Consider the following 112,360-nt stretch of genomic DNA (forward strand, 5'->3'; position numbering starts at 1 on the left):
GCACACCAACTGGGCTTCCCGGCCGGCGACATCGTCGGTGGCTCCGGCGCTGCGCCATTGCCCGCGCCCAGCCCCGATGGCGTGGAAGCCATGGGGCGGACCAACGATGCGATCCTGTATGGCGGGCGCGTGCATCTGACCGTGCGCGGTGACGACGAGGCGGCGCGTTCGCTGGCGCAGCGATTGCCTTCAAGCAACTCCACCGACTACGGCCGTTCCTTCGCCGACATCTTCAAGGCTGCCGACTACGACTTCTACAAGATCGACGGAGCCTTGTTCGCGCCGGCCGAAGTCTGGGTCAGCAACCTCGACAGCGGCAACACCTGGCATGCCGGAGGACTGGACATGCAACTGTTGCTTGGTCTCTGGCGCAAGGCGGCGTGATGGGTCTCTCCGTCGCGATCATGACGGACGAGATCGGCTGGCACACGCGCCAGCTGCAGGCGGCGTTGCGGGCGCGGGGTTGCGTCGGGCGATGCATCGACCTGGCGGATTGCAGGATCGACACCCCGGCCGCCTGGCATGGGCTGGTCATCCCCGGCTTCGGACGGGAGCTGCCGGATGCGGTGGTGGTGCGCGGCATCGCGGGCGGCAGCTTCGAGCAGGTGACGAAGCGGCTCGGCGTGCTGCATGCGCTGCGTGAACTCGGCGTGCCGGTCTACAACGATGCGCGCGCCATCGAGCGGAGCGTCGACAAGTCGATGACCAGCCTGTTGCTGCATGCCGCGCGCATCCCCACGCCGCCGACCTGGGCCACGGAATCGCTGGCACAGGCTCAGCGCATCGCGATTCGCGAAGGCGCGGCCGGGCATGCGCTGGTGCTCAAGCCGCTGTTCGGTTCGCAGGGGAAGGGGCTGCGGTTGGTGGGGGAGGTGGAAGGGGTTCATCACGCGTTGCCTGACATCGATACGGCCTATGGCGGACTGGCCTACCTGCAGCGCTTTCTGCCGGCGGCGTCGACGCCCGGCTTCGACTGGCGGGTGCTGGTCATTGGTGGACGGGCGGTCACCGCCATGCGGCGGGTCAGCGAGCATTGGGTCCACAACGTCGCGCAAGGGGCACGCTGCGAGCCGGCGGACTTGACGCCGGAGCTCGCGCAACTGGCCGAGGGCGCCGCGCTGGCGTTGGGCATGGACTACGCAGGCGTCGACTTGATGCCGTCCTCGCCGCGTGCGGGTGCCAGGTCGGGCGCTGGCATCCAGGTGATCGAGGTCAACGGAGTTGCCGCATGGCAGGGGTTGCAGCGCGTGACGCGCTTCAACATCGCCGCCGCGTTGGTCGACGACCTGCTGGGGCGAAGGCTCGCGTTGGCCGACAGCGCCGCGCGCTCGAAGGCGCCGCGCCGCGCATGAGTGGCCCCACCCCGCAGCAGCTTGCGACGCAGCGGGCCAGGGCCTGCTTCCTGAGGGCTTGTGAACTCGACGTGGCGGTGCGCAAGCCGGGCAACGTAAGCCGGGCATCGCCGGGCCATGGCATGACGGCCGAACTCTTCATCGCCAGCGCGCAGGCGGCGGCCGGGCCGTTGTTCGAACCCGGGGCAGGCGTGGGCGAGCGCATCGAGGGCGCGGTCGAAGCCAGCTGGGCGGCGGCCGGCTGCAACACCAACCTGGGCATCCTGCTGTTGTGCGCGCCGGTCGCGCGTGCGGTCGAGCTTCGGCCTGATGCTGTCGGGTCTGCGGCGGGCTTGTCTGCGGCGATCGAGGAGGTGCTGAACGCCCTGGACCTGTCGGATTCGCAAGCCGCCTATCGCGCCATCGCGCGCGCCCATCCGGGCGGCCTGGGTTCGGCGCCGGAAGAGGATGTGCGGCAACCACCGAGCATCGGCCTGCGGGCGGCGATGGCGCTGGCCGCCGACAGGGACAGCATCGCGCGCCTGTATCGGGACGGCTATGGCACTTTGTCCGCGCTGGCAGATGCTTCCCTGGGCGCCGGGTTCGCGCTGCAGCCGGAGTCGTCGGCAGGGCTTGCCGATGCCGCGACGGCAGCGGCTGTGCAGCGCCTGTACCTTGCGCTGCTTGCCAACGCGGCGGATTCACACATTGTTCGCATTCATGGCGAGGCCGTGGCACACAGTGTCATGACTGCGGCGCAGGGCTGGCAGGCCCGTGCAACCGGCGCGTCCCCGCTCGACGGCGATCCGGATTTCGCAGCCTGGGACGAAGCACTCAAGGCCCGCCGTATCAACCCCGGCACCACCGCCGACCTGACAGTGGCCGCGCTGCTGCTGGCCGGGTTGGGGAGGCCCGGCGACACCGGGTGGCACGGAACGTGATATCCGATGGTTCGCACGGGCCAAAGGGGCCGGTGTACTTGTGGCCAAAACGCATCCTGGAGACAAACAGCCATGGCAAAAATCGATCGCATGTTGGTGGGTGAATCGCTCGTCGGCGAGGGCAATGAAGTGGCCCACATCGACCTGATCATCGGACCGCGCGGCAGCCCCGCCGAATCCGCGTTCGCGAACGCGCTGACCAACCAGAAGGACGGCTTCACCACGCTGCTGGCCGTGGTCGCGCCCAACCTGCTGGCCAAGCCTGCCACCGTGATGTTCAACAAGGTCACGATCAAGGGCGCCAAGCAGGCCGTGCAGATGTTCGGCCCGGCGCAGCGCGCGGTGGCCATGGCGGTGGCCGACTGCGTGGAAGACGGCACCATCCCGGCAGACGAGGCCGACAACCTGTTCGTCTGCGTCGGTGTGTTCATCCACTGGCTGGCCGAGGACGACAAGAAGATCCAGCAGTACAACTACGAAGCCACCAAGGAATCGATCAAGCGCGCGGTCGCCGGTTCGCCGACGGCAGCGGAAGTGGTTGCCAAGAAGAGCTCGGTGAGCCATCCTTTCGCGCCGAACTAGTCCGTCAAGTTTCGCTCCGGCCCGGGACTTCGGCGCCATTCAAGGTTCATCCGAGGTCTCCCATCCAGAGCAACCACCGCGAAGCCACAGAGATCAGCGACGTCGCCGGGGCTGCCCCTGGCGACGGGCTGCTGGGCGAACACTCGAAGCCGCGTTCCCGCTTCGCCTGGTGCATCACCGGCTCCGGGCATTTCCTCGACGAGTCGATGGCACTGGCCGCGCGCCTGCCGAACGTCGACCTGTTCCTCTCCGCCGCCGGCGAGGAAGTCCTGGAAATCTACAAGCTCCACGTCGACGAACTGAAGCCGCGCTTTCGCGTCTTCCGCGACAAGACCGCGAGCGGCGTGCCGGTCGGCATGCTTTACGACGATGTCTATCACACGGTCGTCGTCGCCCCCGCCACCAGCAACACGGTCGCGAAATGCGCCTTCGGCATCAGCGACACGCTGCCGAGCAACATGTTCGCGCAGGCCGGCAAGCTGGGCATCCCGGGCATCGTCTTCGCGTGCGACACCGAGCCGGTGGTGGTGACGAAGTCGCCGCACAAGTGGGTCACGCTGCGGCCACGCCGCATCGAGCTGGACAACGTCGAACGGCTGCGCCAGATCGACTTCTGCCAGGTCGTCGCCTCGCCCGCGGAACTGAAGGCGGCGCTCGACGCCCGCCTGAACGAACTCGCGCTCGCATGGAACACATCCTCTTCCTGACGGGGCATCTTGCGCGGCCGAGCCTGGAGCGGGTGCTGGCGCAGATCGCGCCTGCGCCCTTCACCTGGGAGGCGCGCGACCTGGGCCTGCAGGTGGCCGGCCTGATGACCGCCGACATGATCCGCCGCCGGGTGGCGCTGCCGATGGCGGGCATCGATCGCATCGTGGTGCCTGGGCGTTGCCGCGGCGACATGGCGGCGCTGTCGGAGCACTTCGGCATTCCGGTGCAGCGCGGGCCGGAGGAACTGAAGGATCTACCGCTGTTCTTCAACCGCGCCGCCAGCCCGATCACGCTGGACGACTACGAGGTCGCGATCTTTGCCGAGATCGTCGATGCGCCGCGCCTCGATGTGGCCGCGATCCTGGCGCGTGCGGCGAGCCTGCGTGCCGATGGCGCCGATGTCATCGACCTGGGCTGCCTGCCGGAAACGGAATTCGGTCATCTCGAAGAGAGCATCCAGGCGCTGAAGGCCGAGGGCTTTGGCGTCAGCGTCGATTCGATCGATGCGGACGAGTTGCTGCGTGGCGGGCGCGCCGGCGCGGACTACTTGCTGAGCCTGAACCTCGACACGCTCTGGGTGGCGGACGAGGTGGCGTCGGTGCCGATCCTGATCCCGCGCGTGCCTTCCGACGAAGCCTCGTTGTACGAGGCCATCGAACACATGCAGCGCAAGGGCCGAGAGTTCCTGGCCGACCCGATCCTGGAGCCGATCCCCTTCGGCTTCGCCACTTCACTCGTGCGCTATCACCGCTTGCGCGAGCGCTTCCCCGAAGCACCGATCATGATGGGTGTGGGCAACCTGACCGAGCTGACCGAAGCGGACACCAGCGGCATCAACGCCTTGCTGTTCGGCATCTGCGCCGAGCTCGACGTGGCCGCAGTGCTCACCACGCAGGTCAGCAACCATGCGCGCCGTGCCGTCAAGGAGGCCGACTGGGCGCGGCGGATCATGCATGCCGCGCGCCGCCACCAGACCCTGCCCAAGGGCATGAGCGACGCGCTGATGACCGTGCATGCCAAGCGCCCCTTCCTCGACACGCCGGAGGAGATCGGCGCAACCGCCGCGCAGGTGCGCGACTCCAACTTCCGCGTGCAGGTGTCCGCTCGCGGCCTGCATGTCTACAACCGCGACGGCCTGCGCACGGGGCAGGGCGCCTTCGAGCTGTGGCCGCAACTCGGGCTCGAAGACGATGCGGCCCATGCCTTCTACATGGGCGTGGAACTGGCGCATGCGGAGATCGCGCACAAGCTCGGCAAGCGCTATGTGCAGGACCAGCCGCTGGACTGGGGTTGCGCCGTCGAGCGTGTTGCCGAGGACTCAAACGCTTGGTGCGCGCCCGGTACGACGCTGGCGCGACACGAGACCACCGAGGAGCCGATGAACCCGAAGAAGACTGGCGAACGCGTAGAGATTTCGGACGAGCCGAATGGGTACTTGAAATGAACGATGTGATCTTCGAGACCGTGGTGACCACGCTCGCGCCCGACGGCCGCAAGCACGTCGCGCCGATGGGCGTGCGCTACCGCGGCGAGCACGTCGTGCTGATGCCCTTCCGGCCCTCGACCACCTTCGACAACATCATCGCGACGCGTTGCGCGGTGCTCAACATCGTGACCGATACCCGTGTGTTCGCTGGCTGCGTGACCGGCCGCCGCGATTGGCCGACGCAGCCGGCGGAGCGGATCGCGGGTGTTCGGCTGGATTGCGCGTTGAGCCATGTGGAGCTGACCTTGAGCGATATGACCGACGATGCACAACGCCCCGTGCTGAACATGGCGCGCGTCCATGAGGTCGTGCATGCCAGCTTCACCGGCTTCAACCGCGCGCAGGCCGCCGTGCTTGAAGGCGCGGTGCTGGTGAGTCGTCTGCACATGCTGCCGCCGCAGAAGATCGACAGCGAGATGGCCTACCTGCAGATCGCCATCGACAAGACGGCCGGCCCGGGGGAGCACGAGGCCTGGGGCTGGCTGGTCGATGCGGTGCGGCGGCACCGTGAGCGAGCCACTTCCTCCACCGCCGAGACCACACGAGGATCGTCATGAAACTGCTCGTCAGCGTTCGAAGCGTCGAGGAAGCCTTGCTGGCCGCGGACGGCGGCGCCGACTTCATCGACCTGAAGGAGCCAGGCGCGGGTGCGCTGGGCGGCCTGCCGGTGGCGACCATCCGCGAGATCGTCGCCGCGTTGCGCCGGCATCGCAGCGACTTGGCCGTGAGCGCGACCATCGGGGATGTGCCGATGCATGAGACGCGACGCATCGCGGCCTGTGTCGATGCCGTCGGTGCTTGCGGTGTGGACTATGTGAAGGTGGGGATCGAGCGCGATCCGCTGGCGTTGGAAGTGCTGGATGCGCTCGCGGCGAGCGACTGGCCCATCGTGCCGGTGTTCATTGCCGACAGGGGCTTGGACATGGCCCATGTGGCCCACGCCTGTGCGCTGGGTTTCCCTGGTGTGATGGCTGACACGTTTGACAAGCGAGCTGGGAGCCTGTTCGATGTGCTTTCGATGGAGGCGCTGCGGGACTTCGTTAAAGCCGTTCGCAAGGGCGGGTCGATAGCGGGCTTGGCGGGGGCGCTCCGGGCGATGCACGCGCCGCTACTGCACACGCTCGACCCTGATTTCGCGGGATTCAGGACGGCAGTCTGCGTGGGTGATCGAAGCACCGCGCTGGATTCACAGCGGCTGCGCGCGCTCTGCGTGCTGATGCGCGGGCATTCTGCGGCCGCTCTCGTGCATGCGTAAGGCACAGCGCAGGAACGGACGGCCGCATTCGGGAATCTTTAGGTTGCCAAAGGCTTTTGAAACTTTGCCCACGTGGGGAAGTTTTGCCATGCGAGGCCAGCACGCTTGGAATGGGCGGCATGGCTGGGTAGGATGCTTGTCATCTGTTGAGCACATGTATTCAACACAGCCAAAGTCGTTCTTACGCCGATGGGGCGTGCTGGTCGCGTGCGGTGTTGCTGTTTTGGCCGAGTTCTTGTCATTTCGGTTTTGGACTGAGCACAAGGCGGAACAACCCTCACAACCGGAGTACGAGGGCTACTTGAAATACGTGGCAAATGGCTCGCCACGTGCACGCCAATTCGTCGATGGGTATTGGAGTTACAACGCTGGCGGAGTGAAGTCCAAAGACTCTCAAACTCATTCGTTTCACCCCAGAATATAGGTAGACGCATGATCAAGTCGTTTTCCACATTAAACCAAGTTGCCGGTCTCATATTGGGTGCACTTGCCCTGTGGGCATCGATAGTTGCATTTGTTGTGCCCTATTGCGACTCCAAGCTGAGTATTAATATCGACGTGCGGAATCAATTAGCCCGCTCCGAACAGGCGTCAAAGCTACTGGTGGCTCAAATTGGAGATGCTAGGATTGCTAAAAGTGCGGTACAAAGCCTAATCGGCTTAAATTTGGATTATCTACGCGACGTCCGCAATGAAAAAAAGGCTGAGGAAATCATTCAAAACGCTAACCGAGCCCTTGTATTGGCAGAAAGGTCTCAGCTAAATATAAATGTGGCCGGCTTTGAACAAAAATGGTATGCAATATTGGTTTCATCCGGCTTTGAGCCTGAAGGTCCGGTTTGGTATTGGCCCACTAAAGAATTGATCGCACCCGGGGATGCACTTGTTTTGCTTAAAGGTTCTATTGGTGGCCCCCCAACAATGCAGGCATATGCAAACGACCTTGGGCGAATGCTTGATAAAGCCCGCAATCAGGGTAGACATCAGAAACTTTACGCTGGTTTGCGCGAAATCTTTGGCTCAAGCCCACCGCTACCTCCCGGCGAGACGACATCTGACATACTTGCTCGGCGCCTAGAGACCATTGAAATTGAAATTCGGAGGCTGGATCATTCGCTCCAGGATTTGCAAGAGTCGACTGTTGTCGCAAAAGAGAAGGCCGCTGCTAATAATGTGCCTTTGTATTGCAAAATGTTCACGTAAAGCATCGTCGCGCTCATATAGACTTTCCACGTGCCGCCTAACCCTCCGTTCGAGGCACTTGCTGCGGCGTAGTGCAGTTGCTCGTCATTGATTCTGGGGTATTGCGCTGCGCCAATGCGGGCGGCTCAACTCAAACGTTGTCCCCCTTTTCCAAACATAGCGTCGTCCCCCACATGACACCATCTGGCGAAGAGACTCACACACCTGCCGACTGTTCGGCTGCTCAGCAAAGCTCCGTGTCGGATTTAGAAAGGTGGGAGTTCGAGAAGAGTGCACGTCAGCGCGAGCTTCTCGCCAAAGAGCGCGAGCAGGCAACCAAGGAAGCTGAACTCAAACTCAAGGAAGCGGAACTCAACGCGTCGCGCTGGCGCAATCCGCTGGTTGTAGGAGTCTTTGCCGCTGCCGTCGCAGGCGCAGGAAACGCCATTGTTTCGTTCACCAATGGACAGTTTCAACGGGAGCTTGAGGCGCAAAAATCGGAGCAGGCTCGCATTCTCGAGATGATCAAAACCGGGGATCCAGACAAAGCGGCCGACAACTTGCGCTTCCTCGTGAGTGCAGGACTTATACTGGATGCTGGCTTGAAGAGCAATTTGAGCGAATTTCTTGCGAATCGGAAGCCAGGGACAGGCCCAAATTTGCCGTCGGCAACCGGACTATCGACGCGCGGAACAGTGGATTTGACCTATTTCGAAGCAGGCATGCGAATTACTGCTGACGGAGCCTGTAGCGGGGACTGTAGCAAGTACCGAAATCGAACCGAAAATACTGCTCTTGTCCAACCCGATACGAGAAGCGCCCTTGACCCGCTCACCGTTCCATACGTTGTCCTCCCGGCGCGGGAATATCATTTTTTCGGTATGAAGCTCGGTGATTTGTGTATTGTGTTCAACCGAGAAAATCAAAGAATAGCTTACGCAGTCGTTGGAGACTTGGGGCCGGCGGGACACTATGGAGAGGGTTCTATTGCTCTCGCGGCCCAACTTGGTTTGTCTGTAGACGCGCGCTCAGGCGGCACAAGCAAGGGAATTGTGTACATAGTCATTCCAGACTCGCAGCTCTCGGGACATATCACTCCCGAACTTATTGCTACAGAAGGGGCCAAGCGGTTCGCTAAGTGGGGCGGAAACTCGGAACTGCAGAGGCGCCTAAAAGGCGGCTAGGCCAACGAATTGAGCCTGCGACGAGCGAGGGCGCGGACATCCAGCCGCCGCCTTCACCTTCTGTCGGCTGCCCCGCATGTCAAACTTAGGCTGCGACCCATGTTCACCTATGCCGATGTTTCACCTATCGTATCGAACTGGGCGACTTGGTCATTTATGAGCGTGGCAAGACTCCGGGTCTTTGAGCTCGCTGTCATGCTATTCCTCAAACACAAAATTCAGGACAGACTCCACGCAAACCCTTTTTTGCTGCTCGCCTCCTCGCCCCGCTGACCTGAAGGCGCCATCAGGTTTCAACAAACCGCACCCCTCCCAGCAGCAACCCCCTGATCCGCTCCAACTCATCATGCCGAACGACATCGATCGGAAAGGCCGCGCCTTCCGACAGGCTGCCGAAGCTCCGATCCACGATCCCGGCCTCGGTCAGTTGCGTCAGGCTCAGTCGCGGGTCGATCGCACATGACTTCACCACCACGAGCCGCTCCGCGTTCAGCCGTTGCGCGAGTTCGAGTGCGATGCTGTCGGAGGTGACGTCCCAGCTGGTCTGCGCGGTGTTGCGTTCGCGTTGCAGTTCGAAGGGCAGCCACAGGGCGGTCTGGCCCTTGTGCAGCACGCGGCGGATGTCGGTCTTGGTTCGCACCAGTTGCAGCGCGGGGTTCAGGCCGTGCATGAGGTAGGCGGTCTGCGCCATCGCAAGGATGGCCATGTTGTGGGCGTTGAGGTCGTCGAAACGCCAGTGCGACTGGGCCTGGCGCACCGCATCGCCGAAGGCGCCTCCGCCGCAGACCACGATGACGCGACCGCCGCCGCAATCGGCCAGCAGGCTGAGCCATGCGGGCAGCAGGGGGTTGCTGGTCAGGCTGCCGCCGAGCTTCACGATCCACATGGTCACTGGTCCATGTCGAAGAGCGCAGCCACGGCCACGCTGGGTGCGCAGACCTGGGCCCAGTCCTGCATCGCGCGGCGGTCCGCGTCGGCATGCGCCGAGATGCGGGCGACGTCGCGGCCATAGGCGAGCTGGCGGTGGGCGGGCCGCTGCGGCAAGCGATCACCGGCCGCGGCTTGCGCAAGCACGTCGCCGACCAGGAACGCGCCGCAGCCTGCGCTGACGATCACCGCTTCTTCGTCCAGACCGTGCATCAGGGTCACGCGGCGCATCTCCGCGGCCAGCAGCGTGACCTGTGCGGCCCGCCATCGGTGCGCGAAGGCCAGCCATTCATTGTCCGATGCATCGCGCCGGTCCAGGCCGATCATGCGGGCCAGGCGCTGGCGGGTGGCGTCGAGGTCCTTGGGCGCGTTGTCGGCGCTCGGATGCTGGTCGTGCGCCGGGTCGAGTTCGCCGGTCAGCCGGTAGACGTCGGCCGTGGTCGCGAAGAATTCGTTCATCACGTTGTGCGGCGTGCCGCGCCAGTCGATGCGATGGGCCAGCGCACACAGCGGGGTACGCACGACACCGTGGTAGACCAGTTCCCCGCTGGCTAGGCGCTGTGCATCGGTGCGGTCCGGCGCCAGCACGCGACCGTGCCGGAAGGCGATCAGGTCGGTGGTGGTGCTGCCGATGTCCACCAGCACGCCGGTGTCGAAGCGCAGCGCGGCATGGCGCGCGGTGGCGAGCCAGTTGGCCGATGCGATGGCATCCCACATGGCCGGGACTTCGGCGACCCGGCCCCAGCCGGAATCGCCGGCGAAGAAATGCAGCGAGCCGGCGTCGCGGGCTGAAGCGGCGGGCACCTCGAGCGAGCGCGCCAGTTCGCCCGCGATCCTGCACACGCCGTCTTCGCGATTGGCGAACAGGTCGACCATCTCGCCGGTCATCGTGACTGCGTGCCGCGCCGCCGGCATCCCGTGCCAGCGCGCGCGTGCCTCGTTCAGCACGGCATCGAGCCGGTCCATGCCCAGCCACAGCGGGCAGGGCCACTGCGCCACGTCGCGCACTTCGCCGCCCTGCAGCATGCAGGCCTTGACGTGGGCCCCGCCGATGTCCCAGCCGATGACGGTGCGCTCAGGCATGCGCCATCCCCGGGGCCGGGGCCATGGCGTCCGCGTGGTCGTGCGCATCGATCACTTCGCGCGCCAGGTTGCGGCCCAGCGAAGCCGACAAGCCGGCATAGGCGCAGGTCACGCGCGGATTGATCTCGATCACCACCGGGCCGCGCTGCAGGTGCCAGACGACATCGACGCCGACAAAGCCGCGCAGCCCCGGAATGGCCTCGCCGATGCTTTCAGCCAGCGCGCTCAAAGCGGCAAAGCGGGGATCGGCACGGGCCATGACATTCACTGCGACGCCGAGAAACGACACGGTGCCCTGTGCGTCGATGTCCAGCTGCTGGCGGTTGACGCTCAGCAACCGGGCGCCCTCGCGGCTGCAAAGCAGTGACAGGCTCAGCGCTTCGCCTTCGACCCAGGGCTCGACTTCCATGGCGGCGTTGGCGAGCGTGCACCTCGATGCGATGACCGCCGATGCGAGTGTGCGGTGCAGACGCGTCGCCGTGGCGCCGGCGCCATCGTCGGGCTTCATCACCCAGCGGTTGATCCCGGTCGTGCCTTCGAAGGCCAGCGGGGTGGCGATGCCGGCATCCGCCAGCCGCAACAGGGTTCGGCGCTTGCTGGTCGTGAGCGCGATCGCCGGGACATCACAGCCCAGCCACCGGCCATGGGTGACACATTGGCGAAAGCGCGACAGCAAGCCATCGGTCTCCGGCGCGATGACCCAGGCCAGGTCATGCGCCAGGCTCTGGCGCGCGACGAACTCGAAAGCGGACTCGCCGTCCTGCGCAAGCACCGCATGCGCCGGGCGCGGCACCTGCGACGCGCGCTTGCATGTGGCCACCGTCACGCCATAATTTTCGAGCCCCAGCAGGTCGACAACGATGGCATCGCGCATCTGCCGGCCCATGGCGAGGAGCGCATCGGCGTCAGCGCTGTGCGCCGCCGACAACTCGCCCGCCAACTCTCCACCGGCGCTCAGGTGTTCGTAGACGAAGATCCGCTTCATGACCCTGATGCTCCTCCATTCGTTCGTCTGTTCGACATGAACCTCATTCCCGTCATCGACCTCATGCAGGGCCAGGTGGTGCGCGCCGTGCGCGGCGACCGCCAGTCCTACCGACCCATCGTGTCACCGCTGTGCGGCAGCAGCGACCCGGTCACCGTGGCAAGCATCCTCTGCGAGCACTGCGCGACGCAGCAGCTGTACGTGGCCGACCTCGACGCCTTGCTGGGGCGCCCGGCCCAGGCAGCAGTGCTGCGCACCCTGTTGCAAGCCTTGCCCTCGCTGGAACTGTGGCTGGACGCCGGCTTCGCGAGCGCACACGCGGCTGAAGCGCTCCGGCTTGAACTCGGCGATGCGGCAAGTCGCGTGGTGCCGGTGTTCGGCAGCGAATCGCTGGCATCTCGCGAGGCGCTTGCGCAGTGCTTTGGCGACACGCGATCCGGCGAGGAGGGCGTGCTCTCGCTGGACCGCCGTGATGGCCAGCGGCTGGACGCGGCCGGATGCTGGGATGCGCCCGCGCTGTGGCCGCGCCGCGTGATCGTGATGACGCTGGAGCGCGTCGGTGCCGGCACCGGCCCCGACCTGCAGACACTGGCCGATGTACGAAGAAAGTCCCCGTCGACCTTTGTCGTCGGTGCTGGCGGCATCCGCAATGAAAGCGACCTGGCGCAAGCGCGCGAGGCCGGCGCCGGGGCCTGGCTGGTGGCCAGTGCGCTGCACGACGGGGGGCTGCCCCGCGTGCGCCGCTGACGGAAGCAGGGACGCCGCGGCATCCTGTGCGCGCATGGGTGAAATGGGGTGCCCGGCCTCATGCACTTGCTGCATCACGATTCGTGCCAGCGCAATCGGCGGTGGGCCTTGCGCTCCAGTGACACGCGCGCGGCTAGAACTGCAACATGAGCGCGACACAGTGTCTCGCTTCTGATCGTTGAGGGGTGGACCGCGCATGCCGGTGTCTGCTGCCAGCGCAGCCCCGGTCGTGGCACGTCGCTTGCTGCCTTGAACCAAATGAACGAAGCCGTCCCTGCCGCCCGAGGGGAGTTGACACGATGGACCTGTCCGTTCTGCGTGCTGCTTTGCGGCGACCTGGGCGTGCGTGTGGGGGCGGCGCTAGAGCTGGCTGAAGGCGAGTGCCCTGGCGCGCGCGCAGGGCTCGCCCGATTTCCGGCAAGCCCCTCGAGCGCCAAGCCGCAGGTCGATGGCAAGGACTGCGAACTGGCCCACGCTGTTGAAGCGGCAGCCGGCATCCTGGCGGGCAGCGGCCAGCCGCTGTTCGGCGGCTTGGGGACCGACGTGGCGGGCGCGCGTGCCCTGTATCGACTGGCCTGCGCGACCGGTGCGATCTGCGATGCGGCCGATGGCGACGCGCTGATGCAGGGGGTTCGCGCGCTGCAGGATCGCGGCGGCTTCACGACCACGCTGGCCGAGGTGCGCAACCGGGCCGACCTGATCGTCTGCGTGGGCGGGCTTCCGGATGGCGAGGCCGACGGGTTCTTCGATCGCTGCGGCGTGGGCGAGGCCGTGGTGCCGCAGCGGCATGTGGTGCTGCTGGGCGGCACGGGCATTGAAAGGGAAGCGCTTGCGGCGTTGGGCCGGCGCTCCGGTGTGACGACTGAAACGGTGCCGCTGCGAGGGGACTTGTTTGCGACGGTGGGGCTGCTGGCTGCGCGTGTCGCGGGGCGAGCAGCGCGCGAGGTGCCGCCTGCGCTCGAAGCGCTGGTCGGGCGGCTGCGTGCGGCGCGTTATGCGGTGATCGTCGGGCAGGTGGGTCGCCTTCCGTCGCAAGGCGAACTGATCGTCGAAGCGGTCGGCCGCGTCGTCGCCAAGCTCAACGCCAGCACACGGGCCGCCGCGATGTGGCTTGGCGGCGGCAACGGCGCGCGAACGGTCAACGAGGTCTTCACCTGGCTGTCGGGCCTGCCCTTGCGCTCGCGTGCCGGGCCGGCCGGCCTCGAGCACGAGCCACTGTGCTTCGGCGCGCAGCGCCTGCTGGACGACGGCGCGGTGGACAGCCTGCTGTGGGTGTCGAGCTTCGATGCCGGCTGCGCGCCGCCGCCGACCACGCTGCCGCTGATCGTGATGGGGCACCCCTGGCTGGCCTCTTCAGCGGCGCGGGCTGGCGGCGTTTTCATTCCGGTGTCGACTCCTGGGATCGGGTCGCCCGGCCATCTCATTCGCACCGATGGTGGCGCGGTGCTGCCACTGACAGCGCTCTATCGCGACACGCTGCCGACGCTGGCCGATGTACTTGCTGACCTGACGACTGCCGTGCGAGCCCGTCGCGCAAGGAGTGCCGCATGAGCAGCCTGCGCCTGCGCGGCGCCCGCGTCATCGACCCGACGCGGCCGGATGAAGCGGTGCGCGACCTGTGTGTGGAGGACGGGCGCATCTCGCTTGCATTCGACCCGCGCGCGACGGTCGACAAGGACATCGATGCCAGCGGTTGCATCGTGATGGCCGGCGGCATCGACATGCACACCCATATCGGCGGCGGCAAGACCAACCTCGCGCGCCTGTTGATGCCGGAGCTGCAGCGCGCCAATGGCGACCCGTTCGGGTTGCCGGCCAACGCGCTGGAACTGGCCTCCTGCGGCGGCTGCACGCCCGGCACGCTGGCCACGGGCTATCGCTATGTCGAGATGGGCTACACGGCCGCCTTCGAGCCCGCGATGATCGCCAGCAACGCACGCCAGGCGCACATGGAAATGGGCGACACGCCGATCCTCGACCACGGCGCCTACGTGATGCTCGGCAACGACGAGTTGTTCCTCCAGCTGCTGGCCGAGGGTGGGGAGGGTGGGCGCAACTACGAGACCATCCGCGACTACATGGCCTGGACGATCCATGCCACCAAGGCGATGGGTGTGAAGGTGGTCAACCCGGCCGGCATCTCGGCCTTCAAGTTCAACCAGCGCAAGCTCGATGTCGACGAGCCGCATGTCCATTGGCAGGTGACGCCGCGCCAGGTGGTGCAGACGCTGACCCGTGCCTTGCGCGAACTCGGCGTGCCGCATCCGCTGCACATCCACGGCAGCAACCTCGGCGTCGCCGGCAACATCGAATCGACGCTGGAGACTATCCGTGCGCTCGAAGGCCTCCCTGCGCACCTGACGCATGTGCAGTTCCACGCCTACGGCACGGACGGGCCGAAGAAATTCTCATCGGCGGCCCTGCAATTGGCCGACGCGGTCAATGCCCATCCGAACGTCAGCATCGACGTCGGCCAGATCATGTTCGGCCAGACCGTCACGACCTCGGCCGACACGATGCGCCAGCATGCGCAGTCCGGCTTCGCGAACCCGCGCAAGTGGATCGGCAGCGACATCGAATGCGAGGCCGGATGCGGTGTGGTGCCGTTCAAATACCGCGAGCAGAGCTATGTGAATGCCTTGCAATGGGTCATCGGCCTGGAGATCTTCCTGCTGGTCAACGATCCCTGGCGCGTGGTGCTGACCACCGACCATCCGAATGGCGGGCCGTTCACCAGCTATCCGCACCTCATCCGCCTGCTGATGGACCGGAGCTTCCGCGAGGAGCAACTCGCCAAGCTGCATCCGGAGGTGGCGGCCAACTGCGCGCTGAAGTCGATCACGCGTGAACTGACCTTGAACGAGATCGCCATCATGACTCGCGCTGCGCCTGCGCGGCTGCTCGGGCTGGTGGACCGGGGGCACCTGGGTGTTGGCGCGGCGGCGGACATTGCCGTGTACCGTGAACAGGCCGATCGCGAGGCGATGTTCGCGACGCCGGAGTACGTCTTCAAGGATGGCGCGATGGTGGCGCGCGGCGGCAAGATCACGGCGGTGCCTGTCGGCGGCACGCACTTCGTCGAGCCCGACTACGACCGTGGCATCGAGAAGACCTTGCGCAAGCACCTCGCCGCGCATGGCTCGGTGAACTTCGATCACATCGCGATGAGCCGCGACGAGTTGTGCAGTTGCTGCAATGGCGGGCGGTTGTTGCCGGCCGAGTGTTTCAAAGGCCAGGCATGAGTGAAGCCTTCATGCGCAACGGCGTCCAGATCGACGACACCTTCGCCGAGGCCTTCCCCATGAAGGCCACGCGCATCGTCATCACCGCGCACAACCTCACCTGGGCGCGCCACGCGGCCGCGTCGGCGACGGGCCTGGCCACGTCGGTCATCGGCTGTGGCTGCGAGGCTGGCATCGAGCGTGAACTCGCTCCCACGGAGACACCCGACGGCCGCCCCGGCCTCAGCGTGCTGCTGTTCGCAATGTCGGGCAAGGAACTGGCCAAGCAGGTCGAGCGCCGCGTCGGCCAATGCGTGCTCACCTGCCCGACGACCGCGGTCTACGCCGGCATCACGGAGGGCGAGGCGATCGCATTGGGCAAGAACCTGCGCTTCTTCGGCGATGGCTGGCAGATGTCCAAGGTGATCGACGGCGTTCGGTACTGGCGCGTGCCGGTGATGGATGGCGAGTTCGTGGCGCAGGAGACCACCGCCGTGGTCAAGGGCGTGGGCGGTGGCAACCTGCTGCTGTTGTGCACCGACACCGACAGCGCACTGGCCGTCGCGGAGGCTGCGGTGCTGGCGATGAAGACGCTGCCCAACGTGATCATGCCGTTCCCCGGCGGCGTGGTCCGTTCGGGCTCGAAGGTGGGCAGCAAGTACGCAGCACTCAGTGCATCGACCAACGATGCGTTCTGCCCAAGTCTCTACGGCCTGGTGGCTGGCAGCGAGTTGACCCCGCAGACGCGCTGCGTGATGGAGATCGTGATCGACGGCTTGACCGAAGCGGACGTGGGCGCGGCGATGCGCGTGGGCATGGAGGCCGGCATGGCGCTTGGCGCGGCCAAGGGGTTGCTGCGTATTTCTGCGGGCAACTACGGGGGCAAGCTGGGGCCGTTCCATTTCCATCTGCACAAGCTGCTCGACGGTGGAGCGCGACCATGAGCGGCTGGCGACTCGCGCTCAAGTCCCAGCCCACGCTGCGGGTCGATCTGCGTGGCGTGGTGCCGGACGCATTGGCCGGGATGTCGGCTCCCGAGGTGGAGCGAATCCCCGTCGGCCATGGCAACGCTTTTGTCGCACTGGCCGAGTTCTTCAGTGTCACGCCGCATGACAAAGACGAATCGCTGCGCTTCGACGGCGATCTGTCGCGCTTCGATCGCGTCGGCTGGAAGATGGCGAGTGGCAGCCTCCGGGTCATGGGCCCTGTCGGCCACTACGCTGGTGGCTGCATGAGCGCAGGCGAGATGCTTGTCGAAGGCGACGCTGGCCTTCTTGCCGCATGCGAAATGGCAGGTGGCCGCCTGACCGTGCAAGGCGATGTGGGCGACTTCGCGGCCAGCACGCTGCCGGGCAGCATGGACGGCATGCGCGGTGGCACCTTCGTCGTCAGGGGCAACGCAGGTGCGCGCTTCGGCGACCGCATGCGACGCGGCAGCGCGGTCGTGCATGGCCGCGCGGGCGACTTCCTCGCGTCGCGCATGGTGGCCGGGACGATCGCCGTTGGCGGGAGCGTCGGCAATCATGTCGGCCATGGGATGCGGCGTGGCAGCGTGGTGTTGTCGTCTTCCGATAGCTTTGAACCTGCAGCGACATTCGTTCCCGCCATCGCATCGGCGGATGTCATCTGGCAACTGTTGGCGCGCGATCTCGCGCGGCACGGCGGGCCTTTCGCGGCGCTGGCTTCCCGGCGCATCGAGCGGCACCTCGGCGACCTCTGCGCCGACGGCAAGGGTGAACTGATCGCCGCAAAATAGCGACGATGACCATCCAGATCTCCCGCGCGAGCACCGACGATGCCGAGGCCATCAGCCAACTCATCCAGAAGCTCGTGCATCACTTCACCGTCGATCCCGAGGGGCGCGGCGCGGAGGTGTTCCTGAAGTCCGCTGAAGTCGACGCCATCCGGGGCTATATCGCTGCGCCCAACTTCTGCTACTTCGTCGCGCGCGATGAGGATCACCTCGCGGGATTCGTCGGCGTGCGCGACAACGCGCATCTCTATCACCTGTTCGTGGACCCGCTGCATCAGGGTCGGGGCCTTGGCCGGCAGCTGTGGGATCAGGCCAAGGCATGGGCGATCACCGAGGGCAACGGGAGCGGCTTCACCGTCAACTCCTCCCCCAACGCGATACCGGTCTACGAGCGATTCGGCTTCCAAGCCACGGGAGAGCGTACCGAGATGAACGGCATTGCCTTCGTGCCGATGCGGCTGGAACTGGTGGCCTGGCGTGCCGATTGAATCGCGTAGTGAAACTGCGTGCTTCGCGCTGCTCGACGACCGCAGTGCGACGCGCCAGCACCCGACGAGCCGCCTCTACCAAGGCTTCGTGCGTGAGCATCGCTGCACCGACCCCGCCGCGCTCCACGCGATGTGGGCCCGCGTGGATGCCGACCTGCTCAGTGGCCTGCATGCCGTGCTGCTGGCGGACTACGAATGGGGCGCCAAGCTGCTGCGGGCGGGCCACGAGCGGCTTGCGCATGACGATGCGTCCGTGTTGCGCGTGCTGATGTTCCGTGACCTTGCGCGACTGTCGGCAGACGAGGCGGGCGAATGGCTCCAGGGCCTTGAACATGGGTCGTCCACCGCGGGCGTGATGAACCTGTCGGCCAGCGTTGAGCGGCCGGCCTTCATTGAAGCCATCGCGCGCATCCAGGCGGCCATCGCGGCCGGCGAGACCTACCAGGTCAACTACACCTTCCGGCTGCATGGCGAGGCCTATGGTTCGCCGGTGGCGCTGTACCAACAGTTGCGCCATCGCCAGCCTGTTTCCTATGGCGCGCTCATCGCGTTGCCCGAAGCCGCTGGCGATGCCGTCACCCATGTGCTCTCGTGTTCGCCAGAACTTTTCCTGCGCCACGAAGCCGGCCTGTTCACTGCCCGCCCCATGAAGGGCACGGCCTCGCGCATCTCACGCGTGCAGGGCCCCGAAGGCGACAGCGAGACCGCGCGCCACCTCGCGATCGACGTCAAGAACCGGGCCGAGAACGTGATGATCGTGGACCTGCTGCGCAACGACCTCGGCCGCATCGCGCGCATCGGCAGCGTGGAGGTAAAGGACCTGTTCGCCATCGAGGATCACAGCACGCTGTTCCAGATGACCTCCACGGTGCAGGCCCGCCTCAAGCCTGGGATCGCGTTCACGGACGTGCTGCGCGCCGCCTTCCCTTGCGGCTCGATCACCGGGGCGCCCAAGCACCACACCATGCAACTCATCGCCGGCCTGGAGACGACACCGCGCGGCCTCTATTGCGGCGCCATCGGCTGGATGGACGCGCCACCGGACGGAGCGCTGGTGGGTGATTTCTGCCTGTCGGTCGCCATCCGCACGCTCACGCTGGAACGCGAAGCGCGCGGCCTGCGACCGGCGCGCCTGGGCATCGGCGCCGGCATCGTGGCGGACAGCCGGGCCGACGACGAGTTCGAGGAATGCCATCTGAAGGCGCGCTTTCTCACCGGGCTGGACCCGGGCTTCGAGTTGTTCGAGACGATGCTCGCGGAGTCCGCGGAAGAGGGCGCGCGACCGGCCATTCTCAAGCTCGATCGTCACCTGGCACGGATGCAGCACAGCGCCCGCCTGCTGGGCTTCCGCTTCGATCGCGCCGAGGCGCTCGCGGCGCTGTCGGAGCGCATGCTGGGGCTGGCTTCCAATGTGCGCTGGCGGGTGCGGCTCGCGTTGCGCCATGACGGGCGCCTGCAACTCCAGCACGCACCGCTCGCCTCGCTGGCGGATCAGACCGTCATGCTGCGCGTGGCCGACGAGCGCCTGCCCGACTTCAATCCACTGGCCGCCCATAAAACCACACTGCGTGAGGTCTATGACGAAGGCGTGCGCGGGGCAGAGCGCGCTGGCGCTTTCGACAGCCTGTTCTTCACCGTGGACGGCCGTCTCGTCGAAGGCGGTCGCACGTCCGTGTTCCTGAAGATCGACGGACGATGGTGTACGCCGCCCCTCAGCGATGGCGCATTGCCCGGCGTGATGCGCGCCTGCCTGCTCGATGACGAGGCGTACGGCGCCATCGAGCGCAGCCTGACCTTGGCCGACCTGCAACGCGCCGAAGGCATCGTCGTCTGCAATGCGCTGCGTGGCGCGCTGCCGGCGCGGCTGTTGCAGGATGCCGTTTTCTTGTGCGAACACGAACGGAGCGCATGAGCGCCGCCCGGCCGCACGACGGCGCTCGCACCGTCGTGCACAACACGGAGGTTTGCTGATGAGCAACTTGGACATCGTCGGCCTTTGCGGCAGCTTGCGCGCCGCGTCCCTCAACCGGATGCTGTTGAAGCTGGCGTCGGCGTCGATGCCGCAAGACATGCACATGGACATCGTCGAGTGGCGTGACCTGCCGCCCTTCGATGCCGACCTGCTGGCCGCGCAAGGCATGCCGGCTTCGGTGGTGGCGTTGCGGGAGCGTATCCGTCGCGCCGATGGCGTGGTCATCGCAACGCCCGAATACAACTACTCGATCCCCGGCATGTTGAAGAACGCCATCGACTGGATCAGCCGTGGCGAGGACCAGCCCTTCTCGAAGAAGCCCGTGGCCATCCTCAGCGCGACGCCGGGCCCACGTGGCGGCGCCAGGGTGCAGTACGACCTGCGCAAGGTGCTGCTCTACGTCAATGCGATGACGCTCGTGAAGCCCGAGGTGTTCATCGGCGACGCGGCCGCGAAGTTCGACGCAGCCGGCCTTTGCACGGACGAGGCCACGCGCAGGGTCGTCACAGGCCAGATGGATGCCTTCGCCAAGTGGATCGCAGCGGTGCAGCGGATGAATTGAGGCGGCGCGCACCCCCATCTTCCCGATTGACTGGCGCTCACGGCGTACGGGGCTCGCGTCGGGGTCGCTACGACGCGCGCTTGATCGCGTCCTTGGCTTGCTTCGCGATGTACTCGCGAACATCCTGCGCCACAGCGCCTGCCGCCTTGACCGCTGACCGCAACTGTTCCTCGGTGCAACCGTATTGGTCACTCCACGAGGCGACTTCCGAGGGATCCTCCAGGTCGATGCGTTGCGGGCCGGAACTTGTCGCTTGTTGTGCCATGCCGATGTCTCCGATCTTGTCTTTTGGAAGTAAGTGCGCAGGTGGCTGCATGGCGGGTGTCGTCGAGCAAGGCGCGTCGGAAAGCATCGCGCTGAGCAAAGACGGCGTTCATCGACCGCCACCCCCACCGCCTCCGGGGCCGCCTCCGCCGGGGCCGCCGCCCCCAGCACCACCGCCCCCAGGACCGCCGCCACCGCCGGGACCTCCGCCGCCGGCTCCGCCACCCCCGCCGCCGCCAGGACCGCCACCAGGACCGCCGCCAGCTCCGCCACCTGGGCCGCCACCAGCGCCACCACCAGCACCGCCGCCTGGGCCGCCGCCAGCGCCACCACCAGCACCGCCGCCTGGACCGCCGCCAGCGCCACCACCAGCACCGCCGCCCGGGCCGCCGCCAGCGCCACCACCAGCACCGCCGCCTGGGCCGCCGCCAGCGCCACCACCAGCACCGCCGCCTGGGCCGCCGCCAGCGCCACCACCAGCACCGCCGCCCGGGCCGCCGCCAGCGCCACCACCAGCACCGCCGCCTGGCCCGCCGCCAGCGCCACCACCAGCACCGCCACCAGCACCGCCACCAGCACCGCCACCCGGGCCGCCGCCAGCGCCACCACCAGCACCGCCGCCGCCTGGGCCGCCGCCAGCGCCACCACCAGCGCCACCACCAGCACCGCCACCAGCACCGCCACCAGCACCGCCACCTGGGCCGCCGCCAGCGCCGCCACCAGCACCGCCACCTGGGCCGCCGCCAGCGCCACCACCACCAGCACCAGCACCGCCGCCCGGGCCGCCGCCAGCGCCGCCACCAGCGCCGCCACCAGCACCCCCGGCACCCGCACCTGCACCTGCACCTGCACCTGCACCGCTACCGCTACCGCTACCGCTACCGCTACCGCTGCCGCTGCCGCTGCCGCTGCCGCCACTCGAGCCGGCGCCCCCGCCGGAGGGCGCTGCGCCACCAGCCCCTGAACCGGCGCTCGCCCCAGCCGAAGCAGCCGCGACACCTCCCACCCCAGCCGGACCCGAAGCACCGGCGACCGCCGCGGCTATCGCCGGGCCCATGCCGGCGACCGAACCAGCGCCATCACCCGCATTCACCCCGGCAGGACCGCTCGCAGTGACGCTTGCGGTGACCTTCGCTTTCCGCCCAGCCACGACCGCAGGGCTCGTTGCAGCCATCGATGAAACCGGCGCCTGGCTTGGGGCGGAGGGCGAGTCCACGCAGACCGCATCGCCGAACGGGTTCTGGCGATTGCACGGATTGAAGTTCGCCGCTGTCACCGGCGCAGCGCGCGGGGACTGCGCGGGCGCACGCAGCGGCACCGGCGGCACCGGCGGCACGGTGCCCGCCTGGACGTGTCCCGCGTCTGCGCGCCTGGTTTCAACGGGGCGACGTGACGGCGCTTCGATGGTCACGGGGAGGGCCTGGCGCCAAGGCGCCACCGTCGACGCCGCCGTGTTGGCGACACCGCGCCCGGCTTGCCGCCGCGCAGCTTCCCCGGATCGTGATGGCGGCGGCGCCTGCGTGTCCTGTGAAAGCGTCGCAACGTCCGGCGCCAATCCCCCGTTCTCCTCAGGTGCAACGGATGTCGTCTCGACCGCGTGCGGCGCTATGACGGTCACCTGGCTTTCCCCCGCGTCGGCCGCGGGCGCTGGTTGCTCCGCCTGCGAAATCGCCTGCGGCGGCGCAAGCGTCGCAGGCGTCGCAGGCGTCGCAGGCGCGTCGGCCGGTGTTGGCTCCTGCAAGGGCACCGTTGCGGAAGCCTGCGGAGCAGGCGCGTGGTCGTCGCTGCGCTGCCAGTGCGCTGCCACGAAGGCGCCGGCAGTCACCAGCACCGAAAGCGCCAAAAGACCTGCGAGGACATCCCTGCGAACGCGCAGTGGCCGCCACGCCTGGCGTATGGCCGTTGAAACTGCCGTGGGCGTCGTCGGGGCCGCGCGCGGCGCAGGCGCCGCCCTCGCCACGGCCTGCGTGACGATCGAGGCCGGGTCCCATGCGCGCAGCTCGGGGCGCGCCGGCCTTGGCGGGGCCTTTGCCATCCAGGGAGGCTCGGGGGCCTTGGGCAATGTCTCCGAGAACAGGGCTGCCGGCTCGGTAGACACGAAGGCATTCGCGGCAAAACGAAAGCCCGAGAACCGACCTGCGCAGCCACGGCAGTACCGCGCCCTGTCCCTGTTGGGCGTATGGCAGCCGTCGCAGTACTTGGTCATTTCCTTGGGCCGGTGGCGACCATGCCGCGTGCGAATTCAGGCTGCGCCGGCGCCGCGACCCAGGGCGATCGGGCCATCAGCGAGAGCGCGGCGCACAAGGCTGTCCACATCCGGTCTGCCTCGGCAAGCACGTTGCCGTAAAGCACGGTGTTGATCGCAGCGCTGCCAGGGCCAGGGCGCATCGTTGCGTGGAAGGCCGGCAGTTTGTGCGCGCAGCACTTGCAGGCACGTGCATGCACCGGGTTGATCGTGTTGCAGGCGTCGCAGGTCTCGGCCGAAGCACCGCCGATCCGCAGCCGCGCAAGATCCAGCAAGCTTCCAAACGCGACAGGAACCATTGTTTCGCCTGCATCAAGATCGAGGGACGTGGGTACCGGGTTCATGAGTCTCTCCTTGAACTGCAGTGGCGTTGTCGGCAAAGGGCGCGCTTCAGCGTCGGCGCGCAACGAGCGCCGGCCGTGTCGCGGCGAACCTTCGGGAAAGGCGCTGCTCCTGCACGGCCATCTGCGCAAACAACATGAGGTCGGCCTCCGAAGGCCCGTCCCCATCACCGGCCACCTGGTGGCGGAATGCGCAGGCGATGCGCGACTGCAACGCCGACCGCTCGCGTGTCGCGGCCGCCAAGGCTTCCCGCATCTCGACTTCGCGCGTGCGCAGGGCGCCGACGGCCGGCCTCGCGTCGAGGCCGGGCCGCTCCGCCGCACGCATCGGGCGCTCGGCATGTCTCAGGGAAGAAGGGGTCATGGCAGATGCTCCGAGGATTGCGAGGAGGCTGGTATGTGAAAAATTCACATTTGATACTTCCTTGTCTTATAGTGGCTAAATGTTTCTTGTCAGACAGCGACGGATATCGTTGTCCGCCTGGTAACCAGTGGTAAGTGACGACGAATGGCCGATCGAACAGTGGGATCAAAAAGCCTGGAACACCGCCGAAGACCGATGCCATCCCTTCGCGACAAGCTCGTGCGCAGCCGGGAAGGGCAGGTGGCCTGGGTCCTGGGTGCGTGCGAACGCGTGCTTCGTCCGCTGGTGAGGCTGGCCCTGGCCTTTGGCATCAAGCATGCGCACCTGGATGAACTGCTGCGCGACATCCTCGTGGACGAGGCGCGCCGCGCCTGGCTCGCGCAAGGACCGGCGCCGAACATCAGCCAGCTTTCCGTGACGACCGGCCTGAACCGCAAGGTCGTCACCAGCAAGGTGCGCGAGTGCGACAGCCTGCCGCAGACCGAAACCTCGGCCGAGGCCAAGACGCTGACCTTGTGGCTGCAGATGGTGGCCGTCGACCCGCGGCACCGGTCGTTGCCGATCGTCGACCAGGCAAGCGAGCAGTCCTTCGAGGCGCTGGCGCGGCGCGCGAGCCGCGGCAACCTTCACCACCGCGCGATCCTCGACGAACTGGTGCGCCTGAAGATGGCCACCGTGCACGACGGCCGTGCCGAGCTCGCGGCGGCCGGCTTCGTGCCGGCAAGCGACCTGCGCGGCATGCTGGCATTCCTCGGCGACAACTCGCGCGACCACCTGCTGGCGAGCGTGTCGAACACCCTTGGCGCCGCGCCTCCCTTGCTCGAACGCTCGGTGTTCGCCGCCGGCCTTTCGCTGGCCGATTGCGAGCGCATCCACCAGCTCGCGCGGGAGCGTTGGGACGGCATGCACCACGCGTTGACGCAGGAGATGCGGGAAGCCTATGAAGCCGCCGACGGAAAGGCCTCGGGCCGCATCCGGATCGGCATCTATACCTACTACGAGGACGCTGCCGCCGACGATGCTCCAGCGCCGATGGCCGTCGCATCCTCAAGACCGTCAGAACCAAACGCACCATGAATTTCCTGCTCCGACTTGGCCTGCTGTCGCTGTGGTTCGCCATGCTGCTCTCCTGCGGAGGGGGCGGCGGTGGCGGCGGTGGTGGCGTGTTCATCGGCACTGCAGGGATGGCAGGCAACGCCGCCACCCCGACGGCTGCTGGCACCCCGTCGGTTGCTGGCACCCCGACGGTTGCTGGCACCCCGACGGTTGCTGGCACCCCGACGGTTGCTGGCACCCCGACGGTTGCTGGCAACGCGTCCGTTACCGGTACCACGGCGACAACTGCCGAGGTGCCCTCTGCCGGTGCGCCCGCGAGTGATGGTGCGCAAGGCGTCGGCGGCCTCGGCGGCATTGCATCGAACGCCGAAGGCACCCCGACGGCGACCGCATCGACCGGCGACGATGGCTCGGGTGTCGGCTCCGGCGGCACCGGCGTGAGCACGGCGGACGCGACCGGCGTGGGTGCCGTCGACGGCGCCGGCAGCATCATCGTGAACGGACTGCGCTACGCGACAGATTCCGCGGTCGGCAACATCGAGGACGCACCGGCCGGCCTGCAACTCGGCATGACCGCGAAGGTCACCGGGCCGGTCAACGCGGACTTCACGAGCGGCATCGCACGCCGGGTCGAGTCGGCTGCGGACCTGCGCGGTCCGCTGGCATCGATCGACCTGAAGCAGGGCAGCTTCGTGGTCCTGGGCACCACCGTCACCACCGACGACGCCACGGTCTGGGCCGACGCGGCCGGTCTTGCGGCATTGGCGTCGGGCAAGACCGTGCAGGTCTGGGGATTGCCTGGGGCGCCTGGCGTGCTGCGCGCCACGCGTGTGGAACAGCGGGAAGCCTCCACACTGATCCTCACCGGCACGGTGCAGGGCCTCGACCTCGTGGCACGCAGCTTCAAGCTGGGCGGCCTGTTGATCGACTACAGCGCCGCAACGTTGACCGGCGCTCTCGACGGCCAGCCGCTGGCCGATGGCGCGCTGGTCCGCGTGCGAGCCAACAGCGCCGGCCCGAGCGGCCTGGCCGCGACGGTGGTGCAACGCTGGTACCCGGTGCCGATCGCCGACGGCACGACCGCCCAGCTCGCCGGCCTCGTCACGGGCTACGCGGGACTGGGGACCTTCAAGGTGCTCGGCAGACCCGTGGATGCGTCGTCGGCACAGATCACCGGTGGACCGGCCAGCGGCATCGGCAATGGCGTGAGAGTGGAAGTCGGCGGCGTCATGTCGAATGGCGTGCTGCGGGTCAGCAAGCTGAAGATCCGCCATGTGCCGGGGACAGGCGGACCGGCATCTTTCAACGTCATCGGAACCGTGGGGGCCTTCCGGTCGCCGGCCGATTTCCGCGTCCGCGGGCAGCCCGTGAACGCCAGCGGGCCAGACGTGGCGTTCCCCAACGGCTCGGCGGGCAAGCTCGGCAATGGCGTGAAGGTCAACATCCGTGGCGCCGAGGTGGTCAACGGTGTGTTGATCGCGACGGTGGTGGTGTTCGAATGAAGGACGACACGAGTGCCGTTCCGGCAAGCGACGAGGACTGGCCGAAGCTCCCTGACAACTGGCGCTGTTCGATCGAGATCGATGCGACCGGGGATGGCCAGTACGGCGGCACGCTGGAATTGAAGTGCGACGGCGTCCTGAAATGCCGGATGGCCATCACGCACATCGGTCGCACCAAGTCGGAGGCCTATCGCCGCGCCAAGGAACGCGCGGAACGATGGATGGCGGATTGGACGAGCCGGCACACGGGGGAAGACGAAACGGCGCGCCGCGCGTAGCGGCACGCCCCTCGGGTTGCCTGCGGTCAGGCTTCGGCGGCAAGCACCGAGAAATCCGCGATGACGCGATCCGGCCGGCACTGCTGGATCGGCGCGCCCATGTTGTAGCCATGGGGCAGCAGCCACACCTCGACGCCGGCATTGCGTGCGGTGGCGGCATCGATCGATGAATCGCCGACGAACAGGGCGCGCGTCTTCGGCACGTCGAACGCGTGCAGGCACGCGTGCACGCAAGCCGGATCGGGCTTCTTGGTGGGCAGGCTGTCGCCGCTGATCACGCGGTCGAAGCTGTCGCGCAGCTGGTGCACGCCGAGTACGGTGTCGGTGTAGCGGGCTTCCTTGTTGGTGATGACGGCGAGCTTCACGCCTTGGGTGCGAAGGAAGGCCAGGGCCTCGCGCACGCCGGGGTAGAGGCGGCTGCGCGTGCCGCAGCGCCGCTGGTAGTGCTTGTCGAAAGTGGCGGACGTGGAGGCCAGGCCCTTGCTGGCGCGCACCGCCTGTGCATCGGTCCCGGTCGCGCAGGCCAGCGCTGCGATCAGCAACTCGTGCGTGCCATGTCCGATCCAGCGCTCCACTTCGGCCAGGCTCGCCGCGGGCAGTCCGAGGCCATGCAAGGTGTCGTTCACCGCATCGCAGATCTCCGGTGCGGTCTCGACCAGGGTGCCGTCCAGGTCGAACATCACCAGGTCGTAGGGAAAGGCCATGTGCTCGCCGCGCATCAGATGGCACTCAGGGCGCGCTGGCGCCGTTCCATCATCCGCCAGATGAAGGGCGTGAATATCAGTTGCATCGCCAGTTCCATCTTGCCGCCGGGCACGACGATGGTGTTGGCGCGCGACATCCAGGAGTCGTGGATCATGCTGAGCAGGTACTGGAAGTCGATGCCCTTGGGCTGGGCGAAGCGGATCACCACCATGCTTTCGTCGGCCGTGGGGATGGTGCGGGTGGTGAAGGGGTTGGAGGTGTCGACGATCGGCACGCGCTGGAAGTTCACGTGCGTGTGGTTGAACTGCGGGCAGATGTAGTGCAGGTAGTCGGGCATGCGCCGCAGGATGGTGTCGGTCACGGCCTCGGTGCTGTAGCCGCGCATCGTCTTGTCGCGGAAGAGCTTCTGGATCCACTCGAGGTTGATGACCGGCACCACGCCGATCAGCAGGTCGGGGTGCTGCGCGACGTTGACCTCGGGCGTGACCACGGCGCCATGCAGGCCCTCGTAGAACAGCAGGTCGGTGCCCTCGGGCAGGTCTTCCCAGGGCGTGAATGTGCCGGGTTCCTGCGCATACGGTGCGGCCTCGTCGGCATCGTGCAGGTACTTGCGATGCCGGCCGACGCCCTTGGCCGCATAGGCGGCGAACAACGCTTCCAGCTCAGGGAAGAGATTGTTCTCCGCGCCGAAGTGGCTGAAGTTCATGTTGCCGGCGCTTTCCGCCTCGGCCTGGCGCAGCTTCATTTCCTTGCGGTCGTAACGATGGAAGCTGTCGCCTTCGATGATGGCGGCGTTGACGTTCTCGCGCCGGAAGACGTGCTGGAAGGTTCGCGTCACGGAGGTGGTTCCGGCGCCGGAGGAGCCGGTGATGGCGATGATGGGGTGGCGTTCGGACATGGGGTCCCTAAGCGGTTTGAGGTATCAGTTTTTCACCACGCCATGGCGCGACCCGCGACGCATGGAGCCAGGGAGCAATGCCTGTTCGTGGGCACCCACGGAACCGGCTTTGCCGGGCCGTTGGGTGCGCCCCCTTGAGGGGGTGCGCCGCAGGCGCTGCGGGGGTGGGTTCATTTCAAGCGCGGAACAGGCTGCGCTTGCCGAACAGGGGGCTTTCCAATTCCGCCCCGGCCGGTTCGCGGTGATAGCGCTCGATGCGCTCGACCTCGCTGCGCGATCCGAACACCAGGCCGATGCGCTGCTGCATCGATGTCGGCACCACGCCCAACAAGGGCTGGCGGCCCGTGCTCGCACGCCCTCCCGCCTGCTCCATGATGAAGCCGATCGGGTTGGCTTCATGCAGCAGGCGCAGCGGGCCCGCCTTCATCGGGTCGCGGGTGTCCCGCGGATACAGGAAGACGCCACCGCGCATGAGGATGCGGTGCGCCTCGGCCACCATGGACGCAATCCAGCGCATCGTGAAATCCTTGCCGCGCGCGCCGGTCTTGCCGGCCTGGCATTCGTCGACGTAGCGCTTGACCGGCGCCTCCCAGAAGCGGCTGTTGGAGGCGTTGATGGCAAATTCCTGCGACTCCGGCGGCACCTGGATGTCCGGATGCGTCAGCATGAACTCGCCCAGGTTGGGGTCGAGGGTGAACCCGGCCACGCCGTTGCCCACGGACAGCACCAGCATCGTGGTCGGGCCGTACAAGGCATAGCCCGCCGCGACCTGGGCCGCGCCCGGTTGCAGGAAGTCGGCCTCGGTCACGTCGCGTCCGCTGTCGATCACGTCCGGCGGCGCGCGCAGCACGCTGAAGACGCTTCCCACCGACACGTTCACCTCGATGTTGCTGGAGCCGCCGTCGAGCGGATCGAACACCAGCAGGTAGCGCCCGCGCGGGTGTTGCGCGGGGATCTGGTGTGGCTCGCTTGCACCTTCCGAGGCCATGCCCGCGCAGTGGCCGCCCCAGTCGTTCATGTGGGTGAAGACCTGGTTGCTGATGACGTTCACCGGCTTGCGGGATTCGAACTCGCCGCTGAGTTGGCTGGTCGCGTAGCCCAGTTCCCCGAAGGCGACCGCGCGCGCGATGGCCTTGCATGCCAGGGCGACGTCGAGGATCAGCGCATTGAAGTCGCCGCTCGCGTCCGGAAATCGCCGGCGTTGCTCGATGAGGTAGCGCGTGAGCGTGGCGCGTTGGGAGAGGGGCATGACAGGTCCTTCAACCTAGAAAAAGCAGTTGGATGTGCCCGAGTGCGCCGTGATCGGCGTGCCAGGCAAGGCGGGAGAACGCGGCGGGCTCATGCCCGCAAGGCCGAGCAACGCCGCATGGCGCGTCGAGCGCGGTGCAATCGGGTACATAGCGCTCTCACCACGGCGGCGAACGTGATCGAAGGCAGAAGTTTCAGCTTCCATGCGGCTTTTCCAAAGGTTGAGCGCGGTCAACTGCTTTTTCTAGGTTCATGGTTGCTATTGGGTCTGGGTCGCTGCGTGCCAGCCGCGGAGGTCCGCGACCGTCGTGCCCTGAAGGCTGGGCAGGATGCGCAACGCGCCGCTGAAGTCATGGTGGGCGGTGAACGGGTTCGGCGTGACCACCGTCGCCAGCCGTGCCGCGCGCGCGGCCTTGAGGCCGTTGGCCGAATCCTCGAAGGCCAGGCATTCGGCAGGCGGCAATTGCAGGCGTTGCAGGGTCTGCACGTAGACCTGCGGATGCGGCTTCTTGTGCGGGGCGGTCGTTGCATCCTCGATCACGTCGAAGAAGGAGGACCACGTCGGGCCCATCGCGGCGCGCAGCAGCGCAGCGATGTTGACCGGCGAAGTGGTGGTCGCGATGGCCAGGCGCAATCCGTCGCGGTGCGCCGACTCGATCAGCTTGAGCACGCCGGGGCGCAACTGCACGGCGCCATCGTGCACCCTGCGCTCGTAGCCGGCCGTCTTGTGGTCATGGATGTGCTGCACCGTGTCGGCGAGTGCGCCGGCGTTGATGGCCTTGATGTCGCCGCGCACTTCGCGCCAGTAGTGCGTGATGCGCTCCTTGCCGCCCGAGACTTCCAGCAAGCGTGTGTAGAGCGGCTCGTCCCAATGCCAATCGAGGCCTGCCTCGGCAAAGGCTTCGTTGAAGGCGGCGCGGTGCGCATGCTCCGTGTCGGCCAGGGTGCCGTCGACATCGAAGATCAGCGCGCGCAGGCGGGGAGAGGTCATGTCGTGGTTCCTTCGGTTTCTGACGTCGATGTGGCTCTGCCATCTCGACTGGATGATCCCCCTTGGGCGGCGGGCTGGGTGCAGTCCGGCCCGGGGGGCTCGGTAAACAGGCGGCTGGCCAGGATGTCGCTGGCGGCGATGGTGCTGAGCGCTTCCGCGGTCAGCGGGCTGTCGCGGTCGGCATACAGGCGGCTGGCCTGGCGCAGGCGTGCGCGGTCCAGCGCGTTGCGCACGCTGCGCGCGTTGGCGAAGTGCGGCTGGGCGATGCGCCGGTGCAGGTAGGCATCGAAGGCCTCGCGCGCGCCGTCGCCGAAGCGGTAATGCGCCGAGGCGAGTTGCAGGTCGGCGATCTGCAGCAGCTCCGAGCCGTCGTAGTCCGGAAAGTCCAGGTGATGCGCGATCCGTGAGCTCATGCCGGGGTTGGACTGGAAGAAGGTGTTCATCCGGTCCTTGTAGCCGGCGAGGATCACCACCAGGTCGTCGCGCTGGTTCTCCATCACCTGCAGCAGGATCTCGATCGCCTCCTGCCCGTAGTCGCGCTCGTTGTCGGGGCGGTAGAGGTAGTAGGCCTCGTCGATGAACAGCACGCCGCCCATCGCCTTCTTCAGCACCTCCTTGGTCTTGGGCGCGGTGTGGCCGATGTATTGGCCGACCAGATCATCGCGCGTCACGCTCACGACGTGGCCCTTGCGCACATACCCGAGGCTGTGGAGGATCTTCGCCATCCGCATCGCCACCGTGGTCTTGCCAGTGCCGGGGTTGCCGGTGAAGCACATGTGCAGCGAGGGCGCCTGCGCGGCCAGGCCGTGCTGTGCGCGCAGCTTGTCGATGACCAAGAGCGCGGCGATGTCGCGGATGCGGGTCTTCACTGGCACCAGGCCGATCAGGTCGTGCTCCAGTTCGTCCAGCACCGGCTCGACCTGGCTCTGCGCCAGCACGTCGGCGACCGAGCGTGCCGGCGCTGTCGGCTGTGCAGCCTCTTGCGGCTCGGCGGCTGCTGCTGCGGCCTGCGTGCCCGGTATGGCGTAGAGCGGTGCGGTCATGCGGCGCTTCCTTCAGGCAAGGGGTTCAGCCGCCGTAGCGCTTCGACTCGGGCTTGTCGGTGGCGTAGCTGTGCAACGTGTAGCGCATCGTCCGGCCGTTGGACTCCTGCCGCACCAGGCCGAAGCCGGGCTCGTCCGCGGGCCGGTTGACGATGAAGCTCATCGTGATGGTCTCGATGCCGCGGGTCGAGTCGAAGGCCATCATGCGGATGTAGTGGTTGGGGAAAGCCTTGCGGCAGGCCGTCAGTTCCATCATCACGCCGGCTGCGTCGTGCAGGTCGAACATCGGTGCGCCGTGCATCTCCCAGTAGGTGTTGCGGGGGTGCGGGTCGTCGGTGTACTCGACGCTCCAGGCGTAGCCGCGGTCGAGGCCGTACTGGATCTGCGCGGTGATCTCGGCATCGGTGAGGTCGGGCAGGAAGCTGAACTGGCCCTGGGTGATGCGGCCGGTGGGGTTGGTCATCATGGTGTGGGTCTCCTCAGGCCACCGAAGGCGTGGTGGCGTAATCGCTGGTGTCGGTGGGCGTGTAGTTGAAGGAGATCTCTCCCCAGGTGTCGAGCGCCTGCTTCAGCGGTGTGCAGAAGCGCGCGGCGGCCTGCAGGATCTCCGGGCCTTCGTTCTTGATGTCGCGACCTTCGTTGCGCGCCTTGACCATGCATTCCAGCGCCACGCGGTTGGCCACCGCACCGGCCTGGATGCCGCCCGGATGGCCGATGGTGCCGCCGCCGAACTGCAGCACCACGTCGTCACCGAACAGGTCGATCAGCTGGTGCATCTGGCCGGCATGGATGCCGCCGGAGGCCACGGGCATCACCTTCTTCAGGTCGGCCCAGTCCTGGTCGTAGAACAGGCCGCGCGGCAGGTCCTTCTTCGTGAAGCTGTCGCGGCACACGTTGTAGTAGCCCTGCACCGTCATCGGGTCGCCCTCCAGCTTGCCCACCGCCGTGCCAGTGTGCATGTGGTCCACGCCCGCACATCGCAGCCACTTGGCGATGACGCGGAAGCTCACGCCGTGGTTCTTCTGTCGCGTGTAGGTGCCGTGGCCGGCGCGGTGCAGGTGCAGGATCATGTCGTTGCGCCGGGCCCAGTTGCACATGCTCTGGATGGCCGACCAGCCGATCACCAGGTCGATCATGACGATGACCGAGCCCAGTTCCTTGGCGAACTCGGCACGCTCGTAGATGTCTTCCATCGTGGCGCCGGTGACGTTCAGGTAGCTGCCCTTGACCTCGCCGGTGGCGGCGCTGGCCTTGTTCACCGCGTCCATCACGTAGAGGTAGCGGTCGCGCCAGTGCATGAAGGGCTGCGAGTTGATGTTCTCGTCGTCCTTCATGAAGTCGAGGCCGCCCTTGAGCCCTTCGTACACCACGCGGCCGTAGTTGCGGCCGGACAGGCCCAGCTTGGGTTTGGTGGTGGCGCCGAGCAACGGGCGGCCGAACTTGTCGAGCCGCTCGCGCTCCACGATGAGCCCGGTCGGCGGCCCCTTGAAGGTCTTCACGTAGGCCACCGGAATGCGGATGTCTTCCAGCCGCGCGGCCTTGAGCGGCTTGAAGGAGAACACGTTGCCGATCAGGCTGGCCGTCATGTTGGCGATGGAGCCTTCCTCGAACAGGATGATGTCGTAGGCCACCCACGCGAAGTACTGGCCCGGAATGCCCGGCACCGGCTCGACCTGGTAGGCCTTGGCGCGGTAGCTGTCGCAGGCGGTGAGGCGGTCGGTCCAGACCACGGTCCAGGTGGCGGTGCTGGATTCGCCGGCCACGGCGGCTGCGGCCTCCACTGGGTCTACACCTTCCTGCGGCGTGATGCGGAACAGGCACAGCACGTCGGTGTCCTTCGGCACGTAGTCCGGCTCCCAGTAGCCCATCTGGCGGTACTTCAGGACACCGGCGCTGTAGCGCTTCTTTTCATTGGTGACCACGGTTGCGTCGGTGATCAGGCCTTCTTCATAGGGTTTGTTCAAGTGGGCCTCCAAGCCGGAAAGGTGAGTAGGAAAGACCACTGTATGAACGGGGCTTGCTAAGGTAAATTCACGATTCGTTTGTTGTTTGTTAAGGTTTTACTTAATCATGCACATCACCTTCCGCCAGCTCAGGGTCTTCGTCGAGGTTGCGAAACAGGGCAGCGTGCAGCGCGCAGCGGAAGCGTTGCACCTCACGCCGCCTGCGGTGTCGATGCAGATCAAGGAGGTGGAATCGCAGGTCGGCATGCCGCTGTTCGACCGCACCGGGCGGCGCCTGTCGCTCTCGACGACGGGCGAATACTTCCTTGTCTATGCGCGCCGGTTATTGGCCACCTTCAAGGAGGCCGAGGATGCGATGGCGCGCTTCAAGGGCGTCCAGTCGGGCATGCTGACCATCGGCATGGTGAGTTCCGCGAAGTACTTTTTGCCGCAGTTGCTCGCGCAGTTCCACACCGAACATCCCTCCGTCGACGTCCGGCTGCGCCTGGGCAACCGGGAGCAGTTGTCCGCGCTGATGGATGCCAATGAAGTCGACCTGTCTGTCATGGGTCGCGCGCCCCGGGAATGGCCCAACCGCGCCGAGCCCTTTGCGATGCATCCCCATGTGCTGGTGACCGCGCCCAGCCATCCCTTCGCCAGGGCAGAGGGCATACCGGCGGCTGCGCTGGTCCGTGAAGGCTTCATCGTGCGCGAACAGGGCTCGGGCACGCGCGCGGCGCTGGAGGAGTTCCTGTCGGCGCACCGGTTGCAGCCGATGTTCATCATGGAGTTGCCAAGCGACGAAGCCATCAAGCAGGTGGTGATGGCGGGGCTGGGGGTGAGCCTGGTGTCGCTGCACACCATCGGCCTGGAATGGCGCAACGGGCTGATCGCGGCACCGACCGTGGAGGGCCTGCCGCTGATGCGGCGTTGGCACCTGGTGAATGCCGCGGCCAAGATGCTGTCGCCGGCGGCCGAGGCCTTTCGCTACTTCATGCTGGAACGGGGCGAGGCGCACATGGCTGCGATGTTCGGGAATACGAACTAGCACACCAGGGGTGGCGGGTCGACCTACTGCACCCCGCGTGCGCAAGTGGCAACGTTCACAGATCGTCCTCCGATGGATACCGAGCTCGGTCGGGATTGGCACGGCAATGCCCGCGGTGCATGACCTCGCGTATCAAGGGACACGCCGCGAGGAGCAAGAGGGGAAGTACCCCGAACAGATCGGCCCGATGTTCGGCGTAGAGGAACAAGCCGCCGATAAGCATGCCGACGCTCATGGTGACTGCTCCACCTGATCTTCTGAACAGGGATCATCGTTCCTGGAGTTCATTTCAATTCTCCGGTGAAGGAGGGCAGCATGGCCATGGGCCGGCATCGCCCTCCGGTCCAGCAACGGTTGCATTCCCGAGGTGTTGAGATCGCGCCGTTGCAAAAAGAGGGAATGAATCAACGGCATGCGCCGCGCGCCTGGCAACGTGCTATCGATGGCTTGCCGTGGGTGGAAACGAGGCCGCGAGCAAGCTGCTCGCCCTCATGCGCTCTGACGCGCTGTCAACCATGCGGGGATGGACCCGCATCCCGCTGCGCCCGGCTGGGGACAGCGATCTTCAGGCGAGCACGGGTGGCGGTCGCATTGGCCCGTCAAGATAGGGCCACGGCCATGCACGCTCGTCGTGGCTCGCAGGACCCACGGCAGGCGGTGGACCAAAGTCGACGGCCATGCCGCACTGGATCGCGATGGCAGTCTGACACCCATCCATGCTCATGTGTTGGCTGGACTCCATTGAATGATCGCTTCCGATGGATCCATCGTCGTGATGGTGATGAGGCGTTCCCTGCCAGTGAAGCAGTGCGTGCTGTAGCTCGGACTGGATCCCGAAGGCGGCGGAAAGATTGGCGCTCGTGAATACGTGACCGACCAGGAAGACAAGCAACATCGTGACGACGACTGCGCGTCGACCGATGCCCGAGCACGTAGACATGGGTGAGCTCATCGACTTATCTTAGACCCGGCGAAGGACGATGAAAAGACTCACGGAAGTGTTTGCGGGGGCCGATCGAGAAGATCGTCCGGATCACCGGCGTCGCGAAAATGACCAAGTCATTCGCACTCCCGTTTGCGAAGCATTTCCGGCGCGGCGGCACGCGAAAACGCCATCTTTGCGCGGGGCAGGCCAAGGCGTTGATCTACCGGAGCACCAGCACCGGCAGTCCCGAATGCGTCAGCACATGCTGCGTCTCGCTGCCGAGCAGCAGGCGCTTGATGCCCTTGTGGCCGTGCGAGGCCATCACGATGAGGTCGCACTTGTGCTTCTTCGCTGCGGCGATGAGCGCGTCGGCCACGCTGTCGGAACTCGGCGCCGTAGTCTTGATCGATACACCCGCTGCCTTCGCCTGGGCGCTGACCGATTCCAGCTTGCCTTGGGCTTTTTCCGCCCATTGACCCTCGATGCGGGCGATGTCGTCCGGCGAGAAGGTCATGGCGCCTTCGATGTAACTCTTCGGATAGCGGGGCACGACGGTGACGGCCACCAGCTCGGCCTCGTTCTCGGCCGCGAGGGAGATGGCGCTGTTGACCGCCTTTCTTGAAAGTGTCGAGCCGTCGGTGGCGACGAGGATGCGCTTGAACATGATCGGATGCTCCTGGTGTTGATGAGGCGAGCGTAGGCCGCCCGCGTAGCGAGGCGTTGACGCAGATCAAGCCTCCGTCGCGCGGATGGGTCTAGCCTCGGGGCATGCAAGCTGCCATGCCTTCGCTCGCTCCGGCCGGACGCCATGGACCACCCGCCGAGCCGGCGCGCGGGATGGACGCGGTGCTGGACGATCCTGTCGAATGGTCGGCATTCAGCCGGCTGCTCAACGGCGATGCTGCCGTGGGGCGATGGGAGTCGCATGTGCTGGTCGAGGGCGTGCATTGCGCCGCCTGCGCATTCGCTGTCGAGGCGGCGCTGATGCGGGTCGTCGGCGTGGAAAGGGCGGAGGTGAATGCGGCGACCCGGCGCGCGCGGATCGATTGGTCGGCCGCGCGAGTCTTGCCTTCGGCCTGGTTCCAGGCTTGCGCATCGGCGGGCTTTCGGCTCGTGCCGGCGGGTGACACCTTCGTGCGCGAACGGCGGCTGCGCGAGGGGCGGCTCGCCCTGTGGCGATGGCTGGTGGCCGGCCTTTGCATGATGCAGGTGATGATGTACGCGTACCCCGCCTATGTGGCGCTGCCGGGGGACATGACTTCCGATGCGTCGCAACTGTTGCGCTGGGCGTCGTGGGTGCTGACCCTGCCTGTGCTGTTGTTCTCCTGCAAGCCCTTCTTTGCCGGCGCGCTTCGCGACCTGAAGGGATGGCGCATCGGCATGGAACTGCCCGTTGCGCTCGGCATCGTCATTACCTTCGCGGTGAGCAGCGCGGCCACCTTCGACCCTTCCGGTCCGTTGGGTGGCGAGGTGTATTTCGACTCGCTCACGATGTTCGTGTTCTTCCTGCTGACCGGCCGCTGGCTCGAGACGCGCCTGCGCGGCCGGACTGCCGGCGCGCTGGAGGCGCTGATGAACCGCCAGCCCGACAGCGCGGAGCGGCTCGCGAAGAACGGCGCCTTCGAGCGCGTGGCGGTGCGGCGCCTGTTGCGCGGCGACGTTGTGCGCGTGCGGCCCGGCGAGAGCTTTCCGGCCGACGGCGTGATCTGCCTTGGCAGCACCACGGCGGACGAGGCGCTGCTGACGGGCGAATCGCGCCCGGTCGTGCGCGACTGCGGCGCGCGCGTGCTGGCGGGCAGCCACAACCTGTCGTCGACGGTGCAGCTGCGTGTCGAATCGGTGGGGCAGGGGACGCGCTTTTCGCAGATCGTGGCGCTGATGGAAGGCGCTTCGCTGCACAAGCCCCGGCTCGCCTCGATGGCCGACCGCGCGGCGCGGCCGTTCCTGCTGTTCGTGCTGTGTGCGGCCGTGCTGGCCGCGGCCTTCTGGTGGCCGGTGGACCACGGCAAGGCGTTGATGGTCGCGGTGGCCGTGCTGATCGTCACCTGTCCTTGCGCGCTTTCGCTGGCCACGCCCGCGGCCATGCTGGCCAGCGCCGGGATGCTGGCCCGGCGCGGTGTGCTGGTGCGCAAGCTGCAGGGGCTGGAATCGCTGGCGTCTGTCGACACGGTGGTGTTCGACAAGACGGGCACGCTGACCCTGGACGCACCGGGCGTCGTGGACATCCATTGCCGGGTTGGCGTGCAGTCCGGCGAGGCGCTGGAGCGCGCCGCCGCGATCGCAGCGCAGTCGCTTCATCCGGCCTCGCGGGCCATCGTCGACGCATGGAAGGCGACGTCGCATCCCGCGTCTTCATGGCGGCTCGTGCAGGGCGTCGAGCACGTCGGCAGGGGCGTGGAGGCGCGATTGGTTGAACAGGGAATGGGCGATGCGAGCGCATGTCGAATGTTGCTGGGTTCGGCTGTGTTTTGCGGTGTCGCGCCGATCGCTGCCGATGCGCCGCAGGTTCACCTGAGCGATGCGCAGGGATGGCTGGCCACCTTCGTGCTGGACGAGAACGTGCGCGACGAGGCGGTGCCTGCGATCGCTGCGTTGCACGCGCAAGGGCTGTCGGTTCACCTGCTGTCCGGCGACCGCGCCGTTGCTGCGAGCGTCGTCGCAAAGCGGACGGGCATCCGCAGTGTGCAGGGTGATTGCACGCCCGAAGCCAAGCTGGCCTTCATGAAGGACCTGCAGGACAAGGGACGGGGCGTTGCCATGGTGGGCGATGGCCTGAACGACGGCCCGGTGCTGGCGCGCGCCGATGCGTCCTTCGCGCTCGGGAATGCCGTGCCGCTGGCCAAGGCGCAGGCGGACTTCATCGTCATGGGCGGGGACCTCGGCGCGATCCCTGCGGCCCTCGCACAGGCAAGACGCACGATGCGCGTGGTGCGGCAGAACCTGTGGTGGGCCGCGGGCTACAACGCGCTGTGCGTGCCGCTGGCGGCGGCCGGCATGCTGCCCGCGTGGCTGGCCGGCCTGGGCATGGCCGCGAGTTCGCTCGTGGTCGTGCTCAATGCCGCACGCCTGGCGAGGCACGGCGAAGGAGGGCCTTGATGGACATCCTGTTCCTGCTCATCCCGCTCTCGGTCGTGCTGGTGCTGCTGATCCTCGTGGGCCTCTGGTGGGCCGTGGACCGTGGCCAGTTCGAGGACGTCGAGGCCGAAGGCCAGCGCATTCTGCGCAACGATTGATCTTTATCAAGTGGTTGCCCCGGCGGTCCCCGGACACTGCCGCATCCCATCGAAGAAGAGGCTCGCGATGCAATCTCCAAACCCACCTGCCGCGGTCTACAGCGATACCGTGGTGACGCAATTCGCCCTGATGTCCGTGGTGTGGGGCGTCGTCGGCATGCTGGTCGGCGTGGTCATCGCCGCGCAACTGGCATGGCCGGAACTCAACCTCGGCATCCCGTGGCTCAGCTATGGGCGTCTGCGGCCGCTGCACACCAACGCGGTGATCTTCGCCTTCGGCGGCTGCGCGCTGATGGCGACGAGCTTTCATGTGGTGCAGCGCACCTGCCAGGTCCGGCTCTTCGCGCCGAAGCTGGCGTCCTTCGTGTTCTGGGGCTGGCAGGCGGTGATCGTTGCCGCGGCCATCAGCCTGCCGATGGGCTTCACGCGCGGCAAGGAATACGCGGAGCTGGAATGGCCGATCACGATCCTCATCGCCGTGGTGTGGGTGGCCTATGCCATCGTGTTCTTCGGCACCATCGGCATGCGCAAGGTCCGCCACATCTACGTGGCGAACTGGTTCTACGGCGCCTTCATCATCGCGGTGGCGCTGCTGCACATCGTCAACGGCATGACGATGCCGGCAACCTGGATGAAGAGCTACTCGATGTATGCCGGCGTGCAGGACGCGATGGTGCAGTGGTGGTACGGCCACAATGCGGTGGGCTTCTTCCTCACGGCGGGCTTCCTCGGGATGATGTACTACTACATCCCCAAGCAGGCCGACCGGCCGGTGTATTCGTACCGCCTGTCGATCGTGCACTTCTGGGCGCTGATCTTCACCTACATGTGGGCGGGTCCGCACCACCTGCACTACACCGCCTTGCCCGACTGGACGCAGTCCCTCGGCATGGTGTTCTCGCTGATCCTGCTGGCGCCGAGCTGGGGCGGCATGATCAACGGCGTCATGACGCTCTCGGGCGCCTGGGACAAGCTGCGCACCGACCCGATCCTGCGCTTCCTCATCGTGGCGCTGTCCTTCTACGGCATCGCCACCTTCGAGGGGCCGATGATGTCGATCAAGTCCGTCAATGCGCTCAGCCACTACACCGACTGGGGCATCGCCCACGTGCACGGCGGCGCGCTCGGCTGGGTCGGCTTCATCTCGATGGGCGCGCTGTACTACCTGATCCCGCGCATGTACGGTCGCACCGAGATGTACAGCGTGAAGGCGATCGAGGCACATTTCTGGATCGCCACCATCGGCGTGGTGCTCTACATCGCCGCCATGTGGATCGCCGGTGTCATGCAGGGGATGATGTGGCGCTCCATCAATGCCGACGGCACGCTGACCTATACCTTCGTGGAGGGCGTGAAGGCGACCTTCCCGTTCTACGTGGTGCGCCTGCTCGGCGGCCTGCTGTACCTCGGCGGCATGCTGGTCATGGCCTGGAACGTCTGGATGACGGCCATCACGGGCATCTCCGCCCGCGCGCAGATCCCGCCGCTCGCACCGGCCCACGCCTGAGGCAAACGACATGTCATCCAACCCGAACCAAGCCGCTGGTTTCACCCATGAGAAGGTCGAGACCAACAACCTCCTGATGATCGTGCTGATCCTGCTGGTCGTCGCCATCGGCGGCGCGGTGGAGATCGTGCCGCTGTTCTTCCAGAAGTCGACCACCGAGCCGATCCAGGGGCTCAAGCCGTACACGGCGCTGCAACTGGCGGGACGCGACGTCTACCTGCGCGAGGGCTGCTACGGCTGCCACTCGCAGATGATCCGCCCGTTCCGCTCGGAGACGCTGCGCTACGGGCACTACTCGGTGGCCGGTGAGTTCGTCTACGACCATCCCTTCCAGTGGGGCAGCAAGCGCACCGGGCCCGACCTGCACCGTGTCGGCGGCAAGTACAGCGACGAGTGGCACCGCATCCACCTGAACGATCCGCGCGACCTGGTGCCCGAGTCGAACATGCCGGCCTACCCCTGGCTGGAGAAGAACCTGGTCGATGCGGGGTCGCTGCCCGCGCACATGCGCGCCCTGCGCCGGGTTGGCGTGCCTTACACCGATGCGGAGATCGCCGCGGCCGCGAAGGAGGTCGAAGGCAAGACCGAGATGGATGCGACCGTCGCCTACCTGCAATCCCTGGGCCTTGCGCTCAAGTGAAGGAGCAAGAAACGTGGACCTCACAACACTGCGCATCATGGCCACCGTCGCCTGCTTCCTCGTCTTCCTCGGCATCCTGGCCTGGGCCTTTTCGCGCCGCAACACAGAGCGTTTCGAAGAGGCCGCACGGCTGCCCTTCGAGCAGGACTGAAGGGGGCATGCCATGAGCGACTTCATCAACAACTTCTGGGCCAACTACGTCGCGGCGGCCTCCGTGGTGAGCATCCTGGCCTGCGCACTGCTGCTGTGGCTGACCGCGCGCAAGCGTGTGGTGTCCAGCGAAGACAACACCACCGGCCACGTGTGGGACGTGGACCTGCGCGAGGCCAACAACCCGCTGCCGCTGTGGTGGGTGGGCCTGTTCGTCATCACCATCATCTTCGGCCTCGCCTACCTCGCGTTCTATCCGGGGCTGGGCGCCTACGACGGCAAGTTCGGCTGGAGCGCTTCCGGGCAATACCAGGCCGAGGTCGCGCAGGCCGACAAGGAACTGGCGCCGGTCTATGCGGCCTACACCGCCATGCCGGTGGAAGCGATTGCCGGGGATGCCAGGGCCATGGCCATCGGCGAGCGCATCTTCATGAACAACTGCGCGCTGTGCCACGGTTCCGATGCGCGCGGCAGCAAGGGCTTCCCGAACCTCACCGACACCGACTGGCTGTACGGCGGCACGCCCGACAAGATCATCGAGACCGTCACCAAGGGCCGCATCGGCGTGATGCCGCCCATGGCCGCGGCGGTGGGCGGGGCGGACGACGTGCGCAACCTGGCGCAGTACGTGCTGAGCCTGTCGGGCAATTCCACCGATTCGGTGCGCGCCGCGCTCGGCAAGTCCAAGTTCACGGCCTGCGCCGCGTGCCACGGCATCGGCGGCGTCGGCAACCAGGCGCTCGGCGCGCCGGCGTTGAACGACAACATCTGGCTCCATGGCTTTGGCCAGGAAGCGATCATCGCGATCATCAACGGCGGCAAGCACAACGTGATGCCGGCCCAGGAAGGTCGGCTGACCGAGGCGCAGATCAAGGTGGTCGCGTCCTATGTGTGGGGCCTGTCGAACAAGGCGCAGCCTGCCCCCAAGGCAGTGCCCTGACCCGGGCAGTCCTGCCATGGCCCGAGACGAGCCCTCCCGCAAGATCATTCCAATCGCCGCTGCGGCAGGGGAGTCGACCGCGCTGTACGAGGCTTCCCAAAAGATCTACCCGCGCAGCGTGCGCGGCAGGTTCGCGCGCTGGCGCTGGGCGATGGTGTTCGCGACCCAGCTCTTCTTCTACGCCATGCCGTGGACGCAATGGGGCGGGCGCCAGACGCTGCTGTTCGACCTGGCCGCGCGGCGCTTCTACATCTTTGGGCTGGTGCTCTATCCGCAGGACCTGATCTACCTGGCGGGCCTGCTGGTGCTCTCGGCGATGGCGCTGTTCCTGTTCACCGCCGTAGCGGGCCGGCTGTGGTGCGGCTACACCTGCCCGCAGACGGTCTACACGGAAATCTTCATGTGGGTCGAGCAGAAGATCGAGGGCAACCGCATCGCGCGCATGCGCCTCGACGGCGAGGCCTTCTCGCTCGAGAAGCTGGTGAAGAAGTGGTTCAAGCACCTCGTCTGGCTGATCATCGCGATGTGGACCGGCTTCACCTTCGTGGGCTACTTCACGCCGATCCGCGAACTGGGCATGGAATTCCTGCAGACGCGCATGAGCTCGTGGGAGGTGTTCTGGGTCTTCTTCTATGGCCTGGCGACCTACGGCAACGCCGGCTTCATGCGCGAGCAGGTCTGCAAGTACATGTGCCCCTATGCCAGGTTCCAGAGCGCGATGTTCGACCGTGACACGCTGATCGTGAGCTACGACAGCGCGCGTGGCGAGCCGCGCGGCGTGCGCGCCAAGGGCAAGGATGGTCGCTCGCTCGGCCTGGGCGACTGCATCGACTGTTCGCTGTGCGTGCAGGTGTGCCCGACCGGCATCGACATCCGGCAGGGGCTGCAATACGAATGCATCGGCTGCGGCCTGTGCGTCGATGGCTGCAACACCGTGATGGACCGGATGGACCTGCCACGCGGCTTGATCCGCTACGCGACCGAGAACGGGCTGGCCAACGGCTGGTCGTCGTCGCAGGTGCTGCGGCGCGTGTTCCGGCCGCGGGTGCTGGTGTATTCGTGCGTGCTCGTGGCCCTGGGCATCGGCCTGCTCGCGAGCCTGGTGCTGCGGATGCCGCTGAAGGTCGACGTGGTGCGCGACCGGGGCGCGCTCGCGCGCATCGTGGAAGGCGGGCAGCTCGAGAACGTCTACCGGCTGCAGATCATGAATGCCACCGAGCAGAAGCAGGTCTACCGCATCGCGACCAGTGGACTCGATGGCTTGCGCGTGGCCTCGGCCGAGGACGTGGAGGTCGGCGCGGCCGAGTCGCGCTGGGTGGCGGTGCGCCTGCAGTTGCCGGCCGACAAGGCGCCGCCGGGCTCGCACACCGTGCACTTCGACGTGGGCACGCCGGATGGCCGCGCGCATGTTTCGGAGAAGTCCGTCTTCCTGGTGCCGCGATGAACATGAACCTGCAAGAAAACAGTCGACCGCGCTGATCTGAAGGACACGCCATGACAAGCATCGAATCCCGGGCTTCGGCCCCCTGGTGGCGCCATCCGCACGTCTGGCTGGTGATCGGGCTGCCCGCGATCGTGATCGTCGCCTGCCTGGTCTCCGCATGGATCGCGGTGAACAGCAGCGACAGCGTGGTCGAGGAGGACTACTACCGCAAGGGCATCGAGATCAACCGCACCCTGGCCGACAAGAGCCTCATGCCGGCGCAGAAGGGCCGCAACCATGCGATGACGCCGACGGACGACGTGCCGGTGCCCGCGAGCGGCGGGCCGGGAGCCAGGCGATGAGCGCGCGCAGGTGGATCGCGATCCTGTGGCCAGCCTTCCTCGTGGCCAGCCTGATCGAGCTGGTGGTGTTCGCGCTGGTCGATCCGTCGGATCTGCGCTGGGGCAGGGAAGGGCTGGGCTATACGCGGCAGGCCATCTACACCACCAGCTTCTTCGTGTTCTGGGCGATGTCGGCAGCCGCCTGCGCGCTCGCGGTGGCGCTGACGGTGGAGCCGCCCCAGGACGATGCGCCGCCGGGGCGCTTCAACGTCCGGGCGGATTGAAGACGCGCCGCCGCGGCGCTTCAACGCCCGGGCGGATTGACGATGCGTTGCAGGGCCTGCGCATCGAGGATGCGAAGCTTGCGCTGCTCCACGTCGACGATGCCGTCCTCGCTGAACTTCGACAGCGTCCGGCTGATGGTCTCCAGCTTGAGCCCGAGGTAGCTGCCGATCTCCTCGCGCGTCATGCGCAGGACCACTTCCGTGCGCGAGAAGCCGCGTGCATGCAGCCGCTGGACCAGGTTCAGCAGGAAGGCGGCCATCCGTTCCTCGGCCCGCATGCTGCCGAGCAGCAGCATGACGCCGTTCTCGCGCACGATCTCGCGGCTCATCACCTGGTGCACATGGCGTTGCAGGGCCGGCACCTCGCGCGACAAGGCCTCGACGCGGTCGAACGGGATGACGCAGACCTCTGCGTCCTCCAACGCCACGGCATCGCAGTTGTGGCGGGCGTTGACGATGCCTTCGAGCCCCATGATCTCGCCGGCCATCTGGAAGCCGGTGACCTGGTCGCGGCCATCGTCGCTGGCCACGCGGGTCTTGAACACGCCGGTGCGGATGGCATAGAGCGAGGTGAACTTGTCGCCGTTGTGGAAGAGCGTCTCGCGCCGGCGCAGCCTGCGCCGCGTCTTGACCAGGCCGTCGATGCGGCGGAGGTCATCGGGCTGCAGGTCCGCGGGCATGCACAGCTCGCGGAGGTTGCAGTTGGAGCAGGCGACCTGGATGGTGGGTGAGGTGGTCATGAGCAGCATTCGTCGTTTGCGCGAATTCTGCGGAGCGCTACCTGTGGTCGTGTTGACGCAGGTCAAGGCGCGCGAAGCCCTGCGGGGGCACATTGAATTTCCCTTTCCCTTGTGCGAGTCACCCGATGTCCCTCGTCTGCCCCTCCGCCGAGACCTCCGTCGGCCCCTTGCTGCCTTCCGTCGCCATGCTGCGGCGCTTCGATGTGGCCGGGCCGCGCTACACCTCCTATCCGACGGCCGATCGCTTCGTCGAGGCCTTCGACGCGGCGGACCATGCGCAGGCCTTGCGCCAGCGCCGCAGCGCCGGCGCCCGTGCGCTGCCGCTGTCGCTCTACGTGCACGTGCCCTTCTGCGAGTCGCTGTGCTACTTCTGCGCCTGCAACAAGATCGTGACGCGCCATCGCGAGCGGGCCACGCAGTACCTCGACTACCTGGAAAAGGAGATCCAGTTGCAGACGGAGCAACTCGGGCGCGGGGCGCTGGTGAGCCAGTTGCACCTGGGCGGCGGCTCGCCCACCTTCCTCGACGACGCGCACCTGGCCCGCCTCATGGGCATGCTGCACAGCGCCTTCACCTTCACGACGGACTGCGAGCGCTCCATCGAGATCGATCCGCGCACCGTCGATGCCGAACGCCTGGCCAAGCTCGCGGTGCTGGGCTTCAACCGCCTGAGCTTCGGCGTGCAGGACTTCGATCCCGAGGTGCAGAAGGCCATCCACCGGATCCAGCCGGCGGCGCAAGTGCTCGAGCTGATGGCCGCCGCGCGGCAGCTGGGCTTCAAGTCGGTCAACATCGACCTGATCCATGGCCTGCCGCTGCAGACGGTGGCGTCCTTCGAGCGCACGCTGGCGCAGGTGTGCGAGTTGCGGCCCGACCGCATCGCGCTCTATGCCTATGCGCACCTGCCGGACCGCTTCAAGGCGCAGCGCCGCATCCACATCGAGCAGCTTCCGGCCGCGGCGGACAAGGTGCAGATGCTGGCGCGATCGATCGCGGTGCTGAGCGCGGCGGGCTACGTCCATATCGGCATGGACCACTTCGCCTTGCCGCAGGATGCGCTGGCGGTCGCGAAGCGACAGGGCCGCCTGCATCGCAACTTCCAGGGCTACAGCACGCAGCCGGACTGCGACCTGGTGGCGCTGGGCGTGTCGGCCATCGGGCGAATCGGCGCGACCTACAGCCAGAACGCGAAGTCGCTCGCGGAGTACTACGACCACCTGGACCAGCACCGCCTGCCAGTGGTGCGCGGCCTGGCGCTGACGCGGGACGACCTGTTGCGCCGCGCGGTGATCATGGCGCTGATGTGCCAGGGCCACCTGGATTTCGAGGCGCTGGGCCAGGCGCACCTGATCGACTTCCGCGACCACTTCGCGCCGGAGTTCGCCGCGCTCGGGCCGCTGATCGCCAATGGTCTGGTGCGCCTGAGCGACCACGCGCTGGAGGTGACGCCGATGGGATGGTTCTTCGTGCGCGCCATCGCGATGGTGTTCGACCGCTACCTGCAGGCTGATCGCAACCGCACGCGCTACTCGCGCATCGTGTGATGCAGGCCGGCCTGGCGAGTGCGGCATTGCTGATGGGGCTCGCGGGCGGGCCGCATTGCGTGGCGATGTGCGGTGCGCCGGCGGCGGGCGTGATCCGGCTGGTGCGTGGGCCGCTTGCTTCCGTGGAGTCCCCGTCGCTGCTGGCGCCGGCTTCCAAGACCCTTGTGTTCCATGCGGGCCGGGCCGTGAGCTATGCGACGGCGGGCGCGCTGGTTGCGGGGGCGGTGCAGTCGCTCGCTGATGCAGGCGAGCACGTCGCGGCACTCAAGCCACTGTGGGTGCTGCTGCATGCGGCGACGTTGGCCTGGGGCCTGGCGCTCATCGTCCAGGGGCGGCAGCCAAACTGGGCGCACCGGTTCGGCAAGGGGCTGGCCGGGGGCGTGCGACCGCACACGCGCTCGGCCTTCGGCGTGCTGGCGATGGGCGCGCTGTGGGTGCTGATGCCCTGCGGCCTGCTCTATTCGGCGCTCGCGCTGGCCAGCCTCGGCAACGGCGCGTTGGACGGGGCGATGGTGATGGTCCTGTTCGCCTTGGGGAGCGGCGTATCTCTGGTGGCGGCGCCCTGGGCCTTGCAGGTCCTCGGGAACAGGCTCGGGCCTTCTCGGGAAGGCTGGGGGGCGCGCATCGCTGGCGGGCTGCTCGCGTTGCTGGCGCTGCAGGCCTTGTGGCTGGACTTCGCGCAGGGCATCAGCGACTGGTGCCGTTGAACGAGCGCATGGTTTGCCGTCGTTGAGGGAAAGAGCTTGCCGACATGAACTTCAAGACCATCCTCGTCCACCTCGACCCCACGCAGCGCTGCGGCGCGCGCGTGGTTCTCGCGGCCAACCTGGCCCGCGCGCATGGCGGCCATCTGGTCGGGCTGCTCCCGACAGGGCGCTACGACGGCGCCATCCCGTCAGGGGCGGTGCCACGGGATGCGCCTGACCTCGCCGCAGCCTCCGCCGCATGGTTGCCCCATCGGGCCGATCATGTCGCGGAGGCCTTTCGGCACCAGATGACCGGGATGACCGGGGTGCCCTGGGAAGTGCGTCGCACGGATCGCCTGGCGCTGGAGGCGCTGGTGGCTCATGGCCGCACGGCGGACCTCGTCGTCATGGGCCAGGAAGACGCGCACGATTTGCCGGAAGGCGCATCGCGCGGCCTCGCCGGGAAGGTCATGCTGGAAGTGGGGCGGCCGGTGCTCTTGGTGCCATGTTTCGGCCGCTTCGACGCCATCGGCGAGCGTGTCCTCTTTGCCTGGGATGGCGGCCGTGCCGCCGCTGTCGCAATGCGCGCGGCGCTGCCATTGCTCAACACCGAATCGCGGGTCATGGTGTTGTCATTGCGCCCAGCCGGCGAACTGGACGACGAGGAGGCACTGCTGCCGCCGGAGCAGGTCGCCTGGTTCGAGCGCCAGGGCCTGCACGCGATGGTCCGGCGCGAGATCGTGGATGACGACATCTCCGAAGCGCTGCTGTCGAGCGCGCGGGACATGCACGCCGACCTGCTGGTGATGGGCGGCTATGGTCACTCGCGCTGGCGCGAGTGGATGCTGGGCGGCGTCACGCAGCGGATGCTTCGATGGATGACGCTGCCGGTGCTCTTTGCGAATTGAGGAGCGGCGCCAGCGACAGCAAGATGCGGTGCTGATCGGAATTCGCAGCCTCCGTGCGGCACGCGCTCCGAGCACCGCGTCAGGCGGTCTGGCTGAGCGCGTCCTGCAGCTTCCTGAAGCCGGCCCCTTGCGCCGTGCCGAACACCGGATCCGAGCGGCTGGGCGTTGCCCCGGCCACGGCTTGCCAGTCTTGCTCGTCGAGCAGGCGTGCCGCACGCGGGAGGATCTCGCGCTCCTCGGTGGCGAGGTGATGCCGGTAGTAGACGAGATAGAGCGATGCGGCGGATTCCACCCTGGCGCGCGCGACCACGCCATCGGTGGTGATCTGCTTCAGCAGTCCCACCAGTTCCTCGCCGGCGACGGCAATGGCCCGGTGCTCCTGCTTGAGGCGATTGACCGGGATGCGCATCTCCGGCGCACGCTGCACCAGCCGCGTGAACGCCATGTCCTCCATCGGATGATGTGCGCTGTCCCCGTACTCGCGCAGGTACGCGACGATGTCGAGCATGAGGTCGTAGTCGGGACCGCTGTCTGCATGGAAGGCGCTGAGCTGCTGCCTCAGCAGGTCCAGCAGCCGGGAGAAATGGACATGGTCGGCATGCCATCGGGTCATCAGGTTGTTCATGCGAGGCTCCTCGGGGCGCTCAGGGGAAGGACATCCGGCTGCGCGATCTCTTGCGAATCCGCAGTGGCAAGCGCAGCCGCGAACACTTGCATGCGCTCGGCGCAACTGCCGTCCTCCACCTCGCGGGCCGTGACGGTGGTGCTCCATGCAGGCGGCCGGCCGATCCAGCGCCCCACCTCCTCGGCGGCATCCGGGACGCCCGTGCCGCCCATGACAGAGACGACGGCAACCTCCGGCAGCCGCTTGCGGTGGTCCGCCAGGAAGCTGCGCATGGGGCTGGCCAGGCGCATCAGCCAGATCGGCGAGATGAGTACGACGGCGTCGAAGTCCGCCGGGTGCGGCCCCAGATAGCGAATGGGCGGTCGCAGGTGAAGCATGGAGTCCACGATGCAGAGCAGGTTGCCCCATCCGCCCGTGCGGCGATGCACTTGCGTGATCTCCGCCATCGGCCAGTTCTGCTGTGCACACAAGAGCTTCGCCACGCTCCGGGAAGTTCCGGTGAGGGAGTAGAAGATCACAAGGACTTTTTTCATCGCGGCCTCCAGGGGTGCATGCGATTCAATGTAGGCCGTGCATGCAAGCGAAGTCTTGCGTTGAGTCAAGGAATGCGTCCGGGCGCGTGGCACAGTGCGCGTGGATGAACTGCCGAGTCGCCAGCCCACGTTTCGTGGATCCTTCCCTGGTCCACGCCTTGCGTCGGCAGTTGCAGTCGGAGACTGGGCAGGGCGTTGACCTGGTCGAGACCCACATCTCGTGGGTGCTGCTGACGCCCACCTTGGCCTTCAAGCTGAAGAAGCCGGTGCGCCTGCCCTTCGTCGATTTCAGCGCGCTTGCGGCGCGCAGGCACTTCTGCGAGGAGGAGCTTCGGCTCAACCGGATCCTCGCGCCCGACCTCTACCTCGACGTGCGGCCGGTGTGCGGCACCTGCGATGCGCCGTACATCGGCGACGAGGGTGGCGCAGCAGGCGATGCGATCGACTACGTGGTCCGCATGCGGCGCTTCCCCGATGGAATGCTGCTGAACGAACGGCTCATGTCCGGGCAGTTGAAGGGCGCGGAACTGGACGATCTGGCGCGCACGCTCGCACGCTTTCACGGTGACGCGCCCGTGGCAACCGTGGCGTCCGGCTTCGGTGCACCGGAGGGTGTCGAGCAACGGGTCATGGCCGCCCTCGGCAGCCTGGAAGGCGCATGCGGCACGGCGCGACTTGCGGCACTGCGGCGCTGGGTCGAGGGCAAGGTACAGGGCCTGCGCATGGCCTGGCTGCTGCGCCAGCGAACCGGCGCGGTGCGCGAATGCCATGGCGACCTGCACCTGGCGAACGTGGTGCGGCTGGACGGACGGCTGCAGCCCTTCGACTGCATCGAGTTCGATCCGTCGCTGCGCTGCATCGACGTGATGAGCGACGTCGCCTTCCTCACCATGGACCTGAAGGCGCACGGCCATACCGACCTGGCCTTCCGCTTTCTCGACCGGTACCTGGAGCATTCGGGCGACCATGAAGGCCTGCCGGTGCTGCGCTTCTACGAGGTGTACCTGGCGCTGGTCCGGGCACAGGTCGCCAGCCTGCGTGGCGCATCCGGCGAGGGGCATCCCGACGAGGGGCATCCCGGCGTCGAGGACTACCTGCTGTGCGCGGAAGACATCGTGCGCCGCGCCGAACGCAGCCCGCGCCTGCTGATCACGCATGGCTTGTCCGGCTCCGGCAAGTCGACCGTGGCCGCGCAGTTGCTGGAACTCGCGGGCGCGGTGCGGGTGCGATCCGATGTCGAACGCAAGCGCCTGTTCGGCCTGCCGGCACTGGCGCACTCGGCGGATCACGCGCTCGACATCTACACGACCGAAGCCACGCGGCGCACTTTCGCGCGGCTTGCCGAAGCGGCCCGAATCGCGCTACAGGCCGGCTACCCGGTGATCGTGGACGCGACGTTCCTGTGCCATGCGGAGCGGGCCGCGTTCCATGCGCTGGCGGCCTCGTTGCGCCTGCCCTTTGCGATCCTGGACCTGCGCGCCAGCCCGGCGCAACTGCGGCGCAGGATCGCTTCGCGGCAGGCCGGGGATCTCGATGCTTCGGAGGCGAGCCCGGCGGTGCTGGAGCGGCAGTTCGCATTCCAGGAGCCGCTCGACGCGCAGGAGCGTGCGATGGCCATCAGCGTCGAGACCGAGATGCGACCGGACGCTGCGTCTCTGTGCGCGCTCTGGATGGCGGGCACCTGAGGGCGCCCGCCTTCGCGCACGAGCTTGCTCAGTGCCGATGCGCCTCCAGCGCCGCCTGGCACGCCGTGCAGTGGATGGCGATCGGCTGCGCGAGCAGGCGCAGGCGCCCGATCTCCTCGCCGCAATCGACACAGACGCCGAAGCGCCCGCAGGCGAGACGGTGCTCCGCTTCCTCGATCTCGTGCAGGCGATGGCGGTCGCCCTTCAGCACCATGGCCCGCATCGTCGAGCCATCGTGCATCGCTACGCTTCGACCAGCAGGTTGTTCACCACATTGGCCACGCCGGGCACCGACCAGGCCGCGCCCTGTGCCGCGTTGCGTTCGGCCCATGAATGGACGGTGCCGCGCAGCGTGACGTCGGCGCCGTTGACGCTGATCTCGATGCGGCGTGCCTCGCGGTCGGCCTGGCGTTCGAGTGCGTTCTGGATCTTCAGCGCGATGTCCGTCGATGTGACCTTCGGCTTGACGACGATCTGGTTCGCCACGCCGGTCACGCCGAGCAGGTCGCTCACCGCCACCTCGATGGCGCACTTCTCGGCATGGCTCGAAGGATGGCCGGTCAGCGTCACCACGCCATCCTTGACGATCACGCCCACATCGGTGGCAGTGACCGCCGGATCCCACGCGAGTTCGGACAGGACATCGTTTCTCATTTGAACGTCGGACTTCATGAGGATCTCCAGTTGGGTTGGGAAGGAACTTTCAATGTCGGCGGCACCGCGCGCTCGTGACTTGTGTCAGATCAAGGGTTCACTGCGATGGCCAGCGCCAGCCCGTGATCTCCGGCATGTCCTGTCCATGGCGAGCCTCGCCGGCCGTCACGCGTGGCCGATGCTATCGACCAGCACGGCCTGGATCATGTGGCAGTGGTTTTCTGCCCTGCGGTTCTCGTCGATGGCGCCGGCGCACGTGCAGATCGGCCAGCGCGAAGGGCCGTACGCGTTGACGGTGAAAGCGGCGTCATTGGCTGCGCCCGGCGCCGCGTCAACGGCGCTCACGTCGAAGCCGATGTTGCGCGCCGCCGAGACGAACGCCTTGCCTTGCAAGCTGCCGGCATCGCCGACGAACCGGATCGACAAGGGGATCGAAGGCGGCAAGGGGTGCTCATGGAGCGTCATCAGGTCGGCCAGGACGCGCAGCGGGTGGCTGTCGCGCCCGAGCCCGTCGTAGACCGGCACGCCGGCAGCCACCTCGATCTCGCGCACGGTCGCTGCGGGCAGGGCGCCGCAATCGATGGCGTCGTACATCCGGCCGAGGGTGCGGGCCATGGGGACGACGTCGGGGTTCGGCGTGCCCGCCCGGTGGCGGTGACGGACCTGCGCCACGCGAGCCCCGAGATCGGAAGCGGCACGCTCGAGGATGACGCACGGGTCGGTGGTCGGGTCGTCCATGAGCAAGGCGAGGTTCTTGCCGCGCAACGGCGGGCGCTGGCTGTGGGCCCGCAGTTCCGCCCGGATCCGGCAGGCGGCCGCGAAGAGTTCGAGGATATGCGCTGCCTCGAGCGGCCGATGTGAGGACGGCAGGGCGGCTGCAAGGAAGGGGATGGAGGGCACGCCCGTGAAGGTAGGCGTTGCCGCGTCGCCGATATTGACGGGCGTCAAACCCTGGCGCGACCGTCTGGACGTTCCAGGCCTGCGCTAGCCCTGCCGCATCAAGACACATTGTGGACACAATGTATTCATGCACTGTTACCCAAGCCCTTCCGGCTGTCGCGAGCCGGTTGCACTCGCTGCCTAAGCTTTTGTTCATCCCACAGCAAGGAGCCAGCGATGAACGAAGTGCCCAACCTCTCCCGGTTCAACAGCTCTCAAGTCGATGTGGCTTCGCCCGCTCGACTTGATCCCTCGCGGGGGACAAGCCGCGCACAGTCCGGCCTTGGGAGTCCAGCCCTCGGCCACATTGCCGAAATGCTCCAGTTGCTCCAGGACAGCGTGCCGATCCAGCGCCGCGTGGTGCGCAGCGGCGACGTCGTCTACCAGGTGGGCCAGCAGTTCAACTGCCTGTACGTCGTCAACTCCGGCTTCTTCAAGATGGTCAACCTCTCCGGCGAGGGGCGCGAGCAGGTGGTGAGCCTGCACTTCAAGGGCGACTGGATGGGCCTGGACGGCATTGCCAACGGCCAGTACGGTTGTGACGCCGTCGCCATGGACACCGGCGAGGTCTGGGCCATCCGCTACGACGCGCTGATCCAGGCGGCGGTTCGCACGCCGGCCCTGCTGACGGCAATGCACGGCGCCATGAGCCGGGAACTGCGGCGCGAGCACGACTCGATGCTGTCGCTCTGCACGCTCTCCGCGGACGCCCGCGTGGCCGGCTTCCTGCGCTACTGGGCCGATGCGCTCGAGCAGCGCGGCCTGCGCACCGACCAGTTCACGCTGCGCATGACCCGTGCCGAGATCGGCAACTACCTCGGCATGACGCTGGAAACGGTGAGCCGCGCCCTGTCCAAGCTCGCGCGCGGCGATGTCATCCGCTTCACGGAAAAGGGGCGGCGCGACATCCACATTCCGCAGGTCGAGGCGCTGACGGATTTCATCCGCGACCTTGGTGCGCCGCAGACGGCGGCGCTTCACTGAGGGTCGTTCAGCACCCTGGCCATGGCACGCTCCAGGTCCGCGCGTGTGCAGGGCTTGCGCAGCAGTTCGCGACGGTGCGGCTCGTCGAGCAGGTCGCTGGAATAGCCTGACATCAAGAGCACCGGCAGCTGCGGCAGGCGCGCATTCACGCAGTCGGCCAGTTCGGTGCCGCGCATGCCGGCGCCCAGCACGATGTCCGTCAGCAGCAGGTCGACGGGGATGCCTGTGTCGAGCATCTGCAAGGCGTCCTCTGCGTTCGCGAAGGCGATCGCTTCGCACGACAACGCGGCCAGGAAGGCCCGCATGACGTTGCGCACCTCCGGGTCGTCCTCGACCAGCAGGACGCGCAGCCCGGGGCGCAGGTGCTGCCCCGCGACCGTGTCGGTATCGGCGCCTGCAGCTGCTTGCTCGGCGACACGGGGCAGGTAGAGCGTGACGGTGGTGCCGTCGCCCGGCGTACTGGCCAGCGTGATCGCCCCGTGCGACTGCCGCGCGAAACCGTAGACCGTCGACAGGCCCAGCCCGGTGCCACGGCCGGCCTCCTTGGTCGTGAAGAAGGGCTCGAAGGCGCGCTCCTTCACCGACTCGGGCATGCCCTGTCCGGTGTCCGATATCTCGATGGCGACATACCCGTCCGTCGACCTCGTTGCATGCGCCGCGCCGGATTCGGCGGGCAGATCGGCTGCGGACCGGCATTCGATGGTGATCGTGCCGCCTTGCGGCATCGCGTCGCGGGCGTTGATGGCAATGTTCAGCAGCGCGGACTCCAGCTGCACCGGGTCGGCCAGGCACAGCAAAGCCTGCGCGTGGAGCGTGATGGTGATGCGCTGGTCGAGCGTGCGCCGCAGCATGTCGGTCAGCGAGCCCAGCAGCGCCAGCGTGTCGACGGCGACGGGCTGCAGGACCTGGCGCCGCGAGAAGGCCAGCAGCTTGCCCGTGAGTTCGGCGCCGCGGCGTGTGGCGCGCTGCGCGGCCGCGACCAGTTGCCGGACCATCTCGTCGTCCTCGCAGGCGGGCAGTTCCTCCAGCACCTGCAGGTTGCCCGAGATGACGGTCAACAGGTTGTTGAAGTCGTGCGCCACGCCGCCGGTGAGCTGGCCGACCGTTTCCAGCCGCTGCGCATGGCTGAGCGCCTCCTCGCTGGCCGAGCGCTGCATCACGGTGGCCAGCATGCTGGAGAGCGATTCAAGGAAGCGCACCTCGTCGTCGCCGAAGCGCTGCGGCGTGCGCGAACGCACCGCCAGCGTGCCGATGGTGCGGCCCCGGTCGCCCAGCGCCACGCAAAGCTCGCACACCATGCCTGCGTCGACGTAGTGCGCGGGAATGGTGAAGCGCGTTTCGCTCGCGTAGTCGCGCATCAGCACCGTCTCGCCGGTGGTCATCACATGCCTCGCCGGCGAACCTGGCGCGTTGGGCAGGCGCTGCCCGATCGACTCCTGCGGCAACAACCCGACCCCTGCGGCAATGCGGAACTCCAGGCCGTTCGATTCCACCAGCAGGACCTTCGCCATTTCGACCTGCAAGGCTTCCGAAGCAACGACCGGCACCAGTTCCATCAATTGGCTTGCATCCCGGGCCTCGACCGCGAGCCGGCCGAAGCGGGCCAGGTGCTCGGCATAGCGTGCGCGCTGCAGGGCCTGCTTGACGCGCGGGTACTCGCCGACGGCGCGGACGGCCGCCACCACATAAGGCAGGCCGTGGTCCTGCAGCGGACTCAGGGCGATCTCGACCTTCACCTCGCTGCCGTCGCGGCACCGGGCCACCAGGTCCATCTGCGTGCCCATCGGACGGGCCACGGGTCGCGCGGCGTAGGCGTTGCGAAAGGCGGCATGGCGCGGGCGTATCGCGTCGGGCACCAGTTGCTCGACCGACAGGCCGGTGAGCTGGTCGATCGAATAGCCGAGCAGGTCGAGCGCCGCCGGGTTGGCAAGCTGGATCGTGCCTTGCAGGTCGACCAGCAGCAGCGCGTCCGGATAGGCGCTGAAGAGCGAGCGGAACAACGCGCCGTCGTCCATGCCCGGCAGCGACGGCAGCGGAACCATCATCCGGCCTCGACGCGCGGGACCAGGATGTAGCCGGCGCCGCGCACCGACTTGATGATCTGCGGGTTGTCGGGGTCGGCCTCGACCTTCTTGCGCAGGCGCCCGATCTGCACGTCGATCGTGCGGTCGAAGGGCCCGCCATCGCGGCCACGTGTCGCGGTGAGCAGGAAGTCGCGCGAGAGCACGCGGCCGGGGTGCGTGACCAGCGCCGTCAGCAGGTCGAACTCCCCGGTGGTGAGGGCGACTTCGTCCCCCTTGGAATCGACCAGCCGGCGTGCGTCGGTGTCGAGCTGCCATTGCGCGAAGCGCAGCGTCGACGAGGCCTCTGCTTGCGGCGGTACGGGCGGTGCGGCAGGCGGCGTGATCCGCCTCAGCACGGCCTTGATGCGCGCCAGCAGCTCGCGCAGGTCGAAGGGCTTGGTGACGTAGTCGTCCGCGCCGACTTCCAGCCCGACCACCTTGTCCACCGCATCGCCCCTTCCGGTCACGATCACCAGTCCGCAGTGCCAGTGCTCGCGCAGCGTGCGCGCGATCGAGAAGCCGTCTTCGCCGGGAAGGCCCAGGTCCAGCAGCACCAGCGCGGGTGCGTCGCGCGCCATGAGTTCCATGAGTGCCTTGCCGGAGTGGACCTGGCTGATCCGATAGCCCTGGTTGCCGAGGTAGGTTGCCAATAGTTGCGTGATGTCGGCTTCGTCGTCGAGGACGGCCAGGTGGGTCTTGATGTTCACGCGCGGATGGTAGTGCGGGCGAGGCTCTTGCGCCATATCAACACCTTCGAGGGGCGCCAGTGGGAAGCTGGAGTCCTCATCCACAGGAGATCACCATGCACGATGACGACAAGCCCGCATACCCCTCACCGGATGGCCTGATGCAACTGATGCTCGACTGGCAGAAGGCTTGTGCATCCCTCATGCTGCAAGGGCAGCAGAACCAGTTGCAGGTCCTGGCCGCATGGCAAAAGGCGATGCAGGACGTGCAGCGGGATCTGACGGATCGCTGGATCTGTCGCTTCGGTGGCGGCGTGCCGCTCGACGGCTGAAGTCGCATGGATGCACCTGAACTCCGGCCAAGACCATGAGCTATCCGACCATCCTCGTGCATCTCGATCGCACCGCGGCCTGCAAGGTGCGTGCGGACCTGGCGGCGCAGTGGGCGCGTGCCCACGGCAGCCACCTCGTGGGGCTCATCTCGACCGGGTTGATCGACGGCATCATCCCGGCCGATGAACTCCAGTCCGGCGCCACCGACTGCATCGCGGAATGCGCGGAATACCTGCGCCTTCGCGCGGAAGCCATCGGCCATGACTTCCGGGAGCGCGTGGCGGCGCAGGGAAGCCTGTCCTACGAAGTGCGCCTCATCGATTCGACGACGGTCGATGCGGTGGTCCGGCACGGGCGCACGAGCGACCTGGTCGTGCTCGGGCAGCGCGACGACAGCGAGGTCAAGGACATGACGACGCGCGACCTCCCGCAACGCGTGGTGATGGAAGTGGGCCGGCCGGTGCTGCTGGTGCCGTACGCGGGTCGCTTCGAAGGCGTGCCGAAGAACGCGGTCGTGGCATGGGATGGCTCGCGCGAGTCGGCCGTCGCCATGCGGGCCGCGGTGCCGGCCTTGCGCCAGGCGTCGAAGGTCACGCTGGTGTCCTGCTGCGCGGTCCATGCCGACAGCGGGGCAGATCGCCTGCTGGTGCCGGACGTGCTGCAGTTTCTGGCGCGGCATGGCGTCCATGCGACGGCGGAGAGCGACGTGACCGACATCGACGTCGGGGATGCGCTGCTGTCTCGCTTGTCCGACCTCGGCGCCGACCTGCTGGTGATGGGCGGCTACGGGCATTCGCGCTTCCGCGAGCTGATGCCCGGCGGCGTCACACGCCAGGTGCTGGCGCAGATGACGGTGCCGGTGCTGATGACCCACTGACGCCATGCGAGTCCTCATCATCCAGGGGCATCCGGACCGCTGTGCCTGGCACTTCTGCCATGCGCTGGCCGATGCTTACGCCGAGGGTGCTCGCAGCGCCGGGCACGCGGTCGAATGGATCGACATCGGCATGCTGGATTTCGCCTTCCTGCGCAGCCAGGAGGAATGGCAGCATGCCAGATTGCCGCCCGCACTGGCCGACGCGCAAGCGGCCATCACGCGCGCGGATCATCTCGTCATCATCTATCCGCTGTGGCTGGGCGGAATGCCGGCGGCGCTCAAGGGCTTCCTCGAGCAGGTCATGCGCCCGGGCTTCGCGGTGCCGGCGGATCGGCCCAGCCTGCGCGCGAAGCTGCTCGCGGGGCGCAGCGCACGCGTGGTGGTCACCATGGGCATGCCGGCCGTGGTCTATCGCTGGTACTTCTTCGCGCATGGCCTGCGGCTGCTCAAGCGCAACATCCTCGGCCTCATCGGCATCGCGCCGGTGCGCGATGCGGTGGTCGGTTCGGTGGAGAACCTCACGCGCAAGCAGAGGATCGTATGGCTGCGGCGCTTGCGGTCATGGGGGCAGGCGGCTGTCTGACCGCGTCGTGCAATTTCGCGAGCTTCTCACCGCTTTGTCTCGCGGGGTGCGGCGGCGTGCGCCCGGTCCAGCAGCGCCCGTGCACGCGGCAGATCGCGCAGCAGCGGCGGCACCGACAAGCCGAGCAGCAGTGCCGCAAGTGGCACCACGAACACGAAGCCCACGTGCTTGAACCCGAGCGCCCCGGTGATGCCGCCCAGCACGAACATGGCGACGAGTCCACCGGCGATGCCCATGCGCCGCCGGCTGTGCTGAACCTGCACCCGTGACGGCGCGTGCCGGCTGCGGGCCCAGTAGAGCGACTTGCCCAGTTCCATGCCGAGGTCCGTGATGTTCCCCGTCATGTGCGTGGTGCGAACGCTGCCGCCCGAGGTCTTCGACGCGACGGCGTTCTGCAGGCCCATGATGAAGGACAGCAGCAGCACCGTGAGCGGCACCGCGAAGGGGGTGGACCAGGTCAGCGTGATGGCGCCGGCCAGGCCGAAGGGAAACATGAGCCCGGCCTCCAGCAGCAAGGGCAGGGCATAGACGCTGTGGAGGCGATGGCGGCGGCTCCAGTTGACGAGCACCGCGCAACTGGCGGCACCCACCGTGAATGCGAGGATGGCGCCGAAGGCATTGAGCACCAGCGTCATGTTGCCGAGCACGAGGCCGTCCGCGACCTGCGACGCGAAGCCGGTCATGTGCGAGGTGTACATGTGCAGAACCAGGAAGCCGCCAGCGTTGACGGCGCCCGCGTTGAAGGCGAGCAGCAGGCCGAGTACGGCGTTCGTCGATGGTGCGCGATGGCGGTTGGTGAGCAGGCGCAGACGGCGCATCGGGGGGTATCAGGCCGCAGCCGTGCTCGACGGAGCGTCGCGCACCAGCAGCACCGGCACCGGCGATGTACGCAGCACCGCCTCGGCGCCGCTGCCGAGCAGCAGGCGCTTCGCGCCATGCCGACCGTGCGTGCCCAGCACGACGATGTCCGCTGGCCATTCGCTCGCCTGCGCCGCCACCAGCTCGGCCATCCTGCCGGTGAAGCTGCTGTGCAGGACCGACTCGGATTGGACGCCCGCGACGCGGGCCGTCTCGCTGGCGTCCTCGAGCAGCTTGGTGCCGTAGGCGCGCATCGCCTCGACCCAGTGCCCACCGTGGTCCTCGTACGCATCCATGGCATGTGCCATCGCCATGTCGCCGACGGCATGGAACAGGCGCAGGCGTCCCTTGGTCAATCCCGCCAGGCGAATGGCCTCGTCGAGGCCGCGCTGCGACGTTTCCGTCCCGTCGAGCGGGACGAGGATGTGCTCGTACATGGCTGCTCCTGTCGTGGTCCGTACAGGGGATGAACGGTGGATGTCTACTTGACGACGGCGACCGGCTGCTTCGCCAGCGCCATCACCTTGTGCACGACTGAGCCGAGCAGCATGTCGGCCACTGCGCCGCGGCCCTTGGAGCCCAGCACGATCATGTCGAACTTGCCTTCGTTCGCGCACGCGACGATCTCCTGCGCGACATGGCCCGTGCGTATCTCCATGTCGTAGTCGATGTCATCGGTCTTCAACAGCTTGATGGCCGGCTTCATCTCCTTCTCGCTGAGTTCACGCAGGTAGTCCGCGACCTGGTCCTTGCCGACAAAGGACTTGGCGTGCCGCAGGCCGGTGTCGTCATGCACGCTGACCAGCGTGATCCTGTTCCTGGTGCGCAGGAGGTGCGCGAGTCGCACGGCGTACTTCACGGCGCGGAGGGCATGCTTCGAGCCATCGGTTGCAACCAGTATCTTCATGGCAGGTTCTCCTGTGGAAGGGAAGGACATGCTCCTGCACCGGGCCGCCAACGGGATTGCGCTGGATCAAGTGATGGCCGGGGCGCGAGCTGGCAGCCTTGCGCTGCGTCAACGCTGAATGGATCTCGTCACTTGCCGGTGTGCGAGGGCTGTGAAGCTGTGCCACGCGCAGCCTCGCAGGTTGGCAGTTCCCCCTGCGGCATCAGTCCAGTGTCGCCAGGATGACCCAGGTGTACAGCGCGAGCCAGGCAACGGCCGCGGACAGGGCCAGTACGGCGCCGGCCCAGGCCGCGCGCCGCACCCAGCGCTCGCGCGTCCCCCTTGATTGCGGAAAGTGGCTCACCTCAGCTCCCAATTGCATTTGGCATGTGGTCCCGTGCATCGATGGCGTGCTGCTTGCCACGCTCAATGCCCGCTCGCACCAGCGGCGCCGATGCCGGTCTCGGAGCGCACCTGCTGCGCGAGGAAGCCGTGCTTGTCGACCTTGGCGCGGGCACTCTTGTCCAGCACCGAGAACAGCCAGATCCCGACGAAGCCGATGGTCATCGAGAACAGGCAGGGCGAGGTGTAGGGGAAGGGCGCCGAGCCCGCGGGGTAGCCCAGCGTCGCTTCCCACACTGAGGGCGAGACGATGGTCAAGCCCACCGACGAGACGAGCCCCATGAAGCCGCCGATCACCGCGCCGCGCGTGGTGCATCCCTTCCACAGCACCGACATGAACAGCACCGGGAAGTTGGCCGACGCCGCGATCGCGAAGGCGAGCGACACCATGAAGGCGATGTTCTGCTTCTCGAAGGCGATGCCCAGCACCACGGCGACGATGCCGAGCGCGATGGTGGTGATCTTCGACACGCGCAACTCCGAAGCGCTGTCGGCATCGCCCTTCTTGATCACGGTGGCATAGATGTCGTGCGACACCGCGGAGGCGCCCGACAGCGTCAGCCCTGCCACCACGGCCAGGATGGTCGCGAAGGCCACGGCCGAGATGAAGCCGAGGAACACGTTGCCGCCCACCGCATTCGCGAGGTGGATGGCCGCCATGTTGCCGCCGCCGATCAATGCGCCCTTGGCATCGGTGAACTGCGGATTGGTCAGCACGAAGGTGATCGCGCCGAAGCCGATGATGAAGGTCAGCAGATAGAAGTAGCCGATCCAGCTGGTGGCCCACATCACCGACTTGCGCGCCTCCTTGGCGCTCGGCACGGTGAAGAAGCGCATCAGGATGTGGGGCAGGCCGGCCGTGCCGAACATCAGCGCCATGCCGAAGGAGATCGCCGAGACCGGGTCCTTCACGAAGTTGCCCGGACCCATGATCGACTGGCCGATGCTGGCGGCCACCTCGGCCGTCTTGCCGTCCTTCATCGCCAGGTCGGTCTTGATCTTGACGGCACCCGCGAACATCGCCTCCGGACTGAAGCCGAAGTGCCACAGCACCGACAGCGCCATGAAGCTCGCGCCGCCGAGCAGCAGGCAGGCCTTGATGATCTGCACCCAGGTCGTGGCCGTCATGCCGCCGAACAGCACGTAGACCATCATCAGCGAGCCGACGATCACCACCGCCACCCAGTATTCGAGGCCGAACAGCAGCTTGATGAGCTGGCCCGCGCCGACCATCTGCGCGATCAGGTAGAAGGCGACCACCACCAGCGTCCCCGAGGCCGCGAACATGCGCACCGGCGTCTGCTTGAAGCGGAATGCCGCCACGTCGGCGAAGGTGAACTTGCCGAGGTTGCGCAGGCGCTCCGCCATCAGGAAGGTGATGACCGGCCAGCCAACCAGGAAGCCGATCGAGTAGATCAGGCCGTCGTAGCCCGCCGCCATCACCGCGGCCGAGATGCCGAGGAAGGACGCCGCCGACATGTAGTCGCCCGCGATGGCCAGGCCGTTCTGGAAGCCCGTGATGCCGCCGCCCGCCGTGTAGAAGTCGGACGCCGAGCGCGTGCGCGATGCCGCCCATTTGGTGATGTAGAGCGTGCCGAGCACGAACATCGCGAACATGCTGATCGCGGTCCAGTTGGTGGCCTGCTTCTGCATCTGGCCGAGGTCGCCACCGGCCGCGAGTGCGGATGCGGATGTGCCGAGCAACGCGGCCAGCGCCATCGCGCGGCGAAGGCGTGGAATGTTCGTGTTCATTTGAATGCTGCCTTCACGACCGCGTCGCTGAGGGTGTCGAACTCGGCATTGGCACGCCGCACATAGAAGGCCGTGATCAGGATCGTGAAGACGATGACGCCGAAGCCGATCGGGATGCCCAGCGTGGTCACGCCGTCGCCGATGGTCCGCGCGAGGAAGGGCTTGTTGAAGGCCACGAGCAGCACGAAGCCGTAGTAGACGACCAGCATGAGCAGCGTCAGCGTCCAGCCGAAGCGGTTGCGCCGGCCCTTGAGCAACTGGTATTGGGATTGGCTGGCGATGCGCCGGGCCAGGTCTTCTTCCATGAATGTCTCCTTCAAGGTGGATGGGGATGTGGGGATTGGATGCGTTGGCGCGCGGCAGACCTTTGAGCAAACGCAAGGTTTGCGTTCGCGCTTTGGCCGACCATGGCCGCACCTTCAACCCCCAGGCTTCCCTTCAAAGGAGACACGCATGAACGCCCCGGACCGACTGCACCACCTCGCCCAATACGCACCGCCGCACCGGTTGCTGCACACGGCCCATGTGCCGGGGCACGCGGCGTACCAGGCGCTCGTCGCCGAGTCGCAGGAGGACTACGCCGGCTACTGGGGCCGGCTCGCGCGCGCGTTCGTGCAGTGGAAGAAGCCCTTCACGCGGACGCTCGACAGCGACAACGCGCCGTTCTACAAATGGTTCGAGGACGGCGTGCTGAACGTCTCCTGGAACTGCCTCGACCGGCAGGTGGAAGAAGGCCTTGGCGACAAGACCGCGATCCTATTCGAGGCCGATGGCGGCACCGTCACGCGCATCAGCTATTCCCAACTGCTGGCCATGACCTGCCGCATGGCCAACGCGATGAAGGCGCTGGGTGTAAGGAAGGGCGACCGCGTCGTGATCTACATGTCGATGTCGATCGAAGGCGTGGCGGCGATGCAGGCCTGCGCACGCATCGGCGCCATCCACTCGGTGGTGTTCGGCGGCTTCTCGGCCCATGCGCTGCGCGACCGTATCGCCGACACCGGCGCGGTGCTGGTGGTCACGGCCGACGAGCAGGTGCGTGGCGGCAAGACGCTGCCGCTCAAGGCGCTGGTGGACGAGGCGCTGGCGCATGGCGGGTGCGACTCGGTGCGCAACGTGATGGTCTACCGCCGCACGGGCGGTGGCATCGCCTGGCATGCGCGCGATCGCTGGATGCACGAGGCGACCGCCGAACAGCCCGCCGTCTGCGAACCTGAATGGGTGGGCGCGGAACACCCGCTGTTCCTGCTCTATACCTCGGGGTCCACCGGCAAGCCCAAGGGCGTGCAGCACAGCAGCGGCGGCTACCTGGTGCAGGTGGCAGCCACGATGAAGTGGACCTTCGACATGCATCCCGAGGACGTGTTCTGGTGCACTGCCGACATCGGCTGGATCACCGGCCACAGCTACATCGCCTATGGCCCGCTGGCCATCGGCGCGACGCAGGTGGTGTTCGAGGGCGTGCCGACATTCCCTGACGCGGGCCGCTTCTGGAAGATGATCGAGCGGCACAAGGTCACGGTCTTCTACACGGCGCCGACGGCCATCCGCTCGCTCATCAAGGCCGCGGAGACCCATCCCGAAGTGCACCCGGACCGCTTCGACCTGCGCAGCCTGCGCATCCTCGGCTCGGTGGGCGAGCCGATCAACCCGGCCGCGTGGGAGTGGTACCACGAATACGTCGGCGGCGGACGCTGCCCGATCGTCGACACCTGGTGGCAGACCGAGACTGGCGCGCAGATGATCACGCCGCTACCCGGCGTCACCACGCTGGTGCCGGGCTCCTGCACGCTGCCGTTCCCCGGCATCACGGCCGCGATCGTCGACGAGACCGGGGAGGACGTGCCCAATGGCCAGAGCGGCCTGCTCGTCATCAAGAAGCCGTGGCCCTCGATGATCCGCACCATCTGGGGCGACGATGCCCGCTATGTGTCGAGTTACTACCCGCCGGAACTGCGCGGCTACTACCTGGCCGGCGACGGCGCCGCACGCGACAGGGACACGGGCAACTTCACCATCGGCGGGCGCATCGACGACGTGCTGAACGTCAGCGGCCATCGCATGGGCACGATGGAGATCGAGTCCGCGCTCGTGGCCTGCACCGAGCTGGTGGCCGAGGCGGCGGTGGTGGGCCGGCCCGACGACACGAGCGGCGAGGCCATCTGCGCCTTCGTCGTGCTGAAGGGGCCGCGACCGACCGGCGAGGCGGCCGAGAAGCTGGCGGTCCGGTTGCGCAACTGGGTCGGCAAGGAGATCGGGCCGATCGCCAAGCCCAGGGACATCCGGTTCGCGGACAACCTGCCCAAGACGCGCAGCGGCAAGATCATGCGGCGCCTGCTGCGCTCGGTGGCGAAGGGCGAGGCCATCACGCAGGATGTCTCGACGCTGGAGAACCCGGCGATCCTTTCGCAGCTGAACGAGGCGCACTGAACGCGAGGGACCGGATCAGCGGCTGTCGCGACGCGCGCCGCGGTCCGGGATCGGCACCGGCACGTACGCGCGGCGGCCATTGCGCTGCACCAGCAATGCCGCGACGCGGCCGGGCGCCATGACAGCCAGCAGGCGGGCCATGTCAGGGATGCGATCGACCGAACTGTCGTTGATGGCCATCACGATGTCGCCCGGCCGGATGCCTTCGCTGCGCGCTGCGCCTGCCGCTTCACGGACCATCAGGCCTTCCTCGATGCCGAGCTGAAACTTCTGCGCACGCGACAACTCGCCAAGACGAAGGCCCAGCCCGTCGTTCCATTCGAGGGGTGTGGCGATCGTCTTGGGCGATGACGGAATGGCCTCTTCCTCGAGGACCACCGTTGCCCTGGCGGCGCGGCCTTGTCGCCAGAGCTCGAGCCGCACGCTGGTGCCCGGCTGCCGTTGCGCCACGTCCTGCACCAGGTCCGTGAAGTGCGAGATGCGCACGCCGTCGATGGCCCGCACGACATCCCCGCGCAGCAGGCCCGCCGAGGCGGCCGGCCCGTCGCGCTGGACGCGCACGACGAGTGCGCCGCTCGCGTCGGGCAGGCGGAAGGATTGCGCGAGCGCGGGGTTGACCTCCTGCATCTCCGCGCCCAGCCTGGCGCGCCGCACCTTGCCGTTGGCGCGCAACTCGCCAACGATGCGCATCGCCAGGTTCATCGGCACCGCGAAGGACAGGCCCATGAAGCCGCCGCTGCCGCTGTAGATCATCGAATTGATGGCGACCACCTCGCCGCGTGCATTGAACAGCGGGCTGCCGGAGCTGCCGGGGTTGATGGCGACGTCGGTCTGGACGAAGGGAATCTCGCCGCTGCCGGCCACGTAGCGGTTGGTCGCGCTGACCACGCCGGTCGTCACGCTGCCGTGGAAGCCGAAGGGCGTGCCGATGGCGGCCACCCAGTCGCCGGGCGCGAGCTTCGACGAGTCCCCGACGACTGCGGCATGCAGTCCGCGCGCGTCGATCTTCAGCAGGCCCACGTCGGTGCGCTTGTCGCAACCCACGATGCGCGCGCTGAAGCGGCGCCCGTCGGACAGGCGCACCTGCGTCTCGTCGGTGTCGGCGATCACGTGCGCGCTGGTCAGGATGTAGCCGTCGCTGCTGATGATCACGCCGGAGCCCAGGTCGCGTTCCTGGTTTGCGCCATAGCCCACGGGCAGGGGCAGGGCGAAGCGGTCGGCGAAGTCGTTGTCGGGAAGGATGTCGACGTTGTCGACCGCGTCGTCGTAGACGTTGCCCTCGCGCTCCAGGCGCAAGGTGACGATGTCAACCACGGACTCGTTGCGGCTCGTCACCAGCGCCGCGAAGGCGGAGGTCTCGGATGCGGGCGCGTTCGGCTGTGCAGCCGCGATCGTGCCCAGCACCATGCTGCCTGCGAAACAGGATGCGAACGCGCGCCTTTTCATGGGCTGATTCTTCGGCGGCCGGATGCGTGGTCCCTTGACGCGGATCAAGACTCCTGGCTGCGCCCGCCGGGACACTGGTCGCATCACTTTCCAGACGAGGTCCACCATGTATGAACGCATCCTGGTTCCCATCGACGGCAGCAACACTTCGCTGCATGGCCTGGACGAAGCCTTGCGGCTGGCCGGCCTCACGCACGGCCGCCTGCTGCTCGTGCACATCGTCGACCAGCTCAAGTACCTGAACGGCTACGAGAGCGCCGCCGTCTACATGTCCGACCTGCTGCCCCACATGCAGGAGGCCGGCGAGCAGATCCTGCGGCAAGGCCTGGAACGCGCACAGCGCGCGGGCATCCAGGCGGAAACGCTGCTGCTCACCGGTCTGACCGAACGGGTCGCCGATGTCGTCGTCGGGCAGGCCAACGCGTGGAAGGCAGACCTCATCGTGATCGGGACGCACGGGCGGCACGGCCTGGGCCGGGTACTGCTGGGCAGCGACGCCGAGCAGATCCTGCGCGTCTCGCCGGTGCCGGTGCTGCTGGTGCGGTCGAAGCATGTGGCGTCGGCTGCGAAGGCAGAGCCCGCGCTGGCGGCTGACGACGTGTTGCCTCGCGTCTCCATTGCGGCTTGACCCCGGAGACGCTTCATGAAATTCTCCTGGCAGGGCGCGATGCAGGTGATGGCCTTCATTGCGCTCACCCTGGTTGCGACGGCACTGCTCGTCGCGGCCGGGCTCGATGAAGAGAACGCCATACCGGCCAGCCACTCGCTGTCCCTGCAGCCCCATGGCGGGCACGGGTGAGTGGCGCGAAGACTTTCAACAACATGGAAAACCCACGATGACTTCGAATCGCCGCATCTTCCTCATGTCCCTTGCCGCCACAGGCGCCACCCTGTCTGCCGCTCGCGCCTCGGCGCAGGCGGTGGTCGATGAAAAGGACCCGACCGCCGTGGCGCTGAGCTACGTGGCAGACACCACCAAGGCCGACGGAAAGAAGTTCCCCAAGCATGACAAGGCGCAGCAATGCAATGGTTGCGCCCTGTGGCAGGCCAAGCCGACGGATGCGCTCGGCAATTGCGCGCTTTTTGCCGGCAAGCAGGTGCATGCGAAGGGCTGGTGCAGCGCCTGGGCGAAGAAGGCCTGAGTCCGGAGAAACGCCAGTCACTGTGCTGTGACGTTGGTGGCCTTCATCAACTTCTCGGTCGCCGAAATCTCCGATTCGAGGCTGTGCGCATATTCCTCGGATTTGCTGGCAACGACAGCGGCGCCGTTGGTTTCGAGCTTCGCACGCACCCCGGGGTCGACCAGCGCCTTCTGCAGCGCGTCATAGATGCGTTGGACGATCGGCGCCGGCGTTCCGGCCGGCAACGAGAGGCCCCCGTAGGACACCAGCGTGACGCCACGTAGGCCCGCTTCAGCAAGCGTGGGTACTTCAGGCAGGCGCGGATTGCGCGTGGGTGCCGTCACCGCCAACGCCTTCAGTTTTCCCCCGGCAATGTGCGGCAGCGAAACCGAACTGATGGTGAGCGCGAAGTCCACCTGCTTGCCCAACACCGCATTCGCCGATTCCGACGCGCCCTTGTAGGGCACGTGGAGCGCCTGTGTCCCGGTCGTCTTGAGCATGAGCTCGGCACCCATGTGCGCCGGGGTTCCCACGCCGCCGGATGCATAGGACAACTTGCCGGGCTGCTGCCGCATGCGCTCCACCAGATCGTTGACGTCGCGGATACCACTGTCCGCGGCCACGACCACCACCACGTCCGAGCGTGTGATCCCGCCCACGTGGATGAAGTCCTTCATCACGTCGTAGCCGGGCTTGCGGTACATGCGCATGTTGGTGGCCATGGGCGTCGCGGAGTAGACCCACGTGTAGCCATCGGCCGGCGCGCGGGCCGCGAGCTGTGCCCCCAGGTTGCCGGCTGCGCCGCCCTTGTTTTCGACAACCACCGGCTGCTTGAGGATCTGCGACATCGCCTCGGCAGTGATGCGCACCGTGGTGTCGGGGGCGGTGCCGGCGAGGTAGGGCACGACCCATTTGATCGGCCGCGCGGGGTAGTCCTGCGCCAGCGCCGCACCGTGCAGTGCGAGGGCGGCGGCGGCAACCAACAGGCTGCGTCGGTTGAGTGTCTGCATGCTTGTCTCCTTTGTGTGGCTCAGCGCGCCGCGTGGCCGAGCAGTTCGCGTGCGATGGTGTTGCGCTGGATTTCACTGGTGCCGGTCAATACGCGGTACATGCGCAGCAGCCTGAAGAGGAATTCGACGCGGCTGCCCTGCACGATGCCTTCGCCGCCATGCACCTGCACGGCACGATCGGCGATGCGGAAGGCGGTCTCCGAACAGAACAGCTTCGCCATCGACGCTTCGCCTCGCGCCTCGCCGCCTGCATCCAGGCTGCGCGCCACGCTGAGCATCAGCGCGCGGGCAGCGGCAAGTTCCGTCGCCATGTCGGCCAGCATGTGCTGCACGGCCTGAAAGGCGCCGATGGGCTGGCCGAACTGTCGCCGCTTGACGGCATGCGCGAGCGAATCCTCCAGGGCCAGCCGAGCCAGCCCGAGCATCGCAGGGCAGTGCAGCAGCCGGTTGACGGTGATTCGGCCCAAGGCCAGCGCCAGTCCACGGCCGCGCTCGCCGATCTGGTTGGCGGCTGGAATGCGGCAGTCGGTCAGGACGATGTTGCCCGTATGGGATTGGCCCGCCATGGTCTTGTAGCCTGCGTCGACGCGGAAGCCTTCGCGATCGCGCTCGACGAAGAAGGCCGTCGTCTCCCGCACCGCGGTGTCCTCGCTGGTCGAGCAGATGATCACTGCGAAGTCGCAGAACGGCGAGCCCGAGATGAAGCGCTTGGTGCCGTTCAACACGAAGCTGTCGCCGTCCCGCACCGCCCGCGTCTGCAATGCGCCGGCATCCGAACCCGCCTCGGGCTCGGTGATCGCGAAGCAGATCGCCTTTTCGGCGCGTGCCACCGGCAGGATGAAACGCTCCATCTGATCCGGTGTCGCCTGCCTGGCCAGCGCACCCACGCGTGGCGGCCCCGTGAGTTCACCGAGCACGTGCGGCGCGAAGGGGGATCCGCTGGCGTAGATGAACTCCTTGATCAGTGCGTGGTCGACGATGTCGAAGCCGGCGCCGCCCAGCGACTTGGGCAGCGTCATGCCATAGAAACCGAGCTCACGCGAGCGTTTCCACACCTGCTCCAGCACTGCGCGCGGCGCGCCGTTCTCGGAGGTGATGTGGTGCTCGGCGGCAAGCGGCTGCAACTCTTCGCGAAGAAAGGTGTCGAGTCGGGCGATGAAGTCTCGCGCGGCGTCCGAACCCTCGAAAGGAGGCAACGGTATGCGCAGGGCCAGGTGGGTGGTGTCCATGTCCATGTCGAGTTCCTCAGTTCACGCGCCGCTCGCGGCCGCGCCAATAGTGTTCGCGCACGTCCTTGCGCGAGAGCTTGCCGTTGCCGTTCTTCGGCAAGTGCGGCACGAAGTCGACCGAGCGCGGCCGCTTGAAGTCCGCCAGCCGGCCGCGGCAGAAGTCCATGATCTCGCCGTCATCCGCCCGGGCACCTTCACGCAGAACGACGACCGCCTTGACCGTCTCGCCCCAGTGGTCGTCGGGCACGCCGACCACGCAGACCTCGTAGATCGCAGGGTGGTGGGCCAATACCGATTCGATCTCGCTTGGATAGACGTTGAAGCCACCGGAGACGAGCATTTCCTTCTTGCGGTCGACGATGTAGATGTAGCCCTGTGCGTCCACACGGGCCAGGTCGCCGGTGTGCAGCCATCCGTTGGCATCCAGTGCCTGCGCGGTCTGCTCCGGCTCGCGCCAGTAGCCGGCGAAAACGTCGGGGCCGCGCACGCAGATCTCGCCGATGGCGTCGCCGTTGACGGGCAGGCCTGCATCGTCCAGCACCTGCACATCCGACTCGCAGACAGGACGCCCGCACGCGGACAGCAGCGCGTCCTTGCCGCCCTCGATGGCCGCCGCGTGGTCGGCGATGCCAAGGCCCACGACGCCGCCAGTGGTCTCGCCCGCGCCGTAGCCTTGCGCCAGCACCGGGCCGAACGCGGCCCAGGCTTCGCGGATGCGTGCCGGCGACATCGGTGCGGCGCCATAGCTCAGGAGGCGCAGGCTGGACAGGTCGCGTATGCGAAGGCTCGGCTCGGCCAGCAGCGCGTAGATCATTGCCGGGACCAGGAAGGCCATGGTGACGCGATGCTTCTCGATGGCCTCGAGGTACTCGGCGGGGCGGAAGCCTTCCATCAGCAGGATGGTTGCGCCCTGGAACAGGATCGGCTGGATGAACATACCGCTGGCATGCGTGATCGGGCCGGACAGCATGAGCACGTCGCCAGGGGCGGCGTGCATGCGGCCCATGACGTTCTTGCGCAGCGACGCATAGCGGTTGCCGACGGTCTGCATCGCGGCCTTGAGCTTTCCGGTGGAACCGGAGGTGTAGTGCAGCACGGCCAGTTCGTCCGGCCGCATCTCCTCGTGAATGTGCGTGTCGGGAGCACGTGCCAGAAGCGCTTCATACGAGAGCCAGCCGCCATCCTCGTTGGCGGGCCCGGCCTCGAAGGCAATCCGGTGCGCCAGGCACGGCAGGCTTGCAGAGGTCTCCTCGACCATGCCCCGGTGCTGGGGTCCGGCAAGGCAGGCGATGGGCTCGGCGTTGGCGAGTGCATCGGCAAGTTCCTGGGGCGCGAGCCGCGAGTTGAGTGCGACTTTCACGAGACCGGCCTTGTACAGCGCGCATTCCAGCTCCACGATTTCCGGTCGATTGGGTGACACCACGGCCACGCGGTCGCCGCGCCGCAGGCCCAGCGCGAGGAGGGCGTGGGCGAGCCGGTTGGAGCGCAGTTCAAGATCACGGTAGGTGAGCGCACTGTCGCGGAACAGTACGGCGGGACGCTCCGCCCATTGGCGGGCGCCGCGTGCGAGATACATGCCGAGGTTCATGGTCGGCACTCCTGTGTGATGAGGCGGTGGTTCAACGGTTGTCTCCTGAAGTGATGCGGAAGTCTAGGAAGCAGCAGCCTTCCTGCGGATAATCAATTGCCGGCCTGCGATAACGCTCCGTTATCGCAGCGGCCACGCCCGTGTGCGACGGGAAACTTCAGAGGGCGGCTCGCCATGGCCCTGCGGCTGGACGACATCGACTACTTCCTGGCGGTAGCCCAGCACGGGCAGGTGCGCCGCGCTGCCGCGGCCCTGGCCCTGTCGCAACTGGCGTTGACCAAGGGCCTGCAGCGGCTGGAGAAGGAGCTGGGCTTTCCGCTGTTCGAGCGCGGCGCGCGCGGGATGACGCTCACGCCGGTGGCCGAACAGTTCCGCCAGCGCACGCAGACCCTGCGCGCCAGCCTCGGCGACGCCATCAAGGAAGCCGCGGACCTTCACTTGGGCGCGATGGGCACGTTGCGCGTGGGCGTGTCCCCGCTCTACGCGGACCGCCTGTTTGTGCCGGCCTTCCTGCAACTGCACCATCAGCGCCCCGCTGCGCGGCTGCGCTTGATGATCAACCTGAACGACACGCTGCTCGCCGCCCTGCGCCTTGGCGACTTGGACCTCAGCATCAACGCGATCCCGCGCACGTTGCCCGACGACCTGCAGGCGCTGCCGCTGATGAAGGACGATCTCTGCATGGTCGTGCGCGAAGGCCATCCCTTGCTCTCGCGTCGCCGCGTGCGCTTGCAGGATCTGGCGGACGCGCAGTGGATGCTGCCCGGTCCCGACGTCGCTGCACGTCGAGGGGTGGAGGCAAGATTGACGGAGGCCGGCCTTCCACCCCCGCGTGTCGCGGTCGAGGTGAGCAACACCGCCGCGCCGCTGAGCCGGCTGCTTGCGCACAGCGACCTGGTGGCGCTCATGAGCGAGGCCAACCTGGCAGGTCCGATCGGCCAGGGCTTCGCGCCGCTGCCCTTCGCAGAGGCGCGCTTCATGCGGGCCATCGGCGTGGTCTTGCGCAGGAATCATGTGCTCCCGCCGCTGGCGTTGCGCTTTCTTGAAATCCTGCGGGAGAGCGCCGAGTAGAAATCCCCAGTCTCGGCAGCACCTCGAGCACGCCAGCGCGGCGCCGGTAGATCGGCAGGCCTGCCCTGCGCCGGCCGGAGGCGTCTGTCGCCTTGACGGGCGCTTCCGCTCCTGCCACACGACCCTATTCGATCGACAGCGCCGCCGACGGAATGCTCACGCGCGCCTCGACCTTCGGCGCCTCCTCGGCCACGGCCTCTCCAGGCGAACGCACCAGCAGCACAGGCACGGGCGCGGTGCGCAGGATGCTTTCCGCGCCGCTGCCGAGGAACATGCGCCCGATGCCGCGCCGGCCATGCGTGCCGACCACGATCAGGTCCGCGGGCCAGTTGCTGGCTTCTGCCGCGACCAACTCCGCGACTTTGCCGTTGAAGCTGTCATGCAGCACGACTTCCGCGTCGATGCCGCCGGCCAGCGCCTTCGCCTTGGCGTCCTGCAGCAGCCTGGTGCCGTTCTCGCGCAGGGTCTTGAGCCAGTCGCCGGCGTAACCCGAATAGGCGTCCATCGCCAGCGCGAACGAGAGTTCGTCGATGACATGAAACAGGCGCACCCGGCCCTGGGTGAGTCTGGCCAGGCGGATGGCCTCCTCGAGGCCGCGAGTGGACGTGCCGCTGCCGTCGACGGGAACGAGAATCTTCTGGTACATCGCAAGCTCCTTGGGTGATGGGGTGCGGCCAGTATGGAAACGCCGGTGCGCGACCGCCTTGACGTGGCGCAATGCACTGCGAATTGCAAATGCGGGAGGCTTGATCTCGCGCAAGACTGCAAGCCGACGCTTGCGCGAACCTTCAGGCAACCCCACAGGAGGCATCTCATGGCCCAGCAAATCACCACCCACCTCACCACCCACATCATCCGGGACGAGCATTCCGCGCTGTCGGCCATGCTGCGGTCCATCCTGCTGCTGCTCGCGCAGCACCGGCGCGACGGTACCTTGCCGGACTTCGCGGCGCTGCGCGCCATGTTGTTCTATGTCGACGAATTCCCGGAGAAGCGCCATCACCGCAAGGAGTCTGAACTGCTGTTCCCGAAGCTTCGCTCGCGCACGCCGATCTCGCGCGAACTGCTCGACCGGCTCGACGACGACCACGATCGCGGCGAACGCAAGATCCGCAACGTGGAGCACGCACTGCTCGCCTTCGAGATGATGGGCGAGTCGCGCCGCGAGGCCTTCGAGACGGCCGTCGAGCGCTATGTGGATTTCTACCTCGCGCACATGGCGATGGAGGAGCGCGAAATCCTGCCGCTGGCCGAACGCGTGCTGACGGAGGACGACTGGGCCGAGCTTGATCGGGCCTTCGCCGCCAACCGCGACCCGATGACCGGGTGCAAGCCGGATGCCGAATACGCCGCGTTGTTCACGCGCATCGTCAATGCAGTGCCGGCGCCGATCGGGTTGGGGGCGGAGCGGCCGCGCAGCTAGACAGGCGGTTATGCCTCACCAATACCCCAGCACCTTCCACCACACCCCACCCAGCACCGCAAAGATCAGCAACTCGACCACGCACATCACGAAGCCCACGCGCCACCAGTTGCCCAGCGTGACGAAGCCGCTGCCGAAGACGATCGGCGAAGTGCCGGTCGCATAGTGCGTCAGCGTCATCATGATCGACGACCCGGCGGCCATCATCAGCATGAAGGGCGCGATGTACCCGGCGGGAATCAGTTGCGCTCCGACCGCAAGGAACGCGAGCAGCATCGCGCTGATGTGCGCCGTGGTGCTGGCGAACAGGTAGTGCGAGAAGACGAAGGCCAGCACCAGTACCGTGGCGATGGCAAGCCAGCCCATGCCGCTGGCCACGATCGCATCCTTCATGGCCTCTGCAAACCACTTGATCACGCCCAGCTTGTTGAGTTGCTCGGCCATCATCACCAGCGCGCCGAACCACACCAGCGTGTCCCAGGCGCTCTTCTCCGACAGCACGTCGTCCCAGTCGATGGTGCCGGTGATGATCAGCACGAACAAGCCCAGGAAGGCGACCACCGTCGGGTCCAGCGTGAAGGCCGGCCCGAAGATCATCGCCGGCACGTTGGCCCACAGCAGGAGCAGCAGGGCGAAGGTGCCGAGCATCACGCCTTCCTTCGGTGACAGCGGCCCCATGCGCTTCAGTTCGTTACTCGCGTATTCGACCGCGTTGGGCGTGGCCTTCAGCTCGGGCGGCGACAGCATGTAGATCACCAGCGGCATCACCAGCAGGCAGACGATCCCCGGCAGCAGCATGCACAGCGCCCACGTGGTCCAGGTCAACTGGAGGCTGCCGTTGCTGGCCTTGGCGATGTAGTCCAGCACCAGCGGGTTGGGCGCGGTGGCCGTGACGAACATCGCCGAGGTCAGCGGGTTGGCGTGGTAGTTCACCAGTGCCAGGTAGGTGCCGACCTTGCCTTCGGTGCCCTTGGCCGGGTCGGAGTCGAAGGCGTTGGCAATCGACTTCATGATCGGATGCACGATGCCGCCGCCGCGCGCGGTGTTGCTGGGCGTGAAGGGCGCCAGCACCAGTTCGCACACGGTCAGCCCGTAGCCGATGCCGATGGTTCGCTTGCCCAGCAGTTCGACGAACAGCAGGCCGATGCGGCTGCCCAGGCCCGTCTTCTTCAGGCCGCGCGAGATGAGGATCGCCACCACGATCAGCCAGATCAGCGGATTGGCGAAGCTGCTCAGCGCATCGCCGATCGCCTCCTTGGACGACTCCGCCGTCACCTGCGACAACGACACGATCACGATCGCCATCATGGCCATGACGCCGATCGGCATGACCTTGAGGATGATCGCGACGATGGTCGTCAGGAAGATCGCGACCAGGCCCCAGGCCTTGGGCGTGAGGCCTTGGGGCGTCGGAATGAACAACAACACGACCAGCACGGCCGTTGCGATCAGGGCAGGCCCGAGCCGGAAGGGCACCGCGTCGTTGAAATAGCGAAACATCGCCTTGAGACGGTCGAGCATGGTTCGATCCTTGGAGGGGGTCGCGTTTGCCGGCGGTGCCTGCGGGGCCTTGGCCCGCGCGCGGCGGGTAGGAGTGTGCTGCGGAGTGCCGCCGAACGCAACGTGCGGGATGCCGAAGGAACTCGCCGCGGCGTCCTGGTGGGTCGCTGCATCGCGGCCAGTAAGTCGGAAGTGCACACGTCGGGAAGTTTTCCCTGTCGCTTTGACAGGGCAGCGCATAACTTGGGCGATGGGCGCGCACGTGCCCGATTTCAAGAGATTTTCATTATCCGAGGAGACATCCCTGATGAAGCATCGCCGCGCCCGATTTCCCGCCTTCTCCATGGCGCCGCTTGCCGCTGCCAGCCTGCTGCTGTGCCAATCGATGAACGCCACTGCCCAGGACGCGAGCGCGCCGCGCGAACTGCCGACTGTCACCGTCGTCTCGCCGACGCCGCTGCCCGGCCTCGACGTGCCGCGCGACCAGGTGCCGTCCAATGTGCAGACGGGGACAGGCGCCGACATGGAGCGCCTCCATTCGCCTGACCTGTCGAACTACCTCTCGCGCGCCGTGGGCGGCGTGACCGTCAACGAGACCCAGGGCAACCCCTTCCAGCCGGACGTCAACTACCGCGGCTTCACCGCGTCGCCGCTGCTGGGCACGCCACAGGGCCTGTCCGTCTACATGGACGGCGTGCGCCTGAACCAGCCCTTTGGCGATGTCGTGAGCTGGGACCTGATCCCGCGCTCGGCCATCTCCACGATCGCCCTGATGCCTGGCAGCAACCCGCTGTTCGGCCTCAACACGCTGGGCGGCGCGCTGGCCATCCAGACCAAGGACGGCCTGCGCAACCCTGGCACCTCGGTGCAATTGATGGGCGGCTCCTGGGGCCGCATCGCGGGTGAGTTCGAGACCGGGGGCAGCAGCAAGGACAGTGGCTGGAACTGGTTCGTCACTGGCAACCGCTTTCATGAAAAGGGCTGGCGCGTCGAATCGCCCTCCGATGTGAGCCAGCTGTTCGCCAAGGTCGGCCGCACCACGCGCGACGGCAGCGTCTACCTGTCCCTCGGCCTGGCCGACAACGACCTCACCGGCAACGGCGTCCAGGAACTGGGGGCGCTGCAACGCGACTGGAAAAGCGTGCGCACCATTCCCGACAACACGAAGAACAGGATGGGCTCCCTCAACCTTGCGGTGACGCAGGCCCTGAACAACACCTGGACCGCGTCGGGCAACATCTACTACCGGGACATCAAGACCAGGACCTTCAACGGCGACGCCAACGACGAGGCGTTCGACCAATCGGTCTACCAGCCGAGCGCGGACGAGCGCGCGGCCCTGGCCGCGGCCGGATTCACCGGCTACCCGACCAGCGGCGCCAACGCCCGCAACACGCCATTCCCCTTTTGGCGCTGCATTGCCAACGGCCTGCTCAATTCCGAGCCGAACGAGAAGTGCAACGGCCTCATCAACCGCACCGAGACCAAGCAGAAGAACTACGGCATCGCGGGGCAACTGTCGGCCGACGCGAAGACCGGCGATATCGGCCACCAGTTCGTCGTCGGCGCGGCCTACGACACGAGCCGCGTGCGCTTCGGCCAGAGCACGCAGTTCGGCTTCATCAACCCCAACCGAAGCATCACGCCGATCTTCGGCCCCGGCGCATTCGCCGACGGCACGCAGGATTCGGAAGACGCCTTCGATGCGCGCGTGGACTTGAAGAGCCGCTCCAGCACCAGCAGCGTCTACGTTGCAGACACCATCGAGTTCAATCCGAAGACGCACCTCACGCTCTCGGGCCGCTACAACTACACGAAGGTCGAAAACCGCGACGGCATCACGCCCGGCGGCGGCCCCGGCTCGCTGGACGGCAACCACACTTTCAACCGCTTCAATCCGGCGATCGGGCTGACCTTCGCGCCGAGCGAAGCCGTCACGATCTACGCCGGCGTCAACCAGGGCAGCCGTGCGCCGACCGCGATCGAGCTCGGTTGCGCCGATCCGGCCAGCCCCTGCAAGCTGCCCAACTCCTTCGCCGGCGACCCGCCGCTCAAGCAGGTGGTGACCACCACCTTCGAGGCCGGCCTGCGCGGCATCGTGTCGCAGAAGGTGGCCTGGAACTTCGGCGTGTTCCGCTCCGACAACAAGGACGACCTGCTGTTCGTGTCCGACGATTCGAGTGGCTTCGGCTACTTCAAGAACTTCGGCAAGACGCGCCGGCAGGGCATCGAGATGGGCCTGAGCGCCAAGGCCATGAACGGACTCACGCTGGGCGGCAACCTCATGCTGCTCGACGCCACCTATCGCAGCGAGGAGGTTGTCGGCGGCTCGGGCAACAGCACCAACGACCAGGCGCTGGCCGGTTTCCCCGGCACCGAAGGCACGATCGCCATCCGGTCCGGCGACCGCATCCCGATGCTGCCGCGCCAGGTGCTCAAGCTGTATGCCGACTACGAGCCGACCGCGCAATGGCGCATCGGCATGGACATGGTCGCCTCCAGCGGCGCCAACCTGCGCGGCAACGAGAACGGCCTGCACACGCCCGACGGCGTCTACTACACCGGGCCGGGGAAAAGCGCGGGCTATGCGGTGTTCAACCTGGGCGTCGACTACAAGCCGCGGCCTGGGCTGAAGTTCTTCGTGCAGGTGTCGAACCTGTTCAACAGGAAGTACACGACCGGTGGCCAGCTCGGCGCCAATGGCTTCACCAACGCGGGCACCTACATCGCGCGTGGCTTGCCGCAGAACGCCAATGGCGACTACCCGGTGAGCCAGGGCAGCCTGATGTCGCCGGGTTCGCCGCGTGCCGCGTGGGTGGGGGTGCGCTATACCTTCGGGTCTTGAGCGAATCCGCGCCTGCAGCAAGGGGCAGGCGCGGTGCGGGGTGGCAGTGGTGCGGCCAGACTCAGGGCCGTGTGGCAGCGGCGAGGAGGTACAGCGCCAACCCGGCCATGACCACGGCGGTGAACCCCACATGGATGGCCAGCAGCGTCGCCAGCACTGCCGCCGTGACGGAGGCGCAGCCGTTGATGCCCCACGCCCAGGGGATGAGCCGCGCATCCCCGGCCTCCACCCGGGCCAGGCCCAGCGGAAAGGGCATGCCCATGAAGAAGGCCAGCGGCGCGATGAGCCCGACCGACAAGCCGATGCGCGCGATGTCCGGCAGTCCCATCGCGTGCTGGAACAGCCAGTCCAGCAATGGCACGCAGAGCGCCGCCGACACGGCGATGGCACCCGCGACCGCGCCGGCCGGCAGCGCTGCAAGTCGACCCGATACGCGACTGCCGAGGCCGGCGAACAGCAGGAAGCTGAACAGCACGACCGCGACCGCGTACAGGGGATGACTCAGGAACAGCACGAACTTCTGGATGAACGCGATCTCGATGAACATGAAGCCGAACCCGATCGCCAGGAAATAGACCAGCACGCGGCCGCGCGACACGCCGGCAGCCACGCCTTGCGCCCGCGACTTGCCACCGGCCCTCGCCATCCACGCCAGCGGCAGGCCGATCAGCAGCAGGCTTGCAACAGTTGCCTGGGCCAGGGTTGCCACGAGCACCGGATAGCCCCATTCCAGGAGCGGAAGGCCGCCCCGGTCCTTCGCGGACAGCAGCTCGGGCAGCGAGCGCCATTTGAAGAAGTGGAAGAAGTGCGGCTTGTCGTCGGTGGCCGGTTCGATGTGGAACTTGTAGCGCTGCATGAATTCGTCGCGGCCCGGGCCCAGCAACGCCGTGGCACCGTCGAACAGGTCCGGGCCTTCGACGACGTTGAAGCGATTCGCTTCGTCCGGGCGCATGCCCGGGTAGAAGGCCAGGTCGAATGAGCGGGCCATGCAGAAGGCCTTGATGGCCGCGATGTCCTCGCTGCCGAACGCACCGTTTTTCATCAGCAGCGTGACGGTCTTCCAGCTCCGGATCATGGCGAGCCGCGATCCCGGGTCGGCGACGCCCGAGCGCTCCAGCGCGGCCACCGCCGCAGCGAAGAGCTTGAGCGCATCGCGTGGCGGCAGCGTGACCCAGCGCGTGATCGCCAGCAGGCCGCCGGGCTGCAGGTGGCGAAGGTCGTCCTGCAGGGCTTCGACCGTGTACAGGTAGTTCTCGGCGAGCGCGTACAGCCCGGCCGACGAAGCGCTGAAGGAATCGAGCAGCGCCACCTGGATGAGGTCGTAGCGCGCGCGGCTGGCCGCGACGAAGCCGCGCCCCTCGGCCACATGCACCTGCGCGATCGGCCCGTAGACGCCGCCGGCAGCAGCCGAGAAGTCACGTCGCACCAAGTCGACGACCTGCGGGTTCAGCTCCACCGCGTCGATGCGGCTCGCGTCGTGATAGTGCGCCTGCAGTACGTCGGCGCCCGCACCGGCGCCAAGCACCAGCACATGGGGCCGGCGCAGCAGGTGATAGGGCAGTGCCGAGCTGATCTGGTCCAGGTGGGCGAGGCTCTCGCGGCGCCCGTCGAAGCGGGTCAACGCGTTGAGCCCCTCGCCGTCGCTGAAGACGCCCCACTGGGGTGGCGGCTCCGTGCTGGCGCTGAGGCTCAAGCCCGGCGCATGTCGCAGCGGAATGCGCGGGCTCTCGACCACGCTGACCAGGCCCAGGGGGCTTGACCGCTGCACCACCACGCGCGCTCCGGGAATGCGAAGGGTCTGCGACAACTCCTTGTACGGCGACATGACGGGCTCCGTCCAGGTCACGGGCAGCAGCCAGGGCACGCTGCACAGCGCCATCAGCATGGCCGCCGGCCAGCGCCGCGTGCCACCGCATTCAATCCAGCCGAGTGCGGCTGCGGCGCATCCGAGCGCCCCGACCACCTTCAGCGCGTCGGTCGGAGACAGTACGAACAGCAAGGCCACGATGCCCAGGCTCCCCGCGCCCGCGCCAAGGATGTCGAAGCTGTAGATGCGCGCCACCTGCCCGCGGAAGCGGGACAAGGCGAGGCACACGCAGGCACCGGCGCACAGGAAGGGCAGCAACAGCAGCAGGTAGATGGCGAGCAGGTACGCCGGCTGCCACGGGTCCCACAGGATTTCCAACGGGTTGAAGGGCACGCGCTGCGCCAACGCAAAGCAGCCGACGGCACTGAGCCCGAAGGTCGCAGCCGCCGCGCAGAACAGCGGCGCGAATCGCTTCTCGGCGGCGCCTTGCGCTAGCGTCAGCAACGCGCCGCTGGCGCCCCAGCCGAGCAGTGCAAGGCTGATGATCATGTACGCGAAGTGGTGCCACAGGATGATGGAGAACAGCCGCATCAGCAGGATCTCGTAGGCCAGCGCGGCAGCCGAGACCAGGGTCACGGCAATCAGCGGCGCTGTGGCCATCCGCGCGTTCCGCGGCGCGCTAGCGCGTGCCCGTCAGCGGTACGAACGCCACAGGCAGGATCTGCCGCGTCGAGACGGTCCCGTCGCCGTTCTTCTGGACCAGCATCAACTGCTGGACCATGAAGGCGGGCCCAACCGGAATCACCATCCTGCCGCCGGGCTTGAGCTGGCGCACGAGTGGTGGCGGGATGTGGCTGGCCGCCGCGGTGACGAGGATGGCGTCGAAGGGCGCATGCTCCTCCCAGCCGTTGTAGCCGTCGCCGAGCCGCACGTGGACGTTCGCGTAGCCCAGCTTCTCGAGGCGCCGCGTGGCCTGCACCCCCAGCGGCTCGACGATCTCGATGGTGTAGATCGCGCTGACCAATGGCGACAGCACCGCGGCCTGGTAACCCGATCCTGTCCCCACCTCCAGCACCTTGTGGCCCGGTTCCGGCCTGGCCAGGTCCGTCATCAACGCGACGATGTAGGGCTGCGAGATGGTCTGTCCGTGGCCGATGGGGAGCGGGCGGTTCTGGTAGGCGAAGGGCAACTGGTCGGCCGGAACGAACTCGTGCCGCGGAATCGTGCGCATGACGGCCGCGACACGCTCGTCGAGGGTGGCCGTGCCGGTCTCACGGCGGTTCTCGCGAACGTGCACCGCGATCTGCTCGACCATCCGCTGGCGCTCGGATGCGTAGTCCCGCTCCGGCGCGGCGAGGGCGGCCGAAGCGGCCAGGGCGAGTGCCGCAGCGACGGCACGAAGCGTGGACGGGGCCATGGTTCTGCGGATCATGGCCGAGCACGGAAGCCCGGTCCAGCGCCGGCCAATGTCCACACAGGGAGGAGTAAGTAGAGAGGCCCGAGGCGCTTACTTCATTCGGCGTATAGGCCGTCGACTGACTTGAGTCTCGGCGGCGCTTGGCTCAGGATGGCGGCCCCGACAGGAGGCAACCCATGGCATGGCAGTCGCTCGCCAACAGGATCTCCACGCTGCCGCGCGTGCTGGCGGGACCTGTGCTGCGCAAGGTCGACAAACGCAGCGTCAGCGTCTGGCTCGCGATGCGAACGGGCGGCGACGTGACGCTCACCGTCGTCGATGCGTCCGACAAGCCGCTGGCCACCGGTCACCGGCACACGATCGCTGTCGGCACGCAACTGCACATCGTCTGCGTGACGGCGCATCCCGGCGCGTCCCAGGCCGACCTGGTGGAAGGCATCGTCTACCGCTACAAGCTCGACTTCGTGTTCGATGGCGGCCCAACCATGGACCTCGCCGCCGCCACGGGCACGGGCGATATCAGATCCTTCGCGTACGACACCCTGGGCCTGCCGAGCTTCTGCCTGCCGCCTGCCAACCTCGACGACCTGCGCCTGTTGTGCGGCTCCTGCCGCATTCCGCATGGCAACGGCCGCGATGCCTTTGCGGTAGGCGACAAGCTGATCCGGCAGGCCGCCACTAATGCCATCGGGCGTCCGCACCAGATGCTGCTGACCGGCGACCAGATCTACGCGGACGATGTGTCGGCCTCGCAGTTGATGGTGCTCTCGGATGCCGCGCACGTGCTGCTCGGCTGGAAGGAGCTCATCCCCTACGACAAGGCAGGCAACAAGGCGGATGTGGACAAGCTCCTGCCCTTCCTGCGCCGCGATCCGCTGGAAAAAGCAGGGTTCACCTCTGAAGACCTTGACGGGCAACTGTTGTCGCTCGGCGAGTACCTGTGCATGTACATCATGGTCTGGTCCGACGTGCTGTGGCCCGTCGACATGCCGATTTTCAGCGACGTCGCCAATGCCACGCGCGTGGTGCTCGGCGGCGGGCAGAAGGAATTTAGCGAGTGGTTCGGCAAGCGTGCCAAGAAGGGCGACCACTTCGCCATGGACCGCCATGCGAAAGGACTCGTGTTGTTTCGGGAGGAGTTGAAGAACGTCCGGAGGCTGCTGGCCAACATCCCCAGCTACATGATCTTCGACGACCACGAGACCACCGACGACTGGAACATGACGCAGGACATCTGCAAGGCGCTCTACGGCAATCCGCTGGGCCTGCGCGTGATGCAGAACTCGCTGGTGGCCTACACGCTGTGCCAGCACTGGGGCAATGTGCCGGAACAGTTCGAGGACCCGCCGGCCGGTGGCCCCAAGCCACCGGGCAAGGCCCTGCTCGACCTGGTGAACGGCATCACCGATGCCGGCGTCTACGACACCCGGTCGCCTGCATTGCGCAAGCTGGTCGCGGTGCACGAGGAATCCGAACTTGCGGCACGGCCGGACCATGCCACGTTCCATGAGGCGGGCGAGCTGATCTTCAACTACACCGTCGAAGGGCCGAGCCACCAGATCATCTTCACCGACTCGCGCTCGTGGCGCTCCTTTCCTTTCGGGCGTGTCGGCGGCGGCGTGCTGGTGCCGGAGGACCAACTGGTGCAGCAGATCGTGAACACGCCGGAGACGCGCGGTCGCATCGTGATCGTGGTGATGACCACCAACGCACCCGCCGTGGAGCCGATCCGCTCGGCCGCGCGGCACGACGTGGTGGCCAATCTGTTCGCGCACTTCCCCGATGTGTACGAAGCGTGGGAGCTGCCCTCCGTCGCCTTCGACAAGCTGATGGCGCGCCTGGTCGAGAAGCTGCCGCTGGTCAATGGCACGCGCACCGGGGCGCTGGCGATGATTTCCGGCGACGTGCATTTCAGCTTTGCGACGCGCCTGCTCTACAGGGCCACCACTCGCCTGGGCGACGTGCAGCCGCAGCCTGTCAACGCCGTCATCGCGCAACTCGTCGCCAGCTCGTTCCGCAAGGAGACCGACAACACGCTCGGTTTCCAGCGCGAAGGCTATGCCTACACGCCGGGCTTCATCGAAAGCCTCATGATCCCGGAGACCACGCCGCAGGGCTATTGGGGCTGGAACGTCGCGGCGGGGTCGGAGATGGTGGTGGGGCAGCGCGGCCTTCACCCGGCAGGCGTCTTCGTGCCGCTCTTCACGCTCAAGCTCGACCAGCCGACGCTGCCGACGACGCCCGACGGCTTCTTCCTGGGCACCGCGATCGACCCGCACCTGACGCCGGACTACGTCTACCGCCTCGACTACCTGGAGCCCCCCGGAGCCGATGCGGCCGTCGACACCACGCCGTTGCCGCCGCTCCCTGCGGGCAGCACACCCACCGATCGCAAGATGGCGGCGGAAGCGATTCGCGCCGCGGCCACGAAGTACCGCATGCACAACGCCGGCGGCCCGCAGACGAAGGTCGTCGGCACCAACAACTTCTGCGAGCTCACCTTCGACTGGCATCCCACCAACATCAGCGCGCGCCGCCTGCATCTCATCGCGCGCTGGCGCAAGGGGCAGGACACCGAGGTCGTGCAGGAAAGCGACTTCGTGGTGAGCCTCGATCCGGATGACGCGCAGTTTCCGGAGTTTGTGCCGAGGAAGATGCAATGAGTTCTCTCTTTGTCTCTTTGGCCGACGGCCTTGGCCGGCTGCTCGAACCCATCGTCCAGGTCGTCGAGGAGCCGGCCTGGCTGCCGCGCCTGCTGGCCGAACTCGGCGTGCCGCCCGACCAGAGCAACAACGCGCTGATCCAGGCGCTCTCCGCCGTCGCGGTGCTCAAGGAACGCATCGAGACGCTGAGCGAACAGCAGACGCCGTCCTTCGAAAGCATCGCCGCCGTGCTCGATGCCGCCGCCGATGCTTTCGAAGCGCTGCGCAAGCTCGAACAGCAAGGCCCATTGGCCGCGCTCGAAGGCCTGGGCCGCGAGCTGGTCGACTTGCTGATCATGGCCTTCCTCCAGAGCCGCATGCCGGCCGTGCGCCATGCGGCAGCGCTGCTGACCTTGCTCGATCCCGCCGAGGAGCGCACCGGCAATGCGCCGGTGGTGCAGGGCGGTCGGCTGGTGCGCGACACCTATCGGCTCGACGACTGGCATCTCGGCCGCCTGCCCGCGCTGCTGAAGGACCCGCTCGCCGTGCTGCGCGCCGAATACGGCAACGCGATGCAGACCGTGGCCCATGCGCATGCCATGGCCGACAAGCTGTTCCCGCGGCTCGTGCGGCTGCTGCGTTCGCTCGGCCTCACTTGCCGCTACGGCTTCGGTCCCGGCGATGCGGTTTCGATGGGCGATGCAGGCCCGTTGATGTCGCACGCCATGATCGTCTACGTCAACGAACCGCTGTACGGCTTCGCGGCGGAATCCGGCCTGGTCCTGTCGCTGTCGGCAGCCGCCCAGGGCGACCTCGGCCTGGTCATTAGCCCCTTCGGCTCCATCGCCGTGCAAGGCAGCGCCGGCCCTTGGAAGATCGAAGCGGCGCTCACGGCCGGCATCGATGCGGTCGCCTGGGGCCGCCACGGCGTGACGCTGGTCGCCAGCCCCGGCACCATCGAGGCCAAGGCCAGTGCATCGGCCACGCTCGCCACGGTCGACGACCTGCCGGCCTATGTGATCGGGCAGCCCGATGGCGCGCGCGTCGAGGTCGGCGGTGCGAAGTTGGCGCTCGAAGTCGCCCTGTCGGACGCACGTGCAACACTGGGCGTGTCGGCGGATGTGAGCAAGGCCATGATCGTCATCGCGGCCGGCAATGGCGATGGCTTCCTGAGTTCGATCCTGCCTGCCGGCGGCATGCAGGCCAAGGGGGATCTGGGCATCGCATGGTCCAGCGAAAAGGGCCTCACGTTGCGTGGCAGTGCGTCGCTGGAGGCTTCGATTCCGGTGGGGCTGTCCTTCGCAGGCGTCACGCTCTCGGCCATCACGCTAGCGGTGCGGCCTCAAGACGCGAGCATCGCCACCGAGGTCTCGGCCAGCGTCAAGGCATCGATCGGCCCGATGACTGCCGTGCTCGACCGCATCGGCATCGCCGGCCTGCTGAGTTTCCCGTCTACCGGCGGCAACCTCGGCGTGGCCAACCTCGACCTCGGCTTCAAGCCGCCGAGTGGCATCGGCCTCACGGTCGAGGCGAGCGGCGTGCTCACGGGCGGCGGCTTCCTGTTCCACGACGACGTGCAGAAGGTCTACGCGGGTGTGCTGCAACTGTCGCTGCACGAGACCATCACGCTCAAGGCCTTCGGCCTGATCGCCACCCAGATGCCCGATGGCCGGCCGGGCTTCTCGATGATCATCTTCATCACGGCCGAGGACTTCCGGCCGATCCCGCTGGGCATGGGCTTCACGCTGCAGGGCATCGGTGGCATGGTCGCGGTCAATCGGACCTTCGACCAGGACGTGTTGCGCGCAGGACTGAAGAACGACACGCTCGGCACGCTGCTGTTCCCGCGCGATCCGGTCGCCAACGCACCGGCCATCATCCGTTCGCTGGCCACGGCCTTTCCGGCATTGCGCGGCAGCTACCTGCTCGGCATCCTCGCGCGCATCGGCTGGGCCACGCCCACGCTGGTGCTGCTGGACCTGGCGCTGATCCTGCAGTTCGGCGCGCGCACGCGGCTGCTGGTGCTGGGGCGCATCAGTTCGATGCTTCCATCGCGCGAGAACGACCTGATACGGATCAACCTCGATGCGATGGGCGTGCTCGACTTCGACGAAGGCACCGCGTCCATCGATGCGGTGCTGGTCGATTCACGGCTGGTGCACAAGTTCGCGCTGACAGGCGCGATGGCCTTGCGCGCGCGCTGGAAGAAGGGACCGGGCGCGGGTTTCGTGCTCGCCGTCGGTGGCTTCAATCCGCGCTTCGCGCCGCCGGCCAATGTGCCCAAGCTCGATCGCATCGCCATCGCGCTGTGTTCGGGCGACAACCCGCGCATCACCTGCGAGGCCTACTACGCCATCACCTCCAACACCTTGCAATGGGGCGCGCGGGCACAGTTGCATGCGGCGGCGTATGGCTTCAGTGTGGATGGCGACGTCGGCTATGACGTGCTGATCCAGTTCGTGCCGCTGCATTTCCTCGCGGAGTTCCATGCCTCGGTGCAACTGAAGCGGGGCTCCAGCAATCTCTTCAAGGTGTCGCTGCAAGGCGAGCTGGAGGGGCCGCGGCCGTTGCGCGTGAGCGGCAAGGCGAGCTTCGAGATCTTCTGGTGCGACTTCTCGGTGCGCTTCGACAAGACGCTGATCAATGGCGAGAAGCCGCCGCTGCCGCCGGCCGTCAACGTGCTGGAGGAACTGAAGAAGGCGCTGGTCACGCCACAGAGCTGGACTACGCTCCCGCCGGCGCGTGCGAGCCACGGTGTGGCGTTGCGCAAGCTCGCGCCGCCGGCTGCGGGGAGTGCGATCGTGCTCGATCCGCTGGGCCGCCTCGTCGTCAAGCAGCAGGTGGTGCCGTTGAACACCTCGCGGGATATTGACACCTTCGGCGGTGCGCCGGTGGCGGGGGACAAGCGCTTTGTCCTGAGCGCGGTGTTGAACACGCAGCCGCAGAATCCGAACAACACGGTGCAAGACCAGTTCGCGCCCTCGCAGTTCTTCAACATGAGCGATGACGAGAAGCTCGCCGGGCCGTCCTTCGAGGAGATGGATGCGGGGTTCGTGTTCGGCAGCGAGGCCGTGACTATCGATGCGTCGCAGATCGTGCCCGCGCCGCTGAAGTACGAACCCATCGTCATCGACGACATGGCCGCACCGCCCAAGCCACCGTTGCCGCCGTTCTTCATGACCTTCGCGGAATTGAACTTCCACAGCCGCACCGGTGCCGCCGCTCGCGCGCCGGTGCGGGCGGTGGGCTTGGCGCGCTTCCGTCGCGGTGAAGAGGAAGCGGCTGAGCAGGCGGTGCAACTCGCCCCGTCCAAGTTCGCCATCGTGCCGCTGGCCGATGGCACGCCCGCGGCCGTCGATGCCCAGGTCCAGACCTGGAGCGAGTACCGCGGGACGCTTGCCACGTTGAACCGTGGCGGTGCGAAGTGGCAGGTGGTGCCGCAACACGAGTTGCAGGATGCCGTTGCATTGCGGAGATGAGCAGATGGCGACCTCCACCAGCCCCCAAGCCAACCTGAGCTTCGTGCCCTGGGTCCGCCAAGGCGCGGCGGCGGCCATCACCACGGCCGACACGCTCGGCGCGGCGCAACGCGCGGTGGCCGAACTCTCGGCCGTGGTCTCCGTCAACGGCAGCGCCGCGCCCCCGGTCACGGTGCGCCTGCGCGGCCCGGCCGACGTGGTGGGCATCGATGCCAACCAGATCGTGCGCCGCGACCCACACCCCGGCAGCATCGACTTCGAGCCCAACTATTTCGCCGGCATCGAATTCGACCGCCCCGACTTCCCCTGGCTCTTCACGCCGGCGAAAGCCGACGCAACCGGCAAGCTGCGCCCTTGGCTCTGCCTCGCGGTCGTGCGCAAGCAGGACGGCATCACGCTTGGCCCGACGGTCGATGCGCCATGCACGATGCTGCAGATCGCCGCGCCCGCCAGCATCGCAGCCGAGTTGCCCAACCTCGTCGACAGCTGGGCCTGGGCGCATGCGCAGGTCGCGGCCATCGACAGCTCGCAGGTCGGCAATGCACTGGCGGGCTCGCCGGCCTTGTCGCTCTCGCGCCTGCTGTGCCCGCGCATCCTCAAGGCCAACACCGAGTACATCGCTTGCGTGGTGCCGGCCTTCGAGCTGGGGCGCAAGGCGGGCCTGGGCCTGCCGATCACGGACGCCGAACTGATTGCAACCAACGCGCTCGCGCCGGCCTGGATTGCAACGACCAAGCTGCCCTTGCAACTGCCCGTCTACCACCACTGGGAGTTCCGGACCGGGGAGGGCGGCGACTTCGAATCGCTGGTGCGTGCGCTCAAGGCCCGGCCGCCGCCAGACAACTTGGGGCGCCGGCCCATCGACATCAGCACGCCGGGCTTCCGCTTACCGACGGATTTTCCACCGCACACCACGCTGGGCCTGGAGGGCGCACTGCAACCCACCGACACGCCCGACACCTCCGCGCCCTGGGATGAGCAAACGGCCAAGCCCTTCCAGACCGAACTCGCACGGATCATCAATGCGCCCGGCCTCAACGAAGTGGCCGACCCGAATGCCGACCCGCTGCTCGGTCCACCGGTCTACGGTCGCTGGCATGCCGCGCGTTCCGTCGTGGCGCGCGGCGTCGCCAAGTGGCTGGACCAGCTCAACCTCGACCCGCGTTCGCGGACCGTGGCGGCCTTCGGCACAAGCGTGATCCAGGCGCACCAGGAGGCGCTGATGGCCGCCGCCTGGGACCAGGCCGCCGAACTGCAGCGCGCCAACCAGCGCATGCGCCAGCTTCAACTGAGCCTGGTCGTCGGCACCAGCCTGCACACACGGCATTTCGCCAACCTCGGCCCGGAGACGCTGCTTCGCATCGGCGCGCCAGCCTTCGCGCGCCTGCGCAGCTTCGCGGCCGGCGACACCGCACCGCGCACGCTGGTTGCGCAGATGTCCGGCAAGGCCTTGCCGCTCGCCGCCACCAGCCCGGCCATGCGCCGCATCGGACGCGAGCGCGGCCCCTTCACGCGCCGCATTGCCGCGCAAGGCCTGACGCGCTCGACCACGCAGACCTGGGTGATGAAACTCAACACCGGCCTGACCTTCAACACACCGCCCATGGTCGACATGGCCACCATCGACGCGGTGCGCGCACGGGTCAGCGCCACGATTCGCCCCTACCGCGAAGTCAACAAGGCACTGATCGATGCCCGGGCCGGTCGGCCCAACTTCCAGGTCATGGCCGAAGGCGCAGCGATCAATGTGCCGCAGGTGGAAATCATGATGGCGCTGCCGGACAGCCCGTCGGCGCGCGAGTTCCGGCTGGCCGCCAGCGAGCACCTGGGCCGTGTGAATCCGGGCCGCTTCAAGATCCTGCAGGCACCGCCGGCTTCGATGGAGATGGCGGAATTCAAGGCCACGATGCTCGCGCAGACCGCGCCGCGCCAGACCGTCGTGGCGCTGGCCCGCTCGCTGGTCTCGGTGGGTGCCGACGCGGTCGCGCCGGTCGACACACCCGCCAGCGCCGCCGTCGGCATCGACACCATCATGGCCGCGCCCACCTTCCCGCAGCCGATGTACGAACCGCTGCGCGACCTGTCGCAGGAGATGCTGCTGCCCGGCCTGGAAGACGTGCTGCCCGACAGCGTGATCGGACTCAAGACCAATCGCCGCTTCGTCGAGGCCTACATGGTCGGCCTCAATGTCGAGATGGGGCGCGAGCTGTTGTGGCGCGGCTTCCCGACAGATCAGCAAGGCACCTGCTTCAAGCAGTTCTGGGACACGCGCGCCGCACCCGAGCCACGCGCCGACATAGGGCCGCTCCACCTCTGGGGCGATCGCCCGCTGGCCGACCCGGCCACTGCGCCGGTGCGCGAGCAGTTCGTGATGCTGATGCGCAGCACCTTGCTCAAGCGTTACCCCAACGCCATCGTCTTCGCGGTGTCGGGCTTCTTCACCCGCAACGGCGGGCGCGCACCGGCCGACGATCCGCTGGCGATCGTGATGCCATCCTTCAGCGGAACGATGCAGCCGGACGTGTCCTTCTTCGGCTTCGACATCACGACCGAGCAAGCCACCGGCGCGGATGGCCATGCCGGCTACTACATCGTGATCCAGGAGCATCCGACGGAGCCGCGCTTCGGACTGGACGAAGACACGCCGACGGGCGGTGCAAGCCACCTGGCCGTGGCCGGCGGGCCACCCGCGGGCGTACCGCTCGACGGCCTGCAATGGGGCCGCAACAGCGCGCACATGGCCGGCATCGTGCGGCAGTTGCCGGTACGCATCTCCATCCACGCCTCGCAACTCGTCAAGCATTGAGTCGCCACCATGGCCACCGCCCCCAAGTCCGCCACCGCCAACTTCTTCAAGAGCAACCTCAAGCTCTCGTCGATCGTCGCGCCGCCGCTGCCCGTGATGCTGGAGACGCTGTGCGCCAGCGACCGCCCGCTCGCATTGCTGCCGGTCCGCCTGGAAACGCGCTTCTTCACGCTGGCCGACAGCACCGTCGAATTGCGCGTGCGCGTCTACCCCGACAAGATCCATCTCGACTCGCACGAGTCCGACCTGTTGCCCGGCGAGCGCGACTGGGGCCAGCACTATTGGGAGCAGGACTGGCGCGCCGGCCCCAATGCCACCGCGCGTGCCGATGCATGGCGGCAACTGGCCGACCGCTTTGGCGCGCAACGTGCCGCGTGGATTGCACGCGTGCTCGCACCAACCAATCCCTTGCAACGTCCCAAGGTCGCCGTCGCCGCCAACGTCGCCTTGCCCGATGCGCCGCAGTGGCCGAGCGTCACCGTGGTCAACGATGGCAAGGACGCCGCTTGGCGCCATGCCCCGGTCGCGCGCCTGATGCCCGACCGCTGGATCGCGGTGATCCAGGCCGGCGGCCGCGTCGTGATCGCGGCGGCGGGCGGCCCGATCCGCAAGCCGCTCGCCACCGGCCCCGACCCGCAAGCACCCGTGGCCACCGTCCCTGCCGACCAACTCGCCGTCGACGAAGGCATGCGCTGGATGGTCGACTTCGACGAGGCGGAGAAAGCTGGCATGGGCCTGCGCATCGCCATCCCGCCGCCGACGCTGGCCGGCTCGGGCATTGAAGCGCTTTTCGTCTTCGGCACGTTATCGGCGACCCCGACCGACACCGCCGCCCAACTGGCCGCCTTGCTCGACGCCCATCACTACACCGATGGCGCCGAGTTCCTTCGCACCGGCACGCCCACCAACAACACGGCCGATCGTCGCGCGGGCTACGACCCGTCCGATCCGGGCAGGGCGCAGAGCTTTGCGACGGAGGTTGCATTCGATCTTTCGACCTTGGCCGCAACGTCGAATGCCAGGCGTCTAGGCGTCGCGCTGGGCCTTCCGGACGTACAGATCGCCCCCGTGCTCGGCCGCCTGCCCCTGGCCGCAGGCACGCAGGAAGCCGACATGCGCGCCATGAACACCGCCCTGTGGCCCGTGGGATGGGGCTACTTCCTCAGCAACCTAGCCGGCCCCGAAGGCAGCGGCCTGACGCCCGACCACATCACCTGGGCGCGCACGCATTTCCTCGACCATGTGCGCAGCGCCGGGCCCCTTGCCAGCCTGCGCTGCGGCCGCCAACCCTACGGCATCCTGCCCGTGACTTCGATCGACTACTGGAAGCCGCGCGTTGGAGAGGAGGCCGCCTTCGCACGCGACACCATGCTGCAAGGCCTGCTGCGCCAGTTGCGCGATTTCGCCTGCCGCCTGCATCTGCCGGACGCCGCGCGCGTCGGCCGACGCAATCCCCCCGACCCCGATGGCGACCTGGCCGACGTGATGCGCACGGATGCCGTGTCCAGCAGCTACAGCACACGCGGCGTGATGGGCCGTCACTACCTGCAGCACCTGCGCGCCTTCCTCGGCGAGGACCTGCAGGGCAGCGGCTTCATCGGCCAGCAGGACGCGATCGCCACCGGCCTCTTGACAAGGCTGGGCCTTCCCTGGCGCCCACGCATTTCGCGCGCCGCCTATGCGGACCTGGACTTCCGCGTCGGCTCGCAGATGGTGCAACCCGGCGAGGTCTCGCCATGGCGCAAGCTGGAGCCCGACTTCATCAACGCACTGCTGACCCAGCCCGCCATCGATGCATTGATTGCGATGCGGCCCGACCACCCCAACAACGTAGACGCCAAATCCAGCCTGCTGCAGATCCTGCTGCGCCACGCGCTGCTGCGCGAGCTGGCGCAGGCCACGGCGATGATCGCGGCCGGCCTGCCCGGCAACGACCTGGCCACCTTGTTGCGCGACACCGAACTCATCGACCTCGTGACCGGCGCCGCGCCATCGCTCACCTGGAAGCGCCAACTCGCCCTCAAGGTGCCGGCTGTCACCGGCGACAAGACGATCCGCCAGTTCCTCGAAAGCACCACCACCTTCGACGCGACCGCCCTCGCATCGCTGGGCGCCTTCCGCAGCAGCCTGACCTGGCTGCGCACGCTCGACAGTGAAGCGCTGCAACTGCTGATGCAGGGCACGCTCGACCTGTCCTCGCACCGCCTCGATGCCTGGATCACCTCCTTCGCGACCAAGCGTCTCACGTCGATGCGCGCCGCCGCGCCGCAAGGCATCTACGCCGGCGCCTATGGCTGGGTCGAGAACCTGCGCCCCTTGCCGGCCGGGTCGGCCGCGCCGGTGACACCGCCCGCAGGCGAGGCGGGCGCGCTGTTCTCGACACCCAACGACAGCGGCTTCATCCACGCACCATCGATGACCCATGCCGCCGCCGCCGCGCTGCTGCGCAACGCCCACCTGGGCGCGACCGGCGTGCCGCAGGAGAACGGTCCCTTCGCCATCGATCTCTCATCGCGCCGCGTGCGCGAGGCCAACCAGTTGCTCGACGGTGTGCGCCAGGGCCAGCCGCTGGGCGCGCTGCTCGGCTATCGCTTCGAGCGCGGCCTGCACGAACTATCGCTCGACCGTTTCATCGCGCCGCTGCGCGACCTCGCGCCCCTGGTCGCCGGCAAGCTGGAAGCCAAGACGAAACCGTTGGAAGCCATCGCCGCCAACAACGTCGTGGACGGCCTGGTGCTGCACAGCGTATGGCGCGCGGACGGCCGGCCCATCAACGCGCTGCTGGTGCAGAAGGGCGCGAGCGAGGACGAGCTGAAGAAGATGCGGCAGGAGCTCAACGCCCTGGGCGATGCCATCGACGGCGTCGGCGATGCGCTGACCGCCGAGACCGCCTACCAGATGGCCCGCGGCAACACCTCGCGCATCGCCAGCACCCTGGCCGCACTCGCGCAGGGCGATGCGCCGGCGCCAGAGCTGGAGGTAGCGCGCATGCCCCGCAGCGGTGTCGCGCTGACGCACCGCGTGATGATGCTGTGGAGCGGCGCAGCCACCGCAACGACGGGCTGGGCAGCCGCGTCCACGTCGGCGCGCGCCACGGCCGAGCCCATGCTCAATGCCTGGGCCGCCAAGCTCTTCGGCGACCCGCGCAAGGTGCGTTGCACCATCGAGCGGCTGGAGGACATCAGCGGTCTGGTGCTGGAGACCCGCGTCCTGCGCCTCAGCGACTTGGCGCTGGCGCCGCTCGACGTGGTCTACGGCGTGGAGAACCTCGCAGGCCCGCGTCGCCCGGACAAGTCGCCCGACGACATCGAACAGCGCTTGCTGTACTTCGCCCGGAACCAGGCCGGCGGATTCGCGGAGCAGGCGAGCCTGCGCATCCAGCATGCACGTCCCGCCAATCTCGCCGCGGCCGAACTGACCTTGATGGACGTGCTGGAGCAGGCACGCGCCGCGCAGCGCCTGCTGATGAATGCGCGCGGCGCCGATGCGGAGGATTTAAACCCACCCGAGCGCGCAGGTGCCGGCACGCTGGACCTGGTCGAATTCGAAGCCCGCGTCGTCAAGGCCGAGAACGCACTGAACGCCGCCCATAAGGCGCTCGACGCGCTGGTGAAGAAGGGCACCGCCAGCACCGCCGACGCGCTGCGCACCGCGATGCTCAAGCTCGGCAGCTTCGGCCTTGCGCCCGCCGTGCCCGCCATCGCGTCGGGCGACGATGTCGCGACACGCAACGCACTGTTGCAGCAGGCCGCCGCCTTGCTCAAGCAGGGCAAGCCGCGCCTCGACCAAGGCACCGGCCTGCGCGCCGCGACCGCATTGACCGATCCACGCGCCCGGCGCGACCAGTTGAACGAGCGCATGCGCGCGGTGTTCGGCGCGGCCTTCGTCGCGCTGCCGCGCTTCACTTGCGACGCCGCCGGTGCCACTGAATTGAAGACCGCCCTGGCCGCGTCCACCACCACGCAAGGCGGCGACCCATTGGCCGCGCACACCTGGTTCACCCGCAGCGCCCGCGTGCGCGATCCGGTGGCGCGCCTGTCCGCCTGCCTGCGCGGCGCGGAAGTCCTCAACACCGGAGAGCGCCTGAACCTGCGCGTCGCGCAACTGCCCTTCCTCAATGGCGAGCGCTGGGTCGGCCTGCCCTGCGCGCCGAACGCCGAGCCCCCCTCGGGCAAGCTCTCGCTGGTCTTGCAAACGCCGGCCACGCTCGACACCGCATTGCCCCTGTGCGGCCTGGCCGTCGACGAATGGATCGAGGTTGTGCCCAGCCGCCGCGAGACCACCGCGATCACTTTCCAGTACAACCCGCCAGATGCCTGTGCACCGCAGGCCGTGCTGCTGGCGGTGCCGCCTGTACCGGACCAGGTCTGGACCGTCGAGAAACTGCATCGCGTGCTGCTGGAAACGCTGGACCTGGCCAAGCTGCGCGCCGTCGATCCCGAGGCGCTGGCCGGCACGGCCCAGTACCTGCCCGCGCTTTACCTCGCCTTCAACGCGAAGGACGACGTGGTGTCCACCGACGCCATGGCCTTCGTCCGATGACTCGCCGCACCGTGCAGGACATGCCATGGCAATGAAGCCCAAGCCACCAGCCGCCGCAGCGAAGAAGGCAGCGAAGAAGGCTGCCAGGAAGGCCGCGCTGCCCAAGGCGCCGCCGCCACGCCTGCCCAAGGGCCCGATCGATCCGCCCGAACCCCCGGAGCCGCCACCGCCGCGTCCGCCGCCGCCCCCGCGTCCGCCACCTCCGCCGCCGCAACCCCCACCCCCGCCGCCGCCCCCTCCCGGGCCGAGCACGGCTTCCATCACCAGTTGGACCCGCCTGGAACCGCATTGCCGCGACGACGCCATGTCGACCGGCACGGCCGCACGCGTGTTCGACCCACTCTGGCTCCTCACGCGCCAGTGGCAGGTCGGCGAATTCCAGGCCGAGGACGCAGGCTCGCCGGTGCAGGCCCGCGTGCGCGCGACCAGCGCCATGCTGTCGCGCTGCCACATGGGCGCGTTGAAGCACGACACGCAGGTGCAGGCCCCCGCCTACGATCCGCTGGGGATGCCGCTGGAAGTCCAGGTCGAACGCCGCCGCATGCGCGCGATCAATGCCGGCGACCCGCGCATGCTCACGCTGGCGATCGAGGCCGGCCTGCAGTTCCTGCGCATGCTGGAAGCGCAGTCCATGTCGAAAAGCTACCGCGCGGTATTCATCACGCGCTTCGCCCTGCAAGCGCCGCCACCCCCACCGCCCGATGCGGACCCGCCCGACGAAGCCACCTCGCGCTTCGTCCAGACCATGATCGGCCGCGCGCCCGATGCACGCCGCCTGGCCGACGCCTTCCGCAACGGCGGCGCGGCACAGGTGCCACTCGATCCCGTCCTGAAGATTGCAGTCGGCGACCGCGCGGAAGTGCAGCAGACGGCGCAGGAATGGCTCGCCTGGTACGACAGCCTCTTGAGCGAGCCCGCGGGCGCGGCCGACGATGCCTGGCAGCCCACGCGCATCGAATACGCCGTCTCCGTGGCCGGCCGCCTCTCCGACCGCCCCGAGGATGAATTTGCGCTCACCGCCGCCGAGTTCGACGACGGCCGCCTCGACTGGAGCAGCTTCGACCGCAACCTCGAGGTGCGCATGGGCACCGACGGCGACCGCAAGCTCAGCAGCCTCGTCGAGACCACCGTGCCCGCGCCCATCAGCTTCCGCGGCGCCCCGGCCGCGCGCTTCTGGGAAATGGAAGACGCACGCATCGCCTACGGCCTGCTGCCGGTCGGTCCGACCGATCTCGCGCAACTGATGGTGATCGAGTACGCGGGCAGCTATGGCAACGACTGGTTCGTCGTCCCGCTGACCTTGCCGGTCGGTTCATTGACGCGCGTCGATTCGCTGGTGGTCACCGACACCTTCGGCGTGCGCAGCCTGCTGCGGCCCATGGGCGATCCGGCCTTGCCGCGGCCGTATTGGTCGATGTGGCAACTCGGCTGCCTGCGCCGCGCGGGCGAGCCGCCGATCAATTCACCGCAGACCAACCTGTTCTTCCTGCCGCCTTCGCTCGGCCGCGTGGTCGAAGGCGCGGCGCTGGAAGACGTGCTGCTGATGCGCGACGAAATGGCCAACCTCGCATGGGCCATCGAACGCAGCATCGAGAGCCCGGTGGAGCAGGCCGTGCAGCGCATCGAAGGCCAGGCCGACGCCGCGCCGCAGACCCCCGCGCCGGTGGACTCGACGGCACGCTACGTCCTGTCGTCCACCGTTCCCGCCAACTGGATTCCGCTGCTGCCGGTGCAACTGTCGGAAGGCGGCAAGATCGTCCAGCGCCTGCGGCGCGGTGCCGTGCTGCAACCCGACGGTTCCAACAAGAAGCACCCCGCACAGGGCACGGTGCTCAATGCCGGCGCCTCGCTGCTGCTCTTCGATGAAGAAGTCCCTCGCGAAGGCGCGCATGTGACGCGTGCGCGGAGGATGGCACGATGGACCGACGGGTCCACCTGGGTCTGGACCTCGTTTCGGAGGCAGGTCGGGCGAGGTGAAGGATCGAGTGGCTTGCGATTCGATCAGGCCGAGGGCGAGGGCGAGGGCGAGGGCGGTAGCGGGTAGCTGGCCAGGGCCAGGCTTGGCGTCGAGCCCGCGCACGGCTGTGCGTCCTGTGGCATTGACCAGGTCATGGACTGGAATTTCGAGGTCGCTGCGTTGAACCTGGAAAAAGCAATCGGGCGCTTGCATCTCAACGGTGGAGGTGATCGAAACCAGATGCGCCAAAGCCCATGCTGTTTGCCCATGGGTACAGCGCGGTCAATTGCTTTTTCCAGGTTCAAGCGTGTCGAGCGATCGTGGTGGCGGATCCAGGACGAGATGCGCAACTCGATGAAAGATTCGATTTCCTCATCGCCAACAAGCTCGACCGCGCCCTGCATCCCGCGATGGATGAAATTCGCCCACATCGACAAGGGGCCGTCATTTGCGCAATATCGATGGACGTGAAACTGCGCAAGCAAAGCGCGCGCTTCTTGGCCGGCTCGCCGCCAACTTCGAGCAGCGCACGGCGCACGCAGTGTTGTTCCTGTTCGTCTATTCCCCGAAAAGATCAACGGGGTTCTGGACAGTCGGACCGCGAGATCAATGCCGCCAGCCCGTGACAGCCGACTTGGAGCTTGGCACCTACGCGCTCTCCCAAGCGCGCATCTCTGAACCGCCCCCGCGAAGCACTTTCATGCCGCTGTCCACTTCGCTCCAGGCGCCGAAGCATCGCAAGTCAGCGAACGTTCGAGGCAAACCCTGAGCGACCTGCTGGCTGCTGCCCGAACGGGGCCGGCCGGCCGAAATGTCGTCTGCGAGCCATGACGGGGGCGGATCAACCTGCTCAGCTCCGGAAACAAAGGTGATCAGTCATGAAGAGGATCTGACACATTGAAGTCATTGGCATCCCGTGTCGAGTAGCGTGAATGTGCCGCAGCGATTACTCACGACGCTGCGCAAATGCAATTCAACCAACTTGTCTTCCGGTTTCTGCCGCCAATTGGCAGGCCGGCATTTTTCTTGCCAGATTTGCGCAGTCAATGCGGCGGCGTACTGGCCGCTGCGCCGAAAGATTTCAATAATCCAGTGCTGCGCTTGGGACGCGAAACCACCCGGTCAAATGACCAGGTGGTTGCGATAACCCTGCATTGTGGACAGCCGGTGATTGGAGCTGTCAGGTACAAACTGCGCGTTGATTGCCATCGCGCAGATGGCCTTTCATGCCATGAACCTGTTGACGCCGAAGATCATGTTCATCACAGGCTTGGCCGGGACCTGCGACAGAGGGGTGACCAAGCCGATGGCGCTGGCACGCAGCAGCTCGCCACGCAACGCGGCTTCCAGCTGTCGGCGCGCAGCCTCGGGGCGATCGTGCTCGTACTCTTCATCCAGTTCGCAATGAAGGTAGTAGTCCACCCGGTTCATCAGGCGTTCAATTGCGACTGATATTTCTGTCTCGCTCATCCCTCATCCTTATGTCATGTGCACGTTCACCAACATATCTCTGATTGGCCGCTACTAATAAAAAAGTACACTTATTTCTCTGCAGAGTGATATAAGTGAGCCCTGATGCGACTATACCGAGCCTTCGGAAGAAATTGGCCGTAGTCTAGTAACGTTCGAATTTATTTGTCGTTATTTGTCAACTTTGTGTCTGAGTCTATCGGAGGCGGCAACAAGTGTCGTGCTGCGATGGCGACTCGAACGCAGTCCTTGATGTGTTGTTCGCCCAGTGTGCTCAGCGCTGCGTAGCCCAGCAGCGCCGATACGGCCTGGCCCGCCATGGGCACGTACTTGGTGGCCTGCTTGGCGGTCATGCGAACGCCCACGCGCTTGGCCAGCGCCAGTAACAACTCGCGCGTGATCAGCTTGCCGACCAGCAGCGCCCCCACCGCGGCGGCCGCCTTCTGCACCCCTTCGCGGCGCTGGGGACCGAGTTTTTCGAGTTGCGTCAGCGACAGGCCGAATTCGGCGCTGATCAGCGGGACCAGGCGGGACAACAGTGCCGCATCGGTGGCCCAATCGAGTCCGGGAAGCGGAATGGTGCTGGCGGCGGCGCCGATCAGGGCCTTGCGGCGCAGCAGGCTTCGGCTGCGACGGATGGCTGCGATCAGCTTCGGATCGCCCTGGGCGAGTTCAATGGCGGTGGGCATGATGCCCGCAGAGTAGCAGGCTCAGGTCGCCAGTGATTCCAGTTGGTCCGACAGGGTCAACCAGCGCTCTTCGAGGCTGGCGATTTCGTCATTGAGCGCTTTCAGGCGTCTACCGGCCTCGGCGATCTCCGCCGGCGGCAAAGGCTCGGCCAGGCGGGCTTCCAGCGTGGACTTGTCGGCGCTGGCCGCCGCGAGGCGGGTGTCGATCTGCGCGATCTCGCGCTTGAGCGGCTTTTGCTGTTCGCTGAGCTGCTGGCGCGATTGGGCGTCTTGCTGGCGCTGGTCCTTGCCGCCGGTAGCGGGGCGGGCGGCTGCGACCGGCGGTGGTGGAGCGGCGACAGGCGCGGCCGCCGCCGCGCGCACCGCCTCCTTGGCCTCCTCGCGCAGGCGCTTGGCCTCGTCGAGCAGGTAGCGCTGGTAGTCGTCCAGGTCACCGTCGAAATCGGCCACGCCGCCCCGTCCGACCAGCCAGAACTCGTCGCACACCGAGCGCAGCAGCGCCCGGTCATGGCTCACCAGCATCAGCGTGCCTTCGAACTCGTTCAGCGCCACGGCCAATGCCTCGCGCGTGGCCAGGTCCAGGTGGTTCGTGGGCTCGTCGAGCAGCAGCAAGTTGGGGCGCTGCCAGACCATCATGGCCAAGACCAGGCGCGCCTTCTCGCCGCCGCTCATCGTGCCGACAGGCTGCTTGACCATGTCGCCGCTGAAGTTGAAGCTGCCGAGGAAGCCGCGCAGGGCCTGTTCGCCGGTGGCTTCCTTGGCGTTGGCGCTGAGCTCGCGCGCCATGCGGACCATGTGCTCCAGCGGCGTGTCCTGCGGGCGCAGCACGTCCAGTTCCTGCTGCGCGAAATAGCCGATGTTCAGGCCCTTGCCTTCGGTGATCTCGCCGGCCAGCGCGCCCATCTCGCGGGCGATGGTCTTCACCAGCGTCGATTTGCCCTGTCCGTTCGCGCCCAGGATGCCGATGCGCTGCCCGGCCAACACCGAGCGGCTGACACCCTTCAGGATGGTCTTGGGCGCCTCGTCCTCGATCTCATAACCGAAGTTGGCATGCGTGATCGACAGCATCGGGTTCGGGATGTTGCCCGGCTCCTTGAACTCGAAGGTGAAGTCGGCCTCGGCCAGCAGCGGTGCGACCTTGACCATGCGGTCCAGCGCCTTCACGCGGCTCTGCGCCTGCTTGGCCTTGCTGGCCTTGGCCTTGAAGCGGTCGATGAACTTCTGCAGGTGGGCAATCTTGTCCTGCTGCTTCGAGAACGCGATCTGCTGCTGCTCCATTTGCAGCGCGCGCATTTCCTCGAACTTGCTGTAGTTGCCGCCGTAGCGCGTGAGCTTGGCGTTCTCGATGTGCAGGGTCACGTCGGTCACGGCGTCGAGGAACTCGCGGTCGTGGCTGATGACGATCATCGTGCCTTCGTACTTCTTCAGCCAGGCTTCGAGCCAGACCAGCGCGTCCAGGTCCAGGTGGTTGGTGGGTTCGTCGAGCAGCAGCAGGTCGCTCGGGCACATCAGCGCGCGGGCCAGTTGCAGGCGCATGCGCCAGCCGCCGGAGAAGCTGTTGACGGCGCCGTCGAGTTCGTGGCTCTTGAAGCCCAGGCCGAGGATCAACGCCTGCGCGCGCGGCACGGCGTCGTGCTCGCCGGCGTCCGCCAAGTCGGTGTAGGCGTGGGCTAGGGCCATGCCGGCGTCATGATCGTCCGGATCGGCTTCATGCGCGCGCTCGGCAGCGGCGAGGGCTTCGCGCAACTCGACCAGGCGCGTGTCGCCGCCCACCACGAAATCGGTCGCCGAGTCTTCCGTCTCGGGCATGTCCTGCGCGACCTGCGCCATGCGCCATTGCTTCGGGATCGAGAAATCGCCGCCGTCTTCATGCAGCGTGCCGTTGAAGAGCGCGAACAGCGTGGATTTGCCGGCGCCGTTGCGGCCGACCAGGCCGACCTTTTCAGACGGGTTGAGGGTGACGGTCGCGCCGTCCAGCAGCACCTTGGCGCTGCGACGCAGGACGACGTTCTTGAGGGTGATCATGGCAGTGTCAGGGCGCCCAGGGCATCGACCGCTGCGAGCACGGTCGCGGTCTGGGTGTCATGGGCAAGGATGAAGGGTTCGCCGTAGATCGTTTCGTCTGGAAACTCGGTGATCAAGGTCAGGGCGGGGCTCGGACGATTGACCTCGCTGATCATGCAGGCCGTGCCGTGGATGACTTCGAAGGGGAGCTCGCCGGCGTGGGCATTGTAGCTGGCACGCTGCGCGGCATTGAAGGCCATCAGCGCCGGGCGCTGGGCCAGTTGGCGGCAGACATGGTCGGCCAGCGCGCGGGCCTGGGCGGCCCAGCCGGCGTGGTGGCGCAGGATCAGGAAGAAGCCCTTGGGCACGGTCCACAGCTCGAAGCCGCGCGGAATGTAGCCGGTGAAGGGGCGCGTCCATTCATGGGCGGGATAGCCGTGCAGGTTGATGTGCAACTGGGCGCCCGACAGGGCCACCGCTTGATGGCGTGCGTCGCGTTCGAACCAGGGCGGTTCTTCGCGGTATTCGAGGTCATCGCCCAGCGCGGTGTAGCGCGCGGCGTGGTGCATGTGGCGCGGCGCGTGGGCGCACAACGCGCGGTGCAGCGCGTAGCCGTCTGGGTTCTCGACCGGGATGAGGGCGAAGTGGGCGTCGCGGCGGTGGGCCAATTCCTGCGCGGCGCGCAGGGCGCCGACCACGCCGGAGGTCTCATTGGCATGCTGCGCACCGGTGATGAGCACGGCCGGTCCGGCGCCCAGTCGGTAGACGCCAGCCACGGTGCGGCCCTGCACGCTGGTGGCTGCAAAGGGTTGGCCTTCGATGCGGACGAGTTCCTCTTTGACGCGGCCGGGAGCGAGTGGGGCGTCTGCCTTGGCGATTGGCGTGACGAGCGGCGAGCCTGCCTTGGTCACCGCCGTACCTTCCGGCCCTTTGGGTTCGTTGCCCGGCGGCGTCCACGAGCCGACGCTGATGCGCAGTCGCACCGCCCCTTTCCTGCCGGCCCGCACGTCCGGCACGATCTGGCCCGGCTGCAACCGACGGTCGCCGGCCGGCCGTTTGCTGCGCTGCTGGAACACTTCGAGCAGCGAGAAGTACAGGTCTTCATGCAACGCCTCGTGGGTGTTGATCCAGCCGGTTTCGCGGGTGGACGTGGACGCGATGCCGGGCAGGTCGACGCGAATGTCGAGGCGTTCGAAGTACGGTTCGTCCCTGGGCCAAGCATGCTGCCGGAGGCAATCCATCGCGTGGCGGAACACGGCTTCATGCTCGGACTCGTGTCGGCCGTCGGCGATGATCGTCTGGCCGTGACGTTCACGCAGCCACGCGGTGGGCGACAACAAGGTTTCGCCAAGATGATCGACGTGGACGCGGTTGGGGGCGAGCACGGTATCGGTGCGACGGCGGCCGTCGCACCATTCGAGTTCGACGTCGTAGACGGGCATCTCATCGGACACGGGCTTGGCCACGAGTTGCAACGCTGCATCGCCGAGCATCTCGGCCAGCGGATACGCCTCGAGTGCGAACCGGCGTGGCGGTGCGTTCGGATGCACGGGGTAGTGCACGGTGACCCGCGCAAGCCTTTCGCGGACCAACGCTTCCAGGAAGTGGTGCACCAGCGGCTTGTAGGCGCTGTGCAGCCGGGCTTCGACGCCCGCCAGGCGAAGCTGCCGCTCGGCGGCGCGGCGAGCGCGTGGGCCTTCGAACAACCAGCCCTCGACCGTCCCCCCGGGGCGCGGCGTTGCGGGCAGCAGCTTCTTCCACTGGTCCAGGGTGCGCGGCAGCGCGAGGTCGAGCAGAACGGTCATGGTGGCCGCAGCCTATCGCTTGCGCATGAAGGACGCAGCGGACGAGGTCCCGAAGGCGCTGCGACGGGTCGGAGGAGGCAAGAGATCTCGTAGCGCGGGCGCCTGCCGGGAGGCCGATCGCAGGTAGCCGAACCGTACTTCGGGTCCGGTGCGCCGCGAGCCCTCAGATCGGTGGCCGTTCAGGCGGCCATCAAGGCGTCGCGGGTCAGCAGCAGGACCTGGTCGTCCCCAGCAGAAGTTTCGAGCCAGATGGTTTCCAGTTGCGGAAAGGCGGCCTCGAAGTTCTCGCGCTCGTTGCCGATCTCGAGCACCAGCACGGCCTGTTCGCTCATCACGGCGGGGGCGGCGCCGAGCAAGGTGCGGATGAAGTCCATCCCATCCGTGCCGCCGGCCAAGGCCAGTTCCGGCTCCGCCTGGTACTCGGCAGGTAGCGCGGCCATGCTGCCGGCGTTGACGTAGGGCGGGTTGCAAAGGATCAGGTCGTAGGGGCCGGGCAACGCGGCCAAGCCGTCGGACTTCAACAGCGTGATGCGCGCGTCGAGCTGGTGCCGGGTCACGTTGATGGCGGCGACTTCGAGGGCTTCCGTCGAGATGTCCGCGCCGGTCACGTGCACCTCCGGGTAGGTCATGGCCGCCAGCACGGCCAGGCTGCCGTTGCCGGTGCACAGGTCGAGCACCTGTAGCGTCTGCTCGCTGAGCCAGTAGTCGATGGTGCCGTCGGCCACCAGTTCGGCGATGAAGCTGCGCGGCACGATGGCCCGCTCGTCGACGTAGAAGGACACGCCTTGCAGCCAGGCCTCCTTGGTGAGGTAGGCAGCGGGCTTCCGCGTTTCGATGCGCGTCTTCAGCAGGGCGGCGACGCGTTCGGCATTGGCCGGGCTCACCGACTTGTCGGCCGCCGAATCGAGGTCGTCGATGGGCAGCCGAAGTTGCCACAGCACCAGCCAGGCGGCCTCGTCGAAGGCATTGGCGGTGCCGTGGCCGAAGGCAACGCCGGCGTCGGCAAGTTGCTTCGCGCCGGCTTCGATCAGTTGGATGACGGTGGTCATTGGGCCGCTGTATTGCTCATGACCGCGCCGCCATTTCCAGCTTCTCCAGCGTGCGCCGATAGATGTTCTTCAGCGGCTCGATCGCGTCGACCGCGATGTGCTCGTCGATCTTGTGGATGCTGGCGTTCACCGGCCCCAGCTCGATCACCTGCTTGCAGATCTTGGCGATGAAGCGCGCATCGCTGGTGCCGCCGCTGGTCGAGAGTTCGGTGGTGATGCCGGTCTCGTCGCGGATGGCGTCCTGCACCGCCCGCACCAGTTCCGCGGGCTGCGTGAGGAAGGGCAGGCCGCCGACTGTCCAGGCCAGCTTGTAGTCGAGGCCGTGGGCATCGAGTACCGCCTGCACTTTCTGCTGCAGCGATTCGGGCGTCGATTCGGTCGAGAAGCGGAAATTGAAGTCGATCACCGCCGCGCCCGGGATGACGTTGCTCGCGCCGGTGCCCGAGTGGAAGTTGCTGATCTGCCAGCTGGTCGGCTGGAAGTGGGCATTGCCCGGATCCCACCCACCGGCCGTGTTGATGGCAACCAGTTCCGCCAGCGCCGGCGCAAAGGCATGCACGGGATTCCTGGCCAGGTGCGGGTAGGCGATGTGGCCCTGCACGCCGTGGATGGTGAGCTTGCCGCTCATGGTGCCGCGGCGGCCGTTCTTGATCATGTCGCCGCAGCGCTCGACCGAAGTCGGTTCGCCGACGATGCAGTAGTCGACGACTTCGCCGCGCGCGGCCAGCGTGTTGCAGACGATGACCGTGCCGTCGACGCCCGGGCCCTCCTCGTCGCTGGTCAGCAGCAGCGCGAGCGACAGGTGCGGATCGGGCGTGGCCGCCAGGAACTCCTCGATAGCGACGACGAAGGCGGCCAGCGAGGTCTTCATGTCGCAGGCGCCGCGGCCGTAGAGCAGGTCGTCGCGATGCGTCGGGGTGAAGGGGTGGCTGGTCCACTGGTCGAGCGGGCCGGTGGGCACCACGTCGGTGTGGCCTGCGAAGGCGATGGTCTTTGCGGCGGGCGAAGCGGCGGTGCGCCGGGCCCACAGGTTGGTCACGCGGAAATCGGCAGGGCCGCTTTCGATGGTCTCGAGCGTGAAGCCCAGCTTGGCCAGCCGCTCACCGAGGATCTGCTGGCACCCTCCGTCGTCGGGAGTGACAGAGGGGCGCGAAATCAGTTGTTCGGCAAGGTGCAGCGTGCGGGACATCGGTTGGGCGGTACTTCAGGGCGGAGGGCGGATTTTGCCCGACCCGCCTTGCCGGACCGCCGGCGCGTCAGAACTTCACGTCGAGCGTGATGTTGGTAAAGGTGGGCTCATCGACCTGGTCCTGCAAGGCCCGGTCGTCGATCTTGGTGGCGGGGCTGTTGCCGTTTTGCAGGCGCCACATCAGGTTGGTGGGCGAGTCGGCCTGCAACATGCCTTCCTCGCGCGTCACGCGCTTTTCGAGGATCAACCGGGCGATGTCTTCCTCGAAGGTCTGCGAGCCTGCGGCCATCGAATGTTCCATCGCCTCCTTGACGCTGGAGAAGTCGCCCTTCTCGATGAGTTCGCCCACCAGGGTCGAATTCAGCATCACCTCCACCGCGGGCAGGCGCGCCCCGGTCGGCGTGCGCAGCAGGCGCTGTGCCACGATGGCCCGTAGCGACGCGCCCAGGTCGGAGAGCAGCGCGCTGCGCACCTCCACGGGGTAGAAGCTCAGGATGCGATTCAGCGCGCGATAGCTGTTGCTGGCATGCAGCGTGGCCACGCACAGGTGGCCCGATTGCGCGTAGGCGATGGCGGCCGTCATGGTGTCGCGGTCCCGGATCTCGCCAATCTGGATCACATCAGGCGCCTGGCGCAGTGCGTTCTTCAACGCGACCTGGAGAGATTGGGTGTCGCTGCCCACATCGCGCTGGTTCACGATCGACTTCTTGTTGGTGAAGGTGTACTCGATCGGTTCCTCGACAGTCAGGATATGGCCGCTCGCGTGCTCGTTGCGGTGATCGAGCATCGATGCCAGCGTGGTGGACTTGCCCGCACCGGTGGCGCCGACCATGAGGATCAAGCCGCGCTTTTCCATGATCAGCGACTTCAGGACGTCGGGCAGGTTCAACTCGGCGATGGTCGGGATGGTCGAGGCAATGTGGCGCACCACCACCGCATAGCTGCCGCGCTGGCGCATGGCGCTGATGCGGAAGTTGCCCAGGCCGACGAGGGCAATCGCCATGTTGAGCTCGCCAGTGCGTTCTAGCTCGGCCACTCGGCTTTCGGGCACCACTTCGGAGAGAAGTGAAAGCGGTCCCGCAGGCGGCAGCACCTGGCCGTTGATGGGCACGCAATTGCCGTTGATCCGAATCAACGCCGGGGCGTTTGCCGAGAGATAGACGTCGGAGGCCTTTCGTTCGGCCATCAGGCGCAGGATGCGTTCCATCGTGTTCATCGGCACTTTTCCAGCATTGAGCGGTAGCAGGGAAATCAGTCGCGCAGCAGATCGTTCAGCGAGGTCTTGGCACGGGTCTGTGCGTCCACGCGTTTAACAATGATTGCAGCATAGAGGCTGTAGCGGCCGTTGTCCTTCGGGAGAGACCCGCTGATGACCACCGAACCCGCCGGGACGCGACCGTAGGTGATTTCACCGGTTGCACGGTCATAGATGGGTGTACTTTGGCCGATATACACGCCCATCGACAGCACCGAGTTCTCTTCCACGATCACGCCTTCGACCACTTCCGAGCGGGCGCCGATGAAACAATTGTCTTCGATGATGGTCGGGCCGGCCTGCAGCGGTTCCAGCACGCCCCCGATGCCCACGCCGCCCGACAGGTGCACGTTGGCGCCGATCTGCGCGCACGAACCCACGGTGGCCCAGGTGTCGACCATGGTGCCTTCGCCGACGTAGGCGCCGATGTTCACGTACGAGGGCATCAGGATCGCACCCTTGGCGATGAAGCTGCCGCGGCGGGCCACGGCCGGCGGCACGATGCGCACGCCGGCTTCCTTCAGTTCACCGGCCGAGAGGTGCGAGAACTTGGTCGGCACCTTGTCGTAGAAGCCGAGCGAGCCGGCTTGCATCTGCTCGTTGTCCTTCAGGCGGAAGGACAGCAGCACGGCCTTCTTGATCCATTGGTGCACGGTCCACTGGCCGACGCCTTCACGCGTGGCGACGCGCAGGTGGCCGTTGTTGAGTTCGGCGATCACATGGTCGACGGCCTTGCGCACTTCGGTTGGCGCGTCGGTGGCGGAGAGGTTGGCGCGGTTTTCCCACGCGGCGTCGATGGTCTGCTGGAGTTGCTGGGTCATGGATGGAGTCTCGGAAGTCGGATGCAAGAAAAGGGCCGTGTCATTGGCCCGACTGGATGAACTGGACGATGCGGTTGGCGGCGGCTACGCACTCGTCGGTGCCGGCCACGAGCGCCATTCGGATTCGCCCCCGGCCTGGGTTGACACCGCCGGAGTCGCGCGCCAGATAGCTGCCGGGCAAGACGGTCACATTGTATTGAGCGTACAAGTCGCGGGCGAAAGCGGCGTCGTCGCCGTTCCACTTCCCGGGCACGCCGGCCCAGAGGTAGAAGCTGGCGTCGGGCAATTTCACGTCGAGCACGGGTTCGAGCAGGGGCGTGACGGCGGCGAACTTGGCGCGGTATTGGGCGCGGTTCTCGACGACATGCTGTTCGTCGCCCCAGGCCGCGATGCTGGCGGCTGCGACGGCACCGCTCATGGCGCTGCCGTGGTAGGTGCGGTAGAGCAGGAAGCTCTTGATGATGGCTGCATCACCGGCCACGAAGCCGCTGCGCAGGCCGGGCACGTTGCTGCGCTTGGAGAGCGAGGTCAGCGCGATCAGGTTCTTGAAGTCGCTCCGGCCCAGCTTGGCTGCGGCTTCAAGCCCGCCAAGCGGTGGTTCGTCGCGGAAGTAGATCTCGCTGTAGCACTCGTCGGAGGCGATGACGAAGCCGTGGCGCTCCGAGAGCGCGAACAGCTTCTTCCACTCGTCCAGCGGCATCACGGCGCCGGTCGGATTGCCAGGCGAGCAGACGAACACGAGTTGCGCGCGGGCCCAGACGTCATCCGGCACGCTGTCCCAGTCGACGGCGAAGTTGCGGTCGGCACGGCTCGGAACGTAGTACGTCTCGGCACCGGCCAGCAGGGCCGCGCCTTCGTAGATTTGATAGAAGGGATTGGGCGACACGACGATGGGCGCGGGCGTCGCGCTGGCATCCACGACCGTTTGCGCCAGCGCGAACAGCGCCTCGCGCGAGCCATTCACCGGCAGCACCTGCGTTGCCGGATCAAGCGCCAAGCCGTAGCGCGTCTGCATCCAGTCGGTGAAGGATTGGCGCAGTTTCGGCTCGCCGGCAGTGGCGGGGTAGGCGGCCAATGCACCGAGCCCGGCGGTCAGCGCGTGCTTGATGAAGTCCGGCGTCGGATGCTTCGGCTCGCCGATGCCGAGGCTGATCGGCGAGAAACCGGAGGCAGGCACGACGCCCGAGAAGAGTTGCCTGAGCCTTTCGAAAGGGTAGGGCTGAAGCTTGGTGAGCAGGGGATTCATGGGGGACGATTATCGAGAGAGGCTGCGATCAAGCCGTGCTGCGCCGGTAAAAGGCCAGCGAACCGGCCAACGCCAGCAGCATGGCACCGCAGGTGCGGTCGAGCCAGCGGGTGGCGGACGCAGTCAACAGTTGCATGGCGCGCGAACCGACGAAGGCATAGGCCAGCATCACCGCCACGTCGAGCGCTGCGAACAGCACGGCAATGCTCAAGTACTGCGGCGCCTGCGTTGCGACAGGGTCGATGAACTGCGGCAACAAGGCCGAGCAGAACAGGTATCCCTTGGGGTTGGTCACGGCCACCAGGAAGGACTTGGTGAACACCTGGAAGGCATGCGAGGCCTGGCCGCCGGTCGCGTCTGCAGCAGCCGGATTGAAACCGCCGCGCGAGCGCAGCATGCGCAAACCGAGCCAGGCCAGGTAGACCGCGCCCAGGTACTTGAGCATCGAGAACCAGAATTCCGAAGCCGCCAGCAACGCACCCAGCCCCAGCGCGACGGCCCCGACCAGCACGAAATCGGAGACCGCGGCGCCCAGCATGCCCGGGAGTGCGCCGCGAACACCGTAGCGCGAGCCATTGCTCAGCGCCAGCAGCACGGTCGGGCCCGGCGTGGCAATGGCGGCCAGCGCCACCACGGTGAACATCAGTGCGGTGGCCAGGTTCACGACAGGCTCCTCAGAGTTTCTTGACCAGCACCTGGCTCTTGCGGTCCCAGTTGTACTTGCGCTTGCGGGCCTCGGGCAACCATTCGGGGTCGACCTGCACGAAGCCGCGCTTGATGAACCAGTGCATGGTGCGGGTGGTCAGCACGAAGATGCTTTCCAAGCCTGCTGCCTTGGCGCGTTGCTCCACGCGCTTCAGGATCTTCTCGCCGTCGCCCTGCGCCTGCACGTTGGGCGACACGGTCAGCGCGGCCATCTCGGCGGTGCGGGCCTCGGGGTACGGGTACAGCGCGGCGCAGCCGAAGATCACGCCGTCATGCTCGATCACCGTGTAGTGGCCGATGTCGCGCTCGATCTCGGTGCGGTCGCGCTTGACCAGCGTGCCGTCGCGCTCGAAGGGTTCGATCAGTTGCAGGATGCCGCCGATGTCGTCGGCCGTCGCTTCGCGCAGGGATTCGAGCTTCTCGTCGATGACCATGGTGCCGATGCCGTCGTGCACGTACACCTCCAGCAGCAGCGAGCCATCCACCGCAAACGGCAGGATGTGGTTGCGCTCCACACCGGCCTTGCAGGCCTTCACGCAGTGCTGCAGGTAGAAGGCCGAGTCGGTCGGACGTTGCGCCGGCGCCATGTTGGCGAGCATCTTCTCGGCGGCGTCCAGGGGCAGTTCGGTGTCGATCGGGTTGTCCTCGCTCACCGGGAGGTCGGGGTCGATGGCGATGCCGGGCACCTCGGTGAGGAAGATCAGCTTGTCGGCCTGGATCGAGATGGCGACGCTGGTCGCGACCTCTTCCATCGTGAGGTTGAAGGCCTCGCCAGTGGGCGAGAAGCCGAAGGGGGAGATCAGCACCATGGCGCCGAAGTCCAGCGTCCGGCGGATGCCCGAGGCGTCGACTTTGCGGACCAGGCCGGAATGCTTGAAGTCCACGCCGTCCAGCACGCCCACCGGACGCGCCGTGATGAAGTTGCCTGAAATCACGCGCACCGTCGCGCCGGCCATCGGAGTGTTGGGCAGGCCCTGGCTGAACGCGGCCTCGATCTCGTAGCGCAACTGGCCGGCCGCTTCCTGGGCCGAGTCCAGCGCCACTTCATCGGTGATGCGCATGCCGTGGGAATAGCGCGCCTCGTGGCCCTTGGCGCGCAATTGCTCGTTGACCTGCGGCCGAAAGCCGTGCACCAGCACCACCTTCACGCCCATGGACTGGATCAGCGCCAGGTCCTGCGCGATGCTCTGCAGCTTGCCCGCGGCGATGGCTTCGCCCGCGAGGCCGACCACGAAAGTCTTGCCCCGGTGCGTGTGGATGTAAGGCGCCACCGAGCGAAACCAGGGGACGAAGGTGAAATTGAAGACGGTCGACATGGGGGGCGATTGTGCATTCTTGGCGTGGCATTCGTCGGGCGGAAGGTTGTAGGTCCGCAACCGTTTCCCTGCCGGCCGATAATTCGACGTTTGGCCGCACGCGGCCCGTGGCCCTTGACGACGACTTCTTCCCCTCTCCGCATCGAGTTTCCCGAATCGCTCCCCGTCTCTGCGCGGCGCGATGAAATTGCCGCTGCCATCCAGGCCAACCAGGTGGTGATCGTCTGCGGCGAGACGGGTTCGGGCAAGACCACGCAGTTGCCGAAGATCGCGTTGCAATTGGGTCGCGGCAAGATCAACGCCGTGCCAGCGAACGGCAATGCGCCGGCGGGGCAGGGCAGGCTCATCGGCCACACGCAGCCGCGACGCATCGCCGCGAGTTCGGTGGCTAAGCGCATCGCCGAGGAGTTGAAGACACCGTTGGGCGAGGTGGTCGGCTTCAAGGTGCGCTTCCAGGACCGCCTGAGCCGCGACGCCTCGGTCAAGCTCATGACGGACGGCATCCTGCTGGCAGAAACCCAGTCCGACCCGTTGCTGAAGGCCTATGACACGCTGATCATCGACGAGGCCCACGAGCGCTCGCTGAACATCGACTTCCTGCTGGGCTACCTGCGCGAGATCCTGCCGCGCCGGCCGGACCTGAAGGTCATCGTGACCTCGGCGACCATCGATGCCGATCGCTTTGCGACGCACTTCGCTTCGAAGAGCGGGCCGGCGCCGATCATCTATGTTTCCGGCCGCACCTTCCCGGTCGAGCAGCGCTGGCGGCCCTTTGAAGAATCGCGCGAGTACGACCTCAATAGCGCGATCGCAGACGGCGTGGACGAGTTGTGGCGCGACCCGCACAACGCCGGCGACATCCTGATCTTCCTGCCCGGCGAACGCGAGATCCGCGAGGCGGCCGACCACTTGCGCAAGCATCTGGCGCACCAGCCGCTGTACCGCGGCGCCGAGGTGCTGCCTCTCTTCGCACGCCTGTCGCAGGCCGAGCAGGACCGCATCTTCGAAGGGCACACGGGCCGGCGCGTGGTGCTGGCCACCAACGTGGCCGAGACCTCGCTGACGGTGCCGGGCATCCGCTACGTCATCGATACGGGGACGGCGCGGGTCAAGCGCTACAGCTTCCGCAGCAAGGTCGAGCAACTGTTGGTCGAGCCGATCAGCCAGGCCGCGGCGAACCAGCGCGCGGGCCGCTGCGGGCGGGTCGCGAACGGCATCTGCATCCGGCTCTATGACGAGAAGGACTTCGCGGGTCGGCCGCGCTTCACCGATCCGGAAATCCTGCGTTCCTCGCTGGCCGGGGTGATCTTGCGGATGAAGTCGCTGCGATTGGGTGATGTCTCGCGCTTTCCGTTCCTCGAGGCGCCGTCGCCGCGTGCGATTGCGGATGGCTACCAGTTGCTCAACGAGTTGGGGGCGGTCGACGATGCCAATGAGCTGACCGCGATCGGCGGCGAACTGGCGCGGTTGCCGCTTGATCCTCGTGTGGGTCGGATGATCCTGGAGGCGCGTTCGCGTGGCGCGCTGGAAGAGGTGCTGGTGATCGCATCGGCGCTCAGCGTGCAGGACGTTCGGGACCGGCCGATGGAGGCGCAGCAGCAGGCGGACCAGGCGCATGCGAAATTCGACGATGAGAAGAGCGAGTTCAGCGGGTATCTGCAGTTGTGGAAGTGGATCCATGCGGCGCGCGGGGGGCAGCCCTCACCCCGGCCCTCTCCCGCAGGCGGGAGAGGGGGCAATTCACTCCCTCTCTCGCGAGCGGGGGAGGGCGGCGCTGAGGGCCTCCCCACTCACAAGCTCACCAACCGCCAATACGAACAACTGCTGCGCCAGAACTTCATCAACATCCGCCGCGTGCGCGAGTGGCGCGACACCCATTCCCAACTGCTCACCGTCGTCACCGAGCACAAGTGGAAGATCAACAGCGTCCCCGCCAGCTACGAGCACCTGCACCTGTCGATGCTCGCCGGCCTGCTCGGCAACGTCGGCTGGAAGGTCGAGGACGACGAGGCCTACCTGGGTGCGCGCGGCATCAAGTTCTATCGCCATCCCGGCGCGCATCTCAAGAAGAAGCCGGGCCGCTGGATCGTCGTCGCCGAATTGGTCGAGACGACCCGCCTGTTCGGCCGCGGCATTGCCAACATCGAGCCGCAGTGGCTGGAGCAGGTCGCAGGCCATCTGCTGAAGAAGCAACTGCTCGATCCGCATTGGGAGAAAAAGGGCGCGCAGGTCACCGCGCTCGAACGGGCAACCCTGTACGGCCTCGTCATCTACAGCGGCCGCCGTGTCGACTTCACGCGCGTCGACCCGGTCGCGGCGCGCGAGATCTTCATCCGTGAAGCGCTGGTCGGCGGCCAATGGGACAGCAAGTTCCCTTTCCTCGCGGCCAACCGAAAGCTGGTGCGCGAGGTCGAGGGCCTGGAGCACAAGGCGCGCCGGCAGGATGTGCTGGTCGACGACGAACTCATCTTCGCCTTCTATGACGCCCAACTGCCGCCCGACGTGGCCAGCGGCATCAGCTTCGAGAACTGGTACCGCCAGGCCTCGGCCACGCAGCCACGCCTCTTGTTCCTCACGCGCGACGAACTCATGCGGCACCAGGCGGCCGGCATCACGACGCAATCCTTCCCGCCGACGATCCGGCTTGGCGGCGTCGATTGCGCGGCCACCTACCTGCACGAACCCGGCGATGCGCGCGACGGCCTGACTGTGACGGTGCCGCTGTTCGTGCTCAACCAGGTCAGCGAGGAACGCAGCGAATGGTTGGTCACGGGCATGCTCAAGGACAAGATCCAGGCGCTGCTCAAGAGCCTGCCGCAGCGTCCGCGCTCGCGGCTGGTGCCGCTGCCTGAATCGGCGTCTCGGCTGGCCGAAGAGATGGCGGTCCCGGAAGCATTCGGCACCGGCTCGCTGACCGATGCGCTGCTCAAGAAGGTTCGCGACATCACCAGCCTCGATGTGAAGCGCGCCGACTTCAAGCTCGA

At 67.1% G+C, this 112,360-nt stretch carries 103 protein-coding genes (2 of these 103 cut by a window edge); 54 read left to right on the top strand and 49 right to left on the bottom strand.

Going from position 1 to position 112,360, the window contains the following annotated elements; translation table 11 throughout:
• The 10 genes from mch to WKW82_RS28585 all read left to right on the top strand — a co-directional run.
• On the top strand, positions 1 to 384 hold the final stretch of the coding sequence (mch, locus tag WKW82_RS28540) for a methenyltetrahydromethanopterin cyclohydrolase (protein ID WP_340346010.1). It extends 621 nt beyond the left edge of the window; only the last 384 of its 1,005 coding nucleotides appear in the window; its start codon lies off the left edge, out of view; its stop codon occupies positions 382 to 384.
• Positions 384 to 1,352, top strand: a complete 969-nt coding sequence (locus tag WKW82_RS28545) for an ATP-grasp domain-containing protein (protein WP_340346011.1) — start codon at positions 384 to 386, stop codon at positions 1,350 to 1,352. The genes mch and WKW82_RS28545 overlap by 1 nt, the downstream gene beginning before the upstream one ends.
• The gene (locus WKW82_RS28550; RefSeq protein ID WP_340346012.1) at positions 1,349 to 2,272 is read left to right on the top strand and encodes a triphosphoribosyl-dephospho-CoA synthase; all 924 of its coding nucleotides are present in this window, start codon (positions 1,349 to 1,351) and stop codon (positions 2,270 to 2,272) included. Before WKW82_RS28545 ends, WKW82_RS28550 begins: the two co-directional genes overlap by 4 nt.
• A gap of 72 nt (positions 2,273 to 2,344) precedes the next feature.
• A complete protein-coding gene (fae, locus tag WKW82_RS28555; RefSeq protein ID WP_340346014.1) occupies positions 2,345 to 2,854 on the top strand; it encodes a formaldehyde-activating enzyme in 510 nt (169 codons plus the stop codon).
• Between the two features lie 92 nt (positions 2,855 to 2,946).
• Positions 2,947 to 3,561 (top strand): flavoprotein, encoded by a 615-nt coding sequence (locus WKW82_RS28560; RefSeq protein WP_422823622.1) that lies wholly within the window; start codon positions 2,947 to 2,949, stop codon positions 3,559 to 3,561.
• Complete coding sequence (locus WKW82_RS28565) at positions 3,540 to 5,006, top strand: DUF6513 domain-containing protein (RefSeq protein WP_340346016.1); 1,467 nt, start codon at positions 3,540 to 3,542, stop codon at positions 5,004 to 5,006. Before WKW82_RS28560 ends, WKW82_RS28565 begins: the two co-directional genes overlap by 22 nt.
• The gene (locus tag WKW82_RS28570; RefSeq protein WP_340346017.1) at positions 5,003 to 5,605 is read left to right on the top strand and encodes a DUF447 domain-containing protein; all 603 of its coding nucleotides are present in this window, start codon (positions 5,003 to 5,005) and stop codon (positions 5,603 to 5,605) included. The genes WKW82_RS28565 and WKW82_RS28570 overlap by 4 nt, the downstream gene beginning before the upstream one ends.
• Complete coding sequence (locus WKW82_RS28575; RefSeq protein ID WP_340346018.1) at positions 5,602 to 6,303, top strand: (5-formylfuran-3-yl)methyl phosphate synthase; 702 nt, start codon at positions 5,602 to 5,604, stop codon at positions 6,301 to 6,303. Before WKW82_RS28570 ends, WKW82_RS28575 begins: the two co-directional genes overlap by 4 nt.
• Before the next feature lie 432 nt (positions 6,304 to 6,735).
• On the top strand, positions 6,736 to 7,506 hold the full coding sequence (locus WKW82_RS28580) for a hypothetical protein (RefSeq protein WP_340346019.1): 771 nt from the start codon (positions 6,736 to 6,738) through the stop codon (positions 7,504 to 7,506).
• Positions 7,507 to 7,742: 236 nt separating this feature from the next.
• Positions 7,743 to 8,669, top strand: a complete 927-nt coding sequence (locus WKW82_RS28585; protein WP_340346020.1) for a glycoside hydrolase family 75 protein — start codon at positions 7,743 to 7,745, stop codon at positions 8,667 to 8,669.
• A 286-nt stretch (positions 8,670 to 8,955) separates the two neighbouring features.
• Here WKW82_RS28585 and WKW82_RS28590 read toward each other — a convergent pair whose 3' ends face one another.
• The 3 genes from WKW82_RS28590 to WKW82_RS28600 are packed head-to-tail and all read right to left on the bottom strand — an operon-like array spanning position 8,956 to position 11,664.
• Positions 8,956 to 9,555: an amino acid kinase family protein gene (locus tag WKW82_RS28590; RefSeq protein ID WP_340346163.1), complete on the bottom strand. Its 600-nt coding sequence runs from the start codon at positions 9,553 to 9,555 to the stop codon at positions 8,956 to 8,958.
• A 2-nt stretch (positions 9,556 to 9,557) separates the two neighbouring features.
• Complete coding sequence (locus WKW82_RS28595) at positions 9,558 to 10,679, bottom strand: hydantoinase/oxoprolinase family protein (protein WP_340346021.1); 1,122 nt, start codon at positions 10,677 to 10,679, stop codon at positions 9,558 to 9,560.
• A complete protein-coding gene (locus tag WKW82_RS28600) occupies positions 10,672 to 11,664 on the bottom strand; it encodes an ATP-grasp domain-containing protein (RefSeq protein ID WP_340346022.1) in 993 nt (330 codons plus the stop codon). Before WKW82_RS28600 ends, WKW82_RS28595 begins: the two co-directional genes overlap by 8 nt.
• 36 nt (positions 11,665 to 11,700) lie before the next feature.
• Between WKW82_RS28600 and WKW82_RS28605 the strand changes: the two genes are divergently transcribed.
• The 8 genes from WKW82_RS28605 (at position 11,701) to WKW82_RS28640 (ending at position 20,407) form a co-directional block, all read left to right on the top strand.
• Entirely contained in the window at positions 11,701 to 12,411 is a 711-nt protein-coding gene (locus WKW82_RS28605; RefSeq protein ID WP_340346024.1) for a HisA/HisF-related TIM barrel protein, read from the top strand.
• Positions 12,412 to 12,669: 258 nt separating this feature from the next.
• Positions 12,670 to 13,962: a molybdopterin-binding domain-containing protein gene (locus WKW82_RS28610; RefSeq protein ID WP_340346026.1), complete on the top strand. Its 1,293-nt coding sequence runs from the start codon at positions 12,670 to 12,672 to the stop codon at positions 13,960 to 13,962.
• The gene (locus WKW82_RS28615) at positions 13,959 to 15,653 is read left to right on the top strand and encodes a formylmethanofuran dehydrogenase subunit A (RefSeq protein WP_340346027.1); all 1,695 of its coding nucleotides are present in this window, start codon (positions 13,959 to 13,961) and stop codon (positions 15,651 to 15,653) included. The genes WKW82_RS28610 and WKW82_RS28615 overlap by 4 nt, the downstream gene beginning before the upstream one ends.
• Positions 15,650 to 16,576 (top strand): formylmethanofuran--tetrahydromethanopterin N-formyltransferase, encoded by a 927-nt coding sequence (gene fhcD / locus WKW82_RS28620; RefSeq protein ID WP_340346028.1) that lies wholly within the window; start codon positions 15,650 to 15,652, stop codon positions 16,574 to 16,576. Before WKW82_RS28615 ends, fhcD begins: the two co-directional genes overlap by 4 nt.
• Positions 16,573 to 17,388 carry a formylmethanofuran dehydrogenase subunit C gene (locus WKW82_RS28625; RefSeq protein WP_340346029.1) on the top strand — a complete coding sequence of 272 codons (816 nt, stop codon included), beginning with the start codon at positions 16,573 to 16,575 and terminating at the stop codon, positions 17,386 to 17,388. Before fhcD ends, WKW82_RS28625 begins: the two co-directional genes overlap by 4 nt.
• Positions 17,389 to 17,393: 5 nt before the next feature.
• Positions 17,394 to 17,873, top strand: a complete 480-nt coding sequence (locus WKW82_RS28630) for a GNAT family N-acetyltransferase (protein ID WP_340346030.1) — start codon at positions 17,394 to 17,396, stop codon at positions 17,871 to 17,873.
• A complete protein-coding gene (locus WKW82_RS28635; protein WP_340346032.1) occupies positions 17,863 to 19,785 on the top strand; it encodes a chorismate-binding protein in 1,923 nt (640 codons plus the stop codon). The genes WKW82_RS28630 and WKW82_RS28635 overlap by 11 nt, the downstream gene beginning before the upstream one ends.
• A 58-nt stretch (positions 19,786 to 19,843) precedes the next feature.
• Positions 19,844 to 20,407, top strand: a complete 564-nt coding sequence (locus WKW82_RS28640; protein ID WP_340346034.1) for an NADPH-dependent FMN reductase — start codon at positions 19,844 to 19,846, stop codon at positions 20,405 to 20,407.
• A gap of 67 nt (positions 20,408 to 20,474) precedes the next feature.
• On the opposite strand, the gene WKW82_RS28645 is transcribed toward WKW82_RS28640, so the two are convergent.
• Positions 20,475 to 20,672: a DUF3606 domain-containing protein gene (locus WKW82_RS28645; protein WP_340346035.1), complete on the bottom strand. Its 198-nt coding sequence runs from the start codon at positions 20,670 to 20,672 to the stop codon at positions 20,475 to 20,477.
• Between the two features lie 33 nt (positions 20,673 to 20,705).
• Here WKW82_RS28645 and WKW82_RS28650 point away from each other — a divergent pair, with 33 nt between their 5' ends.
• Positions 20,706 to 21,635 (top strand): hypothetical protein, encoded by a 930-nt coding sequence (locus WKW82_RS28650; RefSeq protein ID WP_340346036.1) that lies wholly within the window; start codon positions 20,706 to 20,708, stop codon positions 21,633 to 21,635.
• A 1,238-nt stretch (positions 21,636 to 22,873) separates the two neighbouring features.
• Here WKW82_RS28650 and WKW82_RS28655 read toward each other — a convergent pair.
• On the bottom strand, positions 22,874 to 23,260 hold the full coding sequence (locus tag WKW82_RS28655) for a hypothetical protein (RefSeq protein WP_340346037.1): 387 nt from the start codon (positions 23,258 to 23,260) through the stop codon (positions 22,874 to 22,876).
• Between the two features lie 46 nt (positions 23,261 to 23,306).
• Positions 23,307 to 23,621, bottom strand: a complete 315-nt coding sequence (locus tag WKW82_RS28660) for a hypothetical protein (RefSeq protein ID WP_340346039.1) — start codon at positions 23,619 to 23,621, stop codon at positions 23,307 to 23,309.
• A gap of 195 nt (positions 23,622 to 23,816) precedes the next feature.
• Between WKW82_RS28660 and WKW82_RS28665 the strand changes: the two genes are divergently transcribed.
• The 3 genes from WKW82_RS28665 to WKW82_RS28675 are packed head-to-tail and all read left to right on the top strand — an operon-like array spanning position 23,817 to position 26,457.
• Positions 23,817 to 24,698, top strand: coding sequence for a DUF6502 family protein (locus tag WKW82_RS28665; protein ID WP_340346040.1), 882 nt, complete (start codon positions 23,817 to 23,819; stop codon positions 24,696 to 24,698).
• Positions 24,695 to 26,179, top strand: a complete 1,485-nt coding sequence (locus WKW82_RS28670; protein WP_340346041.1) for a DUF5666 domain-containing protein — start codon at positions 24,695 to 24,697, stop codon at positions 26,177 to 26,179. Before WKW82_RS28665 ends, WKW82_RS28670 begins: the two co-directional genes overlap by 4 nt.
• Positions 26,176 to 26,457, top strand: a complete 282-nt coding sequence (locus tag WKW82_RS28675) for a hypothetical protein (protein ID WP_340346042.1) — start codon at positions 26,176 to 26,178, stop codon at positions 26,455 to 26,457. The genes WKW82_RS28670 and WKW82_RS28675 overlap by 4 nt, the downstream gene beginning before the upstream one ends.
• 26 nt (positions 26,458 to 26,483) lie before the next feature.
• Here the strand turns inward: WKW82_RS28675 and WKW82_RS28680 are convergent, their stop codons facing one another.
• The 8 genes from WKW82_RS28680 to WKW82_RS28715 form a co-directional block, all read right to left on the bottom strand.
• Positions 26,484 to 27,176, bottom strand: coding sequence for an HAD-IA family hydrolase (locus WKW82_RS28680; RefSeq protein WP_340346043.1), 693 nt, complete (start codon positions 27,174 to 27,176; stop codon positions 26,484 to 26,486).
• Complete coding sequence (locus WKW82_RS28685) at positions 27,176 to 28,060, bottom strand: phosphoribulokinase (protein ID WP_340346045.1); 885 nt, start codon at positions 28,058 to 28,060, stop codon at positions 27,176 to 27,178. The genes WKW82_RS28680 and WKW82_RS28685 overlap by 1 nt, the downstream gene beginning before the upstream one ends.
• A gap of 175 nt (positions 28,061 to 28,235) precedes the next feature.
• A complete protein-coding gene (locus tag WKW82_RS28690) occupies positions 28,236 to 29,309 on the bottom strand; it encodes a class 1 fructose-bisphosphatase (RefSeq protein ID WP_340346047.1) in 1,074 nt (357 codons plus the stop codon).
• Positions 29,310 to 29,324: 15 nt separating this feature from the next.
• Positions 29,325 to 29,543: a hypothetical protein gene (locus WKW82_RS28695; RefSeq protein WP_340346048.1), complete on the bottom strand. Its 219-nt coding sequence runs from the start codon at positions 29,541 to 29,543 to the stop codon at positions 29,325 to 29,327.
• A 24-nt stretch (positions 29,544 to 29,567) separates the two neighbouring features.
• The gene (locus tag WKW82_RS28700) at positions 29,568 to 30,299 is read right to left on the bottom strand and encodes an HAD-IA family hydrolase (RefSeq protein WP_340346049.1); all 732 of its coding nucleotides are present in this window, start codon (positions 30,297 to 30,299) and stop codon (positions 29,568 to 29,570) included.
• On the bottom strand, positions 30,296 to 31,342 hold the full coding sequence (gene cbbX, locus WKW82_RS28705) for a CbbX protein (RefSeq protein ID WP_340346051.1): 1,047 nt from the start codon (positions 31,340 to 31,342) through the stop codon (positions 30,296 to 30,298). Before cbbX ends, WKW82_RS28700 begins: the two co-directional genes overlap by 4 nt.
• Positions 31,343 to 31,367: 25 nt before the next feature.
• Complete coding sequence (locus tag WKW82_RS28710; RefSeq protein ID WP_340346052.1) at positions 31,368 to 31,808, bottom strand: ribulose bisphosphate carboxylase small subunit; 441 nt, start codon at positions 31,806 to 31,808, stop codon at positions 31,368 to 31,370.
• Positions 31,809 to 31,821: 13 nt separating this feature from the next.
• Positions 31,822 to 33,306 carry a ribulose-bisphosphate carboxylase large subunit gene (locus WKW82_RS28715; RefSeq protein WP_340346053.1) on the bottom strand — a complete coding sequence of 495 codons (1,485 nt, stop codon included), beginning with the start codon at positions 33,304 to 33,306 and terminating at the stop codon, positions 31,822 to 31,824.
• A 106-nt stretch (positions 33,307 to 33,412) separates the two neighbouring features.
• Here WKW82_RS28715 and WKW82_RS28720 point away from each other — a divergent pair, with 106 nt between their 5' ends.
• Positions 33,413 to 34,333, top strand: coding sequence for a LysR family transcriptional regulator (locus WKW82_RS28720; protein ID WP_340346054.1), 921 nt, complete (start codon positions 33,413 to 33,415; stop codon positions 34,331 to 34,333).
• Positions 34,334 to 34,388: 55 nt separating this feature from the next.
• On the opposite strand, the gene WKW82_RS28725 is transcribed toward WKW82_RS28720, so the two are convergent.
• Positions 34,389 to 34,568: a DUF2933 domain-containing protein gene (locus tag WKW82_RS28725; protein ID WP_422823616.1), complete on the bottom strand. Its 180-nt coding sequence runs from the start codon at positions 34,566 to 34,568 to the stop codon at positions 34,389 to 34,391.
• 910 nt (positions 34,569 to 35,478) lie between these two features.
• Positions 35,479 to 35,922 (bottom strand): universal stress protein, encoded by a 444-nt coding sequence (locus WKW82_RS28730; RefSeq protein ID WP_340346055.1) that lies wholly within the window; start codon positions 35,920 to 35,922, stop codon positions 35,479 to 35,481.
• 104 nt (positions 35,923 to 36,026) lie between these two features.
• Between WKW82_RS28730 and WKW82_RS28735 the strand changes: the two genes are divergently transcribed.
• From WKW82_RS28735 to WKW82_RS28775, 9 genes are all read left to right on the top strand, one after another.
• Entirely contained in the window at positions 36,027 to 38,354 is a 2,328-nt protein-coding gene (locus WKW82_RS28735; RefSeq protein ID WP_422823617.1) for a heavy metal translocating P-type ATPase, read from the top strand.
• Complete coding sequence (gene ccoS / locus WKW82_RS28740; RefSeq protein ID WP_340346058.1) at positions 38,354 to 38,491, top strand: cbb3-type cytochrome oxidase assembly protein CcoS; 138 nt, start codon at positions 38,354 to 38,356, stop codon at positions 38,489 to 38,491. Before WKW82_RS28735 ends, ccoS begins: the two co-directional genes overlap by 1 nt.
• Positions 38,492 to 38,558: 67 nt before the next feature.
• The gene (ccoN, locus tag WKW82_RS28745) at positions 38,559 to 39,998 is read left to right on the top strand and encodes a cytochrome-c oxidase, cbb3-type subunit I (protein ID WP_340346059.1); all 1,440 of its coding nucleotides are present in this window, start codon (positions 38,559 to 38,561) and stop codon (positions 39,996 to 39,998) included.
• A gap of 10 nt (positions 39,999 to 40,008) precedes the next feature.
• Positions 40,009 to 40,638 carry a cytochrome-c oxidase, cbb3-type subunit II gene (gene ccoO, locus WKW82_RS28750; RefSeq protein WP_340346061.1) on the top strand — a complete coding sequence of 210 codons (630 nt, stop codon included), beginning with the start codon at positions 40,009 to 40,011 and terminating at the stop codon, positions 40,636 to 40,638.
• A gap of 13 nt (positions 40,639 to 40,651) precedes the next feature.
• Positions 40,652 to 40,789 carry a cbb3-type cytochrome oxidase subunit 3 gene (locus WKW82_RS28755; RefSeq protein WP_340346063.1) on the top strand — a complete coding sequence of 46 codons (138 nt, stop codon included), beginning with the start codon at positions 40,652 to 40,654 and terminating at the stop codon, positions 40,787 to 40,789.
• A gap of 12 nt (positions 40,790 to 40,801) precedes the next feature.
• Complete coding sequence (gene ccoP, locus WKW82_RS28760) at positions 40,802 to 41,728, top strand: cytochrome-c oxidase, cbb3-type subunit III (RefSeq protein ID WP_340346064.1); 927 nt, start codon at positions 40,802 to 40,804, stop codon at positions 41,726 to 41,728.
• A 16-nt stretch (positions 41,729 to 41,744) separates the two neighbouring features.
• Positions 41,745 to 43,172: a cytochrome c oxidase accessory protein CcoG gene (gene ccoG, locus WKW82_RS28765; RefSeq protein ID WP_340346066.1), complete on the top strand. Its 1,428-nt coding sequence runs from the start codon at positions 41,745 to 41,747 to the stop codon at positions 43,170 to 43,172.
• A gap of 50 nt (positions 43,173 to 43,222) precedes the next feature.
• A complete protein-coding gene (locus WKW82_RS28770) occupies positions 43,223 to 43,513 on the top strand; it encodes a FixH family protein (RefSeq protein WP_340346068.1) in 291 nt (96 codons plus the stop codon).
• Positions 43,510 to 43,776 (top strand): hypothetical protein, encoded by a 267-nt coding sequence (locus tag WKW82_RS28775; protein WP_340346070.1) that lies wholly within the window; start codon positions 43,510 to 43,512, stop codon positions 43,774 to 43,776. Before WKW82_RS28770 ends, WKW82_RS28775 begins: the two co-directional genes overlap by 4 nt.
• Positions 43,777 to 43,796: 20 nt before the next feature.
• On the opposite strand, the gene WKW82_RS28780 is transcribed toward WKW82_RS28775, so the two are convergent.
• The gene (locus tag WKW82_RS28780) at positions 43,797 to 44,516 is read right to left on the bottom strand and encodes a helix-turn-helix domain-containing protein (RefSeq protein ID WP_340346072.1); all 720 of its coding nucleotides are present in this window, start codon (positions 44,514 to 44,516) and stop codon (positions 43,797 to 43,799) included.
• Positions 44,517 to 44,641: 125 nt separating this feature from the next.
• Here WKW82_RS28780 and hemN point away from each other — a divergent pair, with 125 nt between their 5' ends.
• The 3 genes from hemN to WKW82_RS28795 are packed head-to-tail and all read left to right on the top strand — an operon-like array spanning position 44,642 to position 47,654.
• Positions 44,642 to 46,060 (top strand): oxygen-independent coproporphyrinogen III oxidase, encoded by a 1,419-nt coding sequence (hemN, locus tag WKW82_RS28785; protein ID WP_340346073.1) that lies wholly within the window; start codon positions 44,642 to 44,644, stop codon positions 46,058 to 46,060.
• Positions 46,060 to 46,767, top strand: coding sequence for a sulfite exporter TauE/SafE family protein (locus WKW82_RS28790; protein WP_340346074.1), 708 nt, complete (start codon positions 46,060 to 46,062; stop codon positions 46,765 to 46,767). Before hemN ends, WKW82_RS28790 begins: the two co-directional genes overlap by 1 nt.
• A 44-nt stretch (positions 46,768 to 46,811) precedes the next feature.
• Positions 46,812 to 47,654 (top strand): universal stress protein, encoded by an 843-nt coding sequence (locus WKW82_RS28795; RefSeq protein WP_340346075.1) that lies wholly within the window; start codon positions 46,812 to 46,814, stop codon positions 47,652 to 47,654.
• A 79-nt stretch (positions 47,655 to 47,733) separates the two neighbouring features.
• Here the strand turns inward: WKW82_RS28795 and WKW82_RS28800 are convergent, their stop codons facing one another.
• Together WKW82_RS28800 and WKW82_RS28805 are read right to left on the bottom strand one after the other, a co-directional pair.
• The gene (locus WKW82_RS28800; protein WP_340346076.1) at positions 47,734 to 48,279 is read right to left on the bottom strand and encodes a hemerythrin domain-containing protein; all 546 of its coding nucleotides are present in this window, start codon (positions 48,277 to 48,279) and stop codon (positions 47,734 to 47,736) included.
• Positions 48,276 to 48,812: a flavodoxin family protein gene (locus WKW82_RS28805; protein WP_340346077.1), complete on the bottom strand. Its 537-nt coding sequence runs from the start codon at positions 48,810 to 48,812 to the stop codon at positions 48,276 to 48,278. The genes WKW82_RS28800 and WKW82_RS28805 overlap by 4 nt, the downstream gene beginning before the upstream one ends.
• 104 nt (positions 48,813 to 48,916) lie before the next feature.
• Between WKW82_RS28805 and WKW82_RS28810 the strand changes: the two genes are divergently transcribed.
• Positions 48,917 to 50,497: a bifunctional aminoglycoside phosphotransferase/ATP-binding protein gene (locus WKW82_RS28810; RefSeq protein WP_422823618.1), complete on the top strand. Its 1,581-nt coding sequence runs from the start codon at positions 48,917 to 48,919 to the stop codon at positions 50,495 to 50,497.
• A 28-nt stretch (positions 50,498 to 50,525) separates the two neighbouring features.
• Here WKW82_RS28810 and WKW82_RS28815 read toward each other — a convergent pair whose 3' ends face one another.
• From WKW82_RS28815 to WKW82_RS28825, 3 genes are all read right to left on the bottom strand, one after another.
• Positions 50,526 to 50,711 (bottom strand): TraR/DksA family transcriptional regulator, encoded by a 186-nt coding sequence (locus WKW82_RS28815; RefSeq protein ID WP_340346081.1) that lies wholly within the window; start codon positions 50,709 to 50,711, stop codon positions 50,526 to 50,528.
• Between the two features lie 29 nt (positions 50,712 to 50,740).
• Entirely contained in the window at positions 50,741 to 51,169 is a 429-nt protein-coding gene (locus tag WKW82_RS28820) for a BON domain-containing protein (protein ID WP_340346082.1), read from the bottom strand.
• A 147-nt stretch (positions 51,170 to 51,316) separates the two neighbouring features.
• On the bottom strand, positions 51,317 to 52,099 hold the full coding sequence (locus tag WKW82_RS28825; RefSeq protein ID WP_340346084.1) for a Rossmann-fold NAD(P)-binding domain-containing protein: 783 nt from the start codon (positions 52,097 to 52,099) through the stop codon (positions 51,317 to 51,319).
• A 306-nt stretch (positions 52,100 to 52,405) separates the two neighbouring features.
• On the opposite strand from WKW82_RS28825, the gene WKW82_RS28830 reads away from it, so the two are divergent.
• Positions 52,406 to 53,074, top strand: coding sequence for a Crp/Fnr family transcriptional regulator (locus tag WKW82_RS28830; RefSeq protein WP_340346085.1), 669 nt, complete (start codon positions 52,406 to 52,408; stop codon positions 53,072 to 53,074).
• On the opposite strand, the gene WKW82_RS28835 is transcribed toward WKW82_RS28830, so the two are convergent.
• Positions 53,068 to 55,119 (bottom strand): ATP-binding protein, encoded by a 2,052-nt coding sequence (locus tag WKW82_RS28835; RefSeq protein ID WP_340346087.1) that lies wholly within the window; start codon positions 55,117 to 55,119, stop codon positions 53,068 to 53,070. The genes WKW82_RS28830 and WKW82_RS28835 overlap by 7 nt on opposite strands.
• Positions 55,116 to 55,844 carry a response regulator gene (locus tag WKW82_RS28840; RefSeq protein ID WP_340346089.1) on the bottom strand — a complete coding sequence of 243 codons (729 nt, stop codon included), beginning with the start codon at positions 55,842 to 55,844 and terminating at the stop codon, positions 55,116 to 55,118. Before WKW82_RS28840 ends, WKW82_RS28835 begins: the two co-directional genes overlap by 4 nt.
• A 95-nt stretch (positions 55,845 to 55,939) precedes the next feature.
• On the opposite strand from WKW82_RS28840, the gene WKW82_RS28845 reads away from it, so the two are divergent.
• The 3 genes from WKW82_RS28845 to WKW82_RS28855 are packed head-to-tail and all read left to right on the top strand — an operon-like array spanning position 55,940 to position 57,616.
• Positions 55,940 to 56,155: a hypothetical protein gene (locus tag WKW82_RS28845; protein ID WP_340346090.1), complete on the top strand. Its 216-nt coding sequence runs from the start codon at positions 55,940 to 55,942 to the stop codon at positions 56,153 to 56,155.
• Positions 56,156 to 56,190: 35 nt separating this feature from the next.
• Positions 56,191 to 57,033: a universal stress protein gene (locus WKW82_RS28850; protein ID WP_340346091.1), complete on the top strand. Its 843-nt coding sequence runs from the start codon at positions 56,191 to 56,193 to the stop codon at positions 57,031 to 57,033.
• 4 nt (positions 57,034 to 57,037) lie between these two features.
• A complete protein-coding gene (locus WKW82_RS28855; protein WP_340346093.1) occupies positions 57,038 to 57,616 on the top strand; it encodes an NAD(P)H-dependent oxidoreductase in 579 nt (192 codons plus the stop codon).
• Positions 57,617 to 57,642: 26 nt separating this feature from the next.
• On the opposite strand, the gene WKW82_RS28860 is transcribed toward WKW82_RS28855, so the two are convergent.
• From WKW82_RS28860 to WKW82_RS28885, 6 genes are all read right to left on the bottom strand, one after another.
• Positions 57,643 to 58,434 carry a YoaK family protein gene (locus WKW82_RS28860; RefSeq protein WP_340346094.1) on the bottom strand — a complete coding sequence of 264 codons (792 nt, stop codon included), beginning with the start codon at positions 58,432 to 58,434 and terminating at the stop codon, positions 57,643 to 57,645.
• A gap of 9 nt (positions 58,435 to 58,443) precedes the next feature.
• Positions 58,444 to 58,911 (bottom strand): universal stress protein, encoded by a 468-nt coding sequence (locus WKW82_RS28865; protein ID WP_340346095.1) that lies wholly within the window; start codon positions 58,909 to 58,911, stop codon positions 58,444 to 58,446.
• Between the two features lie 44 nt (positions 58,912 to 58,955).
• Complete coding sequence (locus tag WKW82_RS28870; RefSeq protein ID WP_340346096.1) at positions 58,956 to 59,381, bottom strand: universal stress protein; 426 nt, start codon at positions 59,379 to 59,381, stop codon at positions 58,956 to 58,958.
• Positions 59,382 to 59,583: 202 nt separating this feature from the next.
• Positions 59,584 to 59,724: a hypothetical protein gene (locus tag WKW82_RS28875; protein WP_340346097.1), complete on the bottom strand. Its 141-nt coding sequence runs from the start codon at positions 59,722 to 59,724 to the stop codon at positions 59,584 to 59,586.
• 62 nt (positions 59,725 to 59,786) lie between these two features.
• Entirely contained in the window at positions 59,787 to 61,514 is a 1,728-nt protein-coding gene (locus tag WKW82_RS28880; RefSeq protein ID WP_422823621.1) for a cation acetate symporter, read from the bottom strand.
• Positions 61,511 to 61,819, bottom strand: coding sequence for a DUF485 domain-containing protein (locus tag WKW82_RS28885; protein WP_340346098.1), 309 nt, complete (start codon positions 61,817 to 61,819; stop codon positions 61,511 to 61,513). The genes WKW82_RS28880 and WKW82_RS28885 overlap by 4 nt, the downstream gene beginning before the upstream one ends.
• 148 nt (positions 61,820 to 61,967) lie before the next feature.
• On the opposite strand from WKW82_RS28885, the gene acs reads away from it, so the two are divergent.
• Positions 61,968 to 63,944: an acetate--CoA ligase gene (acs, locus tag WKW82_RS28890; RefSeq protein ID WP_340346099.1), complete on the top strand. Its 1,977-nt coding sequence runs from the start codon at positions 61,968 to 61,970 to the stop codon at positions 63,942 to 63,944.
• A gap of 15 nt (positions 63,945 to 63,959) precedes the next feature.
• Here acs and WKW82_RS28895 read toward each other — a convergent pair whose 3' ends face one another.
• Entirely contained in the window at positions 63,960 to 65,390 is a 1,431-nt protein-coding gene (locus WKW82_RS28895; protein WP_340346100.1) for a trypsin-like peptidase domain-containing protein, read from the bottom strand.
• A 106-nt stretch (positions 65,391 to 65,496) separates the two neighbouring features.
• Here WKW82_RS28895 and WKW82_RS28900 point away from each other — a divergent pair, with 106 nt between their 5' ends.
• From WKW82_RS28900 to WKW82_RS28910, 3 genes are read left to right on the top strand one after another with little or no spacing between them, the layout of a single operon-like run.
• Positions 65,497 to 66,018 (top strand): universal stress protein, encoded by a 522-nt coding sequence (locus WKW82_RS28900; protein ID WP_340346101.1) that lies wholly within the window; start codon positions 65,497 to 65,499, stop codon positions 66,016 to 66,018.
• Between the two features lie 15 nt (positions 66,019 to 66,033).
• On the top strand, positions 66,034 to 66,189 hold the full coding sequence (locus WKW82_RS28905; protein WP_340346102.1) for a hypothetical protein: 156 nt from the start codon (positions 66,034 to 66,036) through the stop codon (positions 66,187 to 66,189).
• A gap of 37 nt (positions 66,190 to 66,226) precedes the next feature.
• Complete coding sequence (locus WKW82_RS28910; RefSeq protein WP_340346103.1) at positions 66,227 to 66,532, top strand: high-potential iron-sulfur protein; 306 nt, start codon at positions 66,227 to 66,229, stop codon at positions 66,530 to 66,532.
• Between the two features lie 17 nt (positions 66,533 to 66,549).
• Here WKW82_RS28910 and WKW82_RS28915 read toward each other — a convergent pair whose 3' ends face one another.
• From WKW82_RS28915 to WKW82_RS28925, 3 genes are read right to left on the bottom strand one after another with little or no spacing between them, the layout of a single operon-like run.
• Complete coding sequence (locus WKW82_RS28915; protein WP_340346104.1) at positions 66,550 to 67,521, bottom strand: Bug family tripartite tricarboxylate transporter substrate binding protein; 972 nt, start codon at positions 67,519 to 67,521, stop codon at positions 66,550 to 66,552.
• A gap of 20 nt (positions 67,522 to 67,541) precedes the next feature.
• On the bottom strand, positions 67,542 to 68,756 hold the full coding sequence (locus tag WKW82_RS28920) for an acyl-CoA dehydrogenase family protein (RefSeq protein ID WP_340346105.1): 1,215 nt from the start codon (positions 68,754 to 68,756) through the stop codon (positions 67,542 to 67,544).
• 10 nt (positions 68,757 to 68,766) lie between these two features.
• The gene (locus tag WKW82_RS28925; protein WP_340346106.1) at positions 68,767 to 70,338 is read right to left on the bottom strand and encodes an AMP-binding protein; all 1,572 of its coding nucleotides are present in this window, start codon (positions 70,336 to 70,338) and stop codon (positions 68,767 to 68,769) included.
• 174 nt (positions 70,339 to 70,512) lie between these two features.
• Here WKW82_RS28925 and WKW82_RS28930 point away from each other — a divergent pair, with 174 nt between their 5' ends.
• Positions 70,513 to 71,409 (top strand): LysR family transcriptional regulator, encoded by an 897-nt coding sequence (locus WKW82_RS28930; protein WP_340346107.1) that lies wholly within the window; start codon positions 70,513 to 70,515, stop codon positions 71,407 to 71,409.
• A gap of 124 nt (positions 71,410 to 71,533) precedes the next feature.
• On the opposite strand, the gene WKW82_RS28935 is transcribed toward WKW82_RS28930, so the two are convergent.
• The gene (locus tag WKW82_RS28935) at positions 71,534 to 72,055 is read right to left on the bottom strand and encodes a universal stress protein (RefSeq protein WP_340346109.1); all 522 of its coding nucleotides are present in this window, start codon (positions 72,053 to 72,055) and stop codon (positions 71,534 to 71,536) included.
• 168 nt (positions 72,056 to 72,223) lie between these two features.
• Here WKW82_RS28935 and WKW82_RS28940 point away from each other — a divergent pair, with 168 nt between their 5' ends.
• Complete coding sequence (locus WKW82_RS28940) at positions 72,224 to 72,832, top strand: hemerythrin domain-containing protein (RefSeq protein WP_340346110.1); 609 nt, start codon at positions 72,224 to 72,226, stop codon at positions 72,830 to 72,832.
• 15 nt (positions 72,833 to 72,847) lie between these two features.
• On the opposite strand, the gene WKW82_RS28945 is transcribed toward WKW82_RS28940, so the two are convergent.
• On the bottom strand, positions 72,848 to 74,353 hold the full coding sequence (locus tag WKW82_RS28945; RefSeq protein ID WP_340346111.1) for a DASS family sodium-coupled anion symporter: 1,506 nt from the start codon (positions 74,351 to 74,353) through the stop codon (positions 72,848 to 72,850).
• A 286-nt stretch (positions 74,354 to 74,639) separates the two neighbouring features.
• Here WKW82_RS28945 and WKW82_RS28950 point away from each other — a divergent pair, with 286 nt between their 5' ends.
• On the top strand, positions 74,640 to 77,177 hold the full coding sequence (locus WKW82_RS28950; protein ID WP_340346112.1) for a TonB-dependent receptor: 2,538 nt from the start codon (positions 74,640 to 74,642) through the stop codon (positions 77,175 to 77,177).
• Between the two features lie 61 nt (positions 77,178 to 77,238).
• Here the strand turns inward: WKW82_RS28950 and WKW82_RS28955 are convergent, their stop codons facing one another.
• Positions 77,239 to 79,644 (bottom strand): spermine/spermidine synthase domain-containing protein, encoded by a 2,406-nt coding sequence (locus tag WKW82_RS28955; protein ID WP_340346113.1) that lies wholly within the window; start codon positions 79,642 to 79,644, stop codon positions 77,239 to 77,241.
• Positions 79,645 to 79,663: 19 nt separating this feature from the next.
• Entirely contained in the window at positions 79,664 to 80,401 is a 738-nt protein-coding gene (locus tag WKW82_RS28960; RefSeq protein WP_340346114.1) for a protein-L-isoaspartate(D-aspartate) O-methyltransferase, read from the bottom strand.
• A 176-nt stretch (positions 80,402 to 80,577) separates the two neighbouring features.
• Here WKW82_RS28960 and WKW82_RS28965 point away from each other — a divergent pair, with 176 nt between their 5' ends.
• From WKW82_RS28965 to WKW82_RS28990, 6 genes are all read left to right on the top strand, one after another.
• Positions 80,578 to 83,064 carry a hypothetical protein gene (locus WKW82_RS28965; RefSeq protein WP_340346115.1) on the top strand — a complete coding sequence of 829 codons (2,487 nt, stop codon included), beginning with the start codon at positions 80,578 to 80,580 and terminating at the stop codon, positions 83,062 to 83,064.
• Positions 83,061 to 86,522 (top strand): DUF6603 domain-containing protein, encoded by a 3,462-nt coding sequence (locus tag WKW82_RS28970; RefSeq protein WP_340346116.1) that lies wholly within the window; start codon positions 83,061 to 83,063, stop codon positions 86,520 to 86,522. The genes WKW82_RS28965 and WKW82_RS28970 overlap by 4 nt, the downstream gene beginning before the upstream one ends.
• Before the next feature lie 4 nt (positions 86,523 to 86,526).
• Positions 86,527 to 89,328 carry a hypothetical protein gene (locus WKW82_RS28975; RefSeq protein ID WP_340346118.1) on the top strand — a complete coding sequence of 934 codons (2,802 nt, stop codon included), beginning with the start codon at positions 86,527 to 86,529 and terminating at the stop codon, positions 89,326 to 89,328.
• Between the two features lie 9 nt (positions 89,329 to 89,337).
• Positions 89,338 to 93,870 (top strand): hypothetical protein, encoded by a 4,533-nt coding sequence (locus WKW82_RS28980; RefSeq protein WP_340346119.1) that lies wholly within the window; start codon positions 89,338 to 89,340, stop codon positions 93,868 to 93,870.
• 25 nt (positions 93,871 to 93,895) lie between these two features.
• Positions 93,896 to 95,914, top strand: a complete 2,019-nt coding sequence (locus WKW82_RS28985; protein ID WP_340346121.1) for a hypothetical protein — start codon at positions 93,896 to 93,898, stop codon at positions 95,912 to 95,914.
• A 167-nt stretch (positions 95,915 to 96,081) separates the two neighbouring features.
• On the top strand, positions 96,082 to 96,453 hold the full coding sequence (locus tag WKW82_RS28990; protein ID WP_340346123.1) for a hypothetical protein: 372 nt from the start codon (positions 96,082 to 96,084) through the stop codon (positions 96,451 to 96,453).
• A 598-nt stretch (positions 96,454 to 97,051) separates the two neighbouring features.
• Here the strand turns inward: WKW82_RS28990 and WKW82_RS28995 are convergent.
• The 11 genes from WKW82_RS28995 to argA form a co-directional block, all read right to left on the bottom strand.
• Positions 97,052 to 97,297, bottom strand: a complete 246-nt coding sequence (locus WKW82_RS28995) for a hypothetical protein (RefSeq protein ID WP_340346125.1) — start codon at positions 97,295 to 97,297, stop codon at positions 97,052 to 97,054.
• Between the two features lie 161 nt (positions 97,298 to 97,458).
• Entirely contained in the window at positions 97,459 to 97,986 is a 528-nt protein-coding gene (locus WKW82_RS29000) for a hypothetical protein (RefSeq protein ID WP_340346126.1), read from the bottom strand.
• Between the two features lie 21 nt (positions 97,987 to 98,007).
• The gene (locus tag WKW82_RS29005) at positions 98,008 to 100,011 is read right to left on the bottom strand and encodes an ABC-F family ATP-binding cassette domain-containing protein (RefSeq protein WP_340346127.1); all 2,004 of its coding nucleotides are present in this window, start codon (positions 100,009 to 100,011) and stop codon (positions 98,008 to 98,010) included.
• Positions 100,008 to 101,795 carry a M14 family zinc carboxypeptidase gene (locus WKW82_RS29010; RefSeq protein WP_340346128.1) on the bottom strand — a complete coding sequence of 596 codons (1,788 nt, stop codon included), beginning with the start codon at positions 101,793 to 101,795 and terminating at the stop codon, positions 100,008 to 100,010. The genes WKW82_RS29005 and WKW82_RS29010 overlap by 4 nt, the downstream gene beginning before the upstream one ends.
• 179 nt (positions 101,796 to 101,974) lie before the next feature.
• Positions 101,975 to 102,844, bottom strand: a complete 870-nt coding sequence (gene prmB / locus WKW82_RS29015) for a 50S ribosomal protein L3 N(5)-glutamine methyltransferase (protein WP_340346130.1) — start codon at positions 102,842 to 102,844, stop codon at positions 101,975 to 101,977.
• 16 nt (positions 102,845 to 102,860) lie between these two features.
• Positions 102,861 to 104,033 (bottom strand): succinyl-diaminopimelate desuccinylase, encoded by a 1,173-nt coding sequence (gene dapE, locus WKW82_RS29020; protein ID WP_340346132.1) that lies wholly within the window; start codon positions 104,031 to 104,033, stop codon positions 102,861 to 102,863.
• 67 nt (positions 104,034 to 104,100) lie between these two features.
• On the bottom strand, positions 104,101 to 105,249 hold the full coding sequence (locus tag WKW82_RS29025; protein ID WP_340346134.1) for a PilT/PilU family type 4a pilus ATPase: 1,149 nt from the start codon (positions 105,247 to 105,249) through the stop codon (positions 104,101 to 104,103).
• A 35-nt stretch (positions 105,250 to 105,284) separates the two neighbouring features.
• Complete coding sequence (gene dapD, locus WKW82_RS29030; RefSeq protein ID WP_340346135.1) at positions 105,285 to 106,109, bottom strand: 2,3,4,5-tetrahydropyridine-2,6-dicarboxylate N-succinyltransferase; 825 nt, start codon at positions 106,107 to 106,109, stop codon at positions 105,285 to 105,287.
• Between the two features lie 40 nt (positions 106,110 to 106,149).
• On the bottom strand, positions 106,150 to 107,355 hold the full coding sequence (dapC, locus tag WKW82_RS29035; RefSeq protein WP_340346136.1) for a succinyldiaminopimelate transaminase: 1,206 nt from the start codon (positions 107,353 to 107,355) through the stop codon (positions 106,150 to 106,152).
• A 28-nt stretch (positions 107,356 to 107,383) separates the two neighbouring features.
• Complete coding sequence (locus WKW82_RS29040; protein ID WP_340346137.1) at positions 107,384 to 108,019, bottom strand: LysE family translocator; 636 nt, start codon at positions 108,017 to 108,019, stop codon at positions 107,384 to 107,386.
• Between the two features lie 10 nt (positions 108,020 to 108,029).
• Positions 108,030 to 109,376: an amino-acid N-acetyltransferase gene (gene argA / locus WKW82_RS29045; protein ID WP_340346139.1), complete on the bottom strand. Its 1,347-nt coding sequence runs from the start codon at positions 109,374 to 109,376 to the stop codon at positions 108,030 to 108,032.
• A gap of 114 nt (positions 109,377 to 109,490) precedes the next feature.
• Here argA and hrpA point away from each other — a divergent pair, with 114 nt between their 5' ends.
• Positions 109,491 to 112,360, top strand: partial view of an ATP-dependent RNA helicase HrpA gene (gene hrpA, locus WKW82_RS29050; protein ID WP_340346140.1) — the 5' portion only. 1,096 nt of this gene lie beyond the right edge of the window; 2,870 of the gene's 3,966 nt are visible here — the first part of the coding sequence; its start codon is at positions 109,491 to 109,493; its stop codon lies beyond the right edge, outside the window.

Origin of the sequence: Variovorax rhizosphaerae (assembly GCF_037889975.1) — a bacterium.
Lineage (GTDB): Bacteria > Pseudomonadota > Gammaproteobacteria > Burkholderiales > Burkholderiaceae_C > Variovorax > Variovorax rhizosphaerae.

What these genes read in the sequence shown, in the direction of transcription:
- WKW82_RS28545 (WP_340346011.1), top strand. Translation starts at nt 384, where the DNA reads ATGGGTCTCTCCGTCGCGATCATGACGGACGAGATCGGCTGGCACACG.
- WKW82_RS28550 (WP_340346012.1), top strand. Translation starts at nt 1,349, where the DNA reads ATGAGTGGCCCCACCCCGCAGCAGCTTGCGACGCAGCGGGCCAGGGCC.
- fae (WP_340346014.1), top strand. Translation starts at nt 2,345, where the DNA reads ATGGCAAAAATCGATCGCATGTTGGTGGGTGAATCGCTCGTCGGCGAG.
- WKW82_RS28565 (WP_340346016.1), top strand. Translation starts at nt 3,540, where the DNA reads ATGGAACACATCCTCTTCCTGACGGGGCATCTTGCGCGGCCGAGCCTG.
- WKW82_RS28570 (WP_340346017.1), top strand. Translation starts at nt 5,003, where the DNA reads ATGAACGATGTGATCTTCGAGACCGTGGTGACCACGCTCGCGCCCGAC.
- WKW82_RS28575 (WP_340346018.1), top strand. Translation starts at nt 5,602, where the DNA reads ATGAAACTGCTCGTCAGCGTTCGAAGCGTCGAGGAAGCCTTGCTGGCC.
- WKW82_RS28580 (WP_340346019.1), top strand. Translation starts at nt 6,736, where the DNA reads ATGATCAAGTCGTTTTCCACATTAAACCAAGTTGCCGGTCTCATATTG.
- WKW82_RS28590 (WP_340346163.1), bottom strand. Translation starts at nt 9,555, where the DNA reads ATGTGGATCGTGAAGCTCGGCGGCAGCCTGACCAGCAACCCCCTGCTG.
- WKW82_RS28595 (WP_340346021.1), bottom strand. Translation starts at nt 10,679, where the DNA reads ATGCCTGAGCGCACCGTCATCGGCTGGGACATCGGCGGGGCCCACGTC.
- WKW82_RS28600 (WP_340346022.1), bottom strand. Translation starts at nt 11,664, where the DNA reads ATGAAGCGGATCTTCGTCTACGAACACCTGAGCGCCGGTGGAGAGTTG.
- WKW82_RS28605 (WP_340346024.1), top strand. Translation starts at nt 11,701, where the DNA reads ATGAACCTCATTCCCGTCATCGACCTCATGCAGGGCCAGGTGGTGCGC.
- WKW82_RS28610 (WP_340346026.1), top strand. Translation starts at nt 12,670, where the DNA reads ATGAACGAAGCCGTCCCTGCCGCCCGAGGGGAGTTGACACGATGGACC.
- WKW82_RS28615 (WP_340346027.1), top strand. Translation starts at nt 13,959, where the DNA reads ATGAGCAGCCTGCGCCTGCGCGGCGCCCGCGTCATCGACCCGACGCGG.
- fhcD (WP_340346028.1), top strand. Translation starts at nt 15,650, where the DNA reads ATGAGTGAAGCCTTCATGCGCAACGGCGTCCAGATCGACGACACCTTC.
- WKW82_RS28625 (WP_340346029.1), top strand. Translation starts at nt 16,573, where the DNA reads ATGAGCGGCTGGCGACTCGCGCTCAAGTCCCAGCCCACGCTGCGGGTC.
- WKW82_RS28630 (WP_340346030.1), top strand. Translation starts at nt 17,394, where the DNA reads ATGACCATCCAGATCTCCCGCGCGAGCACCGACGATGCCGAGGCCATC.
- WKW82_RS28640 (WP_340346034.1), top strand. Translation starts at nt 19,844, where the DNA reads ATGAGCAACTTGGACATCGTCGGCCTTTGCGGCAGCTTGCGCGCCGCG.
- WKW82_RS28645 (WP_340346035.1), bottom strand. Translation starts at nt 20,672, where the DNA reads ATGGCACAACAAGCGACAAGTTCCGGCCCGCAACGCATCGACCTGGAG.
- WKW82_RS28655 (WP_340346037.1), bottom strand. Translation starts at nt 23,260, where the DNA reads ATGAACCCGGTACCCACGTCCCTCGATCTTGATGCAGGCGAAACAATG.
- WKW82_RS28660 (WP_340346039.1), bottom strand. Translation starts at nt 23,621, where the DNA reads ATGACCCCTTCTTCCCTGAGACATGCCGAGCGCCCGATGCGTGCGGCG.
- WKW82_RS28665 (WP_340346040.1), top strand. Translation starts at nt 23,817, where the DNA reads ATGCCATCCCTTCGCGACAAGCTCGTGCGCAGCCGGGAAGGGCAGGTG.
- WKW82_RS28670 (WP_340346041.1), top strand. Translation starts at nt 24,695, where the DNA reads ATGAATTTCCTGCTCCGACTTGGCCTGCTGTCGCTGTGGTTCGCCATG.
- WKW82_RS28675 (WP_340346042.1), top strand. Translation starts at nt 26,176, where the DNA reads ATGAAGGACGACACGAGTGCCGTTCCGGCAAGCGACGAGGACTGGCCG.
- WKW82_RS28680 (WP_340346043.1), bottom strand. Translation starts at nt 27,176, where the DNA reads ATGCGCGGCGAGCACATGGCCTTTCCCTACGACCTGGTGATGTTCGAC.
- WKW82_RS28685 (WP_340346045.1), bottom strand. Translation starts at nt 28,060, where the DNA reads ATGTCCGAACGCCACCCCATCATCGCCATCACCGGCTCCTCCGGCGCC.
- WKW82_RS28690 (WP_340346047.1), bottom strand. Translation starts at nt 29,309, where the DNA reads ATGCCCCTCTCCCAACGCGCCACGCTCACGCGCTACCTCATCGAGCAA.
- WKW82_RS28700 (WP_340346049.1), bottom strand. Translation starts at nt 30,299, where the DNA reads ATGACCTCTCCCCGCCTGCGCGCGCTGATCTTCGATGTCGACGGCACC.
- cbbX (WP_340346051.1), bottom strand. Translation starts at nt 31,342, where the DNA reads ATGACCGCACCGCTCTACGCCATACCGGGCACGCAGGCCGCAGCAGCA.
- WKW82_RS28710 (WP_340346052.1), bottom strand. Translation starts at nt 31,808, where the DNA reads ATGATGACCAACCCCACCGGCCGCATCACCCAGGGCCAGTTCAGCTTC.
- WKW82_RS28720 (WP_340346054.1), top strand. Translation starts at nt 33,413, where the DNA reads ATGCACATCACCTTCCGCCAGCTCAGGGTCTTCGTCGAGGTTGCGAAA.
- WKW82_RS28725 (WP_422823616.1), bottom strand. Translation starts at nt 34,568, where the DNA reads ATGAGCGTCGGCATGCTTATCGGCGGCTTGTTCCTCTACGCCGAACAT.
- WKW82_RS28730 (WP_340346055.1), bottom strand. Translation starts at nt 35,922, where the DNA reads ATGTTCAAGCGCATCCTCGTCGCCACCGACGGCTCGACACTTTCAAGA.
- WKW82_RS28735 (WP_422823617.1), top strand. Translation starts at nt 36,027, where the DNA reads ATGCAAGCTGCCATGCCTTCGCTCGCTCCGGCCGGACGCCATGGACCA.
- ccoS (WP_340346058.1), top strand. Translation starts at nt 38,354, where the DNA reads ATGGACATCCTGTTCCTGCTCATCCCGCTCTCGGTCGTGCTGGTGCTG.
- ccoN (WP_340346059.1), top strand. Translation starts at nt 38,559, where the DNA reads ATGCAATCTCCAAACCCACCTGCCGCGGTCTACAGCGATACCGTGGTG.
- ccoO (WP_340346061.1), top strand. Translation starts at nt 40,009, where the DNA reads ATGTCATCCAACCCGAACCAAGCCGCTGGTTTCACCCATGAGAAGGTC.
- ccoP (WP_340346064.1), top strand. Translation starts at nt 40,802, where the DNA reads ATGAGCGACTTCATCAACAACTTCTGGGCCAACTACGTCGCGGCGGCC.
- ccoG (WP_340346066.1), top strand. Translation starts at nt 41,745, where the DNA reads ATGGCCCGAGACGAGCCCTCCCGCAAGATCATTCCAATCGCCGCTGCG.
- WKW82_RS28770 (WP_340346068.1), top strand. Translation starts at nt 43,223, where the DNA reads ATGACAAGCATCGAATCCCGGGCTTCGGCCCCCTGGTGGCGCCATCCG.
- WKW82_RS28775 (WP_340346070.1), top strand. Translation starts at nt 43,510, where the DNA reads ATGAGCGCGCGCAGGTGGATCGCGATCCTGTGGCCAGCCTTCCTCGTG.
- WKW82_RS28780 (WP_340346072.1), bottom strand. Translation starts at nt 44,516, where the DNA reads ATGACCACCTCACCCACCATCCAGGTCGCCTGCTCCAACTGCAACCTC.
- hemN (WP_340346073.1), top strand. Translation starts at nt 44,642, where the DNA reads ATGTCCCTCGTCTGCCCCTCCGCCGAGACCTCCGTCGGCCCCTTGCTG.
- WKW82_RS28790 (WP_340346074.1), top strand. Translation starts at nt 46,060, where the DNA reads ATGCAGGCCGGCCTGGCGAGTGCGGCATTGCTGATGGGGCTCGCGGGC.
- WKW82_RS28795 (WP_340346075.1), top strand. Translation starts at nt 46,812, where the DNA reads ATGAACTTCAAGACCATCCTCGTCCACCTCGACCCCACGCAGCGCTGC.
- WKW82_RS28800 (WP_340346076.1), bottom strand. Translation starts at nt 48,279, where the DNA reads ATGAACAACCTGATGACCCGATGGCATGCCGACCATGTCCATTTCTCC.
- WKW82_RS28805 (WP_340346077.1), bottom strand. Translation starts at nt 48,812, where the DNA reads ATGAAAAAAGTCCTTGTGATCTTCTACTCCCTCACCGGAACTTCCCGG.
- WKW82_RS28810 (WP_422823618.1), top strand. Translation starts at nt 48,917, where the DNA reads ATGAACTGCCGAGTCGCCAGCCCACGTTTCGTGGATCCTTCCCTGGTC.
- WKW82_RS28815 (WP_340346081.1), bottom strand. Translation starts at nt 50,711, where the DNA reads ATGGTGCTGAAGGGCGACCGCCATCGCCTGCACGAGATCGAGGAAGCG.
- WKW82_RS28820 (WP_340346082.1), bottom strand. Translation starts at nt 51,169, where the DNA reads ATGAAGTCCGACGTTCAAATGAGAAACGATGTCCTGTCCGAACTCGCG.
- WKW82_RS28830 (WP_340346085.1), top strand. Translation starts at nt 52,406, where the DNA reads ATGCTCCAGTTGCTCCAGGACAGCGTGCCGATCCAGCGCCGCGTGGTG.
- WKW82_RS28835 (WP_340346087.1), bottom strand. Translation starts at nt 55,119, where the DNA reads ATGATGGTTCCGCTGCCGTCGCTGCCGGGCATGGACGACGGCGCGTTG.
- WKW82_RS28845 (WP_340346090.1), top strand. Translation starts at nt 55,940, where the DNA reads ATGCACGATGACGACAAGCCCGCATACCCCTCACCGGATGGCCTGATG.
- WKW82_RS28850 (WP_340346091.1), top strand. Translation starts at nt 56,191, where the DNA reads ATGAGCTATCCGACCATCCTCGTGCATCTCGATCGCACCGCGGCCTGC.
- WKW82_RS28855 (WP_340346093.1), top strand. Translation starts at nt 57,038, where the DNA reads ATGCGAGTCCTCATCATCCAGGGGCATCCGGACCGCTGTGCCTGGCAC.
- WKW82_RS28860 (WP_340346094.1), bottom strand. Translation starts at nt 58,434, where the DNA reads ATGCGCCGTCTGCGCCTGCTCACCAACCGCCATCGCGCACCATCGACG.
- WKW82_RS28865 (WP_340346095.1), bottom strand. Translation starts at nt 58,911, where the DNA reads ATGTACGAGCACATCCTCGTCCCGCTCGACGGGACGGAAACGTCGCAG.
- WKW82_RS28870 (WP_340346096.1), bottom strand. Translation starts at nt 59,381, where the DNA reads ATGAAGATACTGGTTGCAACCGATGGCTCGAAGCATGCCCTCCGCGCC.
- WKW82_RS28880 (WP_422823621.1), bottom strand. Translation starts at nt 61,514, where the DNA reads ATGAACACGAACATTCCACGCCTTCGCCGCGCGATGGCGCTGGCCGCG.
- WKW82_RS28885 (WP_340346098.1), bottom strand. Translation starts at nt 61,819, where the DNA reads ATGGAAGAAGACCTGGCCCGGCGCATCGCCAGCCAATCCCAATACCAG.
- acs (WP_340346099.1), top strand. Translation starts at nt 61,968, where the DNA reads ATGAACGCCCCGGACCGACTGCACCACCTCGCCCAATACGCACCGCCG.
- WKW82_RS28895 (WP_340346100.1), bottom strand. Translation starts at nt 65,390, where the DNA reads ATGAAAAGGCGCGCGTTCGCATCCTGTTTCGCAGGCAGCATGGTGCTG.
- WKW82_RS28900 (WP_340346101.1), top strand. Translation starts at nt 65,497, where the DNA reads ATGTATGAACGCATCCTGGTTCCCATCGACGGCAGCAACACTTCGCTG.
- WKW82_RS28905 (WP_340346102.1), top strand. Translation starts at nt 66,034, where the DNA reads ATGAAATTCTCCTGGCAGGGCGCGATGCAGGTGATGGCCTTCATTGCG.
- WKW82_RS28910 (WP_340346103.1), top strand. Translation starts at nt 66,227, where the DNA reads ATGACTTCGAATCGCCGCATCTTCCTCATGTCCCTTGCCGCCACAGGC.
- WKW82_RS28915 (WP_340346104.1), bottom strand. Translation starts at nt 67,521, where the DNA reads ATGCAGACACTCAACCGACGCAGCCTGTTGGTTGCCGCCGCCGCCCTC.
- WKW82_RS28920 (WP_340346105.1), bottom strand. Translation starts at nt 68,756, where the DNA reads ATGGACATGGACACCACCCACCTGGCCCTGCGCATACCGTTGCCTCCT.
- WKW82_RS28925 (WP_340346106.1), bottom strand. Translation starts at nt 70,338, where the DNA reads ATGAACCTCGGCATGTATCTCGCACGCGGCGCCCGCCAATGGGCGGAG.
- WKW82_RS28930 (WP_340346107.1), top strand. Translation starts at nt 70,513, where the DNA reads ATGGCCCTGCGGCTGGACGACATCGACTACTTCCTGGCGGTAGCCCAG.
- WKW82_RS28935 (WP_340346109.1), bottom strand. Translation starts at nt 72,055, where the DNA reads ATGTACCAGAAGATTCTCGTTCCCGTCGACGGCAGCGGCACGTCCACT.
- WKW82_RS28940 (WP_340346110.1), top strand. Translation starts at nt 72,224, where the DNA reads ATGGCCCAGCAAATCACCACCCACCTCACCACCCACATCATCCGGGAC.
- WKW82_RS28945 (WP_340346111.1), bottom strand. Translation starts at nt 74,353, where the DNA reads ATGCTCGACCGTCTCAAGGCGATGTTTCGCTATTTCAACGACGCGGTG.
- WKW82_RS28950 (WP_340346112.1), top strand. Translation starts at nt 74,640, where the DNA reads ATGAAGCATCGCCGCGCCCGATTTCCCGCCTTCTCCATGGCGCCGCTT.
- WKW82_RS28955 (WP_340346113.1), bottom strand. Translation starts at nt 79,644, where the DNA reads ATGGCCACAGCGCCGCTGATTGCCGTGACCCTGGTCTCGGCTGCCGCG.
- WKW82_RS28960 (WP_340346114.1), bottom strand. Translation starts at nt 80,401, where the DNA reads ATGGCCCCGTCCACGCTTCGTGCCGTCGCTGCGGCACTCGCCCTGGCC.
- WKW82_RS28965 (WP_340346115.1), top strand. Translation starts at nt 80,578, where the DNA reads ATGGCATGGCAGTCGCTCGCCAACAGGATCTCCACGCTGCCGCGCGTG.
- WKW82_RS28970 (WP_340346116.1), top strand. Translation starts at nt 83,061, where the DNA reads ATGAGTTCTCTCTTTGTCTCTTTGGCCGACGGCCTTGGCCGGCTGCTC.
- WKW82_RS28975 (WP_340346118.1), top strand. Translation starts at nt 86,527, where the DNA reads ATGGCGACCTCCACCAGCCCCCAAGCCAACCTGAGCTTCGTGCCCTGG.
- WKW82_RS28980 (WP_340346119.1), top strand. Translation starts at nt 89,338, where the DNA reads ATGGCCACCGCCCCCAAGTCCGCCACCGCCAACTTCTTCAAGAGCAAC.
- WKW82_RS28985 (WP_340346121.1), top strand. Translation starts at nt 93,896, where the DNA reads ATGGCAATGAAGCCCAAGCCACCAGCCGCCGCAGCGAAGAAGGCAGCG.
- WKW82_RS28990 (WP_340346123.1), top strand. Translation starts at nt 96,082, where the DNA reads ATGCTGTTTGCCCATGGGTACAGCGCGGTCAATTGCTTTTTCCAGGTT.
- WKW82_RS28995 (WP_340346125.1), bottom strand. Translation starts at nt 97,297, where the DNA reads ATGAGCGAGACAGAAATATCAGTCGCAATTGAACGCCTGATGAACCGG.
- WKW82_RS29000 (WP_340346126.1), bottom strand. Translation starts at nt 97,986, where the DNA reads ATGCCCACCGCCATTGAACTCGCCCAGGGCGATCCGAAGCTGATCGCA.
- WKW82_RS29005 (WP_340346127.1), bottom strand. Translation starts at nt 100,011, where the DNA reads ATGATCACCCTCAAGAACGTCGTCCTGCGTCGCAGCGCCAAGGTGCTG.
- WKW82_RS29010 (WP_340346128.1), bottom strand. Translation starts at nt 101,795, where the DNA reads ATGACCGTTCTGCTCGACCTCGCGCTGCCGCGCACCCTGGACCAGTGG.
- prmB (WP_340346130.1), bottom strand. Translation starts at nt 102,844, where the DNA reads ATGACCACCGTCATCCAACTGATCGAAGCCGGCGCGAAGCAACTTGCC.
- dapE (WP_340346132.1), bottom strand. Translation starts at nt 104,033, where the DNA reads ATGTCCCGCACGCTGCACCTTGCCGAACAACTGATTTCGCGCCCCTCT.
- WKW82_RS29025 (WP_340346134.1), bottom strand. Translation starts at nt 105,249, where the DNA reads ATGAACACGATGGAACGCATCCTGCGCCTGATGGCCGAACGAAAGGCC.
- dapD (WP_340346135.1), bottom strand. Translation starts at nt 106,109, where the DNA reads ATGACCCAGCAACTCCAGCAGACCATCGACGCCGCGTGGGAAAACCGC.
- dapC (WP_340346136.1), bottom strand. Translation starts at nt 107,355, where the DNA reads ATGAATCCCCTGCTCACCAAGCTTCAGCCCTACCCTTTCGAAAGGCTC.
- argA (WP_340346139.1), bottom strand. Translation starts at nt 109,376, where the DNA reads ATGTCGACCGTCTTCAATTTCACCTTCGTCCCCTGGTTTCGCTCGGTG.